Raw genomic sequence first — 114,383 nt, forward strand, 5'->3', positions numbered from 1 at the left:
TACCGCCAGCGGGTCTTGCACAACCTCGCCCAGCGTGCCAAGACCATGGGGATGCAACTCGTGGCTACTGAAAATCCCGTTTGAAAACACCATGCAAATCAATCAGTTGTGTGGTGTTTCTTGAGAGGCATCCCTCAGAGCGCCCGCGACGTTTTTGAACTCTTGGCGCAAGGTCAATGGATTGATGCCGAATTGGCCGCAGCGCTCAAACGTATGGTGGCTTTCAGGAATATTGCGGTGCACGACTACCAAAGCTTGCTGGTACCCATACTGGAGAACGTCATTACCCAGCACCTTGACGAGTTTTTGGCATTCACAAAAATCATTCTCAAGCGGACTGGCTGAGCAGTGTCATAACCCCCGCGTTTGCCGTGGGTGCACATAGATCCGGGTGGGCCGCAGGTCCACGCCGTTGACCGTGCCGGGGTCCACGGGTTGCAGGGGAGGGTGGGCCGGGTCACGCAGGCGGTAGTCGTGGCGCGAGGGCTGCACAAACACATCCTGCGCCACCGTCACGTTGTTGCGGATGTCCGCCGGCACATCCACCTGCAGGCGGCCCCCTCCGGCCAGCAGATTGTTCACCGCCATCACCGACACGGCGGCTGGCACCGTATCCTTGGCGCCCTGGCCTGCAGGCTTCACGGCCAGCCATTGGCCCCAGCCCACCCAGTCATCCACCAGCGTGTTGCCCACCAGATACAGCGCGTTGTCGGGCAGGGTGTAACCCTCGGCGCCAAACGAGACCAGCGCCCGGTTTTCGGTTTGCGGGCCCTGTTGAATCTGGTTGCCCACCACATACGCCAGCCCGCCGTTGGGGAACTCGAGCTCGTAACTGGCGCGCCCGCCCGCCTCATCCGTCAGGCGGTTATAAAAAATGTGGTTCACTGCCGCCCGGCTTTTCAGCAAATGGCCGATGTGCGCATGGTGAAAATAGCTGCCGGTGACCGTCAGCCGTGCGATGCGCCCCGCATACAGGTTGTGGTTGTGACCGTCCGGGCGCATGTTGTGGGCAAACTCGCTGCCTTCCACCTCCAGCACCGTGTCGGGCTCGTTGTTGGTCAGCAGGCCCATTTCGTTTCGGAAAAAGCCGCAGTTTTTTACATGCAGCGTGCCGGTATCGAGCCGGATGCCTGCGCCATTGCGGCTGGGCACGGCCGCGCCTTCAAAGTCAAAGCCCTCCACCCGCATGCCTTTGGCGCGCACCACCCAGATGCCCTTGCCTTCCATCGCGGCGCCATGGGCCAGCAAGCGCACCCGGCCACCCACGGCGCGCACGGTCACGTTGTCATGCTGCCACAGCGCCACGTCGGCGGTGTAGGTGCCAGCGTCCACCTCAATCAACGCGCCAGCTGTGGCCAGTTTTGAGGCTTCGGCGATGGTTTTGATGTTGTGACTCGGGCCTACCTGAATGCGTTGTGGGATACCCGTGAGTTCTTGCGCCAGCGACACCGTCGCGCCCATGGACAAGAACACAGCACAACCAAGGATTGACACCAGCTTCATGGGGTGTGCCCGGATGATTTTTTGGCGATATTGAAAAATTGAGAGGCATCTGTTCCAAATTTGACGCCAAGGGCCAGCACCAAGGTGATGCCCAATTGAACCGCGCACCATCTCAGGAAAAGAATCTCCGTGCTCATTAAATGGGATCTGTCAGGCCCCAACAAAAACTGCACACCCGAAAAAGATACCCCGTATTTTTGAACCTCTGGGTCAAGGCCTAGGTTCAAAAGCCACCAACCCAGCGGCAGGCTGAGCAAGCTGACCAAGATGCCTGTTCCCAAAGAAATCTGTCCTCGGTTGCCGGGTTGGATGAAAGACAGGCTGCATACACAGACCAACAGCAAGAGGAGGTACAAAAACCCACCACCTCCCCAACCCCAGTCGCCGTCCTTGGCAATCAACTCGTTCAGGTTGTCTGTGCTGCTCCAGTCAAAAGCGATCGCTTTGAAAAACCATAACAGCATGCAGGCGGTGATGAATATTCTGATGAGTTTGAAGATATGGATATTGGTTCCGCTCATGGAAATTCTATTCCGGACCAACATCAGCAGGCTTAAAAAAATCGGCACAGGTCCATACAGGGCGCTATAACGAACGCCATGTTCCACAAAACCAATCAATTCAGGTGTATTTAAAAATAGGAATACTTTTCGCCAAAAGATACCCCAGTTGTCTCTTTGAGTTACCCACCAATAAACATTTGCGGATCCTGAAATATCCTCAATACTCTCGGTGGTTACGCCCAACCAAAGAAAAGTCAAGCTGATTAAGCTCACCAGCAATGTCAGCAGGGGCAATTGAAGTTCAGGCCAACGTGATGTGTTAATTTGTCTGCTCAGCCAAACGGAACCGACGCCAATCCATAGTAAGGCAAGAGAAAAAAAGAAGATGGAGAAAATGCCAGTTTCTGCCCTGAATAGTTCCTTGATGTTATAGGGAATATTTGGCAAATTCAGGATGATCATCAACACGGATGTCAATCCAAACAACGCTACGGCAACCTTCAAGCCAATAGTTCTTATCACTGGTGACGGTTGGGCTTGAGCCGTATTTTGTGTTGCGTTGACAGGCTTGGCATATAAATACTTCAATATTTGACCGGCAATGACAACGAGCAAGGGTTGTGTGATGTCAGGCGTTCTGCCGTCAATAAATATTTGAGCTAATTCCAATAACATGACCCAGATGGCCAATCCCAGGCTGGCAACGAGATAGTACCGGGGTCTGCTGACTGCTGTGAAAAGTATTCCGGCATAAATCAGTAGTTCAAGACTGGCAGCGCGGGCATTGCTCAGCATATTGCCATCCAATAAGGCCGCAAAAGGCACCCATGACATGGCCAACGGTTCATTGCGAAATATAAAAGGTGACAAAGAGCTGATGGTATAGGCGATGAAAAGTGTGACCCAGACAGCAGTGCGTTTGACTGGGTTGTCTTTGTTGGCTAAAAACCACCACAGTGGCATCGCGAAAATGAAACCAATGACCTGCGAAAAATCCAGGGCCCCGTTAACTACAAACAGGTTGGCGACAACAATAATTGACAATAACAGTGGGTGGGTGAATTTTGATAGGGTGCGACCATAAATATCCTCTAATAAATACCCGCATAACAGACCCAGTGCAAGATTTGTGGAAAAAACGCCCATCAAAAATTGGCGATTTTCAAATATCAGCTTCAGATGGTTTTTAACCAGTTGCAAATCAAAGCTAGGGACGAGCGGCAGGCAAGTTGCCAGAACGAACACAGCCAACATCATGGCTGGCGCAATACGTTGTTGAAGCCGGGGCGTTCTGGCGCTGAGGCGTGGCGCGATGACATACCCAACCGCTGCACCGCCAAAAATGCCGACGGTGTTCCAAATCACGTCGGCCATCGACGGGTCGCGCGTCGGCTCCCAAATTTGCAGCACCTGCGCGCCAAGTGCCAGACAAACGCCTGACACGACAACGACCGCGACGCTCCGCCAAAGACCTAATGTCGGTTTGAGGGTAAACAGCCCAACCAGACCCCAGGGGATAAAGAGCGCCACATTGCCGAGAACATCGCCGACCGATGTCAAGAGCTTGGTGTCTGAAAACAAGCGAACAAAGGCATCGGGTTGGGCTGGTGAAAATGCAAAAGGGTAGAGCGAGCCGTATAAAACAAGAAAACCGATCATCATCAGTGGCAGCAAGCGACTCATGGTGTGTCCTATTTGAAGGGTTTGTGCGCAATACGCAGCGCAGTGCCCTGATATGGCTACTCGATAAAGGCGGCTAACGTAAACTAGTCTTCACCAGTTTGGCATTCGCAAGCTGTCCTTGTTGACCGATCTTTGCTGTACGAGACCGTCCTGAGGGCGGGTCGGAATGCTAAACATAAAGTCATCTTATGGTATGCCCTAACACGCCGTCCTCTGACATCGCATCTGAGCCAACAGCGCTGCCGCCGCTCGTGGTTGACTTGGACGGCACCCTGACACCCACCGACACGCTGGTGGAGTCGGTCATCCAGTTCATCAAGCAATCCCCCTTCAACATTTTCAGGGTCTTTTTCTGGCTGGTGCTGGGGCGCGCGGGGTTCAAGGGGCAAATTGCGTCGCGCGTCAGCATCGCGGCGGATGTGTTGCCGTACCGCCAGCCCCTGCTTGACTACCTGCACAGCGAAAAGCGCAGAGGCCGCACCATCGTCCTGGCCACGGCGGCCCACCGCACCATTGCCGACAAGGTGGCCGCCCATCTGGGCATTTTCGACAGCGTGCTGGCCACGGATGCCAACCACAACCTCAAAGGCCGCCACAAGTTGGCCGCTATCCAGGCCAGGTTCGGTGACCATTTTGTTTATGCGGGCGACTGCCAGGCCGATGTGCCCATCTGGCAGGCGGCGCGGGCAGCGGTGCTGGTTGGCGTGTCGCCCGGTCTGGACCAATGGGTCAGAGAGTCGGTCCCCGTCGAACAAGTGTTTGCGGCGCCGCGGGTCAGCCTGGCCATCTGGCTCAAAGCGCTGCGGGTGCATCAGTGGCTCAAAAACCTGTTGCTGTTTGTGCCGCTTCTCACCGCGTTTTCGTTTGCCGACATCGGGCGCCTGGCCACCATGACGGTGGCTTTTCTGGCCTTTTCGCTGGCAGCTTCCGCCACCTACATCGTCAACGATCTGTGGGATCTGGACAACGACCGGGCCCACCCGCGCAAGCGCCAGCGTCCGTTTGCCAGCTGCCAGATTGCCATTGGTCACGGTTTGTTGGTTGCTGGCGTGGCCATGGCGCTGGCATTTGCGCTGGCCTGGGCGGTGAATCCGGGGTTTGTCCTGATGCTGGCGGCGTATGTGGTGCTGACCAGCGCTTACAGCTGGGTGCTCAAAACCTATGTGTTGATGGATGTGCTCATGCTCGCCTTGCTGTACACCTTGCGCATTCTGGCCGGGTCGGTGGCGGTGGGCATTGCCGCCAGTTCCTGGCTATTGGCTTTCTCGGTGTTCGTGTTCTTCAGCCTGGCGCTGGTCAAACGCTGCTCTGAACTCGTCTCCCTGCAGCAAACCGGTGCCACGGCCACCCGGGGGCGGGACTACCGTGTGAGTGACCTGGTGGTGCTCTGGCCGCTGGGCGTGGGGGCCGCGTTATCGGCCGTGGTGGTGTTTGGCCTGTTCATCAGTGCCCCCGAAACCCAGTTGCGCTACGCCACACCCCAGCTGCTGTGGCTGGTGGCCGTGGGCCTGATCTATTGGTTGGCGCGGCTGTGGGTGAAAACTTCCCGTGGTGAAATGCATGACGACCCCGTCATCTACGCCATCAAAGACCGTGGCAGCCGCCTCACGGTCCTGGCCATGGTTGGCATCATGCTTGCGGCGCACTTTTTCAAACTAAGCACCACCTGATGAACACCCTTTTGATCGCCATCCTCAGTATCGCCATTTCAGTGGCAGCGCAGTTCTCGCTCAAGGCGGGCATGTCGGGGGCGGGCGTCAAGGCCGTGCTGGCGCAGCCCTTTGGCCTTCAAACGGTGCTGACGGTTTTCTTTGACAAATTTGTTTTGGGCGGCTTTGTGCTCTATGGCGTGGGTGCCGTGGTCTGGCTGGCCGTGCTGTCCAAGTGGGACGTCAGCAAAGCCTACCCCCTGGTCGGCCTGGGCTTTGCGCTCACGGTGGTGGTGGGCTACCTGCTGGGCGAGCAGGTCACCCCCGCCCGTGTTGTGGGTGTGGCGCTGATCTGCACCGGCGTTTTTGTCATGGGCCGCACCTAGCATGCTGCAACGCAAACACCTGCCAGACCTGGCCGTGGCCCTGGTGCTGGCCAGCGGGTTCTTTTTGTTGTACGCCCATTTCGGCCTCAGGCTGGCGCAAGGCATTTACTTTGACTACCTGAACCTGGCGTTTGACTTTGACCCACCGTATTTCATCGACTTTCTGGTGGGCACCTTGCCGTCCGGTGTCAATTACAAGCACCCCTTGTCCATGCTCTTTCGGCCATTTGCCAGCCTGTTTTTGCTGCTCGGGTTTGAGCCCAAAGCCGCTGCCGCGCTGGTGATGGCGCTGTTTGGTGGCCTGACCGTTGCGCTGGTCTACGCCTTTGCCTGCCTGGCCCAATTTGGTCGGCTGCTGGCGGTGGCCGCCACCCTGTTTTTTGGCGCCAGCTCCACACCACTGTTCACCGCCATCGTTGTGGAGTCTTATGGCTGGGCCAGCTTCTCGATTGTGCTGGTCTGGTGTGTGTACCTGGTGGGTGAGCGCGCCAAAGTGGTGCCAACCCAAGCCGCGCTGTTCGCCGCGGTGCTGGCGGCTGGCGTCACCATCACCAACGTCATGCAAGCTGTGGTGGCCTATTTCTTTGCCAAGCTCAAAGAGCAGGGGCTTCAAAAAGCTGTTTTGCAGACCATCAAGTTTGGTCTTTATGCCGGGCTGGCTTTGGTGCTGGTGCTGGCCATTTTGCAGCCGCAAGAGCTGTGGAGCGTGTTCAGCCGCCCCGTGCAAACCGCCAAAGAAGTCTATTGGCTCCGGACCAAAGGCACGGCCACCGGCGTCATCGAACTCTTGCTCACCTACTTTGGCTATTCATTTGTTTCGCCAGCGTTTGCCCAGGTGGCCTTGTCGCCAGACGTCACCATGCTCGACTTCAGAACCTTTGCCTACACCCGGGCCGAGCAAGCTGTGGTGTTTGGCTGGTGGGTCTTTGCCGTATTTGGCTGCGTGATGGGGTTCAAACACCGCCAGTTTCGCTACGTGGCTGCACCGCTGCTGCTGGTGGTGGTGTTGAACCTGCTGTTTCACCTGGACTACCAGTTCCGGGGCAGCTTGTATTTGTACGCCGCGCACCTTCACTTTCCCATCTTTGCCCTGGCCATGGGTGCCGCCCCTTGGGTGGCGGGCCAACGGCGCTCAGTCGGTGGGGTCTATGCGGTTATGCTGCTGGCCTTGGCAGCGTCTGTCCTGGTGATCAACATGCAGCGCGCAACATCGTTTGTGACCCTGTTTGACACCTTGGCTTTTCCGCCAGACGCCCCGGCCATCAAACGCTAAATCAGCCAACCGGCCTACCTTTTCGACGCTAACGGCGCTTTGCACACATGTTCAGTCTGATCATTCCAAGCTCCATTTCGGTTTATGGCTGCTGAGTTTTGAATATTTTCTTTTCATTCCTGCTGAATTGTGTATGAACGTTTTAATCGTAACTAACAATCCTCATTTACCTCAGCAATATGGTGGTTCAGAAGTTTCCATTAATGATCTTGCGCTTGAATTCAAGGATTTTGGGGTTGATGTTCGGGTTTTATGTGGCCTAAATAATAAGGGATTGGTTTACTATCGAAACAGATTTCTAGCGCGAATTACGGGCAACGCATTCCCTGCTGATTCAAGACTAGGTTATATTTCTTATCGCGGCTGGAGTGCTGCTGGTGCTATTTCGAAGGGTGTTGCTAACTTGATCAAAAAATACAAAGCTGATTTAATCATTGTTCAAGGGGCTGGAGTGATCAAGTTAGCTAGGGAGTTGGTTGTTTTTAATGTGCCAATCATTGTTAGTATTGTTGATGTTGAAGATCCAAATATAAATGGTGATGCGCCGGTAGCGGACAATATAGTTTACCGAGCCAATTCCAGTTTTACAGCAGGCAGAGTCTTTAAAAAATATGGAATAACTTGTAAGGTTATTCCGCCATTAATAAGATTAAACAAATATTTAACCAAAACAGTCGAGAAATACGTCACCTTCGTCAATCCTCATCCATACAAAGGCTGTGATTTGGTGTTGGATTTGGCAAGGCGAAATGCTCATATTCCATTCATTATTCAGGAAGCTTGGCCATTAACTGCTGATTATAAAAATCGCTTGATGAGTGTAATTTCTGGTATTCCGAATATTCAGTATCGTGAGCCAGTTGTTGATATGAAATCTCTGTACGCAGTCACCAAAATATTATTGGTTCCCAGTCAATACGAAGAGGCCTGGGGGCGTGTTGTGAATGAGGCTCAGATAAGTGGAATTCCGGTTATTGCCAGCAATAGAGGCGGCTTGCCTGAGGCTGTGGGTGATGGTGGATTGGTTATTGAATATGATGCACCAGTCGAAATTTGGAGTGAAGCTCTTAATTCATTTTGGAGTGATCAAGAGCTTTATAGGGATTACTCAACTAAGGCGTCAAATAGATTGAAATCCGGCGAGCTTTCTGGCGAGTTCTTGGTTAAATCTTATTTGTCAGCGTATGAATCCATTAGATCCTGTTGCTCCGGAAAATGAAATCATCAATTATTCTCAGGAATATTATTTTTATTGTCCTTTGATTGTATTGAGATGACTTCAAGTAAAGGTGGTGACCGAAGCAAAAAGGCTGATTTGATCATTGGCGCGATTTGGGCAGTTGCCAGCCGCTGGGCTGTCAAGTCCATCGGGTTGATCAGCACGGTGATCCTTGCGCGGTTCTTGACACCGCAAGACTATGGCGTGGTATCCATGGCCTTTCTGGTGGTGGCACTGGTTGAAGCGTTTTTGAATACCGGGGCGGCGCATGCCCTGGTCAGGCTGGGTCCCAACCCCACGGTAAATCAAATCAACTCCGCCTGGACCTTGCGCGGCCTGCAAGGTTGCGTGTTGGCCCTGGTTTTGGCCGCAGTGGCGCCCTTGGCCGCCATTTACTTCAAAGAGCCGCGTGTGGCACCCATCATTTGGGTGGTGAGTGTTGGCCTGGCTTTCATGGGGTTTTCCAATATTGGCATGACGCTGGCCTACCGTGACCTGAAATTTGCAGTGGAATTCAAACTGGCGCTCTACACCAAGCTTGTCGCTGTCACCGTCACCCTGCTGGCTGCTTTGTATTTTGCAGATTACCGGGCGCTGGTCAGTGGTATCTTGGCCGGTTTTGTGACTGAGTGGCTGCTGTCCTACCGTCTGCATTCTTACCGCCCCCATTGGTGCACCAAAAATATCAAAGAAATTTGGGCCATTTCAAAATGGCTGCTGGTGGCAGGTATTGGCAGATTTTTTCTGTATAAAACGGATCAGCTCGTAGCCGGTCGTGTGGGTACTACACAAGAATATGGTCTGTACACTGTTGGTGCAGATATTGGGCAATTGCCGACGGGTGAACTTGGCCCCACACTTACCCGCCCACTGTTTCCCATCCTGTCTGCTATGAAGCATGACTGGGAACGCGCCAAGGCAGCCGCGCTCAAAACATTGGCCAGCGCCAATACCATCACCATCCCGATGGGTTTTGGTTTGGCTGCTGTCAGTGAGCAGGCCACGTTGCTGCTGTTGGGTAGCCAATGGACTGATGCGACACCTTTTGTCGCCGGTTTTGCCATCATTGGCACGGTGAAGTATCTGACGAGTCCGATCAGTACTCTCCTTAATGTCGCTGGCCATGTGCGTGTCCAAAGCCGTATCGTCTGGATGGAATTTGCGGCCTTTGTGGCCTTGGCGTTTCTCTTAACGCCCCTCTACCATCTAAATGGGCTGATGTTGGCGCGCATAGGCAGCGGCCTTTTCCATGCGGCGTTGATGCTGTTTGCCGCACGCCAGCATATGCAACTCTCGCTGCGCAAAAGCTTGAGCGCCTTTGTGCGGCCACTTGGTGGCTCACTGCTGATGTATGGACTGCTGGTGACCTTGGGCGACTGGTTTGCACACCCCATGGTCAATCTGATGTTCAACGTGTTGATGGGCGCAATTTTTTACACGACCTGGCTGTTGTTGACGTGGCGCCTTGCAAAATGCCCGGACGGGCTGGAGTCAACGCTCATCGAATTCGTTCAAGCCAAACTCAAGCGTGGTCAAGCCTGACACCCGGGCGTTTTCAAAGAGTCCCATGAGCCACAAAATCCTCGTCAGCATTCTCAATTGGAACTCAGCCGCAGATACCGTTCGTTGCGTTGAATCTGTCTTGCAGTTGGCACCGGTCGATAACTATCAGGTTGAAATTTCGGTGATTGACAATGCGTCGGCACCGGATGACTATCAGTATCTGAAAAATGGTCTAGACAAACTCGGCCTTCAGATTGACAGAAACAGTCAAAACCTGGGGTTTGCTGGCGGGCACAATGTGTCTCTGCGGCGTTGCCTGGATGAAAATTTCGATTACGTCTGGCTGCTCAACAACGACGCCATCACTGAATCCAACACCCTGGCTGAACTCATTGGCCTGATGGCGCAAGAGCCCCGTTGTGGCGCCTGCTCCCCGGTCATCAAGCGGCTGGGCCACCCTGAGGTTGTCGACTTTTGCGGCGCCATCCACAACTGGCAAAGCCTGGGCATGCGCAACCCAACCAACATCGCCGCCGCGCCGTCTTTTTGTGACAAACATGCCGACAGTGTGTGGCTGGTCGGCACGGCGCTGATGCTTCGGGTGGAGGCGCTGCGCCAGGTGGGGCTGTTAAACGAAAAGCTCTTTGCCTATTACGAAGACGACGATATCGGCGCCCGCCTGAACCAGGGCGGTTGGGTCAGCAAGATGTGTTTCAGCAGTGGTGTCGAGCACGCCTGTTTTGATGGCGTCATCACTGACCGCAAGCCCTATTACTTCTACCTGATGGCGCGCAATTCATTTTTGTTTTTTCAGGCCCACACCCCCCAACCCTATCGAAAGTTGTTGCGCGCGCGCCTCACCGACCATTCGTTGGTGATGGCTGAAAAACTCTACCGCCTTGGGTATGCAGACAAAGCCAACGCCTGTTTGCTGGGCATTGCCGATGGCTGGGCTGGCAAAGGTGGCCCGCCGGTCCTCAACCGGCGCGCACCGCTTTGGCTGCAACTGCTGCGCCCGCTGGACCGTTGGTGGAATCGCGGGCGCTAATCACCATGCTGATCTCCATCATTGTCCCAACGCGCAACCGTGTGGCGCTGTTGACGCAGGCGCTGCAGGCTATCCAGGCGCAAACCCATCAACAGTTTGAGGTGTTGATCGTGGACGATGGTTCTGAGGCACCCACCCGCGCCTTGTACCCCGCGCTGCTTGCCCAGTTGGGCAGTCGCTTCAGGTTGGTCACGGTGGGCACAGACGGCCAGCGCGGGCAGGGGCCGTCGGCCAGCCGCAACCTGGGCATCCGCCTGGCCCGGGGCGACATCGTGGCCTTTTGTGATGACGATGACCTGTGGGTGGATGCCTCGAACCTGGCCGCCGTGGCGCAGTTGTTTGCGCAGCATCACGGGGTTGACGTGTGCATCAGCAACCAGCGCGCCGTGTTTGTGGACGGCAGCGTTAAGGAGAATTGGTTGCCCGGCCTGAATCACCGCATTAATACCTTGCCGTTGCTGGAAGACCGGTTTAGCGCCGTCACGGTGGCTGACTTGTGCCGCAGCGGCGGCTTTGCTCACCTCAACATGCTGTGTGTGCGCCGCCCCGTGGTTGAGGCTGTGGGCGGTTTTTGGGAGGCGGTCAACTACGAAGAAGACCGCGATTTTTTCTGGCGCTGTGTCGACGCCAGCCGTGGCCTGGCCTTCACCTCCACCACAGTGGCGCAGCACCACGTGCCCGACCCTGCCCGGCGCGTCAACGTGTCCTCGGCCATCCAGCAACAAGAGCGTTGGTTGGTGGCGGCCATGGTCAGTCGGCACATTGCCATCACCGTGAAGTCGCAGGCCATTGCGGGCCTGTTTTTGCAGCATGAGGGCGACCTGTTGCGGCGGCTGGCGCTGCATTGTGCTGAACACCACCAGCCCCGTGCCAGCTTGGCCTTGGCGCGTCAGGCGCTGGGCGCCCGGTTCTCCCTGAAGTGGGCGGCCTATTGCGCCTGGGCCTGGGTCAAATCGCTTAACCCGTTTTAGTTGTCCGGTAGACTCAGACAATGGCTCCCCCCCCCAAAGTCCTTGTCATGGGTGACGACACACGCAGTTTTTTGGCGTGTGTGCGCTCACTGGGCCGCCGTGGGGTACAGGTGCACGCAGCACCTTATTCGCTGGACGCGCCGGCCTTGCAGTCGCGCTACATCCACCAGGTGCATCTGCTGCCGTATTACCTGGACGGCGGTGCCAAGTGGCTGGAGGCCATGCAAACCCTGCTGGCAACCGAGCGCTTTGACATGGTGCTGCCTTGCGAAGAGCGCAGCCTGTTGCCCCTGTTTGCCCACCAGGCCGACCTGCCGGCGGGCACAGTTTTGGCCATACCCGACGCCCAGGCGCTGGACGTTTTTTTTGACAAGGTCAACACCCGGCAGCTGGCGCAACGCTGCCAGGTGGCCATTCCTGATGGCATGCTCTGGCAAGCGGGCAGCAGCGTGGCGCAGTTGCAGGCTGCCATCGGGTTTCCCATGGTGGCCAAACATCGCCAGTCTTACAACTTGTCGCAGCTGTATGTGCGCACCCAGGTGCGCATCCTCGACACCCCTGAGGCGCTGGCCCAGTGGCTGCGCCAGCAACAGCCCGAGCCCGACACGGTTTATTTTGAAAAAGTGGTGGAGGGCATTGGCATCGGCGTGTCTGTGTTGTGCCACCAGGGGCAGGTGTTGCAGGCGTTTGAGCACCACCGCGCCAACGAGCTGGCAGGCAGCAGCTACTACCGCAAAAGCATGCCGCTGGACGCCGCGCGGGTTGACGCTGTCACCCGCATGGTGGCTGCCATCGGCTACACCGGCTTGGCCATGTTCGAGTTCAAGCTCAACACCCACACAGGCCAGTGGGTGCTGCTGGAGGTCAATGCCCGCCCCTGGGGCTCGTTGCCGCTGCCCATGGCCTGGGGCGTTGATTTTCCGTATCGCCTGTACCAGTTGTTGTGCCAGCAACAGGCGACCCCGCCCGTGCCGTATCCGCCGGGCCGGTTCAACCGCAACCTGATTGGCGACATCTGGCAGATGCGGGTGCAGGTGGCGCAGCTCAAAAAGCAGCCCGCCACCCTGGCCAAAGTCACCCTGCGCTGGCTGGCAGGCTTTGTACGCCTGCTCACGTTGCGTGAAAAGCACGACATGCTGGTGGCCGACGACCCGCGCCCGGCTTGGGCCGAAGCCAAGCAGTTTGTCAGCCAACGGTTTTCAGCCGGTGCCGAGGCCATGGCGCTCCTGCGCAACAGGGCCACACCCACAAGCCTGTGCGCCCGGCGGCCCCAAACCATCCTGTTTGTGTGCCAAGGCAACATCTGCCGCAGCCCCTACGCCGAGAACAAAGCGCGCCAAATCTTTGACAAGGCTGGTTTGAACATTCAGGTGGACTCCGCGGGCATGCTCCCCAGAAACCACCGCCCCTCGCCAGCACTTGCGCTGGACGCCGCCCGCCTGGCAGGCGTTGACCTGCGCCCGCACCTGTCCAAGTGTGTTGATGCCGAGCTGGTGGCCAACGCTGACCTGGTCGTCATCTTTGACGACATCAACTACGCCCACTTCAAGCAGCGCCACCCAGACCAGCTGGGCAAACTTGTTTTTCTGTCGTCTTTTACCGGCCAAGCGGCAGGGCTTGCCTACCTGGAAGACCCTGACGGCCACAACCTCGGTGTTTTTCAGAAGGTGTATGCCAGCGTGGATGACTGCCTTGTCCATCTGGCCAAACAGCTTGCACCATGCTGAACCTGCCGAGCCACACGCCGGTGGCCACGCCAGTTGCTGCACCGCCGGTTCTGACGGTGGTGGTGGACACTGAAGAAGAATTCGACTGGAGCCAGCCGTTTTCCAGAGGCAACACCCGCACCCAGTCCATTGCCGCCCAGCCGCTGGCGCACCAGCGGGTGTTTGACAAGCATGGCGTGGTGCCCACCTATGTCATCGATTGGCCGGTAGCCACCCACCCGCAAGCCGTCCAGGTGCTCAAAGCGCTAATGGAAGCCGGGCAGTGTGACATTGGCACCCACCTGCACCCCTGGGTATCGCCCCCGCATGACGAAGAGGTCAACACCTTCAACTCGTATGCAGGTAACCTGCCGCCAGAGCTGGAGTATCAAAAGCTGGACCAACTCACCACCGCCATTGCAACCAGCTTCGGCAAGCGGCCCATCGTTTTCAAAGCGGGACGTTATGGCGTTGGCCCCCACACGGCGGACACCATCGCCCGCTTGGGCTATCTGATCGATGCCAGCGTGGTGCCCTACACCGACATGCGGGGTGACGGCGGCCCCGATTTTTCTGGGCATGGTGTTCAGCCCTATTGGTTCACGGCCCATGGCCAAACCCTGCTGGAGCTACCCGCTACGGCGGGTTACGCGGGCCGCCTGCACCAGCAAGGGCGCTGGCTGTACCCGGCCTTGCAAACCCCTTGGGCGAAACGCCTGCGCTTGCCGGGCATGGCCTCCAGAGCGGGCCTGCTGGAGCGGGTCAAACTCACCCCGGAAGGTTACAGCGCCCAAGAACTCATTCACCTCACCCGGTGCCTGTATGACCAGGGCTGCCGGTTCTTTGGCCTCACGTACCACAGCCCATCGCTGGTGCCGGGCAACACGCCTTACGTGCGGTCGCAAGAGGATCTGACCAAGTTTTTGTCAGTGCTTGACGACTACATCACCTTCTTTTTGAACGAATTTGGCGGGCAAACCCTGTCTGCCGCAAGCTACCGCCAGCACGCGCTAAGCCAGTTTGTCTGACTGGGGCTTGGCAATCTGGGCATCCACCACGGTGTTTAACACGCCCATCAGGCAAATCAAAATGTAGACCACTTCATAGTAGGCGAGGCTAACGCCGGCACCGCCCACCATGTAGCCGAGCAGGGCCAAAAACATGGCATCTGCCATATCCCGGGCCCAAACCAGGTCTGACCGTTTGTTTTTCTTTATTTTGTAAATAATGGCTTTTCTGTTGAAGTAGGCCGATGACAGCAAGGCCAGAAACAAGAATAAACCCACAAAACCCAGGTCGCCCAAAACCTGAAAATAAATGCTGTGTGCTACCAATCGACTGTATGGGGTCATGTCCAGTGAGATAAAACTGGGCATGTTTTTATAAGTTTCCCATATCCATCCTATCTGGGCTCCTGAGAATCCACCACCAAATACAGGATTTGCCCACCCCAAGGCGGCATTCACCTTCCAGGCAGCCACGCGGTTCATAAAAGACATATCTTCAGTAGCTGTTTCTATCGAAGATATACGGGTAAACCAGCTGTCTGGAGCCAGCATAAATACCATGGTCACAGCCGCCAGTAGCGCTACCAAAGCAACACCTTTCCTGCGGCTACCAATAAAGTACCACCCCCCCAATACCGCCAACGCCAAAAAACCACCCCGTGAGTTGGTGGCTATGATGGTTAATATGGTCAAAAACGCCCCCATCAGTGCCGCTAATTTGGCTTTTTGGTTGCTTAATGTATTGAAGAAATAAAGCATGATGGGTAGGACTAAGATCATGCCAACCGCAAATAAATTGTTATCTGTCAGAGATGAGCGGCCGATGCCATTAACCCTGTGCGCACCACCTGAGACAATAAATTTCAGTCCTTCCACCACACCATGTAACCCCAAACCAAGCGCCAGCATGGCAAGAAGTGCATGGATCCCAACACGGTCTTTCACAAAAAACGGGATGGCCAGAATAAAAGCGAACCCCTTTACCAAATCTTCATATCGGATGGCCAACATCGGGTTGGGTCGCAACGCAAAAGCGGTACTTAAACTGGCATGCAAGAAAAAGGCGACGATTAACCAGTAGGTGAATGTTAATTTTGGTTTTTCTTCTTTTTGGCCTGTTTTTCCCAAAAAAAGCAAACCAAGCCCGATGGCGGCAAATATAAAGTTAAATCTGACACCCACCATAAAGCCATATAAATAATGAACGGGTGTCAATACCGTGGTGTAGCCCCAAAACAAAAAAGCGACAAAGCCATTCATAAATGCCATTGGCACCATGCCCAGCATGGCCACAAGCATGACCATATCTCTCATTGTGGTTTGTCCGTTTCCTTGAATGAAAACAAACCCAGGTCAGGCGATTCGCCTTTTCTATATTTGATGAGCCGCCAGCACAGGTAAATCATCAAGGACAGATCCAACCAAAACAACAGGCCTTCAATCATGTGTTAACTCCTTGAATTGATGTACCAAGGTGTTGACCCGTTGGTCCCAAGAATTATTTTTGGCATAGGCCATGATCTGGGGTCTGTCCCATGGTTTTTGGATGGCGGTCAACAAGGCTGTGTGTAATGCCTCCCTGTTGCCAAAGGGCACCAGCAGGCCATGGTCTTCGCTGGTCACCACCTCTTTGTTGCCACCCACCTCGGTGGTCACCACCGGCAGCCCGCAGGCCATGGCTTCCAGAAACACATTGGCCCAGCCCTCGTTGGCGGTGGCCAAGACAAACACATCGCCCGCGCTCAAAATGGCTGCCAGCTCGGTGTGCGGCTTGGGGCCCAAAAACTGCACATGGGCTTGCAGGCCCAGGTTGTTAACCTGTTGCTCCAGCTGCGCGCGGTTGTTGCCCTCGGCCGTGGCGCCGCCCACAATCAAAAGTTTCAGGCTGGCAAACCGTGCCACCAGGTCGGGCAGCACCTCAATCACCCGGTGAAACCCTTTGCGCTCTACCAGCCCGCCTACCGACACCAGCACCACATCGGTGGGGGCCAGCCCCAGCGCCACCCTAGCCTGCGTGCGGTCTAGGGCGCTGAACTTGCTCAAATCCACCCCGTTGCCCACCACCTGCAATTTGGCGCTGGGCAGGCCCAGTTGGCGGGCCACGCCGCACAAGTCGTCAGACACGCCAAACACATGCACCGCGCGCTGCAGCGCCAGCTGCAGCCGCTGGCGCAAGGCATCGTCTTTGGCGTGGCGGTGCTCGGTGCCCCGCAGCGTGATGGTGACTGGCAAATCAAGCCACTTGCCCAGCAGCGTGGCCGCGTAGCCGTCCGGGTAGGCAAAGTGCGCGTCGATCAGGTCAACCCGCTGCTGTTTTTTTAGCTTGCGCACGGTGCGCCAGGCGCCCACCGCCATCAAAAAGCCGTCAAAGCGCTTCAACACGCCGGGGAAAGACAAGTAAAGGGGCTGAAAAACGTCGATGCCAGCCTGCACCTCTTGCCTGGCGGTGGCTGGCCTGAAATGGGGCTTGATCAGCCGCAGCAGCCCCTGCAGCGGAAACCATGCCTTGGGCGACACCACACACAGGTCCAGGTGTTTGGCCACGTTGAACATGCGCTCGCGCACAAAAACGCCCGCTGTGGGCTGCGCCGCATTGGGGAACAAACTCGAAAAAACCAGGATCCTGGGGCGCTTGTTTGTCACGTTAAAAGAGGGTCATGAAGACTTGGCGGCAAAGAGTGCATCGTAACGGCTGATCATGTCTTTCAAGGCAAAGTGCGCCAGTGCTTTTTGGCGCGCCTGGTGGCCGTGCCGTGCCGCCAGCGCCGGGTCTGCCTGGTAGGCCCACAGTGCCTGTGCCATGCCATCCACATCGCCCGGCTTGACCAACTGGCCGGTGCTGCCCGCATCCACCAGGTCTGGCGTGCCGCCCACCGCGGTGGCCACCGTTGGCAAGCCGGTGGCCATGGCTTCTTGCAGCGTGCATGAGGTGCCCTCGGTGAGGGACGGCAGCACAAAACAGCGCAGGCTTTGCAAAATGGCGGCTACATCGTGGCGCGCGCCCGGCAACCACGCCAGGTGTTGTACGCCTGCATCCGTCAAGATGCGCTCAACCTCTTGGCGCAGGGGGCCTTCACCCACCATCACCAGGCGGGCGCGGGCGGCGGCCTGCGGATGCAGCGCCAGCAAGCGCACAAACGCCTGCGCCAGAAAGGGCTGATTTTTGACGGTTTGCAGCCGCCCCACCGTGCCCAGCAGCCAGTGCTGCGCGGGGTCAAACGGGCAGCCGGGTGGCGCGCTGGCAGCTACCGCCGGGCTGAACACATCGGTATCCACCCCGTTGGCAACCAGGCTGCGCCGCTGCGCTGGCACCCCCACGGCACCTGCCAGATAGTCGTCAAGATCTTGAGAGACCGTCACATAGTGGCTCACAAAAGGCCGGTACAGCCGCCGCAGGCGCTGGTATTTGTGGTTTTTGCCCTGGGGGTCGTGGGCGTCCCAGCCGTGTTCGGCGTGCACGCGCCGGGGCACACCGGCCGCCCAGGCCACCGGCAGCACTTCCAGCGCAGCCAGGTTGCAGGTGTGCACCACGTGGGGTTTGAGCTGGCGAAACAGCCGCCACAGTTTGGGGTACAGGGGCACCGCATGGCCCGGGCCTTTGTGCAAGGCCACCAGCTGCACGCCAGGCTGGGTGATGCGTTGGGCAAAGTCACCCATGTTGGTGAGCGACAACAGCACGTGTTCATACTTATCGGCAGGCAGCTGGTTAATCAGCTGTACTATGATGTTTTCAAGGCCACCCACGCCAAAGCTGTAAACCACATGAATCACACGAATGCGCTGATTTGTTTGCATGAGTTTGAGGGGGGTGGCCACAATAAGTGTGAATTTGGGATGAAGCGCCCTCTAGTCTAAGCTGTCTGCCGCTGACAAAAAGGCTCTTGAGCGCACACATTTCCGGCATCGAACAGTCTCCATAATGAGGCTTTGGTAACTATAAATTGCTCACCATGATTAAATATTACGTCTCTGAACTGGTCAGAAGATACCGAATCAAGCTCTTTAACCAAGAAGTTATTAAAGTTCTCCAAACAGCCCCGGTAGTTTTCAAACCCAATGCACCATTGATTGTTTCGATGGTACACCACAGGGATGTTTTGCCTTATTTGGCAGCAGTCAAGTCATTTATCAGGTATGTACCTGTTTCAGGTATTGTTGTGGTTGCAGATAAGTCCATTGATAACCAAGACCGTGAAACTTTTCGGACCCAAATGCCTGGCGTCATCATACGGGACGCATCTGAATTTGTCAGGGACGGTATTCCCAGTGGTGGCTGTTGGGAAAGGTTGGTTGCTATCTCCAACTATGCGGTAACCCATTACGTTATTCAGTTGGATGCCGACACGCTCACTGTTTCTGAGCCATCGAGTGTGATCCAGGCCATCAAGAATAATATTTCTTTCACCTTGGGAACCTATGATTTGCAAGCCAAGGTCAACGTGCTTGAGGTTGCCCGGTGGGCGCAATCACATTGCACCAACAATGCCAACCCTCACATTCAATTGATTTGTGAATCCAAAATAATGACAGCAAGCAATGGTGATGAATCCAAGGTATATATCCGGGGTTGTGCAGGATTTACCGGGTTTGGCGTTGGTTCTTTTTCAGAAGATGATGTTAGAACCCTGTCGGCGCGGATGAATTCTGCTTTAAAAGAAACCTGGAGTAGATGGGGTACTGAGCAATTTGCGTCCAATTACATTGTGTCTAATGTCGATAAATCTGTTGTCTTGCCACACCCGGTGTACACCACACCAGACCGCATCAACCACACCACCGTCTTTGTTCATTTTATTGGCCCCCTGAGATACAGCGGCGGAAAATACTTGCGAATGCTTCAAAAGTTTTTACAGTCTGAAAATAAATTGACGGCCTGATATATGAGTTTATACACTTCATTGGTTTCAACGGTCTTATTCCCCCTGCATGAACGCCTCAAACACCATGACTCGGTAGCGTTACGCCAGCAGATGGAAGACGTGCAATGGTGGCCTGCCGAGCGTATTGCAGCGTTCCAGCTGCAGCGCCTGCGGGAGTTGCTGCAAGATGTGGGCACCCATGTGCCTTACTACACCGCGCTCTTTGCACAACACGGGTTTGACCCAGCCAGTGTGCAAAGCACGGCCGATTTGCAGCGCTTGCCGTTTTTAACCAAACCCATCATCCGCGCCAACACCGAGGCGCTGAAACACGCCAAGGCACAAGGGTTGGCCCGCTTCAATACCGGTGGTTCATCGGGCGAGCCGCTCATTTTTTACATTGGCAAAAAGCGCATCAGCCATGATGTGGCGGCCAAATGGCGCGCCACCCGCTGGTGGGATGTGGACATTGGTGACCCCGAAATTGTGGTGTGGGGCTCGCCCATCGAGCTGGGCAAACAAGACCACGTCAAGGCCTGGCGCGACAAACTGCTGCGCACCCAGCTGTTGCCCGCGTTTGAAATGTCTGAGGCCAAGCTGGACCAGTTTGTTGCCAGCATCCGCTCGGTCAGGCCCCGCATGTTATTTGGCTACCCCTCCGCCTTGACGCACATTGCCAAACATGCGCAAAAGCGCGGCATCACCATGACAGAACTGGGCATCAAGGTGGCGTTTGTCACGTCTGAGCGCCTTTACGACGACCAGCGCAGCACCATCAGCGAGGTGTTTGGCTGCAAGGTGGCCAATGGCTATGGCGGGCGTGATGCGGGTTTTATCGCCCACGAATGCCCGGCGGGCAGCATGCACCTGACGGCGGATGACATCGTGGTGGAGATCATCAACGACGCGGGTCAGGTGCAGCCTGCGGGTGTGGCGGGTGAGATTGTGGTGACGCACTTGTCTACCAATGACTTTCCGTTCATTCGTTACCGCACGGGCGACATTGGCGTGCTGGGCACTAGCCCGTGCAGTTGCGGGCGCGGTCTGCCCGTGCTGCAAGATATTCAGGGGCGCAGCACCGACTTTGTGGTGGCCATGGATGGCACCGTGCTGCATGGCTTGTCGCTGGTTTACATCTTGCGTGACCTGCCGGGCGTGCAGTCGTTCAAGGTGATCCAGGAAACCCGCACACTCACGCGGGTGTTACTGGTGACGGATGAGCACTTTACGAAAGAATCTTTGCCGTTGATTGAATCCGGCTTTAAACGGCGGTTGGGCAATGAGGTTGCGGTGGTAGTTGACAAGGTTGATTGCATACCACCGGAGAAATCGGGTAAATACAGATACATCGTCAGTCATGTCGCCGCATAGAATCGGCCACTTTGGCTTTGGTTGATCTCTGCAGACTGAACCTCAAGTTAATCTAGTCATTGGCGAAGCGTTACCAATGGATTATTTGCCAATGAATAATTGTAGACCGCCCTACATTTAAAATAGTTGTTGGGGTAAAAATTGATTTTTTTGCCAAGCAATGCGCCTCCGATACAAACATGCAGACGGTTTGTATTGATGACAGAATAATCATTTAAAAACGTTAAAAAATAATAAGCTGCCAAGTATGCGAGTTTGCGTGTTTCAACGCCAAGCGTTAATACCTCTGACACATCTATATTATCTTCTGGCAGCAGAACCCCCGTCTTTTCGGAGTCTGTTCGAAACGCGTTGAGTGTGTTGCCGGAGGCTGTTTTTCGCATATTCTCAAGCAGTTTCTCTGCCATGAATAGATGACGAGCTGCTGAGAGAGACGGAGCCTGCCCCTTCATTAAACCCACTTTGTTGAAAAAATACTCAACACCTACGGTTGTTTTATCCAGAAAATTATGACTGGTGCCGAGCAATTGCTTGACATTCAAACTCAGTGCCACGTCATTGGCCAAATAAACGTTGGCAGAAACGGTTGAATTTTTGACATATTCGTATGAGATTTTCTCTCTACAGATAATGTCAACATTCGATCCAAAATCAGCTAGAAGTGGCGTCACTTCTTTAATGGTGTGCGGAAGGATGACAAGACGTTTAACGCCTCGGTGCACACGCGTGAGCAACCGTGCCGAGAAGTTTTTCATCAAACCCAAGTTGCCGCCGCCGCCGTAGACCAAGGTCTGACCATCGTAAGAACTCAAGTTACGGTTGACACAGTTGTACTGAAGGCCAAGATCATCAAACAACTGAAAAGTGGCTGCGGCAATGAGTGCATCACCACCGTTGCCAGGGTTGGGGACATAACTTATGTTCACACCTTTGAATTGTTCTAAAAATTCTTTTAAATTAATTTCCATGTAATTATCTATAAATTAAACCCCGAGGGCTTTATTGGAAAAAATATGTTCTGTATCAAATACTTGTTGAAATATAGGCGATTATTATTTCTGTTTGTCTGGCGTCAAATAATATTAATGTACTGAACAATTTGATTGGTAATTGATAGTTTTTCCATGCCATCTTATGCAAATAAGTTTGCATCTCCGATATTCGGTGCAGCCCATCAACCAGACTAATTCAAGCACCAACAAGCATCCTACTATTTTTGCCAGTCAACTTTTGAGCAGCCCAAATTGTCAGCAAAGAAAGCGCAAGGACTGCTGCGGCGTAGGCGATAAAAAATAGTAAGTTGCCAGGAAGCACATCGCCATCCCTGCCGGCATAAACATGCCCAGTGATGAGATAAACGGTGAACACCTTGATTGCCGAGATGAAATAAGCATGGATAAAAAAGATACCAAAACTCACATGGGCGATGTAATCAAGCCGATGGCGAAAAACGCCGTGCCAGCGCAACAAGGCAACAGTCAAAAGCAAGGCCATCGGCGCCTTCATGATCATCAGGTAAGACGGCGGCATTGGCCACTCCAGCGCGTGCCCCACCATGCCCATCAACGTCACTATCAGCAGAGGCAGCCAAAACTTGGCGACCCACATCTCTGCTTGCTGCCTGTAGTGCGAAAACGCCATGCCCAGCAAATACACCGGAAACAGGTAAATCGCTTTTTCGATCGGTCCATAGGGGCCACCGCGCCCAAGGTACATCGACAGAAACCAACAGGGAATGATCAGCCAATACAACTGCGGTCTTTTCCTGTCAATAGCCAAAAGCAAGGGGGCTATCAGGTAAAACAGCGTGATGGTTGGCACAAACCAAAGAGGGGCCAAGTGCTTGCCTGTCAACAAGAAAAGCACCACCTGCTTCCAAAGCGGTTGGTCGTAAAACCAAGGCCACATACCCACACGGTCAACGAACTGTGTGAAGATGATCAGCGCCGGTATGGACAGCAGCAAATAGGGCGTAATGACTGTCTTGAGCTTCTGTTCCAGGTAAGTCTTGTAGCGGAAACGTCCGCTGAGGTGCTGAAACAGGTAACCCGCGATAAAAAAGAAAAATATCGATGACTCATTGCAAAGCGCATCGATGATGCGCATGGTTAATTGGTTGTCAGACCAATTCAAGGCAGAGATAGTGTGAGCCCCCACAATCAGCATGATGGCAACGCCACGAAACACGTGAATGTGTTGTTGAAATTTGTCTTCTTTAAGCATGACACCCACTTCTTTCACGATCTTGTGTTTTAACTCCGCGCATTCTCCCTTGAAACGGTGCCTCTCAGTGTGACAGCCTTTGGTTGCGCGGGGCACGGACCCGGCAAACACACCATTTGGCAGGTTGGTGTCAGCGTTTTGACACTCAACATGCTAGAAAATGTCCGAGCTATCTTGGCAATCCCGCACGTCAAAGTGCGACGCCGAAAGCCGTGGTAACTGTCGTTTATTTGCGACTCTGGTTTGCATGATGTTGCTGCCGACATTGCGAAAGCATAAGGGCGATGTCCAATCAAGCAGCAAGTCGCCATCGACGAACGTTGGCTAGCCAGTAAACGCTGACACTTTTAACAGGATGTTTTGGATTAAATTCAATGTACCAAAATATTACTCGTCTCATCAGTACCAATTACGGTACCCATCGCGGGTTCATTCGGAATCTATTGGCGCAAATTGAATTTTTATTAGGTAGGTTAGACAACTATATCCAACCGGATGCCACGCGGGTTAATCGGCTTGTGTTCGTGTGTCTTGGCAATATCAACCGAAGCGCCTTCGCAGAAAACGTTGCCAAATCTCTGGGCGCTAACACGTGCTCTATTGGTTTGTCAACACAAACTGGCCTGCCAGCGTTTCACATGGCTGTAGCAACAGCAACTTACTATGGCTTTGATTTAAGTCATCATCAGGCCACCGACATCACAGATTACCAATTCCAGGAGGGTGATTTGTTACTTGCCATGGAAATCCGACATGTCAACAAATTAATAGCACTGGGTATACCTAAGGAATCCATTTCATTGTTGGGCTACTGGGCAACACCCATCCGCATCCATCTGCATGACCCACATACTCTTTCAGAGGCTTATTTTAAAACCTGCTTTTCATTAATCAATTCAGCAGTTTTGGGGCTTGTAACTGAGATGCGGACTGCTAACAGCAGCTGTGTAAATCGTGACTAAAAGCAAATAGCGCATGAATAAATCATTTTCTATATATTTGGATTTGGTCCGTTTCGTGGCGGCTTGTCTTGTTTATATGTACCATTCGAATCAGAGGTGGTTGGTCACTGATATCCTTCCGGTAAGTAATTATGGGCACAGTTCGGTGATAGTTTTCTTTGTGCTATCCGGTTTTGTTATTGCTTATGTTGCCGATACAAAAGAAAACAAATTTTCAGTTTACGCTGCAAGTCGGCTATCGCGAATTTATTCGGTGGCCCTGCCAGCTGTATTTCTGACTATTGTTTTGGATGCTGTCGGCAGACAATTAAACCCAGGGCCATACTTTTATCCGTTTGACAATTTTTTTCTTAGGGCCGCTGGTAGCTTGCTTTTGTTAAATGAAATCTGGTTTGTATCTATCACCAGCTTTTCAAATGTGCCATATTGGTCCATCTGCTACGAAACCTGGTACTACATTGGCTTTGCGGTTGTCATGTTTTTACCAAAGCGTATAAGCACTGTTGCGTTGGTTGCTTTGATTTTAATTCTTGGCCCAAAAATCGTGTTGTTGGCACCTTTATGGATTCTTGGTGTGGTTCTATACCGCTGGAAGCGTCTTCAACACTTGCCTGAAAAATGGGCCTGGGTGCTGGTTGTATTTTCAATTGCGGGTTTGTGGGTGTTTGGTCAAACAGGAGTCACATCGTTGGGCACAGCTTACTTCAAGCAGCTCATTGGTGAGGAATGGCACGCACAGTTCACTTTTTCCAAATTTTTTCCAACTGACTATATTCTCGGGGCCTTGGTATTTATCAACTTTGCTGGCATGCGTGGCATCAGTGGGAGAATAGCGCCCATATTGTTAACGATAGAGCGGCCTATTCGATTTTTGGCCGGATTCACCTTGACGCTGTATTTGCTGCACCAGCCTCTGTTCTTGTTCTGGGGTTCTGTCATTCGGGGCGACCCTGCGGGCTATTTGTTTTGGGCCTCAACCACGGCGATGGTAGCGGTGTCAGTATTGGCGGTGGGCTACATGACTGAAAGCAGGCGCCACCTACTCAAGAGGTCACTGGAGGCGCCCTTGCAACGTTTTGAAACCTGGGTTCGCAAACAATATGCAAACCACCATTAAAACCATGCCACCCTGCATTGTGTTGGGGCTTGAAACACAGATTGGTTTAGGCATTGTGCGTGAGTTAGGTCGCGCAGGTGTGCCAGTTATTGGCGTTACGCACGACCCACACGCCATCGGGTTGTCATCCCGTTATATCGCTCGCAAAGTAGTTGTTGACAAGCCGCGCAGTGCAGAACTTGTCAAGGTTATCAAGGCGCTGGGTGATGAATTAGGCCCCTGCTGTCTTATCACCATTTCTGAGGCGAACCTGCTTTGGTTGACCTCGCAAAACCATGATTTTGGTCTGGTGCGCCCGGTGGTGCCTAGCGCTGAAAAATTGGCGCTGGTACTGGACAAACACAGCACGCTGCAAGCTGCGCAGGTCGTTGGGATGGATGTGCCGGTAACGCATGAAATCACGTCTCTGGAACAGGCCCAAGATCTGGTCAAGAGAATTGAATTTCCCGTGGTATTTAAGTGGAAAGACCCCAACGCGGCTGAAAAGAAACTGGCTGCCAAATCACTGCCGCTGTTGAAAGCAGAGTACGCCTATACCAGAGAACAGTTTTTGAGCATTGCGATGCGTTACGCGTCCGTGGGTGAGTGGCCCATTGTGCAGACGTACTGTCTCGGTCAGGGTGTGGGCCAATTTTTTTACATGCACCAAGGGCAAGCTATACGGCGGTTTCAGCATCTGCGCGTGGCTGAATGGCCCCCAGAAGGCGGGTTTTCAAGCGTTTGTGATTCAGTGCCGCTTGACCAACATCAGGCCTTGCAGGAAAAGTCGATCGCGCTACTGCAGCATATTGGCTGGGAAGGCGTGGCCATGGTTGAATACCGGTGGGACCCGGCCACAGGTAAAGCCGTTTTGATGGAAATCAATGGCCGCTACTGGGGAAGTTACCCACTTGCAGTACATAGTCTGGCGAACTTTGCGGTTATTTCGTACTATATTGAAAACGGAATTGATTTACCAAGCTTGCCAGATATAAAACCTGGTATACGCTGCCGAATGATGAGTACCGAAATAAAGCGACTGGTACGCATTGTTTTGAAGCCGTATCTTATTGTTGACCGGTCCTTCAAAATCAATAAATGGTTTGAAGTCAAACGATTTATAGCTGACTTTTTCAGGCCAAACGTCAGATACTATGTGTGGGACAGCCAAGACCCACGGCCTTACTTTGCAGATATCTTCAATTTAATTCGAACCGTATTGGCCAAGTAGATAGTCAGTAGTTTTCAGGCGAATCTTTTTCTGTACACCTGTTCAATCATTCTTGCACCTGTTTTCCAAAGCGGCGATGTCAATGGGGCGGGCTGTTGTTGCGCCAGCTTCGGCTGCAAGCCGTCAAATCCACGTACCCGAAAAGCATCACGGTTGCGGTCCAGAAAAGCGCAGAGCTTTTTAAACCGTTTCACCACCACATCGTCTGGCCTGTTTTTGGCCGGGTTGAGTAGCTCAAAGTTGTGCGACAACAACACAAACGCCCCTCGCTCTTGTTCTAAAGCCTGCCACAACAGCCCCTCAATTTCTTCATACGAACAAGCCGTCAATTGCGCGTGGCGCAGTTTGCCGGTGCCGTCGTTAAAGACCGTCATGGGGTACTCGTACATCCCGTTGCAGGCAAAAGGCTCCACTGCCGCCACGTTTGGCATCACACCGCTCTCGGGGCCAAAGTAGCTGGCGTTGTAGCTGCTGTCAAAAACAAGTCCGTTGGCATGCAGCGCATGCAGCGTGTCCTGGTTAAAACCAAAGTTGCCAGCGCGAAATGCGTTGATGTTTTTGCCACCCGCCTGTGTTAGCAGCTTCAAACCGGTTGCCAGCAGGGCTGTTTGCTCGGCTTGGGTGAACTGCCGCAGGTGTTGCCGATTGGCGTGTGGGGTGTCAATCACCGCGACAGGCGCCGCAGCAAGCCATTCAGCGTGCAAGTGGAGTTGCACCTCTTGCTGGTTTAGCGCGAGCAATTCGACGATTTCCGCCAAGGGCTCGGGGCCGAAGCGCAGCGAAAAAAGTGGCTCGACAAAACACACACTTGTCAGGCCATGGTCTTTGAAAACTTCGGCTTGATAAGCCAGCCCAAAACTTCCTTGACTGGTGGGGCCATAGATGTATTCACGGAATGCGTGTGGAAAACGATCTTCCAGGCTGGCGCCACCGTTGCACCAGATTTCAACATCAATCGTAAAAAAGACATCCAGCATGACGGTTCTCGGTTTTGTGAGGAATTTTGAAGTCGAGTAGATGCCAAAAGGCAGCGCCGTACTGTGCGCCGCTTTGTGGTTTCAGTTTACAAGCATATTCGACGGCTACCCACCTGATGCTGATAAGGTCGCAGAAGTTGATGCCGCGTACTCGACATCAACCACCCAACCTAATTGGGCGGCCTTTAGGAGACGGTTGACATAGCTGGCTATCCAATGCAACACTCAATTTGATCGTGTTTAGGGTAGACACAAATTGAATGGAGTCGAAATGAACTTTGAAAAGCAAGTTAACAAAGGGCACTACAACTTTAGGTCGTACATGGACAAAGGCCGTTGGATAAGTGTTTGGCACCAACTCAATGAAGTCATCAAACTTGACCCGGCGACGGTGCTTGAAGTCGGCCCTGGGCCAGGCCTGTTCAAAAACGTGGCATCCAACTTTGGTGTCCACGTGGAAACCATTGATCTGGACCCGGAACTGAAGCCGGATCATGTTGGCTCCGCGACCGCGCTGCCGTTTGACGACGCGGCTTTTGATGTGACTTGTGCCTTTCAAATGCTTGAGCATTTGCCCTATTCGGTCTCATTGGATGCGTTCAGAGAAATGGTCAGGGTCAGCAAAAAAGCGGTCATCATCAGTCTGCCAGATGCACAGTCGGTCTTCAGGTGGCAAGTCTGGATTCCGAATGTGGCGGCCTTTGACCGATTGATACCACCAATGGGAAGTAAACCGAAAGAACATGTATTTGACGGTGAGCATTACTGGGAAATCAACAAAGTAGGCTACATGCTTGACAAGGTAACTCAAGACTTCGCGAAAATCGGCAAATTAGAAAAAACTTATCGGGTTAAGGAAAATCCATACCATAGATTTTTTATTTTTAAAAAATAAAGTGATTTCGTTAATTTTTAACGTGATTTATTTAGCAAATTTCTAGTCTGCTGGCAGTATTTTTAATTTCTTGATGCATAGTGTGCAGAACCTTCTCACAGAGCAGGTCCGTTCTGCTGGGTGCATTGAGCCATCCCATTTGGTTGCCCCAAAGATAGCGACAGACCAATACGCTTGAGCGCTACGCACCTACCATCCACCGTATGACCGACCACACCAAGCCCAGTTTCAGGCTCGACATCAACGGCCTGCGCGCGTGGGCGGTTGCTGTTGTGGTTTTTTACCACTTCGGTGTGCCCGGCTTTGCCGGCGGGTTTGTGGGTGTGGACGTGTTTTTTGTCATCTCAGGTTTTTTGATGACGGGTCTGGTGGTCAAGGGCCTGGAGCGCGGCACCTTCTCTGTGCTGGGGTTTTACATGGCGCGCGGCAGGCGGATCGTGCCGGCACTGGTGGTGCTGTGTGCGGTGCTGCTGGCGCTGGGCTGGTTTGTGCTGCTGCCGCCAGACTACAAGATGCTCAGCACGCACGCGGTGTACGCGCTGTCGTTTTTGTCCAACGTGGAGTTTTGGCAAGAGGCGGGCTACTTTGACGTGGCCTCGCATGAGAAGTGGTTGCTGCACACCTGGTCGCTATCCGTAGAGTGGCAGTTTTACCTGATTTTGCCGCTGGTGCTGTGGGCGGTGTGGCGCCTCAAGCCCGGGCGGGCGGCACAAACCTGGGCCATTGGCCTGGGCCTGGCGGCATCGTTGGCTGCGTCGGTTTGGGTCACCGGCAGTAACGCAAGTGCGGCTTTCTATTTGTTGCACACCCGGGCTTGGGAGATGTTGGGCGGCGGGCTGGTGTTTTTGCTGGCGGGCAAGCTGACGCTGTCGGTTGCACAGAGACGCATTGTTGAGGCGGCGGGGCTGCTGCTGATTGTGCTAGCCGTGGTGGTTTTTGACAAAGGAACGGTCTGGCCTGGCTGGCGGGCGGTGTTGCCGGTGATGGCCGCCATGCTGGTTTTGGTGGCCAATCGCACGTCGGTGTGGACGGCAAGCGCCTTGCCGCAGTGGCTGGGTGACAGGTCGTATTCGCTGTATTTGTGGCATTGGCCGGTGGTTGTGGCTTTGGTTTATGTCGACCTCAGAGATAACCCCTTGGCCATGGTCGCGGGCATTGCGCTCACGGTGGTTTTGGGCCATGTGTCTTATGTGTGGGTAGAAAACACGTCGCGCAGGTTTTTGGAACTGCACCGGATACCGTTGGCGGCGGGTGTCTTGACAACGGCTGCCGTTGCCGTTGTGTTGCCCGCTGTGGGTATCTGGAAGCAGCAGGGGGTGAGAAGCCGGTTTGCGCCTGTCATTGAATTGGCAGCGGCAGAGGCCAACAATGTGAACCTGCGGCGCGGTGTGTGCCACCCGGGTGATGGCGTGGCGTATCCGTCGTGTGTTTACGGTGGTACTGCTTGGAAAGTGATTGCCTTGGGTGATAGTCATGCAGATGCACTGGTTAGCGCCATTGCCCAGGCGCAACCCAAAGGGGATGCCGGTGTGGTTCAGTGGACTTACAGTGGTTGTCAGTTTGTGGCGGGTTTAAAGCACACGCCCCGCCACATGTCGGGGCAACATCCTGATTACAAATGCAGTGCGTTCCTAGAGTGGGCGGTTTCCCGGTTGGGAGTATTGCCAAAGACGATCCCAGTCATCATCATCAATCGATACGCGCAAGCGGCCTTTGGCCACAATGAAGATCGTCGTGCGTTGGATGTACCTCAGGTGTACTTTTCAAAAATTGTTGACAGCGCAACGCCTGAGTTTTTGGCCGAATTTGGGCAGCGCATGACGCAGTCAGCCTGCGAATTGGCCAAGCACCGCACGGTCTACATGGTGCGGCCCATTCCGGAAATGGGTTTCAACGTGCCTAAAACGCTGTCAAGGCGAATGATTGTGGGTTTGAACAACGACTTGTCCATTCCCATCGAGGCCTACCGCCAGCGCAACGACTGGGTATGGGCGGCGCAGGATGCAGCGCGTGACCAATGCGGCATCAAAATCTTGGACCCCATCCCGTACCTCTGCCGTGACGGCCGCTGTTACGGTAGCCAAAATGGCCGCCCCATCTATTCTGATGATGACCATTTGAGTGAATTTGGCAACAAACTGCTGGTGCCGATGTTTGCGCGGGTGTTTAAAGAGCTACCCTGAAAACGCCAAAATCAGGTTGACTTCATGGACTGCGGGTCGCAGCCCGCAATGACAGCCGGTTTGTCAACGCGTACCAGTACGTACAACCAGACGTGGTCGAATTGCAACATGGTTGCTCATGTTTTGTAAGGAAGCTTATGTTGATCAAAGCCGATAGCCCGGGCGTTAGCGACCTTTCTGCCGACTTGGTGATCATTGGTGCCGGGGCGGCAGGCATCACGCTGGCGCGCCAGTTTGCCAAAACCCGCACGTCGGTTTTGCTGGTGGAAAGTGGTGGCCTAGAGCGGGACGAGGCGCAGCAAGACCTGTACATGGGCGAACAGCTGGGCCTGCCAGATTTGCCTTTGCATGTGTCGCGCCTGCGCTACTTTGGTGGCAGCACCAACCATTGGGCGGGCTGGTGCAGACCCCTGGAGCCTGAAGACTTTGCCAGCCGCAAAGATTGGCCTGAAAGCGGCTGGCCCATCAGGCGCAGCGATCTGGACGCGTATTACCGCCAGGCGGCAGATCTGGTAGAGCTGGGCCACAGCGCTTTTGATGACTTGGGGTTTTGGCAGCGCCAGCCGGGTGGTGCGCAGTTGCAGGCGCTGGCGCTGCCCACCGACAGGCTGCGCACGGCGCTGTTTCAGGTGAGCCCGCCCACCCGGTTTGGCGAGCGTTACCGGCAAGACATGGAGGCGGCAGGCAACATCAAGGTGCTGCTGGGTGCCAATGTGCTGGAGCTGTTACCCGACAAAGCAGCGGTGGGCGGGGCTAAAAAGGTGGCTGGCCTGGTGGCGACTACCGACGCCGGTAAGCGCATCAAGGTGTCTGGCAAGCAGTTTGTGCTGGCGGTGGGGGGCATGGAGACGCCGCGCATCTTGCTGTCTTCCACTCAAATGCACGCCCATGGCGCGGGCAATGAGCATGATTTGGTGGGCCGGTATTTTCAGGACCACCCTTGGGTGACCAGTGCCGCAGCGCTGCGGTTTGCATCCACACCCAAGGTGCCGACCCAGTTGCCGCTTTACTTTGACATCACCGAGTTGGCCGGTGCGCAGGTGTTTGGTGCCCTTGCACCCAACCCGGCCCGGGCGGTAGAGGCGGGCGTGGGTGGCTTCAGGCTGTGGCTGCGGCCCAGCACGGTGTCCAGCCAGGGCATGGATTCTTTGCGGCAAACCTATGCCGAGGTATCTGCGGGCAAGCTGCCCGATCGTTTGGGTGAACACGTGGGCAACATGCTGGCGGACTGGGATGTGATTGCCAACAACATTTACAAGACCGCGTTCAACACCCCCCACGATTGGCTGAATGTGGGCACCGGCAAAATTTTGGGGGCGTCGATTGACCTGAATTTTGAGCAAAAACCCCGGTTTGACAGCCGGGTTACTCTGGGCAAGGCGGTAGACCGGTTTGGCATTCGCCGCGTGAACGTGGATTGGCGCCTGGGCGACGAAGACCGCCGCACCGCCACCACGGCCCTGCAGTGGGCCGCCGAAGCATTTGGCCAGATGGAGCTGGGCCGCACGCGCGTCACGCTGGACCTGAGCCATAACAAGCCCTGGCCCGAAGACATGAAGGGCAGCAGCCACCACATGGGCACCGCCCGTATGGCGGCTACGCCAGACAAAGGGGTGGTCAATGCGGACAGTCGGGTGCACTCTGTTGACAACCTCTACATCGCGGGCAGCGCCGTGTTTCCCACCAGTGGTTATGCCAACCCCACGCTGACCATTGTGGCGCTGGCCTTGCGGCTGGCCGACCACCTGAAAGGGCGGCTGGCATGAGCGCGCAACGCATGGCGCTGGCCGGGGCCACGGCACTTTTGGGCGTGCTGGCGGTGTTGCCCATTTACTGGGTCACTTACATCCCCGCCAACGACTACCCTTTTCATTTGGCGCGCATCTCGATCTTGTCGATGGGTGAGCCATCCGGGCTGCTGGGTACGGTGTACCAGTTTGGCAGCTGGCTGCTGCCCAACATGGCGATGGATGCGTTTGCCCTGCCGCTGACCCCATGGATGTCACCCGAGGCAGCAGTCAAGCTGTTTCTGGCGGTGATGCAACTGGCTTTTTTGGGGGGGTGTGTGGCGCTGCACCGCGCGGCTTTTGGGCGCTACTCGGCTTGGCCGCTGCTGTGCGGGCTGCTGCTGTACAACGGCATTTTTCTGTACGGCTTTTTCAATTACCTGTTTGCCGCCGCGTTGGCGCTGCTGGGGGCGGCGCTTTGGCTGCGCTCCAGCCCGGGTTGGCCGCGTTACCTGGTGGCGTTTGGGGTGGCTGTGGCGCTGATGTGGGGCCATATGGGGGGCTTTGCGGTGTATGCCATCTTGGTGGGGTCGTGCCAGCTGCATACACGGCTGGCCACATCTGCCAGGGCCAATCTGCCATCGGCTTTGGTAGCTCTGGCGGTGGATGCTATGCCCTTCATCGCCGCGCTGGCGCTGTTTGTGCTGGTGTCCCCGGGCACAGAGCGCGCGGGTGATGGCCTGGTTTACAGCGCCTGGTGGGGCGCAAAGCCATTTGGCGCCTTGTTCACCCTGCAAAGCGGTGTGTTGTGGGCTGACGTGGTGGTGGGGTTGGCGCTGCTTGCCCTGGTGGTGGGGCTGCTGGCAACGCGCCAACTGGCGGTGAGTGGTGCGCTGCTGACGGCTGCGGGCATGCTGTGGCTGGCTTTTGTGGTGCTGCCGCCCGGTTTGCTGGGCTCGGATTTTGCCGATGTGCGCTTGGTGCCGCTGGCTGCGTTGGTGTCGCTGGTGGCGTTGGCGCCCAAGCTGGGTAGCCGCAAAAGCACCGAGGCGCTGGTTTTGGTGGTGGCGTTGGGCGTGGGTGGGGTCAAGACTGTGGCGCTGCTCAGTGATTGGCGGGCGCAGCAGCCCAAAGTCGACACCATCGTTTTGGCCATGCAAAAACTGCCGGGGGCGTCGACCCTTTTTGCGGCCACCACCGAGCCTTATCCGGGCATGGTGCTCACCACGCCGGGCGCGCGCGAAGCCTGGCACCCGCCACGCAAACACGTGGCCTCGTATGCATCGGTGCACGGACCGGTGTTTGTGCCCATGACCTTTGCCGACCCGCACAAGCAGCCTATGGTGATGGCGCCGCAGTACCAGGGCATCAAGGCGCTGCAGGGCGACAACCCGTTCAAGGTGCCAGCGGTGGCAGACCTGCAGGCGGTGGCTGCGCGCATTGCCTCGCAGGTTGGCGCACCGGACGGGCCGCCGCTGGTCGGTGTGTATCTGCTGGTGGTGGGTACCGAGCGCTATGGCGCGCTGCCTGTGCTGGCTGGCTTCAAGGTGTTTGAGGCGGGCCAGGGTTTTGCGATCTATCAATGGGCGCCTGTGGTCGGAGGCCAAGGTGGCTGACAAACGCGCGGTAGTCATCGGCGGCGGCTTTTTTGGCTGCGCCACTGCCATCCATCTGGCGCAAAAAGGCTGGCGCGTGGATGTGCTGGAGCAGGGTGACCAACTGATGCAACGCGCCTCGTACGTCAACCAGGCGCGGCTGCACAACGGCTACCACTACCCGCGCAGTTTTCAGACAGCCATTCGCAGCCGCGCCAACATGCCGCAGTTTTGCGAGCTGTACCCGCAGGCGGTGTTTACCGAGTTTCGGCCGCTGTATGCCATCGCGCGGTTTGACTCCAAGGTGTCGGCGCGGGGTTTTGCGCACTTTTGTAAGGCATCGGGCATACCGCTGCAGCGGGCCACGCCCGAAGACCGAAGCCTGTTTGACCATCGGTTGGTAGAAGAGGTGTTTGAGGCGGTGGAGCCTGCATTTGATTCAACGGCTTTGTTGGCGCAGGCACTCAAAGTCATGCCCGCACTGGGTGTGCGCGTTCACCTGCAGACGCGGGTGACGGGTGTGGCCCATGCCGCCGCAACAGCGCAAGGGCTGGAGGTGAGTACGCAGGATGGCGGCAGATTTTCCGCGCCCTGGGTGTTTAACTGCACCTATGCCGCGCTGAACCATGTCAGTGGCCGGGGCGGGCCGCCGCAGATGTCGCTGCAGCACAAGATTTCAGAGGTGTTGCTGGTGCAGCCACCGCCAGAGCTGAAGGGCCGGGGCATCACGCTGATGGATGGCGATTTTTTCTCCATCATGCCTTTTCCGGCGCGCGGGCTGCATTCGCTCACCCATGTGCGTCACACGCACCATGTGAGCTGGGTTGAAAACAGCCAGAGCGGCCAGCCGGTCAACCCGCTGCGCCAACTGGAAGACTATTTGGCTGGTCACCCGCAGGGTGCGATGGGCCGGTCACGTGGGCCGTGGATGATTCGGGATGCGCAGCGCTTTGTGCCCAGCATCCAGAACGTGAAGGTGGTCGAGCCGCTGTTTGATGTGAAAACCCTGATGACCAAAACCGCCGTGGACGATGCGCGGCCCATTTTGTTTCACCGTGACGCCGCCATGCCCAACTTGATCTCTATCATGGGCGGCAAGATCGACAATATTTTTGATGTGCTGACCTATCTTGACAAGCTGCTTTCACCCAGGAGTCCATCATGAGTACAAGCAAAGCCCCCGGCGCACGGCTTCCCCGGGAGGTGTTCCCTTCGGTGGTGCTGCCCTTGCTGGACGCCGAGGGCTTCATCGAGGGGTATGTGGAGCGCTTGGTGGCCCTGCTGCAGGCCGACTTTGAGTTTTACGAGGTGATTCTGGTCAACAACGGTTGTCAGGACCGCACGCAGGAGCGCATTGTCAGCTTGCAGGCGCGGCTGCCCAATCTGGCGCTGTTCAACCTGGCCAGCCGGTACAGCATGGCCATTGCCACCATTGCCGGGCTGGACCACGCCATTGGCGACTATGTGATTGTGCTGGACCCCCGGCAAGACCCGCCCAGCCTGGTCAGGCCGCTGATTGCGGCCGCGCTGGAAGAAAAAGACATCGTGTATGCGGTGACACGCGAGCGCGCTGCAGCGAAAACTTTTTATTACCAGATGGAAAACCGGTTTTTGAAGGCGCTGGGGCGGCTCAACCGCATCAAGCTGCCGCCAGCGCTCTCCAGCGCGCGGCTGTTCAGCCGCCGGGCCTTGAACTTTATTTTGAAAGCGGTGGACCGGCACCGGATTTTGTCGGTGGCGCCCGCGCTGTCGGGTTACAGCATCCAACAGATCACCTACACGCCCGAGCCGGTGCCCGACGCGGGTGGCGGTGGGTTGAACTGGTTTTACTCGGCCTACCGGGCGGTGGAGCTGACCCTGTCGCTCTCGCCCAAGCCCTTGCGGCTGGTGTCGATTGTGTCGGTGGGCATCAGCTTCATGACGGTGATCTACAGCATTTACGTGGTGATTTACTGGCTGACGCACGCGTCGGTGGCGTCGGGGTGGGCGTCGCTGTCGTTGCAGATTTCGGTGCTGTTTTTCTTCTTGAGCCTGGTGCTGGCGGTGATGTCGGAATACATGCAGCAGATTTTGGAAAACATCGGGAGGCGACCTTTGTACTTTTACACCACCCAAAGCAACAGCAGCGTGATGGCCTACGCGCCGGATTTGAACGTGGCCGAAGAGGGTGACCGTGCTTTGACGCCGAGCGCGGAGCCCGCTTTGGCTGCGGTGAAATGATGGGCAACGCCATCGTTGGCCACACCGGGTTTGTCGGCTCGAACCTGTGCCGGCAAACCACCTTTGAGTCGTTTTTCAACTCCAGCAACCTGCAGGACATCGCCGGGAAAAGCTTCGACACCCTGGTTTTTTCAGGCGCGCCTGCCAACAAGTGGCTGGCGAACAAGGAGCCGGACAAAGACCGGGCCAACCTGGCGAACATCATGGCCGTGCTGAAAACGGTGCAGGCCAAGCAGCTGGTGCTGATCTCGACCGTGGATGTGATTCCGCCCTCAGACACGCCGCAGGACGAGTCGGTGGACTGCACGGTGGGCCACAACCACGCTTACGGCGCGCACCGGCTGGCGCTGGAGCAGTTCATGCGGGCGCAGTTTGCGCAGCTGCTGATCGTCAGGTTGCCGGGGCTGTTTGGCCCGGGGCTCAAAAAAAACGTGATCTACGACCTGATGCACGACAACATGCTGGCGTCCATCAACCCCGCCAGCACGTTTCAGTATTACGACATCACCCGGCTGTGGGCTGACATGGGCGTGGCGCTACAGCACCAGCTTGAACTGGTGCACCTGTTCACGCAGCCCATCGCTACGCGGGACATTTTGCAGCGCTACTTTCCCCATAAGCAGGTCGGCCAAAACCCCGCACCCGAGGCGCACTACGACCACCGCACCCGCTACGCCGAGTTGTATGGTGGCAGCGGCGGCTGGATCGAATCAGCAGACGCCGTCCTGACCCGCCTGGGCGCCTATCTCACAACCCAAGGAGCAGGCCAATGAGCGCGATTGTCAGAGACGCGATGTGGCCCATGACTTTTCTCCCTCTCCCTCCGGGAGAGGGCAGAGGTGAGGGCTGCCTATGAAATTGGCTTTCAGCAACATTGCCTGGAGCGCGGACGAAGACCCGCTGGTGCTGGACGTGCTGCGCGCCCACCAAATCCAAGGCGTCGAAGTGGCGCCCACGCGGCTCTGGCCCGACTGGGCAGGCGCCACGCCAGCCGCAGCCGCAACCTATGCGCAGACCCTGCGTGAAGCCGGTTTTGCCACGCCGTCGCTTCAGTCGTTGCTGTTTGGTCGGACGGACCTGCAGGTGTTTGGCTCAGCCACGCAGCAGGCCGACCTGATCAGCCATTTGGCGCAGGTGGCCAAGCTGGCTGCGGCCATGCAGGCCAAAGTGCTGGTGTTTGGTTCACCCAAAAACCGGGACCGCGGTGAGTTGACGCCCGCTCAGGCGATGCAACACGCGGTGCGTTTCTTCCGGCAAGCCGCGCAGGTGTGTGCCGACGCCGGTGTGACGCTGGCCATGGAAGCCAACCCCAACTACTACCACTGCAACTTCATCACCCGCTGGCAGGAGGCCGAAGAATTGGTGCGCAGCTGCAAGCACCCCGGCTTGGGGCTGCATCTGGACACGGCGTGCACCGTGCTGGCGGGGGACGACCCGGTGGCCGCCGTGGCGCAGGTGGCCGACATCCTGGTGCATGTGCACCTGTCGGAGCCGGATTTGGGGCCGTTCACCCGCCCACGTACAGACCATCTGGCCGTGGGGGAGGCCCTGCGGGCGGTGGGGTACACCGGCTGGTGTTCGGTGGAAATGCGGCGCACCAGCACGCCATTGGCATCCATTGAAGAGGCGGCACAGTTGGCTGCGCGGTGTTATGGCTGAGTCCAATTTCAAAGTATCCATCGTCATCCCGGCCTACAACGAAGAGGCGGTGATCGAGCCAACCGTGCGGGCACTCTCTAGCGCGCTGGGCGCGGCAGGCATCACGCATGAAATTCGGGTGGTGGACGACCAGTCCAGCGACAGCACCTGGGCAATTTTGAGCCGCTTGACGCAAGAGATTCCCGCTTTGAAACCCATCAAAAACACGGGCTCAGGCGGTTATGGCCTGGCGGTGCGCGCAGGCCTGGCCAGTTTTGAGGGCGATGCGGTGATTGTGTCGATGGCCGATGGCTCAGACAGCCCGGGTGACGTCATCGCGTACGCGCAAGCCATGGCGGACGGTTACGACTGCGCGTTTGGCAACCGCTTTTCCGGGCAAACGCAGGTGCAGGACTATCCGCTGGTCAAAAAGGTATTGAACCGTGTCGCCAACCAGCTGATCGCCTATCTCACGGGTTACCGGCATTACCGCGATTTCACCAACGGGTTCAAGGGTTACCGCCGCCACGTGATCGAGGTCATGTCGCCGCTGATCAGCGCCGACTTCAATCTGACGGTGGAAATGTCGGTCAAGGCGGTGTTGTCGGGGGCCCGTGCCAAGATCATTCCCAACAGTTGGCGGGATCGGGACGGCGGTGTCTCGAAGTTCAACGTGGGTCGCCTGGGGCCGCGCTACCTGGCCACCATTGGGTATTGCCTGCTGGGCAACTACATCAAAAAAGCGGGCGCGCGGGCGCGCCAACCAGCCAGTGGATGAACCGCGGCTTCAGGCGCTGGGGGCCGACAGGGCAGCCAGCGCGCAGAGTTCAACCTCGGAGCGGGCCAGCACCCAGCCGCTGACCGACACACACCGGCCCTGCGCAAAATCGTCCTGGATGGCCGCCTGAAACGCCAGATGCAGCTGGCTGGTGTCGCAGGGCTGGTGCAGGTTGCCCTCCAGAAACCCCGCTAACCGCGTGCCCAGCGACGCAACGAGTGCCTGCGGTGTGGTGTGCGCCAACTGCGGCAACACCGCAGCACCCACCACCGCGGCAGGCGTTTGCGCGGCCAGGCGCAGCAAGTTGGCGTGGGCGGCGTCTGCCGAGGCGGCCTCTGAGGCCTCGGCTTGCCACGCCCACCCTCCCAAACCCAAGACCGCCAACCCGGACAGGGCCGTTGCCAGGTAACGTCTTCTGTCTGCTTTGGTGGGCATCATGTCGGTTTCTCCTTGGATCACAAATAGACGGCTGCGATGGATTTTGTCATCGATCGATCAAGATGTCTTACCCTGAACGCGACGTGCGCCAAATCAGCCAAGTGCAGAACTTGTCATGGTGGTGTCCCCAGTTGTCATTGCGGGCTACGACCCGCAATCCATGACTTCTGAATACATGGATACCCCCGGGTTGTGGCCCGGTGCAGGCTCCTCAAGCCCGGCATGACAGCCATCAAGCACCTCACACCAACCCTTTACGATCGAGATAGGCGCTGATGTCATCAAAGCATGTCATCACAAAATTGGCCTCATTCATCACCAGATTGAGCCTTTCCATGCGGTCAATCGTTTCTTCGGGGTAGTGTTGTGAAAATTTGTTGCGCAGCATGGCTGCGGTGCCAAAGTCTTCAGCCGATTTGATAGCCCCCAGTTTTTCCATCAGCAAGGTTCTGTCGCGGTTGGACTTGTCGCTGATGTCCTCTTGTTCCAAATAGGCGATGCCTCTGAAAAGCTGGTCTTGAATCATGGAGACGCACTGCGAATAACGCAAGATCAGCGCGTCAACAGATTCTTCTTGCGACTCTGTAAGCGATGCCAGACGCGTTGGTGTCAACGGGAAAAGTGCTGCATTCTTTTGCATGGAATACCGAAGCTTTTCAATATGCTGTCGGCAGGCTGTCAAGCTACTTGCCAGCATGGCTTGTTCTTTGGTCATAACAAAATGCCTCGCTCGACAGCAATTTGGTGAATGGGCAGATCAGGTTGTGCCGGATTTTTTACGAGCAGGTCTACACGGGTATCACAGGCCTGCTGCAAGCGGTATTGCGCACGAAGCCGCGCTTTGAGCGCAATGGGTTGGCTAGCCTGTAAGTAGATGTCAATGTCGCCACCACGACGCGTGTCGTCAGTGCGAGACCCGTACAGATAAATGCGGCCCGCTGGGTCAAGCTCGCCCATGATGGCGCGTAGCGCCTGAAGTTCTTTGTCACTGAGTCGCATGGTTTGAATGCTACCAGTCATTGTGCGCGCCCAGTTGTCATTGCGGTCTACGACCCGCAATCCATGACTTCTGAATACATGGCTGCCGGGTCAAGCCCGGCATGACAGCCTAACAATCAAACGAACTTACCTCAAAAGCGACTGGTACGGCCCCACATAGTTGGCCACGCTGTTTTTCCAGTTGCGCACGTTCTCCACAAACTCGCGACCATTGGTTTTGAGCACGGGCCACAGGGCGGGGTGGTTGAGCAGGCCCAGCAGCGACTCGGCCAGCGCGTCGGCGCTGCCAGCCTTGAACAACACACCGGTCTGGTTGTGCTGCACCAGTTCCTTGTGGCCGCCCACGTCGGAGGCCACAAACAACTGGCCTTGTGCCATGGCTTCCAGCGGTTTCAGGGGCGTGACCAGCTCGGTCAGGCGCATGGGGTGGCGCGGGTAGGCCAGCACTTTGATCAGGTCGTAGTATTTGTTCACGTCCTGGTGCGGCACGCGCCCAGCAAACACCAATTTGTCGGCCACGCCGAGCGCTTGGGCCTGTTGGCGCAAGTTCGCTTCTTGTGAGCCACCGCCCACCAGCAGCAGCTTGATATCAGGCCGCGCAGCCAACAACTGAGGCAGCGCCGCCACCAGCAGGTCCAGCCCTTCATAGGCGTAAAACGAGCCAATGAACCCGATCACCGTGCTGCCGGTCAGGCCCAGCTTGGCCAGCAAGGCGGGGTCTGGCCGGCTGGCGAGCTGGAACGATTCGACATTGACCGCGTTGGGGATGACCGTGACCTTGCCGCTGGGCACGCCACGGGCGACGATGTCGGCGCGCAGCCCTTCACAAATCGTGAACACATGGTCGGCGCGCTGGATGGCGCGGGTTTCCAGCCCGCGCGTGGCGCGGTAGCGCAGGCTGCCTGGGTTGGTGGTGCCGTGGTCCACCGCGGCGTCTTCCCAGAAGGCCCTGATTTCATACACCACCGGAATACCCAGCTTGCGCCCCACCTTGAGGGCCGGCAGGGCGTTGAGCACGGGCGAGTGGGCGTGGATGATGTCGGGCTCCACAATGCGGGCGACTTGCTCCAGCCGCTTTTCCAGCGCCTTCATCAGCGCCACTTCGCGACCCACCGGCAGGTCGGCCATCAAGCCGGTGCCGCCTGCGGTGCGGTAGAAATGCAGGCCGTCAACGGATTCCTCCGCCGCTTTGGTGTCGCCCTGCTTGGGTGAGGTGATGTGAAACGTGTCCCAGCCCAGCGCCCGCTGCTCGCGCAGGAGGGAGGCGGTGCGAAACGTGTAGCCGCTGTGCAGCGGAATGGAGTGGTCCAGGACGTGGAGGATGCGCATGGGTTAACTTTTAGCCGTATGTCGCCAACTGCGGTCAGCGCAGCACGCCCCGTGTATCAATCACCACCTTGTCGCGGATGCTGTCGGGGTCAATCTCTTTGAACTCGGTGTGGTCCACCAGCAGCAGCAGGATGTCGGCCTCTTTGAGCACCTGTTTCAGGTCGTAGAGCGGGAAGCTGAGTTTTTCGGCGTGTACGTTCGGGTCACAGGCCATGACGCGGCCCACGTTTTGGGCGATCAGGTCTTTGACGATCTCCAGCGACGGTGATTCACGCGTGTCGTCAATGTTGGCCTTGAAGGCCAGGCCCAGGCAGGCGATCACCGGGTCTTTGAAGCGTGCCGCCTTGGCTTTGACCTTGTCGATGACCCAATGCGGCTTGGCATCGTTGACCTGGCGGGCGGTCTTGATGAGTTTGGCTTGTTCGGGTGCGCTGGAGACAATGAACCACGGGTCCACCGCAATGCAGTGCCCGCCCACGCCCGGGCCGGGCTGCAGGATGTTGACACGCGGGTGCCGGTTGGCAAGCGAGATGGTTTCCCAGACGTTGATGCCCAGGTGGTCACAAATCAAAGAGAGCTCATTGGCAAAGGCGATGTTGACATCGCGGAACGAGTTCTCCACCAGTTTGGACAGTTCGGCGGTTTTGCTGTCGGTGAGCAAAATGGCGCCGTTGCAAAAGCTCTTGTACAGGTCGCGCGCCTGTTCGTTGGCGGTTTTTGTCAGGCCGCCGACGATGCGGTCGTTGTCCACCAGCTCACGCAGGATGTGGCCGGGCAGCACCCGCTCCGGGCAATGCGCGCAGTGGATCTTGCCGACCAGCTCGGGGCGCATCTCGACAATGGTTTTGTAGATGAATTCGGTGGTGCCGACCGGCGAGGTGGACTCCAGGATGACCAGGTTGCCTTCGCGCAGGTAAGGCACGATGGCGCGGGTGGCGGTCTCCACATAGGTCAGATCAGGCGCCTTGGGGTTGCCATCCACTTCCATGAACGGTGTCGGCACGGCGATGATGAAGGTGTCGCCTTCTTCCGGGGTGAGCGATGCCTTGAGGTTGCCGCTGTTGACGGCTGAGCGCACCAGAATGTCCAGGTCGGGTTCGATGATGTGGATGCGACCGCTGTTGATGGTGTTGACCGCGTGTTCGCTCACATCCACGCCCAGCACCTGGTGGCCTTTGGTAGCGAGCATGGAAGCGGTGGGCAGGCCGATGTAACCCAGGCCCATGACGATGATTTTTTGACTCAGGCGTGCCATGACGAAGTTCCCCTTTGCTGTTTGAACGTTTAACGCTTTTGGATGGATAAGACGGTGTTCACAATGCGCTGTGTCGCGTGGCCATCCCCATATGGGTTGTGGGCTTGCGACATGCGCTGGTAGTCGGCTGGGTTGTTCAGCAGGTTGAGGAATTCCCTGACGATGGCCTCACGCGAGGTGCCTACCAGCTTGACCGTGCCTGCCGCCACGGCCTCGGGGCGCTCGGTGGTGTCGCGCATCACCAGCACCGGTTTGCCCAGCGAAGGCGCTTCTTCCTGCACGCCACCGCTGTCGGTGATGATGAGGTGGGCGCGGTTCATCAGGTACACAAAGGGCAGATAGTCCACCGGGTCGATCAGATGCACGTTGGACAACTTTCGCGCGGCCAGGATCTCGGCCACCGGCTGGCGCACGTTGGGGTTCAGGTGCACCGGGTAAAGCACCTCCACATCCGGGGTGCTGGCGGCTATGTCGGCCAGCGCCTGGCAGATGTTCTGGAAACCTTCGCCAAAGTTTTCGCGGCGGTGGCCGGTGACCAGGATGAGTTTTTTGGACGCATCCAGAAACTGGAACTGTGCATCAAACCCGGTCTTGAGTTCGGGATGATCTTTGAGGCGCTGGGTGGTGGCCAGCAGCGCGTCGATGACGGTGTTGCCGGTGACAAAAATGGTGGCGGGGTCCACACCTTCGCGCAGCAGGTTGGCGCGGGCGGCCTCGGTGGGGGCAAAGTGCAAATCGGCAATGGCGCCGGTGAGCTTGCGGTTGATTTCCTCGGGGAAAGGTGCGCGCTTGTTGCCGGTGCGCAGCCCGGCTTCGACATGGCCCACCGGCACACCCGCGTAATACGCCGCCAGGCTGGCGGCGAAGGTGGTGGTGGTGTCGCCGTGGACCAGCACCAGGTCAGGCTTCTCAGCCACCAGCACCGCTTTGAGCCCGGTCAGGATGTTGGCGGTGATGCCAAACAGGTCTTGCCCGGGCTGCATGATGTTGAGGTCATGCTCGGGCACGATGTCAAAAAGTTTGAGCACCTGGTCGAGCATCTGGCGGTGCTGGGCGGTGACGCACACCACGGTCTGAATCGCTGGTGCCGCCGCCTGAAAACCTTTGACCACGGGGGCCATCTTGATGGCCTCGGGGCGGGTGCCGAAGATGATGAGGACTTTTTGCGGCTGGGACATGGGATGGATGGCTCACCTGAGTGATCGCGTGCAGTGGAAGAGTCCGACGTTGCAGTGTAAACCGGCAAAATTGAATGGCTTGGCTACGTTTGCGAACGTTGCATTCAGCCCTGACGTGATCCGGGGTTGGCGAAGTAATCAAACACGGTGGACTCCAGCCCCTCGGGTCTGCCAGCCAGCCACCAGGTGATGAGGGTCCAGGTGCCGTACACCACCCCACCGGACAAGATGCCCGCCGCCAGTTGCGCGACAGCCGAATCAAAAAAACCGACGCTGAAGGCCACCGCCCCATACATGAGGTTGACGCCCAACAGAGGCCGCCACAGGGCGTGGGCGATCGACCTCAGCGGCAGACCACAATACTTCTGCGTGCTGACGGCGGTGACCAAGGCGTTGACCAGGCTGGCCCCGATGCGCGCCCAGACCAGCCCCAGCAGATGCAGCTGTGGCACCAAGGCCAAGGCCAGAAGCACAAAGGCGGCAAACTCGACCCACACAATGTGGTTCTGGATGCGGGTGTGCCCACGCAACACCAGCAAGGTGTTCAGCGGCGACAGTGCAAATTGCACCGCCCCGGCCAGTGCAAAACAGGCGACAAACGGGGTGGCGTCTGTCCACCGGTCGCCCAACAGCAAGGCGGTGGCCGGTGCCGCCACGGCCGCAAAGCCCCAGCCGACCGGTAGCGTGATGGTGTTGACGGCCGAGAGTGTTTTCAGCACCGCCCGGTTGGTGCGCTCGACATCGGCCTGAATGGTCGACAGCACCGGCAGAAAAGCCCGCAGCATGGCCGGCCCCAGCTCGCCGGTGGGCAATTGGCCCACGTCAGAACCCACGTTGTACAGCCCGAACTCCGCCGTCGTGCCGATTCGACCAGCGGCCAGCTCATCGCTTTTGCGCAAAAAAAAGCCACCCACCCCCGCCAGCATGAGCCATTTGGTCACTGCCCAGATGTCGGCGATCTTGGCGGTGTTCCAGCGCGGGCGATAGGGGTGCATGAGGTAGCTGAGGATCAGCAGCGACGAATACCCCGTGACCACCCCCACCACCAGCGCGCGGTAGTCCCGCAAAAAATAGGCGCTGATGATGGTGGCCAGAACGCTCAAGGTCTTGTGGCTGGCCAAGTAATAAAACTCGACTTGAAACTGCAGTTCCTTGCGCGCCAAGGTCATGCCGACATTGGAAAACCCGACCAGCACCTGGCACGCGGCCAACACCCAGAGCACCCGGATCAGCTTGGGGTCTTCAAAATACCAGCCCGCCACCGGGGACAGTGCCCACAGCAAGACACCCGCCAGCGCGCCCTGGATGACGGTCAGGGTCCAGGCCGAATCAATCTCGTCACGCGACACGGTTGGCTGGCGCAACAGCGCCGTGCTGGCGCCAAAATCCAGCAAGGCTTGCGTCAATGCCACCATCAAAAAGGCCATGGCCACCAGCCCGTAGTCTTGCGGCGCGATGAACCGGGCGACCACGATGGTGTTGACAAACCCCACGGCTTTCACAGCCCAGCGGGTGCCCACGGTCCACAGCGCCCCGGAAATCAGCGCGCGCTTGGGGTCAGTGGGCGGTTGGGGCGGCATGTGGCCAGACAAGCGTGGGCGCCAGGGGCACGGTGGGCGGCAGGCAGGCCGAGCGCAAGGCGGCCAGCGCGGGTTTCATCAGCCAATAGCCCTGCGCCAGGCGATTGAAATCCTCCGGGCAACGCGACACCCACTCCAGCACCATCGCCTGGGCCGTGTCGGGCAGCGCTGCAGGTGCGCACTGCCGGTTGGCCAGGTGGTCGGCAAACGCCGCGTTCTCCAGCTTGCCGCGGGATTGGCGAAAGGTCCGCTTGACGTGGGCCAGCACGTCTTGGGGGCGCCACCAGCGGGCCGGGTCAATCTGCCACGACGCCGTGGGGTGGACGTGGATGCGGAAGTCTTCCCACACGTGGCGCGCCGGGTCAAGCCCGTAGCAGAGAAACGCCCCCATCAAACTGTCGGTGCGGTACAGGCCCACCGGCAGGCGGATTTTTTCGTCGCGCATCCGGCCAAGGGTGTCGCCCTTGATGCAGCAAAAATTGCCGTGAAACCCGGTGTTGATGATCATGTTTTCCCGCAGCGCCTTGGCTGAGCGCCCCATGGTGGGCACCCCGGTGCCGCCCAGGGCTTGTGCATTGGCCTCCACAGCGTTGCCCAGCAGCCCGATGGCATCGGCGTTGAGCCGCACATAACCATCGATGAAAAAGGCCAGGGTTTCACCGGCCCAGATCTGGTGGATGTACTGGTTCCAGGCGTTGGCTTTGTCGGCCAGCGGGATGGACCAGATGTGAACAGTCGGGCGCTGCGCCATGTGGCTAGGGCGATCGGGATCGCCGTTGCTGTGATCGCTGTGGGCTGGCCGCCGCGTCTGCTCGTCTGCCAGCGCATGGGCCAGCGCCGGGTTGCCGTTGACCAGCACATGGATCACCGAGCAGGCGCTGGCCGACACACGCGCCGAATCCAGTGTCTGGCGCAACTGCGGCAAAGACTCCCGGCAGGCAAAAACAACCAGAGCCCAAGGGTGCCGGGTGGTGTTCATCGGGTTTTGTTATTGCGGGCTTGAGCCGCCATCCATGCCTTCTGTGCGCCCGGTGCCGTTGGCCTGTTTCAAGAACGCATCAAACATCAGCAGCGTCCACAGCGGCGCCGAGTGGTCGCGCTGGCCGCTCAGGTGCTGGCGCACCATGGTGTGCAGGGTGTCGGTGTTGAAGTAGCCGGTGGCTGCCAGTTGCGGCCCCAGCACCGCTTGTTGCAACCGCTCGCGCAGCGGCCCGCGCAGCCATTTGGCCAGCGGCACCGAGAAGCCCATCTTGGGCCGGTACAACACGTCATTGGGCAGGCTGGGCTCGAAGGCTTTTTTGAGCAACCATTTGCCCTCCTGGCCTTGGATCTTGAGGTGGCTGGGCAGCGTGGCCAGCCATTCGATGAGTTCGTGGTCCATCAGCGGCTCGCGCACTTCGAGCGAGTGCGCCATGGCGGCGCGGTCCACCTTGGTGTTGATGTCGCCCACCAGCCAGGTTTTGTAGTCCAGGTACTGCACCAGGGCCAGCGGGTCGGTGGTGTTGGCTTTTGCCGCATGGTGTTTGAACACTTCCTGCGCGCGGTAACCGGCCAACGTGCGTTTGAAGCCCGGTGAATACAGCGCTTCACGCTCATCGGAGCGCAGCACCGAGACGCTGTGTAAATACGCCTGGGTCGAGTCCAGCGCCAGCGCCTGGAAGGTGGTTTTGGCGCGGAACATACGCGGTGCCCAGTCCAGCTTGGGGTACAGACCGCCGAGCATTCCAAACAGTGGCTGGCGCAGGCCCAGCGGCACCGCATTGCGGGCCCGTTCTTCGGCGGCGTGCAGGCGGTAACGGCGGTAGCCGCCAAAACTCTCGTCGCCGCCGTCGCCTGAGAGCGCCACGGTGACGTGTTTGCGCGCCAACTGGCAGACGCGGTAGGTGGGAATGGCCGAGCTGTCGGCGTAGGGCTCGTCGTATAACCAGGCCAGGGTGTCGATCAGGTCGAAGTCGTCACTTTTGACAATTTCCAGGTGATGATCGGTCTTGTAACGCGTGGCCACTTGCTGGGCAAAGGCCGATTCGTTGAATTTCGGGTCGTCAAACCCGATGGCACAGGTGCGCACCGGGGTGCTGGAGACACTGGCCATGGTCGCCACCACCGCGCTGGAATCGACGCCGCCGGACAAAAATGCGCCCAGCGGCACCTCGGCCATCAGACGCAGCCGCACCGATTCGTCCAGCCGCGCACGCAACTCGTGCACCGCGTCCTCACTGCGGATGGGGTTGTCCAGAGTGAAGGCTACATCCCAATACGCTTTGGGCTCGGGCAGGCCCTGACCGTGGCGCAGCGTGAGCGTGTGCGCTGGCGCCAGCTTGTGCGCGCCGGTGTAGATGCAACGCGGGTCGGCCACATAACCTAGCGCAAAGTACTCTTCCACCGCCAACGGGTCGATGCTGCGCACAAAGTCCGGGTGGGCGGTGATGACCTTCAGTTCCGAGCCAAAAATGAAGCTGCCATCCGCCAGCAGCGCGTAGAACATCGGCTTGACGCCCAGGCGGTCACGCGCCAGAAACAGCGTTTGCTGGTTACGATCCCACACCGCAAAGGCAAACATGCCGCGCAGGCGCAACACACAGGCCTCGCCCCAGGCTTCCCAGGCGTGGATGATCACCTCGGTGTCGCTGCGGGTGCGAAACACGTGACCTAGCGCTTTGAGCTCGGTGGTGAGCGCCAGGTAGTTGTAGATCTCGCCGTTGAAGACGATGGCCACCGTGTGGTCCTCGTTGAACAGCGGCTGCTGCCCGGAGGCCAGGTCAATCACCGACAGGCGGCGGTGGCCAAAGGCCAGGCCGGGCTCCAGATGCAAGCCGAGTTCGTCCGGGCCGCGGTGCGCCTGCACGTTGTTGATGCGTTCCATCAGCGCGGGCGCAAAGTCGCGCTTGCCACGCGTGTCAAAAAGTCCGGCAATGCCACACATGGTTGTTGCTTAAGGTTGGGCGTGTTGGGTGGTCCGCAGCACTTGCAAGAGTTGTGCCCCGTTGGCTTGCACAAAGGCTTGCAGGCGTTGTGCGCCCTCGTCGCCGGTGCCTTTGGCGGTGTAAAGAACCACGACAGCGGCGTCGTCGCCCCGGCCCAGCAGGCGCTGCAGGGTGCCCTGTAGCTTGGCGCGAGCGTTGCTGGCGGTGAGGCTGCCGTTCACCCAATAGACCTGCCAGACGGTCAGCCGTTCACCCGTGGTGGAGGCATATTGACGCAGTTCGGCTTCGCGCAGCGTGACCGGCGTGTTGTCAAAGGTGATGGCCCGGCTGGTTGCCGTCACTTCGGCCCACACCGGGTCTTTGGACGTGACCAACACATTTTGCGAACTGACCAGCTTGCGGTCATAGTTTTGCTGGCGGTAGTAGCCCACGTACACCCCCACGCGCTGGTCGCCCAGCACATAACGGGCGTTGATCTGGGCCGAGGGGTTGTCAAAAGCGGGTTGGAGCTCAGGTGGCTGGCTGGTTTGCAGCGCCCAGCCTGGGGCCAGCTGGGCGGGCGCCACCAGTTGCACCGGTGTGGTGACATTGGTCTGGTCCAGCGCCCAGCGGCCAGCCAGGGGCAGCGCGATGACCACGGCGGCCAACAGGGCGGCCACTTCAAAGCGGGGCCGATGGGCCACGACGCCACCAGGCAGGGGCTGGGTGCGGGTGACCGAGTCCAGGTCCGCTGCGCTGACGCTGGGCTCTGGCTCGGACCAGCGCGCACCCACCCAAAACATGAGCATGATCACCACGCCAAAAAACACCCAGCCGTAGATGATGTGGTCCACACCGGCGGCCAGTTTGTTGCCTGACAGGTGCCCCAGCATCACGATCAGGTAGGCGCGTAACCAGTTGGCCAGCACCGGTACCAGGATAGAGACGATGATGAACAGCACCCGGCGCTGGGTGGATTGGTAGTTGAGGTAGGCAAACAGCGTACCCACGGTGAGCGAGGCAATCAGGTAGCGCACGCCGCTGCAGGCTTCCACCACCGACCAGTTGCCCGACGGGATGACAAACTGCAGCCCTTCGCGGTACACCGGAATGCCGCTCAGCCGCAGCGCAGCCACGGTGAAATCTGCCGTCCATTCCATGAGTTGCGGCATGGCAAATTCGCCAATCGGCACGGCAAAAAACAAAAAGGCCAGCGGGAACAGCAGGGCGCGCGTGACGGCCACACCCAGCAAGGTCGGCACCAGCAGGGCCAGCATGGCCACCAGGGCCAGCTGCGTCAGCGCGTTGACCGCCACCAGGTCGCCCAGCAGCCAGCCCAGCCCCGTCAGCAGCAGCGCCAGCAGCCCCCAGGCGCTGGGCTGGGGGTGCAGATGGGACAGGTGGGCGCGTTGGCGCCACACCATCCACAACACGATCGGCACCACCAGAAAGCCGTGGGTGAAGGTCTCAGAGCGCCACCAGATGCCCACCATGGCGCTGGCGGTGTCAAAGTAAAGCGCCAGCGTGAACACCAGCAACACGGCCAGCACCCCGGCAGCGCGCGGCCAGTGGCGCTGGGGGTTGAGTTGCAGGGCGGTGCTCATGGAGGGGTGGGTGCCAAGTGGGGGTCAATGCGCGAGAGGTGCGCGGACCAACTGTAATCGCTCAGCACCCGCTGGCGCCCGGCGGCACCCACGCGGGCGCTGCGTTCGGGGGCATGCAGCAGCGTATTGACCTGGGCGATGAAGTCGTCGGCGCTGGTGGCGGCGAGCAACTCGGTCTCGGGCTCGGCGCTGATGGCTTGGGTGCAGGACTGCGCCGCCACCACCGGCCGGGCCATGGCCATGGCTTCCAGGATCTTGTTTTGAATGCCACGCGCCACCCGCAAGGGCGCCACCACCACCGCGGCGTGTTGCAAATAGGGGCGCACATCGGGCACGGTGCCGGTCACCACCACGCCCGGCCCGGCCAGGGCCTGTACGGCGGGTGTCGGGCTGCGGCCCACGATGTAAAAGCACAGTTGCGGCCATTGCTGGTGCAGCGCGGGCAATATGTCGGCCACAAACCAGGTCACAGCATCGATGTTGGGCCAGTAGTCCATGGCGCCGGTGAAGACCAGCGCAATCTGCTGGGGCTGATCTGCCGTGGCCTTGAAAGGCGACGGTATCGCCGGGTCCGGCGCAAAAAACTCGGCATCCACGCCGTTGCTGATGGCGTCCACGCTGTGCGCGCTCTCGGGGGCCAGCCCTCTGAACAGCGCCGCCTCGTTGTCGGTGACAAAAAACGAGCGCTGGGCGCGTTGGGCCACACGGCGCTCATAGGCCAGCAGGCGCGCGCCTTCGCGCTGGTACAACCACGACAGCGGCCAGCGGTGGTCTGGCGCGTACTGCGTCCACTTGGCCGAGTCCACATCGACAAAGTCCACCAGCATCTTCGGGCCGGGCTGGGCGTCCAGGTACTGCGCCATCACGGACGAAAAGATCACCACCGCGTCGATGTCGTGCTCGGCCAGCGTTTGCTGCACCCAGCTTTGCAAGCCTGCGTTTTGGTAGTAGTGCTGGCTGAGCGACTGCCCGGTCAGCAAACCGGCCAGGCTGCGCAACTTGGCGCTGCGCGGCTGGATGCGCGCCACATGCACATCGGGGCACAGGCCACGCACGGTGTCCAGGTGCACCTCATCGGCCGGGTCGTCGATGAAGGTGCCCAAAAACACCCGGTGCCGCTGCGTCAGGTGTTTGAGCAAATGGTAAGAGCGCACCTTGTCGCCCTTGTTGGGCGGGTAGGGCAGGCGGTGGACCAGATAAAGCAGCTTGCCCATGGTGGGTGTCAGGCCAGGTTGCGCACGATGAACGGGCCCAGCCAGTTGGCCAGGCCAATCGGCATGCGCCGCCAGGTGGCAATCATCAGCTTGAACTTGGCGTTGGACGGGTTGTTTTGCGGAATGCTGTCGCGCTTGTACAGCTTGAAAGCATAGTGCAGCTGCGTCGGCTCAAAACCCCAGTTTTTCTTGAAGGCGTAGGGGCCGGTGCCCTTTTTGCTGCGGCCATAGTCAAACACTTTTATGCCACGGGCGCAGGCGCGGCGCATCAGCTCCCAGTATTTGAAGTCGTTGGCGGCCAGGTCGCGGGCGGCTTCGTCGTCACCCGCGTAGTAGGGCAGCACTTCGTCGCGGAAGTAAAAGCTCAGCACGCTGCTCAGCGGTTTGCCCTGCGGCGAGACCACGGTGAGCACTTCGCAGTCCGGGCCGAAGACGGTCATCAAGGCCGCGAAGTACTTTTTGGGCAGCGCCGGTGTGCCGTGGCGGTGCACGTTGTCGGCAAACAGGGCAAAAAAGCGGTCGGCGTCGGTGTCAATCTCGCTGCGCAGCTCGTTTTTGATGCCTTTGCGCACCATAGCCCGTTGTTTGCGCGGAATGGCCAGCATGTTGGCTTCTTCTGTCGGCAAAATGTCCTTGCGAAACGTCACGTACAGGTCTTGTGTCGGCCAGTCCGGGTGCCGGTTGTCCACGTGGCGCAGTTCCAGGTGGTCCACGCCCAGGCTTTGCGCGATAGTTTGCGCTTCCTGCTCCAGCGCGTCTGCCGCCTGCGGGTTGCTGGCCGCCGCGCCGCCATACACGGTGAACGGCACACTGGTCAGCGAGTTGCCAAACAGCCTGCTGTGGACGTGGCCCAGTGGCAGCACGCCCTCAATCTGGCCATTGGCATCTTCGGCATACAAAAAGTAGCTGTCGTGTTTGAAGACGTCCGTGATGATGCTGTACCAGCCCGCACGGTGGAAAAACGTGGCCTGCGGGCAGGTCAACACAAACGCATCCCAGCGCTGGGCGGTGGCGGAGTCGGTGGGCGAAAGACGTTTAACCTGTGTCATGCCGATGTCAGGCTGCCAGCGGCAAGGGCGCGATCTGGTTCATAAACACCTGGTCCACCCGACCCCAGTTGAAGTCGCTCAGCAGCCGCTCCAGGCGCGCCTGGGTGTGGGCCAAATTGACGTAGTGGCGGAACTTGGCCTTTGGATTGATACCGGCAATGCGGGGCTGATCGGGGTCAATCTCCCAGGGATGGAAATAGAACATGCCGGGCTGCTGGTCGCGCGAGTTGACGCGCTGCAGCAGCCAGCGTGACACCGGGTACGGCAACAGCCGGAAGTAGCCGCCGCCGCTGGACGGAAAGTTGCGCTCAAACAGGCGCACGGTGGTGATCGGGATCTCGATCAGGCCCGGCCGCACCTCATAGGCAAACCGTGGAGAGTCCGGCATGCCATAGTGGTCGTGGGCAATCGGGTAGATGCTGGAGCTATAGCGGTAGCCCGCTTCGAGCAGCGTGTCGTAAGCCCACAAATTGCCCTTGCCGATGGAAAAACTCGGCGCCCGGTAGCCTTGCACCGGCTGGCCGGACAGGTCTTCGAGCAGCTTCTTGGCGCGGTCAACGTCGTTGAAAAAATCGTCGGGTGTCTGGTCGCTGGCGCGCTGGTGGCCGTAGCCGTGGCTGGCCAGCTCGTGCCCGTTGGCCACGATCTGGCGCACCAGTTTCGGGTAACGCTCGGCAATCCAGCCCAGTGTGAAAAAGGTGGCGTGGGTGCGGTGTGTGGCCAGCATGGCCAGAATGGCGTCGATGTTGCGCTCCACCCGGCACTCGCGGGTGTCCCACTCGGTGCGGGCAATGTAGGGCGCAAACGCCGAGACCTGGAAATAGTCCTCCACGTCAATCGTCATCGCGTTGGTCAAAGGCGGTTGCGGCATGGGCAGATCAGCTCGCGTCTTTGTCGCTTGACTCGCCGGTGGCGGCTTTCACGAGGCGTTGCAGCATCACCAGAATTTCGAGGTTGATGCGCTCCAGCCGCAGCGCGCTGCTTTCCAGGCGGCGCAGACGGATGTCGTATTGCTCGGCGTTGAGGGTGGCGATCTGGCCGCTGATGGCCTGGCCCAAACCCGCCGGAAACTGCAGCTTGGACAGGTCGGCGCCCTCGGCCTGGGCGGCGGTCAGCTCATTCATGAACGAGTCGGACCAGCCTGGCCCGGTGGTGGCGGGCGTTGACGGTGTGGCCACCGGTTTGCTGCCAGACGTGGACTCATCGTTGAGCTCGCTGACCACTTCAGCCACATCGTCACCACCAAAACCGTCTTTGCCGGCCAGGTAGCCCGCCAGCAGCAAGCGGTCACACACCAGGTTGATGCGCCGCGGGATGCCTCCGGTGCCTTTGAAGATGGCCTCAAACGCGGCCGCGTCAAAGCTGGGCCGCTCGGGTTTGGCACCGGCGCATTTCAACCGGTGCTCGATGTAGCCCTGGGTTTCGGCCAGGTCAAGCGGCCCGATGTGGCAGGTGGCAGTGACGCGCTGGCGCAGTTGCTGCATGCCGGGGCTTTGCAAAATGGCGCGGAACTCGGGCTGGCCGATCAAAAAAGTTTGCAGTAAAGCCTGCTGGCCGTACTGGAAGTTGGACAACATGCGCAGCTCTTCCACCGCGCGGTGGCTCAGGTTTTGCGCCTCGTCCACGATCAGCAGGCAGCGTTTGCCCTGGCTGGTGTGGTTGACCAGAAAGGCCTCGAGTGCCATCAACAAGTCGGATTTGGACACGTCCTTGACCCGCACGCCAAACGCCGCACCGACCATGCGCAAGGTGTCTTCGGCATCAAGTTGGGTGGTGACCAGATTGGCCGCCACCACCTTGTCGGCGTCCAGGCTGTCGAGCAGGCCGCGCACCACGGTGGTTTTGCCAGCGCCCACCTCGCCGGTGATGACGATGAACCCCTCGTTGCGCATGACGCCGTACTCCAGGTAGGCCTTGGCGCGACGGTGTTGTTTGCTGGCGTAGTAAAAGCGCGGGTCCGGGTTGATCTGGAACGGTTCGCTCTCTAATCCGTAAAAAGCTGCATACATGGGTCAGAACTGCACATTGAGGTTGCCCGTCACCGCGTTTTCGGTGTAGGGGTTGGCGCCGTTGTCAGACACCACATGGCGCAGACCCAGCGACGCCGCGGTGTTTTTGCCCACCTGGCCAGACAGGCTGACGTTGAGGGACTTGAGGGTGGTGTCCTGTGCGGCGGTGGAGCCCGCAGTGGCTTGACGCGACAGCACCACGCCCAGCGAGTAATCAGGGGTCAGGCGGTGGCTGTAGTTGATGCTGAAACCGTTTTGCGTCACGGTATTCGCGTCGGACAGGTTGTCGATGGCGCTCACCAGGGTGTCGAGGCGGTAACTTTCGGTGCGGGTCAGCAAAAAGGTGATGGTGTCGCGCACGCCCAGCAGGGCGAACGACAGATTCTGGCTGCGCTGCACCGAGGCAGCGGAGGTCAGGAAACTGCTGACCACCGGAATGTTGGGGTTGATGCCGTACTGCTGCAGCAACTGGTTGACCCGCAAGGCGCGCTGTGCAGGCGTGAGGCCACTGCCTTCCAGCTGGTTGTAGAACAGGTCATACACATTGCCCACGGTACCAAAGCCGTTCTGCTCGCCGGGTGTGGACACATCCTTGCTGTCCGTGAATCGCCACACCGTGCGCGCACTGCGGTGCTCAAAACTCACATTGTGGGTGTTGCCAAACGAGCGCTTGCCGGTCAGGGCCGACACCGTGGTCCGCTGTGAAGGCTGCCACGTCAGCCCGACGCTGTGGGTGCTGTAGGTTTGTTTGTCCAGGCTGGTGAAGTTGTTGGCCTCTTGACCGGCATTGGCCGAGAGTCTGACCTGCGGGGTGAGCTCATAGGTGAGGCCCAGGCTGTAGGTGTCGGACTCGGTGGTGCGCCCGGCATCAAAGCTGGACTGCTGGCGCCCCACGTCGGCCGACCAGCCCAGACGCCGAAAGGTCGAGGCATTGGTGACGCGCACCGAGCTGTTGGTGTTGGTGGTGTCAAATGCGGCCGCGTTGTCGGCGGACGTCACGGCCTGGCTGATACGCGCCTCGTAATTGGCGATGTTCCCCAGTTGCCCCTTGATGTACGGGGAGACGCGGTAGTTGGCCACCTCGGTTTGGTTGGCGTTGATGGCGGTGTTGGAGGTGGACTGGGTGCCAAACGCCGAGATGGTTTGCTGCGAGATGTTGCCACTGAAATCCACAAACGCCCAGTTGTCCACCGCCTCGAAGGTGCCAAAGGTGTTGAGCGCGTTTTGCAGACGGCTGCCCGAACTACCGCGCGCGTAGTTCACATGGGTCAGCGAATAATCCAAATAGGTCTTGAGCCGCGCACCCTGGATGTCCAGACGAATTCCGGGGCTGATTTCGGTGGTCAGCTCTGAGCGCGCTGCCGTGCCGCTCAAGTTCACGTTGTCGGTCAGTGTCTCGGTGACCGACACACGCGGCACGATGGAGATGGCCTGGGTCTGCCCGGCGTCTTGCGCCCACACCGCAGGGAGTGGCAGCAGCGCCAGCGCGGCGGTGGGGAGGGTGAAGTGCAGTGCTTTCATGCCGCTTGCTCTTCTTTTCGTCCATAACCATAGCCACCACCGTAGCCATAGTTGTAGCCATAACCCCCCTTGAACAGCGAGCTGGAGCGGTTCAATAGCAACAGTTTGACAGGGCAGGCGTCGATGGTCGCCAAGGCTTGTTTGACTTCAGACTGCAGGGTTTTGCCAGCGTGCACCACCAGCACCACCTGGCCCATGTGGGTGGCCAGCACCCGCGATTCGGTGGTGATCAGCAGCGGGGGCGAGTCAAACACGATGATGCGGTCCGGGTAACGTGCCGCCATGTCTTCCAGCAGCCGCACCATGGCATCGCTGGCCAGCAGCTCGGTGGCGCGCGGGTGCGGCGTGCCACTGGGCAGAATCGTGAGTTTGTCGACGTTGGTTTTCAGCAACACCGAGGACATGTCCATCTGGTCGTCCAGCACCAGATCCAGCAGGCCCGGGCCATCGGGCAGACCCAGCATGCGCATCACCGAGGGCCGTGCCACGTCAGCGTCCACCAGCATCACGGTGTTGTCCAGTTCGGTGGCGATGCTCATGGCCAGGTTGATCGAGGTGAAGCTCTTGCCTTCGCCGGGCAGGGCGCTGGTCACCATGATCAGGTTGCCGTTGGCAATGACGGAGGCGCCTTTGCCCATGGCGTTTTTGATCAACGGGCGTTTGATGACGCGGTATTGGTCGGCAATTTCGGAACGTGGCGAATTCGGGTCGATGATGCCTGCCTGGGCCATGGCCTGCACATCCAGCTCAACCCGGCGTGACGTGACCACCGGTTTTTTGGGTGGCTCGGCCGCCGCCACCGGCTTGGGTGCCGCTGCAGCAACAGGTGCTGCGGGCATCTCCACACCGGCTTGGCGCAGTTGTTCCAGCCGTCTGGCTGCCTGTTCAATCAAGCTACTCATAGATTCATCCTGCCTGTTTGGACATCAGGAACAGCGCTGCCATTCCCAGGCCAAAGACCACGACCAAAGCCCCTGTTGCTGCCAAAAATTTCATCAACTCGGATTTGCGCCGCTGTGCGCCGCCGTCATCCACCACCAGCGACACCACCCCCAACAAGGGCAACCCCAGCGATTCGCTCATCGAATACGCGTCGTAGTAAACAGCCCGCAGCTGGCTCAACAGGAACGTGACGCCCAGGCCGGCACCCAGCGCGGCCAGCAGGGCCAGCGGCATCAACAACAAACGGTTGGGTGCCACCGGCTTGGGTGAGGCGCGCGGCGGGTCAATCAGCCGGAAATCGGCCACCCCGGTGGCGGTGTCCAGTTCACCCGACATGGCGGCAGATTCACGCCGTGACACCAGGTCGGTGTAGTTTTTCTTGTTGATTTCGTAATCGCGGTTGAGCTGGGCGTATTCGGCCTCGATCTGGGGCGCCACTTTCATGGCTTCACGCGCCTTGTTGTAACGGGCGTCGTACTCGGCCACACGGGCGCGCAGCGATGCCACCTGCACCTCGGAGGTGGCCATCACGCGGCTGAGCTCCTGGTAGGCCAGGCTGTTGCCGGCGGGCGTGGCCGCGGGGTTGGCCAAGGCGGCTTTGCGCAGTTCAGCAATCTCCCTGCGCTTCTGGTCTTCCAGGTCCTTGATCAGGCGCCTGGCTCCGGCCACGTCGGGGTGCTGCTCGGTAAAGCGCTGCAGCAGGGCGTCCAGATTGCGTTTCTGGGCATCAATGCGCGAATCGATTTCAGGGGTGGAAATGGCAGCCGAGTTGTCCGACATCAGGTTCTTGGAGTTGGCGGCGCGCTCCACCTCCAGCTGCTTTCTGGCGGCATCACGGGCGTTTTCGGCCTCACGGAGTTCGAGTCGGGCTTGCCGCAGCTGCTCACTAATGCCCCCAAGCATGCCTGCCATGTCCTGGCCGTCGGACGATTGCAGTTCAATGTTGCGAAGCTTGAACTCTTTCAGCCGTGCCTCCGCTTCTTCGAGCTTGGTCACGTAGGTCTTGATCTGGTCGTCGATGAACTTCTTGGCGGCATCGGAATCCTGGCGTGAACTGCCCATGCTGGATTCGACAAAGATCGACACCAGCGACTGAACCACCCGTTTAGCCGTCTCCGGGCTGCTATCACGGTAGGCCAGCGTGTAGATGTTGTCACGCCCGGCGTTCTGGATGGCCAGCGACTTGGTCACCCGCTCAATCAGGGCATCCTGCTGGGCCTTGGACGCATTGCCCAGGTCCAGGTCGGCCATGCGGATCAGTTTTTCGACGTTGGGGCGGGTGATCAGCGTGCGGCTGAGCATCATCACCTGCTGCTCCACGTTGGGCTGCACCGCCAGGCCCGACATCAAAGGCTTCAGGATCGACTGGGTGTCTACGTAAATGCGGGCACTGGCTTCGTATTTGTCGGGGACCGACATCACCATCACCACGCCAACAAGGGCCACCACCCATGCCGCGATCAGGCCGCGCCAGCGGTGCTTCCACATGCCTCTGGCGATGGTTGTTACCTGGCTAATCAGCTCATCCATGGGGTAGGTTCTTTTTGATCAAAGCAATCGCGTCACAAAGCCAAGCCAGGCTTACACCGGGCCTGGCCACTACGGGGAAAAATTAAAACCAACCTTGGGGGATGATGAGCACGTCGCCCGGCTTCATCTCCACATTGGCCGAAATGTCGCCGCGTTTGATCAGGTCTTTGATGCGCACCGAGTAGCGTTTGTCTCCCTCGGCCGCGCGGGTGATGGAGGCGCCGTTGCCGTCAGCAAAGTCGGTCAGGCCGCCCACCGCAATCATCACATCCAGCAGCGTCATCTTCTGCTTGTAGGGCAGGGCTTGTGGCTTGGCAGCCTCGCCCACCACGCGAATCTGTTCGCTGTAGGGGCCGACAAAGCCGGTCACGATCACTGTGACCACCGGGTCGCGCACCAGCACGCTGAGCGCCTTTTCCACATCGCGGGCAATTTCGATGGAGGTCTTGCCCTGCACCACCAGCTCATCCACCAGTGGGGTGGACAGCTTGCCGTCCGGGCGAACCGGCACCGACATCGACAGCTCCGGGTTGCGCCAGACGATGATGTTCAGGTTGTCACCCGGGCCCACGATGTAGTTGTAGTCTGGCGTTGCCGCCAATGGCGGCGCGGCTGGGTAGTTGCCGCTGCTGGCACAACCTGCCAGCCAGACGGCGGCCAGGCCAGTGGCAACAATGCGGCCAATTCGCTTGAAGAAGGATGCCGTGGATGTAGAACGGTTCAAGATAAATCCCCTGAGTGAAGCAAAAGCACGACGTTGGATGCCGAAAGCACGGATATTAAAGCAATATAGCGCATGGATATGGCAAGCCCGCGAAAGAGCCAAATCAGCGCCGAGTGCTATGGCACACTGTATTTGCAGTCACATGTGTTGATGTTTGTCTACCGGGTGACCAATTTTTGAAATGAAAGAAGGTGTGTCATGGCTAACCGTGAAGGTTTTTCATACGATGTGGCGTTTTCCCGCAACATTGGCTGGTTTACGGAGGCAGAGCAGGCGCGATTGCAGAACTGTCGTGTAGCTGTTGGCGGCTTGGGTGGCGTAGGAGGCAGCCATGCATTGACACTGGCGCGTCTGGGTATCGGGCAGTTCACCATCACCGACCTGGACACCTTTGACTGGCCCAACCTGAACCGCCAGGCCGGTGCGTTTGCCTCCACCATCGGACAGCCCAAACTGGATGCCATGGCCAAGAACCTGGCGGACATCAACCCCGATATCAAACTGCACCTGATGCCCCATGGCATCAACCCGGACAACATAGACGAATTTTTGGCAGGCGCTGATCTGTACATGGACAGCCTGGATATTTTTTCTCTGGAGATTCGTCGCAAGGTGTTTGCACGTTGCCGTGAACTGGGCATACCGGCGGTCACGGCCGCCCCGATGGGGATGGGCACCGCATACCTGGCGTTTCACCCGCAGGGCATGAGCTTTGAGGACTACTTCAGCCTGGACGGCTTTGCTTTCGAAGACCAGATCCTGAAGTTCATCGTGGGCGTGTCGCCCTCCATGCAACAGCGGCATTACCTGGTCGACACCCGCTCGGTGGACCTGTTCAAGAAAAAGGTGCCTTCAACGGCCATCGGCATTGAGTTGGCCGCCGGCGTGGCCTGCACCAACGCCATCAAACTGCTGCTCGACCGTGGCGACGTGCTGGTGGCGCCGCGTGGGCTGCATTTTGATGCCTACCGCAACAAGCTGATCAAAACCTGGCGGCCCTGGGGCAATCGCAACCCGATCCAGTTGTTCATGTTCTGGTACATCCGGCGCTTGCTGGCCAAAGTCAGGGCGCAGGCCAGGTAAGGCGGGATCGGCTCAAGACCCCTTCATTGGGTCTGCGAATCAGCGGTCTGACTGTCGGTGGCTTTTACAGTGCAGCACTGGACAATGCCTGAAGTGCCAAAAAACTGTTTTAAATCAACGGTTTAATTTTCTGGCACGGTTGGTGCTTTAAGGTTGATACGCAAGCAATTCTGCCGGCGGCACAAACAACCCACCAGGAGAAATCCAAATGACTATGAAATTTGCACTGAAAGCCGGTTGCGCCGCCTTGGCGTTTGCTGGTATGGCGTCTGCCAACGCTGCCCCGTTTTATGTAGATATCGGGCAGGATTTCGATCTCAACGTGACAAGGTCTCTCTCACAAGTGACGACTACCTCGACTGCTATGAAGGACGAGCTCGCGTATCTCTTTCAGTCTGTCACGGCAGTGGCTGACAGCGATGCGAGCGGCACTATCAGTGCTGGGGACTTAACTAACACTAATGGTGGCTTTGCGGTTGGTCCTTTGGGAAATAATTCGATCACTAATTTCAACCCCGTTCAGACTGTGCTATCGAGTAATAACGGCTATGGCGACACGTGGGCGTTGACGTTTAGTATTGTGAATTTGGCTGGACAAGTTGTTGATGTCGACGCTCTAAGCGGTCTTCCGGTCCTCGCTTATGGGCCTGGTTTGCTTGAAATGTATCTGACGTTTGATGACGGTAATACTTTGATTAACTTCATGGATATCAATTTGGCTGGAGGCGTGATGGCTCCGGGAAGTAATTATTTGAGTGGCACAGTGGACTTCACAAATGTAGATGCCACATACAATAATTTGTTCCACTCTGGAAGCGTTACTTGCGGTGGCAGCAGTGGCTTTTACGACATCTGGAAGAATTGCGGGATAGGTTCTGAAATCAGCTTTGTTGCCGACTTCAACACCAACTCTACTGCGCCCTCTACGGTAATTACTAAACTAGATGACGGTTCCTCCGTTGTTTCCTCCAACCACGATGGCAGTGCCACTTTTGCAATCCCAGAACCTGGCTCTTTGGCTTTGCTTGGTCTCGCACTGGCTGGTTTGGGCATGACCCAACGTCGTCGCAAACAGATCTAAACGCTACTGTCAGATTTCCTGACACCTGAACGCAAAGCCCACTTCGGTGGGCTTTGTTGTTTTTGGGCTTCGCTTCGCAAAGCCGCTTTCAGCGGTCGATATGCATGGTTCGTCCTGTCAGATGGGGTGCACAGATAGATATTCCTGGCGTTATCCGCACCCCGGGCTTTGGGGGCATGGATTGCGGATCATGTCCGCAATGACAACCAGTGGTTCAAACACAGTAGCCTGTAGATTCGTAGCCCATGACACCAAATGCCATGGAGTTTCTGCCTCGTCTGCATGCGCAGTGGACTGCTATCAAAGCAGGAATTTGCAGGTTAATCTGCTGCGATGGCGATGCCGTTTGTCAGGCGTGGCGCAAAGCTTCGACAACGTCCAGTTGCGCGGCCCGATAGGCTGGCCACCAGGCTGACAAAACGGCAATAAAGATCAGGCCGATCGTTGTGCCAACAATCATCAGCGGTTCGTCCCACACGCGCACTGTGAACGGCACCGGCTTGACATCACCGGGTGGTATCCACGGCAAGTCCATGTGGTTGAGCGCAATGGAGATGACCAGCGCCAGAACAGCACCCAACACGGCCCCGCCTACACCCAACAACGCCCCTTCGGTGACAAACAGGGCTCGGATGCCGGAGCGGCGCAGCCCGATGGCGCGCAAGGTGCCCACCTCCACCGTGCGCTCCACCACTGCCGTGTTCATGGTGTTGCTGACGGTAAACAGCACGATGCCGCCAATCAGCAGAAAAACGAACCCAAAAATCAAATCAAACATCTGCTCGGTCTGGACAAAAAATGGGCTGAGTTCCCTGAAATCCAGCAACGCCAGCGGTTGGCTTGCTGAGTATTTGGCCAGAATCGGCGCCAAACGTGCCTTCGCTGCGTCGAGCTGGTCTGAGTGCTGCAACTGAATCACGATCGCGGTGACCTTGGGGGCTGACCGGCCATAAATCAGACTTTGAATCTGCTGCAGGTGCATCATCACCAGGATTTCATCCAGTTCCTTGATGCCCTGGTCTTCCGCCTGAACCACTTTGAGCGAGGTCACATTGGCCGAACCCCGTGAGTTGACCACCAGAATGTCAATGGTGGGCGGCCCGGCGTTCGATGACTTGGCCGCCACGGGCGCTTCCTGAACGCTTAACTGGGCAATGTCGTCCGGAAGTGCGTCACCTTCCAATTTGGCTTCTTCTTCTGGCTTGGGGCAGTTCTCAATCTTGAGCGCATCACAGAGTTGCAGCACGCGGGCCACGCCGGTGCCCACAATCGCCGAGTCGGTGGCGGCACCTTCCAGCCCGGACACTGGGGCTTTGGAGCGCAGGTTGAAGTCGTTCCAACTGCGCATCTTGTTGATGTCTTCGGGTATGAAGCCGCTACCGATCACGGTGCGTGACACGCTGGCGGCATAGTTGCCGGCGATACCGCCAAACTGCAAGGTGGGGGTGGCTACGGCGATCAGGTCTTTCAGAACCGCATCGTTCTTGATGTCAGCCAGGATTTTTGTGTAGTCATTGATGCCATAGGCCGTGGGGTTGCCGTTGCCATACAGGTAAAAATCCTTGTGCTGTATTTGCAGATGGCCACCCCGCTGAACGTTGCGGGTGTGCATCTCCAGGTTGATGTTGCCGCTAAACCCACCAAACAGCAGGATCGAGGTGGAGCCAATCGCCATGGCCAGCAGGGTGGCCAGGGAGCGGCGCCGGTTGCGCAGCAGGTTGCGCACCGCCAGAGACAAGGTCATCATGCTGTGGCCTCCACACCTTTGCGGCGTACACCGTGTACCAGGCCGTCTTTCAGGAAGATGGTGTCATCTGCTGCCTTGATGACCCCCGAGTCATGCGACGAGAAGATGAACGAAATTTTGAACCGGTCCACCATGTGGCGCATCAGGCCCAGAATGGCGGCGCCGGTTTCGCTGTCGAGGTTGGCGGTGGGCTCGTCCGCAATCACCAGTTTGGGTTTGCGCACCAGGGCGCGGGCAATGGCCACGCGCTGACGTTGCCCGCCTGACAGTTGCCCGGGCAGGTTGTGCGCCTTGTCGGCCAGGCCCACGGCTTCGAGCAGCTTGGGCACGCGGTCGGCGCGGGTTTTGGCGCTGGCGCCGGTCAGCAGCAGCGGGTATTCGATGTTCTCGTAGGCGCTCAGCACCGGCAGCAGGTTGAAGTTCTGGAAGATGAAGCCGATGTTTTTGGCGCGAAAGTCTGACAAATCGTCGTCCGAGAGTTCGCCCACCTTGCAGCCCGCCACCATCACCTCGCCCGCGTCGGGTTTGTCGATGCAGCCAAACATGTTGAGCAGGGTGGTTTTGCCGCTGCCCGACGGCCCCAGCAGCACGGTAAAGCAGGCTGGGCGCACCAGGATGTCCACGCCCCTGATCACTGGCACGCTGACCGAGTCCATGTGGTACGTTTTTTCCACCCGCGTCAGCAGGGCGACCGGCCCCGCAGGCGCTGTGTGGTTGGGCTCGTTGTCGGTCATGTTTTGCCTTGCATCGTGTTGCTGCTGGAGCCAAGTGGCCATTTTTTAATTATGAACGCAACTGCCACGGCGGCAAAGCAAAGCCTGTGGTCGTCGTGGATAGATGTTCGTTAGTGAGAACGGTTATCATTTGTGTGAAATAATCCCGCCTGTTTTCAACTCACTTCTTTGGTGCCCCATGAAACTGACCCGCCTTCTCGCCACACTCGCCCTGACTGCCGCCGTTTTGCCTGCCCTGGCCGAAGAGGTGGTGGTGTATTCCGCCCGCAACGAGCAGCTGATCAAGCCGCTGTTTGACATTTACACCCGCGACACCGGTGTGCAGATCAAGTTCATCACCGGCGGCGAAGGCCCGTTGATGGAGCGCCTGAAGGCCGAGGGCAGCAACACCTCGGCCGATATGCTGCTGACGGTGGATGCCGGCAACCTGTGGCAGGCGTCCAACCTGGGTCTGCTGCGCCCGGTTCAGTCGACCACGCTGCAAGCCAATGTGCCCGCGCACCTGCGCGACCCGGGCAACGAGTGGTTTGGCCTGTCGGTGCGGGCGCGCACGCTGGTCTACAACACCACCAAGGTCAAACCCGGTGAGCTATCCACTTATGAGGCGCTGGCCGACCCCGCCTGGAAGGGCCGCCTGTGCCTGCGCACCTCCAAAAAGGTCTACAACCAGAGTCTGGTGGCGATGATGATCACCGAACACGGCGAGCCGAAGACAGAGAGCATCGTCAAAGGCTGGGTGGACAACCTGGCTACGGCGCCCTTTGCCGACGACACCAAGGCGATGGAAGCGGTGGCCAACCGCCAGTGCGACGTGACCGTGGTCAACACCTATTACTTCGCCCGCCTGATGGCCAAAAACCCGAAACTGCCGCTGGCCATCTTCTGGCCCAACCAGAATCTGAGCACCAAAGAAGCCGGTGTGCACGTGAACGTGTCGGGCGCCGGTGTCACGCGCCATGCCAAAAACCCGGCGGGTGCGCAAAAGCTGATCGAGTGGCTGTCGTCTGACAAGGCGCAAAACCTGTTTGCCGATAACAACCAGGAATACCCGGTCAACACAAAAGTGGCACCCTCTGCCGAGGTGGCGGCCTGGGGCACTTTCAAACCCAACCTGATCAACGTGAAAGAAGCCGGCAGCCTGCAGGCGCAAGCGGTGAAACTGATGGACCGCGCTGGGTATAAGTGATTTATTTGGATCACAGTTGCGCCTGAGCATGAAAAATGGCTGTCATTGCGGGCTTGACCCGCAATCCATGCAGTCCGAAGTCATGGATGCCGGGTCGTGGCCCTACATGACAATCCAGCAATGCCATCCCGACATGACAGTCCAAAACGACAGCATGACGCTTTCACCTTAACTTGGCGCGTTTTTGAGCTGTGTCAGACCAAGCCCTTGCCACTTTGAACTTGCCCCAGTTGCGCCAAGCCCGTCCGCCGCAAGGCTGGCGCGTGAACTACTGGGCGCTGTTTGCCTGGGCGATTGCCGCACTGGTGCTGGTGCCGGTGCTGGTCAGCTTCTCGTCGTTTGCCACGGCTCAGGGCGACATCCTGGGCCATCTGGCCGAGTTTGTGTTGCCGGAGCTGCTGGTCAACACCTTCTGGCTGATGGGTGGCGTGGCCATCGGGGTGACGCTGCTGGGCGTGTCGCTGGCCGCGCTCGTGTCCTTGTGCGAGTTTCCCGGGCGGCGGGTGTTTGACTGGGCGCTGATGTTGCCGCTGGCACTGCCCGCCTATGTGACAGCTTTTGTGGCGATTGACCTGCTGGACTACAGTGGCCCGCTGCAAAGCTGGCTGCGCGACGGCTGGGGCGTGACCGGTCTGCCCGAGATTCGGTCGCGTGCTGGGGTGATCGCGGTGATGTCACTGGCGCTGTACCCCTATGTTTACCTGATTGCCAAAAATGCCTTTGCTACGCAAGGTGCGGTGGCGCTGGAGGCGGCGCAGTCGCTGGGCCTGTCGCGCCTGCAAGGTTTTTTCAAGGTGGCGTTGCCCATGGCCCGGCCTTGGATTGCCGCCGGGCTGCTGCTGGCGCTGATGGAAACCCTGGCCGACTTTGGCACCATGGCCATCTTCAATTACGACACCTTCACCACCGCGATTTATAAGGCGTGGTACAGCCTGTTTTCGCTGCCCGCCGCGGCGCAGTTGGCATCCGTGCTGATTGTGTTTGTGCTGGTGATGGTGGTGCTGGAGCAACGTTCCCGTGCGCAGATGCGTTTCAACGCTGTGGGGCGCAGCGTGGTCTCCCGCCGCGCGCAGCTGTCACCCGGGCGCGCCTGGGCCGCATTTGCTTTTGCAGGCAGCGTGCTGCTGGTGGCTTTTGTGGTGCCGTTTGTCCAACTGGCGCTGTGGACCCGCGAGGTGATGGCGCAGGATCTGGACGCGCGATATTGGGCCTTTGCCTGGCACTCGGTGTTGCTGGCGGGCCTGGGCGCACTGATGGTGGTGGTCGTGGCGCTGCTGCTGGCCTACGCCGGGCGGCGGCGACCAGGCCGCGTCATGACCTGGACGCAACGTGTGGCCACGCTGGGCTACGCTTTTCCAGGCGCTGTGCTGGCGGTGGGCCTGTTCATCCCGGTGGCGCTGCTGGACAACGGCTTGATTGCCCTGGGCCGCGCCTGGTTTGGGTTCGATGGCACGCAGGTGCTCAAGGGCACGCTGCTGGTGATGTTGCTGGCTTACCTGGTGCGTTTTCTGGCGGTGGGTTTCGGGCCGATTGACAGCGGCCTGCAGCGCATCAGCCGCCATGTCGACGAGGCGGCGCGCACCTTGGGCATGGGCACCCGCGCGATGCTGGCACGGGTGCATCTGCCGATGTTGCGCGCCAGCCTGCAAACGGCCGCCGCGCTGACTTTTGTGGACATAATGAAAGAGATGCCCATCACCCTGATGACGCGCCCGTTTGGCTGGGACACGCTGGCGGTGCGGGTGTTTGAGATGACCTCTGAAGGAGAATGGGAGCGCGCCGCCTTGCCATCGCTGGCGATTGTGCTGGTGGGGTTGGCGCCCATCATTTTTCTGACCCGTCGAACAGGTGCCGCGCATGGCTGACATGGCTGAATTGGTATTGCAAGGGGTGTCGCAGTCTTACGGCCAACAGCCGGTGATCCGGGACTTGTCGTTCACGCTGCTCAAAGGCGAAATTGGCTGCCTGCTGGGCGCCTCCGGCTGCGGCAAAACCACCGCGCTGCGCTGTATTGCCGGGTTTGAGCCGGTGCAGACCGGCCAGATCCACATCGGCGGCGAGCTGGTCAGCCAGCCCGGCTGGGCGCTGGCCGCCGAAAAGCGCCGCATTGGCATGGTGTTTCAGGACTACGCGCTGTTCACGCATCTGACGGTGGCGCAAAACGTGGCTTTCGGCCTGCGTGATGCGCCCAAAGCGCAAGCGCAGGCCCGCGTGGCCGAACTGCTGGAACTGGTCGGCCTGGCTGAGCAGGCGCGCCAGTACCCGCACCAACTCTCCGGCGGGCAGCAGCAGCGGGTGGCGCTGGCTCGTGCCTTGGCCCCGCGGCCGCGGCTGATCCTGATGGACGAGCCGTTTTCCAACCTGGATGTGGAACTGCGCGAGCGCCTGTCGCTGGAGGTGCGCGACATCTTCAAGCGCGAAGCCACCACCGCGCTGATCGTCACCCACGACCAGCACGAGGCGTTTTCGCTGGCTGACTGGGTGGGGGTGATGCACCAGGGCGCCATCGCCCAGTGGGACACGCCCTACAACCTGTACCACCAGCCCAAAAGCCGTTTTGTGGCGGACTTTGTCGGCCAGGGCACGCTGCTGCCTGGTCACGTGCTCACCGGTTGCCAGATCAGCACCGAACTGGGTACGCTGGACGGCCTGCTGGCCAGCGGCCCGGGTGATGATGACAGCGGCCCGCACTGCGCCTTCAGCGGCGAGGTCGAGGTGCTGCTGCGCCCCGACGACGTGGTGCACGACGACGCCAGCCCGCTGCTGGCGGTGGTGGCCAACAAGGCGTTTCGCGGGGCCGAATTTCTTTACACCCTGAAGTTGCCCAGCGGCCAACTGGTGCTGGCGCTGGTGCCGTCACACCACAACCACGCCATCGGCGAGAAGATCGGCATCCAACTTGCCGCTGAGCACGTGGTGGCGTTTCGGCGCGGGTAGCGCCGAAAGCCATCCAGGCGGATGACCCGCAAAGCTGCTTTTAGCGGCTGCTCGGAAAGCTGAACACCGCCCCCTCGCGCACACCAGCCGACGGCCAGCGCTGGGTAATCGTCTTGCGTTTGGTGTAGAAACGCACCGCATCCGGGCCGTAGGCGTGCAGGTCGCCAAACAGGCTGCGTTTCCAGCCGCCAAAGCTGTGGTAAGCCACCGGCACCGGCAGCGGCACGTTGATGCCGACCATGCCCACCTGGATGTGGTCTGAGAAGTAACGCGCTGCCTCGCCGTCGCGAGTGAAGATGCAGGTGCCGTTGCCGTATTCGTGCGCGTCGATCAGGTCCATCGCTTCCTGCAGCGTTTTGACCCGCACCACGCCGAGCACCGGGCCGAAGATTTCTTCCTGGTAAATCACCATGCCGGGTTTGACGTGGTCGAACAGGCAGGCGCCCAGGTAATACCCATCGGCGTGGCCGGGCACGCTGATGCCGCGGCCGTCCACCACCAGCGTCGCGCCCTCGGCCACGCCCTGATCGACGTAGCCTTTGACCTTCTCGAAATGCGCTTGGGTGACCAGCGGACCCATGTCGCAGCTGGCGTCGGTGCCGGGGCCGACTTTCATCTTGGCGATCTCGGCCTGCAGGCCCGCCACCACCGCATCAGCGGTCGCGTCACCCACCGCCACCACCAGCGGGATCGCCATGCAGCGCTCGCCACACGACCCGTAGGCGGCGCCCATCAGTGCGCTGACGGCGTTCGGAATGTCCGCGTCAGGCATGACCACGGCGTGGTTTTTGGCGCCGCCCAAGGCTTGCACACGTTTGCCGTGCGCGCAGCCGGTGGCGTAGATGGTTTCGGCAATCGGCGTCGAGCCGACAAAGCTGATGGCTTTGACGCGTGGGTCGGTCAGCAGGGTGTCGACCGCTTCCTTGTCGCCATGCACCACGTTGAGCACACCCGGGGGCAGCCCGGCCTGCAGCGCCAGTTCGGCCACCAGCAGCGCGCTGGACGGGTCGCGCTCGGACGGTTTGAGCACAAAGGTGTTGCCGCAGGCCACGGCCATCGGCCACATCCACAGCGGCACCATCACCGGAAAGTTGAACGGCGTGATGCCCGCGGTGACGCCCAGCGCCTGGAATTCGCTCCACGAGTCAATCGCCGGGCCAACGTTTTTGCTGTGTTCCCCTTTGAGCAACTCGGGCGCGTAAGACGCGTATTCGACGTTCTCGATGCCGCGCTGCAACTCGCCCAGCGAGTCGGCCAGCACCTTGCCGTGTTCGGCGGTGACCAGCGCACAGATGGCGTCGGCGTTTTGCTCCAGCAGCACCTTGAGGTTGCTCATGACGCGGGCGCGTTTGAGTGGCGGCGTGGCGCGCCAGGCCGGGTAGGCGGCTTGGGCGCTGGCGATGGCCTGCTCCACGGTGAGTTTGTCGGCCAGCAGCACCTGCGCCGAAATCTCGCCAGTGGCCGGGTTGTAAACGGGCGCCGTGCGGCTGCCGCCGGCTGCGGCTTGGCCGCCAATGAGGTGTTGAATGGTGGTGGTCATATTAAAAAGTATCGTAAGTAGCGCTTGTTTTATAAGGTCTGGAGGGCGAAATCAGTCATAAGACTGGATCAGTTCGGCCATGGCTTCGTGCCCAGGGTGCGCACCTTGGTGACGCAGCCCTTGGCAGACCCCGGCGCGGTTGGTCGCGGGTTGATTCTGGCTGACTTTCCATTTGCCCACCCATTGCCGAACTTCCACACGCAGGCCCACCACCGCAGCCAGCATGCTGTCGATGTACTGCGGCGGTGCGTCGTTCATCGTCCAGGGGTGGGGCTGTGTGGCCTCGTGTTCTGTGGTGAGCTGGTGCAGCAAGTCGCGTAACTCGGGGCTGCCGGGTGGCAGCAGTGAGAGCCTGCCGCTGGCCTGCACCACGGTGTAGTTCCAGGTGGGCACGGCTTTGCCATGCTCGGCCTTGCTGGGGTACCAATTGGGCGAGATGTAAGCATCCGGCCCCTTGAAGACGATGCGCACCGGGCGCTCGTTCGGATGCTCTTGCCACACCGCGTTGGCGCGGGCCACATGCGCCAGCAGCAGCTCAGGCTCGCCGGGCGCGGCGACGCGCAGAAAAGGCACCTCGTTGGCCACCGGGTCGCCTTGTGCGTCCAGCGTGATCAGGGTGCCCAGCGGATGCAGGCGCACCAAGTCGGTGATGGCTTGTGCGCTGGGAGCTTCAAAGTGGCGCGGCAGGTACATCGGCTCACGCAGTAGCGTTCAGGCATTCACCCAGCGCGTTGACCAGGCTGTCGACCTGCGCCGGGGTGCTGATGAACGGCGGGGCGAGCTGGATGGTGTCGCCGCCGTAACGCACGTAAAAGCCCTTCTTGAGCATCGCCATGGCGACCTCATACGGGCGTTTGGCCGGTTCGCCAGGGAAGGCGTCAATGCTGAAACCAGCGGCCAGGCCCAGGTTGCGGATGTCGGTGACGTGTTTGCAGCCTTTGAGCGAATGCACGGCGTTCTCGAAATGCGGTGCCAGTGCCTTGACGCGGTCGATCATGTTCTCGCGCACCAGAATATCGAGCGTGGCCAAGCCCACCGCACAGGGCACGGGGTGGGCGGAATAGGTGTAGCCGTGGGCAAATTCGACCAGGTACTCGGGGCCGCCAGCGGCCATGAAGGCATCGTAAATTTCCTTTTTGGCCATCACCACGCCCAGCGGCTGCGCGCCGTTGGTGATCTGTTTGGCGGCGTTCAAAATGTCGGGCGTCACGCCAAAGTACTCGGCGCCGGTGTAGGCCCCCAGGCGGCCAAAGCCGGTGATCACTTCGTCAAAAATCAGCAGGATGTTGTGGGCCGTGCAGATGTCTCGCAGGCGCTGCAAATACCCCTTGGGCGGCACCACGACGCCGGCCGAGCCGGACATGGGCTCGACGATGACGGCGGCGATGTTGGACGCATCATGCAGGTTGATCAGGCGCAGCAAGTCGTCCGCCAGTTCAGCGCCTTGGTCGGGGCAGCCGCGGAAAAACGACCCGGCAGGCGGCTGGGTGTGCGGCAGGTGGTCCGCCTGGACGCCCTGGCCAAAGGTTTTGCGGTTGCCCACAATGCCACCGACCGAGATGCCGCCAAAGTTGACGCCGTGGTAACCTTTTTCGCGGCCAATCAGCAGCGTTTTGGTGCCTTGCCCCTTGGCGCGCCAGTAAGCGCGTGCCATTTTGAGTGAGGTGTCGGCGGATTCGGAGCCGGAACCGGTGAAGAAGGTGTAGTCCAGCCCCTCGGGGGTGAGCTCTTTCAGCTTGTTGGCCAGGGCAAAAGACAAGGGGTGGCCGAACTGGAAGGCGGGGGAATAGTCCAGCGTCGCCAGCTGGTGGCGCGCCGCCTCCACAATTTCGGCGCGACCATGGCCCAGGCCGCAGGTCCACAGGCCCGACAAGCCGTCAAAAATCTTGCGCCCGTCGCTGTCGGTGTAATAACAACCGGAGGCAGCGGCCATCATGCGCGGCGCCGCCTTGAAGTTGCGGTTGCCCGAAAACGGCATCCAGTGCGGCTCCAGCCAGGCGGCATCCGTGCGGGGCTGGGTCAGTACTTTGCTATCGGTCAGGTTCATGGTGGGCGTCCTCCAAAAAAGGGTCAAAGCGGCTGTGCGGGTGTGGCGCAGCGGGCAAAGCGCGATTGTGGAGGCCGTCATTACTCTTATGATTGTTTAACTATCACTGCTTGGTTGCTGATCTATGCAAGTAAACACCCGCGCCGCCTTGGGCCAATTGAGCGACATGGACATCCGCCTGCTGCGGGTGTTCAAGACCGTGGTGGATTGCGGTGGCATGGCCGCAGCCGAGCTGGAGCTCAACATCGGCACCAGCACGGTCAGCCGCCACATCAAGGACCTGGAAACCCGCCTGGGCCTGACCCTGTGCCGCCGGGGCCGCGCCGGTTTTGCGCTGACATCCGAGGGTGAACAGATTTATGCCGAAACCCTGCGCCTGCTGGCCGGGGTGGATGCGTTTCGCAGCCGTGTCGACGAAATCCACCAGCGCATGGGCGGTGAGTTGCACCTGGCAGTGTTCGACAAAACCGCCAGCAACCCACAGGCCCACATTGGCGAGGCCATTGCGCTGTTTCAGGCGCAGGCGCCCGACGTGAGCCTGCACCTGCATGTGGCGCCGCTGAATGTGATTGAGCGCGGCGTGTTGGATGGCCAGTTTCAGGTCGGCATCGTGCCCGGGCATCGCGCTTCCAGTGCGTTGACCTATGACGAGTTGTTCAGCGAAACCATGTACCTGTATTCCGGCCAAGCCCACCCGCTGTTTGGCGCCAGTGCCGCGCAGCAGCCCGCCGACTGGGCCGCCTTGCACACCTACGCCTTCGCCGGACTGGGCTACCACTCGCCCAACATGGAGTTGGCCCAACAAGTGCAACTCACGCGCCAAGCCACCGGCTACGACCAGGAGTCGATCGCCACTTTGATCCTCTCGGGTCGTTACCTGGGTTTTTTGCCTGACCACTACGCGGAGAGTTTTGTCCGCCAGGGCCGCTTGCGTGTGGTGCAGGCGCAGGTGTTCAGCTACCGCTGCAGCTTTTTTGGCATCGTGCGGGCCTCGCCCCAGGCGGCGCGGGTCACGCTGGCGTTTCAGGCCTGCCTGAGTGCGGTCCACCGCCCACCGTCATCGGTCTGATGGGTTTCTCAGCCTTTTATTCATTGAGTAGAGTGCTATATATTTGATTCATTTGTAGAGGCTCTGATGCGCGTCGTGCGTTCTAAATGGGCGTGACATCACGCCAAGCTGCTGCGTACAATGGATGAAACGCTTCCGTTGGAGACACCCGTTTGACCGGGAAGCGATGACATAACCACAAACAGGAACTCGCACCGTGCGAATGGCTGCGAACGAGCACTCGCTTCCACGCCTGCACCTGATCGGCACGCTGACCATCGTCATGATGCTCACCGTGGCCTTGGGCGGTTATTTCTCGTGGCGCAGTGCGCAAGAGCATCAGGCCTCGATCGAACGTGTGGCCCAGGTGCTGCGTGCCCAGCAGCAAGAGCGCCTGCAGCGCGAGCTGGATTCAGCCATCAGCTTTCTGGAGTTCACCCGCCAGCGCACCGACACGGTGTTGCGTGCCAGCCTGCGTGAGCAGGTGGATGTGGCCATGCAAATGGTGCAGGCCATTCATGCCCGCGAGTCGCTGCGCCGTCCGCCTGAGGTGGTCAAACGGCTGATCATCGAGGCGCTGCGCCCGGTGCGCTTCTACCAGGGGCGTGGCTACTATTTCATCGACGACATGCAGGGGCGCTTCATCCTGCTGCCGACCGCCCCGCAGCTCGAAGGCCGGCTTCTCCCCGACAACCAGGACGACCGCGGCCACCTGATCATGCGCGGGTTGGTGGAGGCGGCCCGCCTGCCTGACGGCCAGGGCTTCTCAAGCTACCGCTGGTACCCGCCTGACAAGCCCAACGAGATGGCCGACAAGCTGGCTTACGTGCGCTACTTTGCACCGTTTGACTGGCTCATCGGCGCCGGCGACTACACCGCCCCGTGGGAGCAGCAGCAACAGCAGGCCGTGCTGGAGCGCCTGCGCGCTGTGCGTTTTGGCCAGAGCGGGGTCATCACCGTGGCCGACCATGATGGCCGTTTGCTGATGTCCAGCGGTCGCCCGGATCTGCAGGGCATACCCATGCAGACCCTGCCAGCCCCTGAAGCGCAAGCACTGCAACAGTTGCTGAACAAGGCACGCGAGGGTGGTGGTTTTGTGCGATACCAGCGCACCGGAGACGATGGGCAGCCGCTGGCCAAGACGGCACTGGTGCGCCGGGTGGCGCCGTGGGGCTGGACCGTGATGGCTACCATTACCGACAACGAACTGGAGGACACCTTGCAGCGCGAGCTGGCGTTGCGTCAGCTGTCCGGCCGACTGCCGTGGTTGTCGGTGCTGGTGCCCCTGGCGTTGGCGTTGGCGCTGGGCTTGGTGGCCTCCTGGGCGTTTTCGCGCTGGTCGGGGCAACTGTTTGCCAGTTACCACCGCCGCCTGCGCAGCCAGACCGAGTTGCTCGCACAGCGTGAAGCGCTGTTTCGTGCTTTTTTTGACAACGCGGCCGTCGGCATGGCCCAGGTGGCGCCTGACGGGCGCTTTCTGCAAATCAACCAACGCTTTTGTGATCTGTTGGGCTACGCGCGCGATGCCATCCTGCCCGGCCCCTTCACCTTTCAGCAAGTGACCCTGCCAGAAGATGCCAACGTGGACATGGCACAAATGCAGCGCCTGCTGCGTGGCGAGGCCACCAGTTACCAACTGGAAAAACGCTATCTGCGCCAAGACGGACACATCGTCTGGGTGGCGCTGGCGGTGACCCTGGTGCGCCAGCCGGATGGTTCCCCGGACTATTTTGTCTCGGCGGCCATCGACATCACCGAGCGCCGGGAAGCCCAGGCGCGGCTGCAACTGGCCGCCAACGTGTTTACCCATGCGCGCGAAGCGATCATGATCACCGAGCTGGATGGCCGCATCATCGATGTCAACGCCTCCTTTGAGCGCATCACGGGTTACACCCGGGCAGACGCGCTCGGACAAAATCCGCGGCTGCTCAAATCCGGCCAGCAGTCAGACGTTTTTTATGCCGAGATGTGGCGCAGCATCGAGGAAAAAGACCACTGGGTCGGTGAAACCTGGGACCGCCGGAAAAACGGCGAGGTCTATGCGGCGCTGCAAACCATCAGCCTGGTGCGCGACGCCGCCGGCCAGCCGCGCCACTATGTGTCGCTGTTTTCCGACATCACCGCCATCAAGGCGCATGAGCACGAACTGGAGCACATTGCTTATTTTGATGCCCTGACCGGTCTGCCCAACCGCGTGCTGCTGGCCGACCGGCTGGCGCAGGCGATGCTGCAGGCTCAACGCCGCGACCAGTTGCTGGCGCTGGTTTACCTGGACCTGGATGGCTTCAAATCCATCAACGACCAGTTTGGCCACGAAGCGGGTGACCGCGTGCTGATCTGGGTGGCCAGCCGCATGAAAGAAACCCTGCGTGAAGGCGACACGCTGGCCCGCCTGGGCGGCGATGAGTTTGTGGCGGTCCTGGTTGACCTGCCCGACACGGCCACCTGCCAACCGCTGCTGGCCCGCCTGCTGGCGGCTGCCGCCGAGCCGCTGGCGTTTGCCGGCCACAGTCTGCGCGTGTCGGCCAGCCTGGGCGTGACGTTTTTCCCGCAGGCCGAAGCCATCGATGCCGACCAACTGCAGCGCCAGGCCGACCAGGCCATGTACCAGGCCAAGCTGGCCGGCAAAAACCGTTTGCAAGCGTTTGACCCAGGCCCGGACCGCAGCGCAAGCGGTGATGTCAAGCGTCTGGCGCCGAGCCGCAGCCTGGCCGACTGAGGTCGGCGTTTTGCCGCAGCTCGTGCTACGCTCTTGCCATGAAATTCAAGAAGATTAGTACCGCTGTCCCTGATGGCCAAACGACAGATAGCTATCAAATAAGTATCAAGCTCAACACGGTTGCAGGCGCATGAATCAGGTCTGGCAAGACATGGCTGGCCTGAATGGCGGTGTGCTGGTGATTTTTGTGCTGGTGTATGCGGGCATGATCCTGGGCGGCTTGCCGCACGTCAAACTCAACCGCGCCGGTGTGGCCTTGCTGGGGGCGATTGGCGTCATCGGCATCGGCGCCATCAGCACCGACGACGCCGCGCGCAGCGTGGACTTGCCCACCATGCTGCTGCTGTTTTCGTTCATGGTGGTCTCGGCGCAGATGCGTCTGGGCGGTTTTTACACCGCGACCACGCGCGGGGTGGCCGCCTTGCCGCTGGGGCGCACCGGCCTGTTGGGTGCCCTGATTGCCGTGGCCGGTGGGCTGTCGGCCATCTTTTCCAATGACATCATCTGCCTGGCCATGACCCCGGTGGTGGTGCAGCTGTGCCAACAACGCCGCTTTCACCCGGTGCCGTTTCTGGTCGGGCTGGCGTGTGCGGCCAACATCGGCTCGGCCGCCACGCTGATCGGCAACCCGCAAAACATGTTGATCGGCTCGGTCATGCAGTTGCATTTTGGCGACTACCTGCGCCAGGCGGTGTTGCCAGTGGCCGTGAGTCTGGGGATGTTGTGGGGCTGGCTGGTGTGGGGGCCGCCAGCGCAACAGGCGACGATATCGCCCACCGGCGTCCCGGTCACCCCCGCCGTGGTGCCCTCGGGTGGTCAGCCCGGCGCGCAAGTTGGGCTTGATCCGGCCTTCGGGCGCCTGCAGGTGCCACCGTTTGATGCCTGGCAAACCGCCAAGGGTCTGGCGGTGGCCACCGCGCTGCTGCTGGCCTTCTTGTTCACCGACTGGCCGCGCGAGGTGGCGGCGCTGCTGGGCGCCGGGGTGCTGCTGCTGAGTCGGCGCTTCCATTCGTCACACGTCATGGGGTTTGTGGATTGGGAGCTGCTGGTGCTGTTTGCCGGGTTGTTTGTGGTCAACCACGCCTTTGCCAGCACCGGCCTGGCGGCCGACGCCGTGGCGCTGCTGGCCGCACAGGGGGTGTATCTGAATGAGCCCGGGCCGCTGTTCGTGGCCGGGGTGGCGCTGTCCAACCTGGTGTCCAACGTGCCGGCGGTGATGTTGCTGCTGCCGCATGTGCAAGGCCCGCAGGCCGGGCTGACGCTGGCGCTGGTCAGCACCTTTGCCGGCAACTTGCTGCTGGTGGGCTCGATTGCCAACCTGATCGTGGTGGACCTGGCCGAAAAAAGCGGCGTGCTGATCGACTGGCGCGACCATGCGCGCATTGGCGTGCCGGTGACGCTGCTGTCTCTGGTGGTGGTCTGGCTGGCGTTGCGCTGGTAATCGCAAGCGCGCTGCTGTCCTGCCGGGTTTGACTTGGCAGGCAGGCGCTTGGGCGGTGTCAGTGGGTGATGTGGTGGCCGTGTGTTGCGCCCGCGCCCAAGCGTTTGCCGTGGGGCAGCTCGTGCAGGCGGCCGAACATGTCGCGGCAGTAGCCGTCAATCTTCAGACATTTGTTGATTTCGTCGACCGGCAGCGGGCCGGAGATCACCACGATGTCGTTGGCCTTGTCGAGCGCACCCGAGGCGCGCAGGCGCCTGCGGGTGTTGTTGGCCCAGCAGTGGATGCGGGTCGGGCTGCCGTGTTCGCGCAGGGCGCCGGTGCTGGCTTCAAACGCGATGGCCACGGTGTCTGATTTGAGCCTCAGGCGGTGTTCACCGGTGATCCGGCTGGCGGGCGTGCTCAGGTCATACAGGTGGTAATGGCCTTCTTTGAGTTGGTATTGCAGTGTCATGTCGTCTCCGGTCTGGCGCATGATTTTGCAGGACGGCCCCGCGCGCTAAAGGCCAAATAGGGGGTGAAAAACGACTTTTCTGAAGTCCGCGACACACGCCGTGGCTCGGTTGGCATCGTCTTGGTTCAACTTATGATGAAGTCATTAGCAACTCTTATGTAACCTGCCCGATGAGTACGTTTGATCCGGCGGCGCTGGCCTGTCTGGCCGCCATTGTGGAAGAGGGGGGCTTTGAGCGCGCGGCGGTGCGCCTGTCCATCACCCAGTCGGCGGTGTCGCAGCGGCTGCGCTCGCTGGAGGTGCAGGTGGGCACGGTGCTGATTGTGCGCAGCCGCCCGCTCAAACCCACGCAAGCCGGGCGGCTGCTGCTCAAACACGCGCTGCAGATGCGCTTGCTGCGCGCCAATCTGCAGCGCGATTTGCAAGATCTCTCTACCGGCGCAGCGGGTGCCGCCGGTGAGGACGAACGGATCTCGATGGCCATCAATGCCGACAGCATCGCCACCTGGGCGCTGCCGGCCCTGAGCCCGCTGGCGCATCAGGGTCTGGGGCTGGAGATCATCACCGACGACCAGGATTTCACTTTTGAGTGGCTGCGCGAGGGCCGGGTGCTGGGTTGTATCACCACCTTGCGCGCGGCCTTGCGCAGCTGCAAGGTGGAGCCGCTGGGTGCCATGCGTTATGTGGCGGTGGCCGAGCCGGGGTTTGCCCAGGCGCGCTGCCCGCAGGGCCTGAGTCCGCACAATTTCAACACTCTGCCGTTCATTGCGTTCAACCGCAAGGATGATTTGCAGGCCGAGTTTGTTGCCAGTGCCTGCGGGCTCCCGCAGGTGGCGCTGCGCCAGATGTATGTGCCCAGTTCCGAAGGGCAATTGCACGCGGTGCTGGCGGGCTGGGGTGTCAGCGTGTTGCCCGAGCTCAAGGTGCGAGCCCACCTGAAGGCGGGCACGCTGGTGGACCTGCTGCCCGGGCATCACCTGCCGGTGGCGCTGTACTGGCATTGCTGGAACCTCCACTCCGCCGTGCTCGACGCCTTGACCCACGCACTCCAATCCGCTGCCGCAGTGACCCTGTCGCCACCTGGGGTGGCAACAAAACCCATCAGTAACAAAATAGTCTGACAGATCAGGCTGTGAATTACCCGGCTAAAATTTGGCCATGAACGCCATCGACACCCCCAAATCCTCTTTCAAGCAGCGCATGCTGAAGGTGCGTGAAGACGCCATCGTGCACGCTGTGAACCGGCTGCTGGCCGAAAAAGGCTTTGACGCCATGACGGTGGACGAGGTGGCGGCGCAAGTGGGCATTGCCAAAGCCAGTCTGTACAAACATTTCCCCAGCAAGGAAGACCTGGCCGCTGCCGCCATGGTGCGGGTGATGCGACGTGCGCAAGACTTCATCAGCAGCCTGCCCCCCGATGCTGCGCCGCTGGACAACCTGCGGGCCGTGGTGCGCTGGGTGCTGCAGGTCAAGCTGGCGGGCGACATGCCCACGCTGCCCAGCCAGAACTCCAGCCTGCGCGCCACCTTGATGGGCAACCGCGATTACATGGACGGCTTGATGGACATCAGCGACCAGCTTGGCGCGTGGATCGAGGCGGCGCAGGCCAGCGGCGCGCTGAGCCCCAAGCTGCCCGCCATCGCCATCCTCTACACCTTCTTTGCCCGCGCCTGTGACTCGGTGGTTGAGTTCCTGCAAATGGGCGGCCTGTTCACCGATGAGCAGATCACCGAACTGGTGCTGAGCACCTGTTTTGAAGGGCTCAATGCCCGTTAGCTGTGACAGCGCACAGCGGATGGTCAGCGAACGATCAACACCGGCACCTTGCAACCGGCCAGCACCTCGGTCGCCACCGAGCCCATCACCAGGTTCAGAAACGCACCATGGCCGTGTGAGCCCATCACCACCAGATCGAACTTGCCTTCGGTGGCGGTTTTGGAGATCAGCTCGCCGGGTTTGGCCGTTTTCCAGAGGCATTGGGCGGTGATGTGATGTCGCAACAGGTATTTGGTGACCGGTGCCATGACCCGCAAGGCCTCGTCTTCGTAATACTTTTGCACCAATGCCTTGCCCAGCGCGGCACGCGCCTGCGACGGCAGGGCCGCTAGGGCGGTGACGGCGGTGTAGGCGTTGGCCGGTGAAAACAGCTCATGCGCGGCCAGGTAGGCCAGCATCTTTTTGGTGTACGAGCTGCCGTCAACGGCGAGGAGAATCTTCATCAGTCAACTCCATGAAAAGGGGCGACCAGTTTAACCAACCGCCCATCCGCACCCAAGCTGCCGTATCCCCCATTTGGGGGATAGTCAAAACGTCGGATACAGCGTAGATTGCGCCCACCCTTCACCACGTCATCACACACACAGTGTCTCCATTGTTGCTGCTGACATATTGCGTCTTCCCCACGTGTCAAATGCCTGCTCCCGCGTCTGCGCGACCGCTATGGCAGGTGGCGAGGTGCGTGTGTTGATCGATCTGTTCACCCAGTTGCTGGCGCAGCTGGGCAGCGACGCGCGCGCGTTGACGGGCAACACGCACGCCCTGCTGCAGTCCCGTCAGAAATTCCAGAGCCTGTTCCAGAGCGTGACGCAGATGGTCTGGCTCAAGGACACGCAGAGCCGGTATCTGGCGTGCAACCCGCGTTTTGAGGCCTTCATGGGGCAGCCCGAGTCGTCTTTGCTCGGCAAGACGGACCACGACCTGTACCCGCCAAACCACGCGCAGCGCTACCTGGCGTTGGACCAGGCCTGCCAGCGCGCGACCCAGCCGCTGGTGAGCGAGGTGTGGGCCAGCGCCGCGGGTGGTGGCGGGCGTGCCCGGCTGGAAATCACCAAAGTCGCCCTGCGCAGCGCTGGTGGCCACGTCGATGGCGTGCTGGGCATCGCCAGGGACGTCACCGCAGTTTGGTATGCGTCGCAGTTTGAGCAACTGCGCAGCCGCATCCTGGAGTTGCTGGCGCAAGGCGCCGAGGTGGCGCACCTGCTGCAGATGTTGGTGGACGGCTTGCGGTTGTTGCAGCCGGATCAGGCGTGTCTGGTCACGCTGTTGGCGACACGCGCCGACCAGCGCCCCATCCTGCGGGTGGCGGCCTCGGCCGGATTGGGCGCCGACATCATCCAGGCCATCGATGGCCAAGCGGTGGACGCCGCGTTGTGCCCCTGTGCCCGTGCCGCCCTCACCGGCAAACCTGTGGTGGTGACCCATCTGGGCGCATTTCGACCTGGTCTGTATCCACCGGCCGCGCCGCTCAGCCAGGGTGCTTGCTGGGCGCAACCCTTTTTTGATGCTGCGGGCAAGACCCTGGGTGTGCTGTCGGTGTACACCGCAACGCCAACCGCTCCCAGCGCGGCCGAGCTAGATTTGCTGGCGCAGCTGGCGCGCCTGGCCGGGCTGGCGGTCGAGCGGCATCAGGTGGCGCAGCAGCTACGGGCTAACGAAGCCGCTTTCAGAGCACTGGCCGAGCACACGCCCGAGGCGGTGCTGGTCCACCGCGCTGGCACCATCCTGTATGTGAATCCGGCCGCGCTACGCCTGTTTGGCGCCTCATCCACCAGCCAGCTGCTGGGCACCGCCACCCGCGACCGCATTGCACCGGCCTATTTGCCACAGCAACTGGCCCGGATGCAGGCCATCACCAGCGGCATCCCCATCGAGCCGCTGGTGGAGTCGCGGTTTGTTCGGCTGGATGGCAGCGAGTTTGACGTGGAGGTGCAGGGCACAGCCCTGCAGTACGGCGGTGCGCCCGCCATCCATGTGTCGATTCGCGATATTTCCGAGCGCAAACACGCGCAGGAACAGCTGCGCGTGGCCGCCAGCGTGTTCAGCCACGCGCTGGAAGGCATCATGATCACCGCGCCGGATGGCCGCATCATGGATGTCAATGCCGCGTTCACCCGCATCACCGGTTACAGCCGTGACGAAGTGCTCGGCCACAAACCCAGCATGCTCAATTCGGGACGCAACACGCCGCTGTTTTACCAGCAGCTGTGGCAGAGCCTGGTGCAGCATGGCGGCTGGTCGGGCGAGCTGTGGAACCGCCGCAAGGATGGCGAGGTTTATGCGCAGATGTTGCATATCAGCGCCGTGCACGACCCGCACGGCGCCGTGATGCAGTACGTGGCGCTGTTCTCGGACATCACCGAGCGCAAGGCCCATGAAAAGCGGCTGGACCAGCTGGCCCACTTTGATGCCCTGACCGGCCTGCCCAACCGGGCCTTGCATGCCGACCGGCTGCAGCACGCCATGGCCCAGGCGCTACGGCGCCGGCAAAAGCTGGGCGTGGCCTTTGTGGACCTGGATGGTTTCAAGGCGATCAACGACACCCACGGCCATGAGGCGGGTGACCATTTGCTGATCACGCTGGCGCGGCGCATGCGCCTGGCATTGCGCGAGGCAGACACCTTGTCGCGCCTGGGCGGTGACGAATTTGCCGCTGTGATCGTTGACCTGGCGCAGGAGAGCGACTGCGACCCGCTGCTGCAGCGCCTGCTGAGCGCGGCCAGCCAGCCGGTGCTGTTTGGCAGCGCTGTCCTGCAGGTGTCGGCCAGTGTGGGCGTGGCCTTTTTCCCGCAGGCGCAAGACCTGACCCCCGACCAGCTGCTGCGCCAGGCCGACAACGCCATGTACCGCGCCAAACAGGCTGGCAAAAACCGGTTTCAGTTGTCGGGGTTTGCCGATTGGGTGCTTGAACCCGCCCCTGAATGACGGCAACGCTTACCGGGCGCGCGTTCCCAGCCAGGCGGCTGCCACGATCATGGCCGCCGCGACCCCCACGTTCCAGGTCAGCGGCTTCTGGCTGACCAGCGTCAGTACCCCGGTGGACAGCAGCGGTGTGAGGTAGCTCAGGATGCCGATGTGGCGCGCATCACCCAGCTTGAGCGCCTTGTCCCACAGAAAAAACGCCGCACCCATCGGGCCCAGGCCGATCACGCCAATCAGCAACCAGTCGGGCAGGCTCAAAGGGGTGGCAGGCTCCAGCAGCGCGTGGCATAACAGCGACAACATCCCCGACACCAGGGCAAAACTGCCAATGGCTGCCGTCGGAAAGGCAGCCACGCGTTTGGTCAGCAGCGAATAACTTGCCCAGATGAAGGCCGAGCCCAGCGCCGGCACGTAGCCCCAAGCCCACAGGCCAGTCGTGCCATCGGCTGCACCCGATGTGCCCGTGCTGCCCAGGATGACCACCGCGGCTCCGGCAAAACCCAGTAACGCGGCAAAAATGTGCATCGGTCGCAGTGTCATGCCGGGCAGCAGCACCGGTGCCAACACCACGATCAACAACGGCCACAAATAGTTCACCAGGTTGGCCTGCACCGGCGGTGCGTGGCGCAGCGCCAGAAACAGCAGAAAGTGAAAGCCAAACAGCCCGTAAACGCCCAGCGCCAAGGTCGAGGGGGGTACTTTCCAGCGCGCCAGCTTGAAACCCGACAGTGGCAGCGCCACCAGACTCCCAATCAGCAAGGAGAGGCCGGTCAACAAAAACGGCGGCACATGGCCCAGCGCCACACCCAGTGTGGCCAGACTGCTCCACAGGCCAATGGCGCCAAGCGCCAGCAGGCTGGCACGGGTGGTTGAAGGCATGGCGTGACGGGTGCGTGCGTGTGACAGTGTGCGGCTGCCGCCTGGCGGCAGTCAGGTTGGGGCTGGCGGGCTGTGATCCGAGACGTGGTTAACTGGCCGAGGAGCGTTGCCACAGGTTGATGCCACCATCCACCGCCTGCTGGTCAATCTGCGCCAGTTCTTCGGGTGAGAACGCGGTGTTTTTCAGCGCACCGATCAGGTCCAGAATCTGCGCGGGCCGGCTGGCACCGATCAGTGCCGAGGTCACGCGGGCATCCCGCAGCACCCAGGCCGTGGCCATTTGCGCCAGACTCTGGCCGCGCGCCTGCGCCATCTCGTTGAGGGCGCGCACGTGTTGGAGGTTTTGCTCGCTCAGAAAATCCGGCTTGAACGAGCCACCGCCGGGCCGGTTGATGCGCGCATCGGTGGGCACACCGCCCAAGTATTTGTCGGTCAGCAAGCCCTGCGCCAGCGCGCTGAAGGCGATGCAGCCCATGCCCAGTTCTCCCAGCGTGTCGAGCAAGTCTTCTTCAATCCAGCGGTTGAGCAGGCTGTAGGACGGCTGGTGAATGAGGGCGCGCACGCCCATGCTTTTCAGAATGGCGTGGGCTTCACGGGTTTTGGCGGCCGAGTAACTGCTGACGCCCACATACAGCGCCTTGCCCTGCTGCACCGCCGTGGCTAGGGCGCCCATCGTCTCTTCCAGCGGGGTGTGGGGGTCAAAGCGGTGGCTGTAAAAAATATCGACATAGTCCAGCCCCATGCGTTTCAAGCTCTGGTCCAGGCTGGCCAACACGTATTTGCGCGAGCCGCCGCCCTGGCCATACGGGCCGGGCCACATGTCGTAACCGGCCTTGCTGGAGATGAGCAACTCGTCGCGGTAGGGTTTGAAGTCGCGGCGCAGGTGTTCACCAAAGTTGGTTTCTGCGCTGCCGTAGGGCGGGCCGTAGTTGTTGGCCAGGTCGAAATGGGTGATGCCCGCATCAAACGCGGTGCGCAGCATGTCGCGCTGGGTCTGGAAGGGCGTGGCATCGCCAAAGTTGTGCCACAGCCCCAGGGTGATGGCGGGCAGCTTCAGGCCACTGGCGCCGCAGCTGCGGTAGGCCATGCTGTCGTAACGATCCGGTGCAGCCAGGTAGGTCATGGTGTCTGTCTCATGTTGATGTATAAAAAACCATTCTAGCCCTTGTTCAATAAGGGCTGATAGCTACATAAAACAGAGTATTGAAGTCAAGCCGGACTGCGGTCTGGCTGGGTGCCATGCTGCTGTGACGTGAGTGCAGCGCTGCACGGGCAGATGGGCGGGCGCGGTTGGCCTGCCCGTGAGGGGCTTAGTTCAGCAGGTAATCATCCTGTGCGTCGAGCTCTTGGGCGTCGATCATCGCGTCATAGGCGGCACGGCTGGCCAGCGCGGCTGAGGTGTAGGGAATCAGCGGTTTGTCCAGCGGGCGCAGTTTGTGGCGACGCAAGGACCGCAACTGTGTCGACTGCGTCATGGTCTGTAGCACGCGTTCGGGTTCCATCATCAGGCTGAACGGGTTCAGTGCGTCGGTGGTGGTGATCATGGGGTGCTCCTGCTTGGGTCAATCACATTTTGCGAGATGCAATCTGCTGAATTGAACTGTATCTCTGCCGCATCAAAACCTAAAGTCGGGGGTTTCCCCGATCATGTGTCAGAAGTTGCCTGACACGGTGTCAGGCATTGGCGGGCAGGTCACCCCCAGACAGCGGCCAGCAGACGCGCTTAGGCAGCAGCATCCAGCGCGGCGAAGGCAAGCTTGCCATCAGCACTCAGGGTAAAGCAACCCGCATCGTATTCGCGGTTCAGGTGCGTCATGGTGTGGCCAAATTGAAGGTCAACCGCACCTTGCACGCCTTGGGTCACCGTCACTTTGGCGGCCAGGCCCCGTGCTATTTCATCTTCGAGCGCGCGCTTTTCGGCCAAGTCCTGGCCCCAGACCTGCACCGCATGTTGGCGAGAGGCTTTGACCCGATCCAGCAGGTGCTTGGGGTCGCCCGTGGCTTTGAGCTGTTTCATCAGCTTGTCCAGGTTCGCTTCGTTGGCCTTGTCTTCCTCAATGCGCTGGAGCAGTGCGGCATATTTGGCCTCAAGCTCGGGGTTGGCGCCAACCACCACCTTGGTGACGGCGGCTTTGCTGGACCCCAGCAAGGGCATTTGCAGCAGCATGGCGGCGGTGCAACAGCCACCCACCAGGCGACCGCGTTGCGGCGCGTTGGCACCAACGATGACTTGGTTGCGCGAGTGCAGCTGGCAGTCCAGCACCATGTCACCGATGGCGATCAGCGTGCCCGCATAGATCGTGGCGCCTTCGGCAAAACGTGCGGTGACCGACCCCGCGGCATGCAACTGGGCGTGCGCGATCACGCCGCCAGCCACCTGGATGTTGCCGCCAGCGTCGAGCTGACCCCCATCCACCATGCCATCAACCACGATGTCGCCGCTGGCCCGTACTTTCATGTTCTGCACCACATCGCCGGCGATGTGCACGGTGCCGTCAAAGTGCACGTTGCCCGTGGCCATGTTGACTTCCTTGAGGCGCAGCAGTGGCTCGACCATCACGCCCGCACTGACCAGCACCGGCTGGCCACTGACCGAAGCGACCAGCAGGTTCGGGTCGTCAGGTGACACCTGTGCGCCGTCGAGCTGGGCAGCAAAATCCAGGTGACGGCCGGGGACGGCGGCCAGGATGCGACCTTTGACCGTTTGCCCTGGCGTGCCTGGTGTTGCCGGCAGGCGCCGCATCAACTCGGCACCTGCCTGCACCACCGGAATCTCGCCGCGCTCGCGGTAATCAATCAGGCCTTGGTCATTGAGTTTGGGTGCGCGGTCGATCGTCTCGGGAATCAGTGCCTCAAACGTCGCATCGCGCCCGTCTTCGGCGAGCTGACCACGTGCCACCACGTGCTGGGTACAGGCACCTTGTGCGCAGGCACGCGTCAAGGCCTGTTCATCGATGCCAAACACCACGCCGGCATGGATCAGCACGCCCAGCGCATCGGAGACGCTGGCTGGCTTGCCACCGCGGGGCGCCACGATGTCCAGCGTTGCGCACATGTCGTCCAGCGCAACCTGCACCGTGATGTGCGCGTCCAGCCGTTGTGCTACTTCCAGCCCGAAGGGGGTCTTCTGGACATTGCACAAGTTGGCCGCGCTGGCAATGGCCGCTTCGTCCAGCAGGCAGGTTCCAAAACCGGCTTCTTCCAACAGGCCATGCACGATGGCACTGGTGATCTCAACGCGCTCAGCGGGTTGGCAGACCAGCAGGACCTTGCCGTCCGCCTCGTTGAAGGAAATGCCGGGGATGTTCATGGGATGGATGGGTGACGTCGAGCCGGTCGCGGGCGTATTAAAGCACCCGCACCCGCACACTTTTGCCCTTGACCTTGCCCGCATTGAGCTTCTGCATGGCTTCAAGCGCGATGTTGCGCTGCACCGCCACAAAGGTGGTGAACTCGGTGACAACGATCTTGCCGATCTGCTCGCGGCCGTAACCGGCGTCGGCGGTCAGCGCGCCCAGCACGTCGCCGGGGCGGATTTTTTCCTTGCGGCCACCCAAAATTTGCAGCGTGACCATGGGCGCCAGCAACGGGCCTTGGCCGGTGGGCGTGAGTTCGTCGAGCTTGTGCCAGACGGACGGCTGGTTCTGGTACTGCTCGATCTTGCCCACCGCGCCCATCTCGTACATGGCGGCCAGGCTCAGTGCCAGCCCGGTTTCACCCGCGCGGCCGGTGCGGCCGATGCGGTGCACATGCACCTCGGGGTCGGGCGTGATGTCGACGTTGATCACCGCCTCCAACTCCTTGATGTCGATGCCGCGTGAGGCCACGTCGGTGGCCACCAGCACCGAGATGCTGCGGTTGGCAAACTGGGCCAGCACCTGGTCGCGCTCGCGCTGCTCCAGGTCGCCGTGCAAGGCCAACGCGCTGAAACCCTGCTGCTGCAAAAACACCACCAGGTCATTGCACTGCTGCTTGGTGTTGCAAAACGCCAGCGTGCTGACCGGGCGGAAATGGTTCAGCAGCTTGGCCACCACCTCAAAACGCGTCGGGCGGGTCACTTCATAAAAACGCTGCTCGATCAGGCTCTCTGAAGTCGTTGGCGGCGCCACGGTGATGCGCTCCGGCGTGCGCATGAACTGCTTGGCCAGCTTGTCGATGCCTTCGGGGTAGGTGGCGGAAAACAGCAGGGTCTGGCGATCCGGCGGGCACTGTTGGGTGACGGTGGCGATGTCCTCGAAAAAGCCCATGTCGAGCATGCGGTCGGCCTCATCGAGCACCAGGGTGTTGAGCGCTTCCAGGCTCAGGTAACCGCGTGCCAGGTGGTCCATCACGCGTCCCGGTGTGCCGACGATGATGTGGGCGCCGTTTTCAAGAGAAGCGCGCTGGCCGCGCAGGGCCACACCACCACACAGCGTCACCACCTTGATGTTGTCCATGGCGCGCGCCAGGCGGCGGATTTCGACCGTCACCTGATCGGCCAGTTCCCGCGTCGGGCACAACACCAGGGATTGCACGGCAAATCGGCGCGGGTTCAGCCGCTCCAGCAGGGCCAGGCCAAAAGCGGCGGTTTTGCCGCTGCCGGTTTGCGCCTGGGCAATCAGGTCCTTGCCCGCCAGGGCGGCGGGCAGGCTGGCGGCCTGGATCGGGGTCATGCTCAGGTAACCCAGCTGCGCCAGGTTGTCTAGGGTGGCCGGGTTCAGGGGCAGGGTGTTGAACAGGTTCGTGTCAGTGTGGGTCATGGGGGGATTATCGGTAACCGGCTCCGGGCAAGTTCTTGCGACGACATCCCGCCAGAGGCTAAGATCAAAGTTCGTGCCATTTTCAAGCGAGTCACACCATGCAAATCATTGTTGACGTGCCCAACGGCTACCTGGATGCCTTGCATCGTTCTCCTGGCGACTTTGCACAAGAGGCCAAATTGGCCATGGCTGCCAAGTTGTTTGAGATGAAGCGGCTTTCATCGGGCATGGCGGCTCGCCTGATCGGTATGGAGCGCGTGGCTTTTCTGGCTGAACTTCAACGCCAGGGTGTGCCGCTGATGCATTTGGATGCCGATGACCTCGCCCAGGACGTGGCCAATGCGTGATCGTGCCATGCGAGGTGGAGGCAGAAGTCCGGGCAGGTGGGCAGGCGGCCTTTGGCGTGGATGTTTTTCTGGATGCGCATTGGCTGGATATCCAACCAGCGGATGTCAACCTGCAGCCTTTTTTGCACAATTCCCTGGATTGGGGCGAGGCTTCTGTGATTCAGACGGCGATGAATCTTGATGTTCCGCTGGTGTGCATTGACGAGGTGGTCGGGCGGCGTGTGGCACGGCTGTCCGGTTTGAAGGTGACCGGAACAGTTGGTGTGCTGCTCAAGGCGCAGCAACTCGGTTTTGCGGTGTCGATCCCTGACGCCTTGCGCCGCATGCGTGAGCACGGCATCTGGTTGAGTGATAAGGTGGTTCAATTCGCCTTGGCCCAAGGCCAATAGCCCCGGCTAGCGCACCTCGCTGCGCCTGGGCATGTCCGATCGATTTTCTGAATGAGGTTCCCCATGCGCATCAAACTGCTCCCCCTGATGCTGACCGTCGCCCTGATCACCGGCTGCGGCAGTGCCGTGCTCAACCCGGTCACCGGCCAGACCGAGCGCTCGGTGATGAGTGAGCAAGACGAAGTGGCCGAGGGCGCCAAAGCCCACCAGCAGGTGCTGCAGGAATACGGCGTGGTGAAAGACGCCAAGGTGCAGGCCTATGTCAACAACCTCGGCCAACGCCTTGCCAAACTGTCACACCGCGACCATCTGCAATGGCACTTCACCGTGCTCGACAGCCCCGAGATCAACGCCTTTGCCCTGCCTGGCGGCTATGTTTACGTGACCCGCGGCATCATGGCTTATTTGCAGACCGAGGCCGAGCTGGCCGGGGTGATCGGCCATGAGATTGGCCACGTCACCGCCCGCCACGGTGCCCAGCGCGCCACCCGCGCGCAGGATGCAGGCATGGGTGTGCTGGCCGCCACGGTATTGGGTGCCGTGCTGGAAAGCCAGGGCATGAGCGGCGCCGGGCAGCTGGCCAGCCAGGTGTCGCAAACCGCGGCAGCGGGCTACATTGCGTCCTACGGGCGGGAGCAAGAGTTGCAGGCCGACGGCCTGGGCGCCGAATACCTGGCGCGCAACGCCTACAACCCGCGCAACATGGTCCGGGTGATTGGCGCGTTAAAAGACCAGGAGCGTTTTGCTGCCGACCAGGCCCGTGCCGCAGGCAAACCCGCCCCAGCGGGCAGCAGCTGGCTGGCCTCGCACCCCAGCAACGACGAGCGCCTGAATCAGATCACCCAGCTGGCCACCCAATACCAGGGCAACTACGCCGACGAAGGCCGCGAGCGCTACCAGCAGGTGCTGCGTGGTTTGACCTTTGGCGACAGTGCCGAGCAAGGGTTGGTGCGTGGGCAAAACTTTTACCACCCCGTGCTGGACATGGCGCTGACCGCCCCGCCAGGCTGGCGAATCCAGAACGAGGCCGACCAGCTGGCGCTGGTGAGCCCGGCGGGGGATGCCGCGCTGCTGGTGCAGGTGGCCCCGCCCAAGGCGGGCAGAACCCATGACGAGGTGATCCGCAACCTGCTCCAACCCAGCCAGGGCAACGCCCAGCGGCTCACGCTCAATGGCCTGCAGGCCACGCGCTTTGTCGGCAGCCGCACCAACGCGCAGGGTCAGGCGCAGCCGCTGGAGGTCACGCTGGTCAGCGGTCCCCAAAACAAGCTGTATGTGCTCAGACCGGTGGCCAAAAGTGCGGCGGTGTTGCGCTCTGCCGGTGCCGCGCTCGCGCAGGCGCAAAACAGTTTTCGGCCCTTGAGCGCGACCGAGCGCGCCGCCGCCCAGCCGTGGACGATCCGAACCACCGCCTACCCGCGCGGTGGTTTTGCTGAACTGGCGCGCCAGTCGCCGCTGCCCAGCGCCGACCAGCAACTGCGCCTGATCAATGGCTTTTACAGCGGCGGCGAGCCCCGGGTGGGGCAAGGGGTGAAGGTGGTGGAGTGAGTGGCGGGCGGCTCCTAGAATCAGCCGATTTCAAGGCCCACCATGAACCCCATCCACATCTCCAGCCGCTTTGACGCGGGCGCCATCGAGGTGCTCAGCCTGGCTGACCCGCAAGACATCCAGCTCCACATCCGCCGCGACAACGCCAGCGACTTTGCGCAATGGTTTTACTTCTGCCTGCACGGCGCAGCGGGCACGCCGGTGCGGCTGAACTTTCTGAACGCCGGGCAATGCGCCTACCCCAAGGGCTGGGAGGGTTACCGCGTGGTGTGCAGTTACGACCACCAGAACTGGTTTCGCCTGGACAGCGACTTTGACGGCCAGGTGTTGCGCACCGCCTTCACCCCGGCGGGCAACAGTGTCTACCTGGCTTACTTTGAGCCGTATTCCCACGAGCGGCATCTGGACCTGATCGGCTCGGCCGCCGCTTCCGAGCATGTCACGCTCGAGCGCTTGGGCAGCACGCTGGACGGGCGTGACATGACCCTGCTGCAGATCACCAGCGCCCACAGCGCTTTGCCGCTGGGGCAGAAAAAGAAGGTCTGGCTGATCGCCCGTCAGCACCCAGGCGAAACCATGGCCGAGTGGTTTGTGGAAGGTTTTCTGGAGCGCCTGCTCGACGAGGCTGACCCGACCGCCCGGGTGCTGCTGGACCAGTGTGTGTTTTACGTGGTGCCCAACATGAACCCGGACGGTGCGGTGCGCGGCAACCTGCGTACCAACGCCGTCGGCGCCAACCTGAACCGTGAGTGGGCCGAACCCAGCCTGGAGCGCTCGCCCGAGGTCTATTGGGTGCGCCAAAAGATGCTGGAAGTGGGTGTCGACCTGAGCCTGGACGCCCACGGTGACGAAGGCCTGCCGTACAACTTTGTGGTCGGCACCGAGGGCATCCCCGGCTGGGGTGCGGACATCGAGGCGCTGGAAGAGGCCTTCAAGGCCGCCTGGAAAGCCGCCAGCCCGGACTTCCAGACCGCCAGGGGTTACGACCGTGGTGGCCGTGAAGAGGCCAACATGACCCTGGCTACCAACTGGATCGGCCACCAGTTTGGCTGCCCGGCCTTCACCATCGAGATGCCGTTCAAGGACAACGCCGACCTGCCCGACCCGCAGGTCGGCTGGAACGGCGAACGCTCCAAACGCCTGGGTGCCAGTGTGCTGCAGCCGGTGCTGGCGCTGGTGGGCAAGCTGCGCGCCTGAGAAAAGAGGCGGTCCGCCTGGCGGCTCTCGGCCTTTGCCCCTATGGGGCCAGAGGAACTTTTACCCGGTCACATTCAGAATACAGGCGACCTGGGAGCCACTGGCCGACGGGTGCAAGGCCGGCACGCTGGCGGCACACCGGTCCACAGCCTTCGGGCAGCGCGTGCGAAACACACAGCCCGAGGGCGGGTTCATCGGTGAGGGTAAATCACCTTGCAACAGCTGAATCACCTTGCCGCGCTCGAGCTCCGGGTCGGGGATCGGGATGGCTGAGAGCAGCGCTTGCGTGTAGGGGTGGCGCGGGTCGTTGTAGAGCGCGTTTTTCTCGGCCAACTCCATGGCACGGCCCAGGTACATCACCATGATGCGGTGGCTGATGTGGCGCACCACCGCCAAATCGTGCGCGATGAAGATCAGCGCCAGGCCCAGCTCTTGTTGCAATTCCTTGAGCAGGTTGATGATCTGCGCCTGGATCGACACGTCCAGCGCCGACACCGGCTCGTCACAGACGATCAGCTTGGGCGACAAAATCAGCGCGCGGGCAATGCCGATGCGCTGGCACTGGCCACCCGAGAACTCGTGCGGGTAACGGTTGATCTGCTGGGCGGTGAGCCCGACGCGGCCCATCATGGTCCGCACTTTGGCCATTACCTCGTCATGGCTCATCTGCGGGTAATGGGTGCGCAGCGGCTCGGCAATGGTCTGCGCCACCGTCATGCGCGGGTCCAGGCTGGCCAGCGGGTCCTGGAAGATCATCTGGATGTCTTTGCGCACCGCCATCCAGTCGCCGGGCGACGCACCTTGCATCTCCTGGTCCATCCAGCGGATGCTGCCCGAGTTGGCGGGGTTGAGGTTCAGCAGGGCCCGCGCCAGTGTGGACTTGCCACAGCCGGATTCCCCCACCACGCCCAGCGTTTCGCCAGCGTGCAAGTCAAACGAGATGCCGTTGACGGCTTTCAGGCTGCGCGCAGGGGACCACGGCCAGCCTTTGCTGTCTTTGATCTGAAACTCGACCTTGACGTCGCGCACCGACAGGATCGGGGTCTGTTGCTTATCCATGGGCGAGCTCCCGGCTGACGATGGCGCTGTCGCGGTGGCAGGCGCGCAAGTGGTGTGTGGCCTCTGGCATGGGCTGCAGCGTAGCCAGCTGGGTCTGGCACTGGGTGTCTGCCAGGCTGCAGCGTGGGCTGAACGGGCAGCCCTTGGGCAGGTGCGCCATGTTGGGTGGCGCGCCGGGAATGGCCAGCAGCGATTCGTCGTCACGGTCCATGCGTGGCACGGCTTTGAGCAGGCCCAGGGTGTAGGGGTGGCTGGCCGTCTTGAACAGTTGCTGGGCGCTGCCTTGTTCCATGACACGCCCGCCATACATCACCACCACCTGGTCACACAGGCCGGCCACCACACCCAGGTCGTGGGTGATCAGCACAATCGCGGTGCCAAAGTCGCGCTGCAAGTCGCGCAGCAGGGTCAGCATCTGGGCCTGTACCGTCACGTCCAGCGCGGTGGTGGGCTCATCCGCAATCAGCACCTCGGGTTCACACAACAAAGCCATGGCGATCATCACGCGCTGGCGCATGCCGCCTGAGAACTCATGCGGGTACATGTTGATGCGTTTGGCTGCTTCGGGGATACGCACCGCGTCGAGCATCCGCACCGAGGCGGCCTTGGCCGTGGTCCGGTCCTGCCCTTTGTGGAACTGCAGCACCTCGGTCATTTGCCGCTCCACCGTAAGGTAGGGGTTGAGCGAGGTCATCGGGTCCTGAAAAATCATCGCCATGCGGTTGCCGCGGATCTGGTTCAACTCAGACGCGGGCAGGGTCAGCAGGTTTTTGCCCTGGTAGAGTGCTTGGCCGCTGGCCTGGCCGTTACGTGCCAGCAAGCCCATGAGGGCCAGCACGGTCTGGCTTTTGCCCGAGCCGCTTTCACCCACGATGCCGAGGGTCTGACCCTTGTCGAGCGCAAAGTTGAGGCCGTTGACGGCGTAGACGGTGCCGTCCTGGGTGGCAAACTGGACCGCCAGATCGGTCACTTCAAGGAGTTTCATGCAGTGGCCTCTTATCGGTCTTTGGGGTCGAGTGCGTCACGCAGGCCGTCCCCGATGTAGTTGAAACAGTACAGCGCGGCCGACAACATCAGCGACGGGAAAATCAGAATCCAGGGCGAGATTTCCATGACCTGGGTGCCGTCGTGGATCAGCACACCCCAGCTGGTCATCGGCTCCTGGATACCCAGGCCCAGGAACGACAACACCGACTCGGTCAGGATCACGCCCGGCACAGTGACGGTGGTGTAGATCACCACAATGCCGAGCAGATTGGGCACGATGTGCTGGAAGATGATGCGCCGTGTGGGCACACCAATGGCGCGTGCCGCTTCAACAAACTCCTTCGAACGCAAGGAAAGTGTCTGGCCGCGCACCACCCGCGCCATGTCCATCCAGGAAAACACGGTGATGGTGATCACCACCAGGTAGAAGGCGCGCCCGAGCAGGGTCACCATCAGGATGGCGATCAGCAGGTAAGGCACGGCGTACATCATGTCGACGATGCGCATCATCACCGCATCGACCTTGCCACCCAGAAAGCCCGCGGTGGCGCCCCAGGCAATGCCCAGGCTGACCGAGGTCAGTGTCGCCATCAGCCCGACCATCAGCGAGATGCGCCCACCCACCAGGCAGCGCACCAGCAGGTCACGGCCCGATTCGTCGGTGCCAAACCAGTGCATGTTCTTGAGCGTGGGGCCCTGGCTCATGGCATCCCAATCGGTGGAATCGAACGCATTGGGCAGCAACATCGGGCCAAAGATGCAGGCCAGCGTGATCAGGCTCAGCAGCACCAGGCTGAAGACCGCCGCGCGGTTGCGCATGAAGCGCACCCGGGCCGCGGACCAAAGGCTGTGGCCGGGGATGTCGGCTTCCAGCGCCTGACTCAGCGTCGCCACCAGGGCGTCGTTTTTGTTTTTGAAGATCATGGTGTTTCCCAAACGGTTGAGGACAGGGCTCGGCCGCGCCGAGGTCTGTCCCGCAAAGTCTCAATAGCGAATCTTGGGGTCCAGCAGCGCGTAGGCCAAGTCCACCAGCAGGTTGAACACCACGGTGACCACCGTCACCAGCACCACCAGCCCCAGCACCAGCGTGTAGTCGCGGTTGCTGGCGCCGTTGACAATGAGTTTGCCCAAACCGGGCAGCGAAAACACCGACTCGGTCACCACCGCCGAGGTGATGCTGGAGATCGCCAGCGGCCCGATCAGCGAGACCACCGGCAGCAGCGCCGGTTTCATGGCGTGGCGCAGCACCAGCGTACGCATCGGCAGGCCTTTGGCGCGGGCGGTGCGGATGAAGTTGCTGCTGAGCACCTCGATCATGCTGCCGCGCATCACCCGGGCGATGGTGGCCACGTTGATGAACACCAGCAGCGCCATCGGCAAGACCATGTAACGTGGTGCAAAGGCATCCCAGCCACCCGAGGGGGCGAGCTTGAGCCAGATCGCAAACACCAGGATCAGCATCGGCCCGATGACAAAGGACGGGAACACACTGCCAATGCTGCTGAGCAGCATGGTGAAGTAGTCCCACACGCTGTTTTGCTTCAAAGCGGCCAGGGTGCCCAGCGCCACGCCCACCACCAAGGCGATCAGCAAGGAGCCGCCGCCAATGGCCGCCGAGATCGGCAGGGCCTTGGCCACCAGGTCGTTGACGCTCCAGTCTTCATAACGAAACGAGGCGCCCAGGTCGCCGTGCAACAGGCTGTTGAGGTAGAGCAGGTACTGCTTCCACAAGGGTTCGTTCAGATGGTATTTGGCCTGCAAATTGGCCAACACCGCCTCGGACAACTTGCGCTCCGAGTCAAACGGCCCGCCCGGGGTCAGGTGCAGCAGCAGGTAACAGACGGTAATGACCGCGAGCAAGGTCGGAATCGCCGCGAGCAGGCGCCGCAGGGCATAAGTCCACATCAGACAATCTCCAGAATCAGAGGGCCGGTCTTGTGCTTGTGACACAGACCGGTCAGAAAACTGCCGCCAGTTGGGGTGTCAAGCTGGCGGCAGGCGGTGGGGCGACGTTAATTTCAGTGTTTGATGATGTAGAAGTCTTTGGCGCGGTAGCGGTCCAAGCTGTTGGTGGCGGTGTAGCCACCCACATACGACTTGACCAAGCGCGGCACCGTGTACTGCAGCAGCGGCAGCATCGGGTAGTCGTCCATGATCAATTTGGCGGCCTCGGTCAGCAGGGCCTTGCGTTTGGCCGGGTCGGCGCTCTGGTTGCCTTGCTCGATCAGGGTTTCGGCCTTGCGGTTGCAGTTCTTCTGGGCGTTCTGGTCCGAGTCACATTGCACCAGCGTCAGGAAGGTGGTGGCGTCGTTGTAGTCGGCGATCCAGCCGTTGCGGGCGATCTGGTACTCACCGTCGTTGCGCTTCTTGATCAGCACCTTGAACTCCATGGCTTCGAGTTCCACATCCAGCCCGAGCTTGGATTTCCACTCCGAGGCGGCAAAAATGGCCATCTTCTTGTGGTAATCGCTGGTGTTGTAGGAGAACTTGAGCTTGGTACCGGGTGCCACACCGGCGTCAGCCAGCAGCTTCTTGGCTTCTGCCACCCGTTTGTCTGCGGGCCAGGTGGCCCAGTCGTAGCTGGTGACATCGGCACCGTTGATGCCTTTGACCATCACGCCGTAGGACGGAACCTGGCCGTCAGCAGTCACACGCTGGGCCAGGATGTTGCGGTCAAGTGCCATCGAGAGAGCCTTGCGCACACGGATGTCTTTCAGCAGCGGGTCGGTGTTGAGGAAGGAGTAATAACGCAGCCCCAGCATCGGTGAATTGCGGATCTCGTTGGGGAACTGGGCCTTGTACTTCTCGTAGGTGCCAGGCGGCAGCTGGTAGACCATGTCGTTTTCGCCGGACTCAAACAGCTTGACGTCGGCGTTGCCATCTTCCACCGACAGATAGGTGAATTTGGTCAGCTGCACGTTTTTGGCGTCCCAGTAGCTGGGGCTCTTGGTCAGCACGATCTTGCTGTTGACGTCCCAGCTGGCCAGGGTGTAGGCGCCGTTGCCGACGATGTTGCCCGGTTTGGTCCAGTCCTTGCCAAACTTTTCAACCGTGGCTTTGTGCACCGGGCCGAGCTGGGTGTTGGTCAGCAGGTCGGGCATAAAAGCCACCGGGTACGGGGTCTTGATTTCCAGCGTGTATTTGTCCAGCGCCTTCACACCCAGCTCGCTGGGGGGCAATTTGCCTGCCACGATGTCCTTGCCGTTCAGCATGAAAATGCCAAACGAGGAGGCGTATTCCGAGGCGGTCTTGGGGTCGACAAAACGGCGCAGGGCATAAACGAAGTCGTCGCTGGTGACGGGGTCGCCGTTGGACCATTTGGCGTTCTGGCGCAGCTTGAAGACCCAGGTGGTGGGCTCGGTCTGTTTCCAGCTCTCAGCCACGCCCGGCACAATTTTTCCCGCGCCATCGGCGGCGGTCAGGCCTTCGAACAGTTCACGGATCACGTTGTTGGCCGGCACACCTTCGGCGCGTGCCGGGTCCAGGGTGTCGGGCTCGGAACCGTTGTTGCGCACCATTTCCTGCTTGGCATGTAACTGCACACCGGGCGGAACGGTGGCGGCCAGGGCCAGGTTGGCACAGGCCAGCAGCATGGCAGCGGCCAGACTGCTTCGGGCAAAGTTCATCATGGATCAGCTCTCCGAGTAAGAAAAAAGTCAGATTTTAAGCCTGCAGCGTGGCGCAGCAGCGCAAAGTGTGGCGCCGATTTGCTAGAGTAAAAGGAGCTTTTAGCCCTTATCCACACAGGGCTGGTGGCCGTTTTTTGGCACTTTGACGAATCGTCTCAGGCGAAATACGCCGCCGCATAGTCCTCAAACGGTGACTGCGGCTCGGCATCCAGTTGCGCCTGGGTGGTCAGTGACGTTTCTGCCACGTCCCGGAAACGGGCGGTGAGCTCGGGCGACAAGGCCGCTGCCTGAAGGCTTTGGGTGTGGGTCTTGGACATCTCGAAGGCAAAGTTGAAATACCCGCCGTGCTGGCGCGCGGCCGCCACCACCTGGGCTGAGGGGGTCAGTTCGGGCTGGTCAATGCGCTGGCGCAGCGCTTGTAGCGTGGCGTGGTAGTGCTGGCCGCCGTACGCGGCGTCCAGCATGGCGGCAAACGGGGCCATGTCGTCAAACAGCTCGTGCGCCAGCGCGCGCAGCGGCTGCTCGCGGTTGTGCACCAGCAGTTGCAGGCCGGGTTGGCGCCCGCGGGTGACGACGCGGTGTTTGTTCTCGTCGTTTTCGCCCTGCTCGCGGCTGGTGATGGGCGGGCTGTCGCGAAACAGGCACATCAGCAGCAGCGCGTCGGCAAACAGGCTTTGCTCGGGGGCGATGCCGATGTCGATGAAGGGGTTCAGGTCAAACAGCCGCATCTCGACATATTGCACGCCATAGGTGGCCAGCGCCAGCGCCGGGCGCTCGCCGTGCAAGCCCACCCGTTTGGGGCGCATCGGGGCGTAAAACTCGGCTTCAAGTTGCAGCAGGCTGTCGCTGAGCTGTTTCCAGGTGTCGCCATCACGCACACCCATCTGGGCGTAATAGGGGTCGTGGGTGCGGATGGCCGCTTCCAGCGCCTGGGTGTATTCGGCCAGGGAGTTGAAACTGATGGCGAGTTTGTCTTGCGCGTGGTTCTGGTAGCCCAGGTCGCTCATGCGCAGGCTGGTGGCATAGGCCCCGTGTAGTGTGCCGGGGGCCAGTTCGGTCAGGTCGCTCGGGTGGCCCTGCAGGAACGACTGGCACACCGCGGGTGAGGCGCCAAACAGGTAGGGCACCAGCCAGCCGTAGCGTAAAAAGTTGCGGATCAGGCCGAAATAACGCCGGTTGATGAAGTCCTGCAAGGGCTCGTCGGCGTTGCAGCAGTCGCGCAGCAGTGGCCAGAAGGCGTCCGGCAGCGACCAGTTGTAGTGCGCGCCCGCAATGGTTTGCATGGCGCGGCCATAGCGCAGGCCCAGTCCCTGGCGGTAGACCTCTTTGAAGCGTGCCGCGTTGGAGCTGCCGTAGTTGGCGATGGCAATGTCGGCGTCTTCCCCAATCTTGCAGGGCATGGAACCCGCCCACAAAAACTCGCCACCGAGCTGCTGCGCCGAAAAGCGGTGGATGTCGGTCAAAAAGGCCAGCGGGTAAGCCGGGTCGGTGGAGGGGGGCGTGATGAATTCGAGCAGCGCCTCGGCGTAATCGGTGGTGATCCAGGGGTGGGTGAGCTTGGCGCCCAGCGCCTGCGGGTGCGGCGTGTGGGCGAGTTGGCCGGTGCGGTCCACCCGCAGGCATTCGCGCTCAAACCCTCGCTGGATGCCGCGCAGCACCTGCGCTTGTGCGGGTTCCAAAAACTGGCGGACTTGGTTGCAGCAGGTAAATTTCAGCATGTGGGCTCTTGGGTCTTCAGCAAAACGGCCCGCAGTATGGCAGTTTTTGCACCGCGTCGGTGCCAGCGCCCAGCGGCCCGTGCGCCGCCGGGGCGCCCGCGCCGCGACGTGGTTCAGTGCGACGGGTATTTGGCCGGGTCGGCCAGCTGCTCGGTCAGTTTGACCAGCTCGGGCAGTGCCAGCTTGTCGTCATACACCCCTGCCGCGATGTGGATGCCGGTTGAAAACGCCATGTCGGCGGTGACCGCGTAGCTGAGCTTGCGCGAGGCCTTGCCGTCACCCGGCTTGGTCCAGACGTAATCCACCCAGCCACCGCCGCTCTGGCTGCCGGCCTTGCACAGCTCTTTGAAGATGAATTTGCCGTTGTTGTCGGTGATCTGCAGGATGGCGCGGCCCACCAGGTCCGGGCGCATCGGGTGCGCCACCATCTTGTCTTTGCGGCAGTCAAAGGCGAACACATAACTGTCTTTCCAGACCCACAGGCCGTCCTTGCTGTTGAGCGCGGCAAAGCCGGACACCCCTTTGTCCTGCAGGAACTTGGTGGCGGACTAGACCTTGGTCACCACCTCTTGCGGCGTGGCAGCCTCGTCGGTAGCGCTGGCCACGCCAGCAGCCAGGGACACCAGCAGCGCCAGCGCGCAACGTTGAAATGATGGCATGTTCATGTCTCCCCCTTTTTGAAAAAAGTGTTCGCGCAGGCTCAAAACCAGGGCTTGCCCACCGGCAGCACGTCGCGGCCAAACACATCGGCAAACACGATGTGCGCCATGATGTACCAGGCGCAAAGCGCGGTCAGCATCAGCTCGTAACCCGCCACCACGGTCAGGCCGGGGTAGCCAAAGTGCGCCAGGTCCAGCAAGATGAAGCCGATCAGCAGCAGCGTGAAGGTGATGGCCAGCGCGTTGCTGATGCGCATGGCGCCCACCCACAGGATGGCGGTGAACAGCGTCCAGCCCACCAAAAACCAGCCCACATCGGTGGTGCTGGCGGGGTAAATGTTGAAGTGATTGCCCAGCAGCATCAGCACCAGCGAGATCCAGAAAGCGCCATAACCGGTGAACGCGCAGTAACCAAAGTTGTTGCCGCTCTTCATTTCCTGCAGCCCGGCCATCATCTGCGCCAAGCCACCAAAGATCAGCCCGATCCAGATCACCGGCCCCAGGCCCATCCAGCCCACATTGTGAAACTGCAAGACCATGGTGGCCAAGCCAAAGCCGCCCAGACCGACCACCGCCGGGTTGCCCAATTTTTGTTCCGCCATGTTGTTGACCCTGTTGATTGATAAGATGGTTTGCCGACCTGTAGCGCCCTGCGCCGTTGCATCACGACGGTGCATGCTAGCCATCTAGCGCGACACTAGGCTTACAAATGACAAATTGGTTTAACGTTTGTAAAAACTGAAGCGCCCTGGATCCTTTGCCTTATGCCCTACCTGCCAGAATTTATTGCCCCTCTGCGTTTCACTGACCCGGCCGCCGCGCTGGCCCAGGCGCAGCTGATTTACGACAACAGCATCGCGCATTTGCGCCAGGCCATGCAGCGTTACGTGGCGGGTGAGGAGCTACCCGGCCATGTGCGTGCCTGTTACCCCTTTGTGCGGGTGCAGACCGAGACCATGGCGCGCCAGGGCTCCGGTGCGGCCAAGCGGCTGAGCTACGGTTTTGTGGCCGGTGCCGGTCGTTTTGAGACCACCCTGAGCCGCCCCGATCTGTATGCCAAGTACTACCTGGAACAGTTCAGCCTGTTGCTCGACAACCACCAGGTGGCGCTTGAAGTGGGCACCAGCACCCAGCCGATTCCGGTGCACTTCTCGTTTGCCGAGAACGAACATGTGGAGGGCACCCTGAGTGCCGAGCGCCGCGCCCGCATGCGTGACGTGTTTGACCTGCCCGATCTGGCCGCCATGGACGACGGCATTGCCAACGGCACCTTTGAACCACACCGTGGCGAGGCACAACCGCTGAGTCTTTTCACCGCGCCGCGGGTGGACTACTCGCTGCAGCGCCTGCGCCACTACACCGGCACCGCGCCCGAGCATTTCCAGAACTTTGTGTTGTTCACCAATTACCAGTTCTACATTGATGAATTCATTGCCCTGGGCCACGCCGCCATGGAGGATGCGGCCAGCGAATATGTCGCATTTGTGGAGCCGGGCAATGTGGTGACGCGCAGGGCTGACCCCAATTTCCCCCGCAGAACCGGCGAAGTTCCTCCGCCGGGCCGCCCCAAGGAGGAACGCGGCCCCCTTGGGGGGCAGGGAACACACGAAGTGAGTGACCGTGGGGGCTTGAAGCCACCGCCAAGGTTGCCCCAAATGCCTGCCTACCACCTCAAGCGCCCCGACGGCAGCGGCATCACCATGGTCAACATCGGGGTTGGCCCGGCCAACGCCAAAACCATCACCGACCACATTGCCGTGCTGCGCCCGCACGCCTGGATCATGCTCGGCCACTGCGCCGGGTTGCGCACCACCCAGCAGCTGGGTGACTACGTGCTGGCGCACGGCTATGTGCGCGAGGACCATGTGCTGGACGAAGAGCTGCCGCTGTGGGTGCCGATCCCCGCGCTGGCCGAAATCCAGGTGGCGCTCGAATCTGCCGTGTCCGATGTCACCCGGCTCAAAGGCGCCGACCTCAAAAGCATCATGCGCACCGGCACCGTGGCCAGCACGGACAACCGCAACTGGGAACTGCTGCCCGACAACGGCCCGCAGCGCCGCTTCAGCCAGAGCCGCGCGATTGCCCTGGACATGGAAAGCGCCACCATCGCGGCCAACGGTTTTCGCTTTCGGGTGCCCTATGGCACGCTCTTGTGTGTCAGTGACAAGCCGCTACACGGCGAGATCAAGTTGCCCGGCATGGCCAACCACTTTTACCGTGAGCGGGTGGACCAGCATCTGCGCATCGGCATGCGTGCGCTGGAATTGCTGCGTGAACAGGGTGTGGACCAGCTCCACAGCCGCAAGCTGCGCAGCTTTGCCGAGGTGGCGTTTCAGTAGAAAGTGTTTCCAGCCCTTGTTGCAAAAGGGCTGGTTGTTATCAAAAAGAGAGTTCGGCGTTCAGGCCACCCGCGGCTTGACCTTGGACGCCGCCAGCTTGGCGTTGGTACGCGCCACGTCCACATCCGCATCAAAAGCCAGCGCCACCCCCATGCGGCGTTTGACAAAGCTCTCTGGTTTGCCAAAAAGGCGAATATCCGAGTTGGGCACACGCAGCGCCTCGTCCACGCCGTCAAACACGATGCCTTTGGCGTCCACGCCGCCGTAAATCACCGCGCTGGCGCCGGGGCAACGCAGGGTGGCGTTCACCGGCAGGCCCAGGATGGCGCGGGCGTGCAGCTCGAATTCGCTCTGGTGCTGGGTGGTGAGTGTGACCAAGCCGGTGTCGTGCGGGCGCGGGCTCACCTCGCTGAACCAGACTTGATCACCCTTCACAAACAGCTCCACACCAAACAGCCCCAGACCAGATGATTGGCCGTCTACCCCAATGCCCAGATCGTCGGTGACGGTTTTGGCGATATGGCGGGCTTTGTCCAGCGCAGCCGGGCTCATCGGGTGCGGCTGCCAGCTTTCCACATAGTCGCCGTTGACCTGGATGTGGCCGATCGGCTCACAAAAATGGGTGTCGATGCCGCCCTGGGCGTTTTTGGCACGCACCGTCAGCAAGGTGATTTCGTAGTCAAAGTCAATGAAGCCTTCCACGATGACGCGGCCATGGCTGACGCGTCCACCCGCCATCGCATGGTCCCAGGCGGCTTGCACATCGGCCGGGCCGCTGATCTTGCTTTGGCCCTTGCCGGAGCTGCTCATCACCGGTTTGACGATGCAGGGATAACCGATGCCCGGCTGAGCCTCCACGCCGTCAATGGCGACTTGTAATTCGGCCAGCGAGTCACAGAATTGGTAGGGGCTGGTCGGCAGGCCCAGCGTTTCGGCGGCCAGACGGCGGATGCCTTCGCGGTCCATGGTCAGGCGCGCCGCGCGTGCGGTGGGGATGACGCGCACCACGCCGGTGGCTTCCAGCACTTCAAGCATCGGGGTGGCAATGGCTTCAATCTCGGGCACCACCAGATCGGGCTTGTCGTGTTCGATGAGTTCGCGCAGCATGGCCGGGTCGCTCATGGTGATGGTGCGGCTGTGGTGCGCCACCTGCTGCCCCGGCGCGTGGTTGTAGCGGTCCACGGCGGTGGTTTCCACACCCAGGCGTTGCAGGGCGATCAAGACCTCTTTGCCCAGTTCGCCACTGCCGAGCAGCATGACTTTGGTGGCGTGACGGGTGAGTGGGGTACCGAGTGTGGTCATGGTGCTGGGTGTAGGGTTGTGTGGACGGATGCGACCTGATTTTAGGAGCCGACTGCGCCATGTCCGGCTGCTTTTTGGCGTCGTGTTGACCAGGGGTCACCGGGTGTCAGCGGCCATTCCCGTCATTTGAAAAACACGCAGGCAAATGGCCGGAAAAAGCGTTGCCAGCAGCCCGTCAAAGAGCCAGGCCATGCCAGTCGCCCTGATCCCGGTCACAATTTACCCCATGAGTGAACCTATTTTTTCAGTGCACGGTCTGGTCAAACGTTACGGCGAGGCCACCGTGGTCAATGACATGTCTTTTGACATTGCGCCGGGTGAATGCCTGGGCGTGATCGGCCCCAACGGTGCCGGCAAAACCACCACCATCCGCATGTGCCTGGGCCTGACCGTGCCCGACGCGGGCAGCGTCACCGCGTTTGGGCAGCAGATGCCGCGCGATGCGCTGGCCATCAAGGCGCAGTTGGGTGTGGTCAGCCAGATGGACACACTCGACCCGGACTTCAGCTGTGCCGAGAACCTGCTGGTCTATGGCCGCTACTTTGGCCTGAAAGACGCGCAGATCCGCGAACGCATCCCCAACCTGCTCGACTTTGCCAGCCTGACGGCCAAGGCCAACGCCAAACCCGGCGAGCTGTCAGGCGGCATGAAGCGCCGCCTGAGTCTGGCGCGCGCGCTGGTCAACAACCCGCGCCTGCTGCTGCTGGACGAACCCACCACCGGGCTGGACCCGCAGGCGCGCCACCTGATGTGGGAGCGCCTGCAACTGCTGTTGCAGCAGGGCAAATCCATCTTGCTGACCACCCATTTCATGGACGAGGCCGAGCGCCTGTGCAACCGCCTGCTGGTGGTGGACCACGGCAAAAAAATTGCAGAAGGCACGCCGCGTGACCTGATCCGCCAGCATCTGGAACCCGATGTGGTCGAGGTCTATGGCAACGGCGCGCTGGCGCTGGTGGATGCCCCCCTGAAAGCGCTGGCCGCCCGGGTGGAGGTGAGTGGTGAGACGGTGTTTTTCTACACCGAACAGGCCAAGCCGCTGCTGGCTGCGCTGGAGGCGCACCCGCAGTTGCGCACCCTGCACCGTCCGGCCAATCTGGAGGATTTGTTCCTCAAACTCACTGGCCGACAAATTCGGGAAGATGCATGAACACGATGAATACACGAGCTGTTGACCCCATGAATACCAGGTTTGAAAGTCAAAAAAACCCGTCCATCTGGCGCGCGCCCGAGTTGTCCATGCGCTGGTGGCCGGTGTTCTTGCGCAACTTGCTGGTGTGGCGCAAGCTGGCCATTCCCAGCCTGGTGGGCAACATTGCCGAGCCGTTGATGTGGCTGGTGGCCTTTGGTTACGGCATGGGCGCGCTGGTGGGCCAGGTGACGGTGGACGGGGTGGAGGTGCCCTACATCCTGTTTCTGGCCAGCGGCAGCATCTGCATGAGCGCCATGAACGCGGCCAGTTTCGAGGCGCTGTATTCGGCCTTCAGCCGCATGCATGTGCAGAAAACCTGGGACGGCATCATGAACGCGCCGGTGAATCTGGACAACATCGTGCTGGCCGAGATGCTCTGGGCCGCGTTCAAATCGCTCTTCACCGTGACCGCGATTCTGGGGGTGATGCTGGCTTTGGGCATCAGCTATTCACCCAAGCTGCTGATCGCCTGGCCGGTGCTGCTGGGGGTGGGCATCACCTTCAGCTGCGTGGCGCTGATCTTCAATGCGCTGGCCAAGGGGTATGACTTTTTCACCTATTACTTCACGCTGTTTCTGACGCCGATGATGTTTTTGAGCGGCATCTTCTTCCCGCTGGAACAACTGCCGCCCGTGGTCCGCGCCATCTCGCAGTGGTTGCCGCTGACCAACGCGGTGGACTTGGTGCGTCCGCTGTTCATGGACCAGTGGCCCAGCAACTGGCTGCGCCCAGTGGCGGTGCTGACCGTGTTTGCTGTGGGGGGCTTCTGGATCGCGCTGGCCCTCACGCGCAAGCGGTTCCGGGGTTAACGTGACAGAGCGGTTGGCTTAGGCTGCATGGCGGGTCGTGGGCCACACCTGGGAGGCGACACGCAACATGTTGCCGCCCATCACCTGATCGGCTTCAGCGGTGCTCATCCCCACCACTTGTAACGCTTGCGGGAGCTGTTGCCACGTGTCGATGGGCGTGTAGCGGATGTCGCCAATGCCGCCGCCGTAACCCGCGCTGCGCGGCCACCAGTAGCTGGGGTCGAAGTCGCCGGGTGGTGTGTCGTCCAGCCCGGGTTGCGAAAACCCGTTGTCCAGCCCGATACCAACGTGTGCCACACCGACCAGGTTGGCCACATAAGCCACATGCCGCGCCACGTCGGCCACGGTGGGCTCGGCCACCCCCAGAAATTTGGACACCCCTGAGATGCACACCACCCCGCCGGTGGCGGCGCAGGCGCGAATCTGCTCATCGGTGATGTTGCGGCCGTGCTCGGCCAGGGCCAGCGGGTTGGCGTGGCTGAAGACCACCGGCTGGCTGGATGCCGCCATGATCTCCAGGCTGCATTGCCGCCCGGTATGCGAGCAGTCCATCAACATGCCCGCCGCATTCACCGCCACCACCATGCGTTGGCCCAAGGGGGGCAGGCCGCGCACCTCGTCATGGCAGCCATCGGCGACCGCGTTGTTGCGGTTGTAGGCAAAGTGGATTTGCCGCACGCCCAGCCGCGCGTACAACGCCACCATCTCGGGCTGCGCCAGCAGCGGCATCGCACCTTCCAGGTCGAAACCGATGCCAATCTGGCCTCCGGCCCGGGCGCGTTCGATGTCGGCCACGCTGTTGACTTGCACATATTTGTCCGGGTGCGCGGCGATGTTGGCGCGGTAACCGGCGATCACCTGCAGAATCTGCGACACCGGGTTCATGTCCATGCCGACGTTGATCGACACGTAGCTGAGCCCGCCAGTGCGCAGCTGGTCAATCGGCTCGAAACTGGCCTGCGGGTGGAGCGGCAGGCACATGTGGGCGTCCCAACGAATCATGGTTGTATCCGGCAAAGTGTGGCGGTGCGGTGATGTTAGCGACAGACCGCGCCAGCTGTTTCGCAAAAGGGGCTTCCTTTCTATACTTCTGCGTCATGCAAGCGCCGTCTATGCCTTTGCTGCTTTCGCCGGACCACGTCGCGATGGTGGAGAGCGGGGTGTCGACCATTGTCAGCTCTTGCGACGTCAACCGGCGACCCAGCATCATGCGCGCGCTGGCCAGCGGTATTGCACCCGGCGGTGAACTGATCACGGTGTACCTGTCACGCCGACAGTCGCGCCAGTTGCTGCTGGATGTGACGGCCACCGGGCGGATTGCTGTGGTGTTCAGCGAGCCGTTCAGCCACCGAACCTTGCAGGTCAAGGCGTCAAACGCCCAGATCCGGGCGGCGCAGGCCGCCGATGAGCCGCTGCTGCAGCGTTACCTGGTGGCCATGGAGCAGGAGGTGGCCCGGGTTGGCTTCGAGGCCCGGTTTACCCGTGCCATGCTGGCCTTGGATCTGGACGACGTGGTGGCGATCAGTCTGACACCGGAGGCGGCGTTTGACCAGACGCCGGGGCCCAAGGCAGGAACGGCCTTGACGGCGGCAGCCACGGAGCCGCTGCCATGAGCGCGTTGACGCTGGGCAGCATCCGGCCGTGTCTGGAAGGCGCCATTCCGGCGGTCATGGCCACCTGCGCTGAGGATGGCACTCCCAATGTGGCCTATATCTCGCAGGTGTATTACGTCGACGAGTCGCATGTGGCCCTGTCGTTCCAGTTTTTTAACAAGACCCGCAAAAACATCCTGAGCAACCCCTACGCGGCTGTGCTGGTGTTGCACCCGGTGACGGCAGAGTTCTTCCGCTTGCACCTTAAATATTTGCGCACAGAGACACACGGTGCGTTGTTTGAAGGCATGAAGGCCCAGTTGGCCGGGATCGCGTCGCATACCGGCATGGCCAACGTGTTCCGGCTGTTGGGGTCGGATGTGTACGAGGTGCAGCTGATCGAAGCGGTCGAGGGGATGCCCTTGCCGCAGCCGCCCAACCGCTGTGGCTTGTTGGGCGCCCTGCGGCGCTGCAGCGAGCGGCTGTCAGGCTGCAAGGCGCTGGATGAACTGATCAATGCCACGCTGGCTTCGCTGACAGACTTCATGGACATCCGTCATGCCATGATCCTGATGCTGGACCCGGTGACCCAGCGACTGTATACGGTGGGCAGCGCGGGTTACGCGACCTCCGGCATAGGCTCGGAAATCGACATGGGGGATGGCGTGATCGGTGTTGCAGCGCGGGAGCAAACGCCGGTGCGCATCGGGCACATGACCAGCGCGTATCTCTACAGCCGCGCCATCCGCAGCAGCCTCTGCGCCAATGCGCCCGGCCTGACGCTCGATGCAGAGATTCCCTATCCCGGCCTGCGTGAGCCGCACAGCCAGCTGGCGGTGCCGGTGCTGTCGGCTGGGCGGTTGCTGGGGGTGTTATTTGTTGAAAGTCCGCTCGATCTGAGGTTCAGTTTTGAAGACGAAGACGTGTTGGTGGCAGTGGCCGGCCATCTGGGCGCCGCCATCGAACGGATGCAGGACACCCCCGATCACGCCGACAGCGACGATGACGACGCCCCCACATCAGCCACGGCGGCGGTGACCGGTGCCGTTTTGCAGGTACGTCATTTCCACGCCAATGGCAGCATCTTTCTGAATGACGTTTACCTCATCAAGGGTGTGGCCGGGGCGATTTTCTGGAAGCTGGTGTGTGACCATGCACGACAAGGCCGCACCGAGTTCTCGAACCGGGAACTCCGGCTGGATGCCACCCTGGGCTTGCCTGATGTGACCGACAACCTGGACGCCCGCCTGTTGTTGTTGCAACGCCGCCTTGCCGAACACTGCCCCCAGATCCAGATGGAAAAAACGGGCCGGGGCCGCTTCAGGCTGAACGTCGACTGCCCGCTGGAGCTGGTGGACGTCGCCTGACAACCCAGCCGATGTCAAACCGCGACCGGATCAGGCACGGACGTCAGACCCAGGCTGTGTGTGAGTTTGGCCCATGCGCGGGTCGTGAGGTGGGCTTTCACCATGGCCAGGGTGGCCTCAAAGACCGGGGCGGGTGCGTGCGTCTGCATGTCCTTGAACAGCGCGGTGCGCTCAGCCGGGTTCATGGAAGGCACCAACCAGCGCAGCACCAACATCATCTCGTCGGGCGGGATCGACGCCAGCAGCCGGTCATGTAAGGCCAGCAGTTCGGCGTCGGTATACCGTGCCCACAACACGGCGTTGTGCGCTGTTTCTTCCACCTGCATATGCTGGAAGTTGTCGGCGACAAACAGCGCCAGGTCGCGGTACAGGTTCAACGCGGCCGCCGCAGCCTCCTGGCCCGCAGCAGTTTGGGTCAACCCTGCCAGCTTGACTTTGAGCTGGGCGATGCGGGCCATGTGTTCCTCATGGTCATGGGTGATGGCGGCACTGGCACCTGCCGCCCGCGCTTCGATGGCCACATGCACAAAGTCGTTTTCGTGCTGCACATGGCTGGCGCAGAAGTCCAGCATGGTGTCGATGCGGGCGCTGACGGCGCTGATCTCGTCGGGGTCGTCCATGTCCAGCCGACCCAGCGCCAGCAGGGTCTCGGTCAGCATGGCGCGCAGGGCCTTGTGGATGCCGGCATACAGATCAACGCGTGCGGGTTCGGCAGCGGCGACGGCTTGCAGTTCACGGGAATCAAATTTCATGGTGCTTCTTTCTGGGCAACAAGGCCCGGTAGGGTCAATGGTCAAAGATGCCCCATGCATCAACGACCATGAAAAGAAGTCTAAAAATCCGTTCCGTCACGCGCTGCTAAATATTGCTTACGGCGGTGCTAAGCAAGTCCTAGAAAAATGCTAAAAATTTCCTAAACCTCCGTTGTGCGTCGGATTCAGGGCGGCTGGTGTTGCGACGCCTTGATCATGTCAGCCGCTTTCTCGGCAATCATCATCACCGGCGCGTTGGTGTTGCCGCTGACGATGCACGGCATGATGGACGCGTCCACCACGCGCAGGCCCTGGATGCCGCGCACGCGCAATTGCGCGTCCACCACGTCTTGATCGGTGTTGCCCATGCGGCAGGTGCCCACCGGGTGGTAGATGGAGTCGGCGTGGTCGCGGATCACCTGCTCGATCTGCTCATCGGTCTGCGCAATCGCCGTGGTGGCCAGTTCGCGCCCGCCAAACTTGGCCAGGGCGGGTTGTTTCAGGATGCCGCGCATCAGTTTGAAGCCGCGAATCAGGCGGTCCATGTCGTCGCGGTGGCTCAAGAAGTCGGGGTCGATCAACGGCAGCGCCATCGGGTCCTTGCTGGCCAGTTGCAGGCTGCCTTGACTCTTGGGGCGCAGCAGGCACACGTGGCATGACAGGCCATGCCCCCAAGTGAGCGTGCGGCCATGGTTGATGAGCTTGCCAATGACAAAGTGCAGTTGCAGGTCGGGCGTGGCCTCACCGGGCTGGCTCTTGATGAAGCCGCCAGCCTCGGCAAAGTTGGTGGTGAGTTTGCCGGTGCGGTGCTGGCGCCACTGCATCACACCCTTCAGGGTATCGATGCCACCCGCCACCGACAGGCCAAACAGCTCGGTGTTGTTAGGTACATGCACCACTTGCACCACATCAGGGTGGTCATGCAGATGCTGGCCGACGCCGGGCAGATCGTGCTGGGTGGCGATGCCTTTGTCCACCAGATGGGCATGCGGACCAATACCCGAGAGCATCAGGATTTGCGGCGACTGGATGGCCCCGGCGCAGAGCAGCACTTCGCGCTGGCAGTTGAGCTGTTTGAGCTGCCCGTCCTGCACAAACTCCACCCCCACGGCGCGTTTTTTTTCCAGCAGGATGCGCGTGACCTGGGCGCCGGTGAACACCTGCAGGTTCGGGCGCTTCAACGCTGGCGTCAGGTAAGCCTTGGCGGCGCTGCAGCGCTCGCCTTTCTTGTGGGTCACCTGGTACTGGCCCACACCTTCCTGGCTGGCGCCGTTGAAGTCCGGGTTGATCTTGAAGCCAGCTTGCGCGCCCGCCTGCACAAACCGCAGGCCAAACGGGTTGGGGCTGTGCAAATCCATCACATTGAGCGGGCCGCCCGTGCCGTGAAAGGCGTCGGCACCGCGCTCGTTGTGTTCGGATTTCTTGAAGTAGGGCAACACATCGGCCCAGCCCCAGCCCGGGTTGCCCAGCGCGGCCCAATGGTCGTAGTCCTGCCGCTGGCCGCGGATGTAACACATGGCATTGATCGAACTGGAGCCGCCCAGCACCTTGCCACGCGGCTGGTAGCCGCGGCGCCCGTTCAGGCCGGGTTGCGGCACCGTGTTCATGCCCCAGCCCGCCAGACTGAACTTGGCCATCACCGCCAGCCCGGCCGGGCAGTGGATCAGCACGCTGCGGTCGGGCGGCCCGGCTTCCAGCAGCGCCACGGTGATGTCGGGGTTTTCTGACAGGCGCGCGGCCAGCACGCAGCCCGCCGAGCCGCCGCCGATGATGAGGTAGTCAAACATGAAGTTCTCTCCGGGCACGGCCTGGCGCCAGGTCTGGAGCCGGGTCGAGGTGCCTGACAGGCAGGTTAGCGCAAATCTCCCAGGGCTTTTAGAGGCTGCCCCCAAGCGCCAGGGGCGCGCGCGCTTTCGGGCATGATGGCGGGGTGAATACCTCCTCTACATCTCCTTTTTTGACGGCCAGCGCGACCGCGGGCCACCCCTACCAGGCGCTGACCCCCGACGTGGTGCAGGACGCGCTGGCCAGCATCGGCCTGTATGGCGATGGTCGCCAGATGGCGCTCAACTCCTATGAAAACCGCGTCTATCAGCTGCACCTGGAAGATGGCCGGCTGGTGGTGGCCAAGTTTTACCGCCCCGAGCGCTGGAGCGAGGCGCAGATTCTGGAAGAACACGCCTTTTCAGCCGAACTGATGGCCGCTGAGATCCCGGTGATCGGGCCGATGGTGGTGCAGGGCCAGACCTTGCACCACTTTGGCGGCTTTGCGTTCAGCGTCAGCCCCAGCCGGGGTGGCCGGGGGCCCGAGCTGGACGACCCGGATGTGCTGGAATGGATCGGCCGGTTTCTGGCGCGCATCCATACCGTGGGGGAAGCCAAGCCGTTTGCCGTGCGCCCTGCGCTGGATGTGCACACCTTTGGCATCGAGCCGCGCGAGTGGCTGCTGGCCCACGATAAGGTGCCGCTGGATGTGTTGTCCACCTGGGAAAAGGCCTCGGCCCGCGCACTGGCGTTGATGGCATCCAGCCCCTTGGGGGTTAACGCCGGTGGTCAAACAGGCCTGAAAGCCCTGGCCCGCGATGACGAAAGCGACGACGAGCCCGACAGTGCGCTACGCTGCCTGCGCCTGCACGGCGACTGCCACCCGGGCAACATCTTGTGGACGCCGCTGGACGCGCCAGCCAGCAGCTTGCCCGGCCCGCATTTTGTCGATCTGGACGACGCGCGCATGGGCCCGGCGGTGCAAGACCTGTGGATGCTGCTCAGCGGGGACCGCGCCCAGCGCACCCGGCAACTGGGCGCGCTGGTGGATGGTTATGAGCAGTTCCGCCCGTTTGACCGGCGCGAGTTGGCGCTGATCGAGCCGCTACGCACGCTGCGCCTGATCCACTACAGCGCCTGGCTGGCGCGGCGCTGGGATGACCCGATCTTTGCCATCAACTTCCCGTGGTTCGGCTCCAGCGACTACTGGCAAGGCCAGGTGCAGATGCTGCAAGAACAGATCGAAGCCCTACAGGAAGAGCCGCTGGTGGTGTAACACCGTGCCAGCGGGCGCTGCGTTCACTCGATGGTGAGTTTTTGCGCCAGATTGGCGGCCAGCTTCTTGGGCAGCGTCAGGGTCAGCACACCGTTCTCGAACTTGGCTTTGGCCTGTGCCTGTTCAATGTCCATCGGCAACTGGAAGCTGCGTGACACCTCGCCAAAATAGCGCTCGCTGCGCAGCACGGTGTCGTTGTCGCCGGTGCTGTCTTGCTGTTTCACCTCGGCCTGCAGGGTGACCAAGTTGCCATCGACCGACACGTGAATGTCCTCTTTGGGCACGCCCGGAATTTCAGCGTGGACGGTGTACGCGTCTTTGGATTCCTTGACATCCACCTTGATCTGCGCGGGCGTGGGCAGCGGGTCGCCGTGCAGGGGCCGGACATAAAAGGCAGGCGCAATGTCGCGGAAAAAATCGTTCAAAAGATAGCTGCGGTTGGCTAAAGCGCTCATTTGGATTCTCCTGGAAGGTTGGCAACATTCTGAAAACCCGCCGCGAAAGCGCCACGGGCTTCCACTGCTGCAAATGAGGTGAATCCGCCTGTTTTTCAAGACCTTGCAGCAAGCACGTACGTGCTTGTACGCAGGGCCTGTGCGCAGCCGCAGCGGTTTATTGGCCGTTGATGCCCAGCAGCTCCACCTCAAACAGCAGCGTGGCGTTGGGCGGGATCACGCCACCGGCGCCCCGGGCACCGTAGGCGATGGCTGCCGGGCAGGTGAGCTTGGCTTGGCCGCCCACCTTCATGCGCTGCACCCCTTCGGTCCAGCATTTGATGACGTTGCCCAGCGGGAATTCAATGGCCTGGTTGCGTTTGTAGGAGCTGTCAAATTCGCGCCCGTCCGGGAAGGTGCCGCGGTAGTTGACCTTGACCACATCGCTGGCCTTGGGGTTGGCGCCGGTGCCGTCTTTGAGCGAGCGGTACACCAGCCCGCTGGGGGTGACCACGGCACCCGCCTCTTTGGCGGCCGCATCCAGCACCGCATCCGCGGCCCAGGCGGTGGACAAGGTGCTCAAAACCGTGGCGAGGAGGGTGGTGCGGAAAACTGTGTTCATGGGTTGGATGAGGTGGGTGGTGACTAGGCGGCCATTGTCGCCGCCGGGCGCTGGCTCTGGCATCATGTCTGGCATGAAGCCCACCCAGCCGCCCATGATCACCGCCCTGCTGGCGCCGCAGCGCTACCCGGGCGAGGTGGCGCGGGTCGAGCTGGTCGAGACCCACATCTCCTGGGTGTTGCTGGCCGGGGACTTTGCCTACAAGCTTAAAAAGCCGGTCAAGCTGCCTTTTCTGGACTTCAGCACGCTTGCCCTGCGGCATCAGGCTTGTCTGGATGAGTTGCGGCTGAACCGCCGCCTGGCGCCTGAGATTTATCTGGACGTGTTGCCGCTGCTTGGCACGCCGCAGGGTCCGCAATGGGCGACGGCGGGTGCGGCAGGCGAGGTGATCGACTACGCGGTGCGCATGCGCCGCTTTGATGAGGCCGGGCGGCTGGACCGCGTCTGCCAGCGCGGCGAGCTGCGCCCGGCGCATCTGTCCGATCTGGCCGCCACGCTGGCCGCTTTCCACGCCGCAGCCGCCAGTGCGCCGCCCGATTCACGTTTTGGCGAACCCGCGCAGGTGCTCGCGCCCATGCTGGACAACGTCACCGACCTGCAACGCATGCTGCACCCCAACGCGGGTGACGAGGTGGCGCTGCGACTGGCCCGGCTGGAAGCCTGGACCCAATCGCAATTCACCCAGCTGGCGCCCCTGTTGCGCACGCGCAAGCGTGATGGCCGGGTGCGCGAATGCCACGGTGACCTGCACCTGGCCAACCTGGTGCTGATCCATGGCCGGGTGCGCCTGTTTGACTGCCTCGAATTCAACGAAGACCTGCGTTGGATCGACGTGACCAGCGACATCGCCTTCACCTACATCGACCTGCTGGAGCACGCCCAGCCGGGGCTGGCCAACTGGTTCGCCGACCAAGTGATCAGCCACAGCGGCGACGATCAGGCCGCGCTGCTGCTGCGTTTTTACGCGGTGTACCGCTGCCTGGTGCGCGCCAAGGTGGCGGCCATCCGCGCCAACCAGAGACACACCGACACGGCCGAGGTGCTGGCCGACATCGCGCTGGCCGAGCGCCTGGTCGCGCCCCAGCCGCTGCAACTCACCCTCACCCACGGGCTGGCGGGCTGCGGCAAAACCTGGCTCACCGACCGCTGGCTGCAAAGCGATACCCAGCCGCCCACGCTGCGCCTGCGTGCTGACGTGCAGCGCAAGCGCCTGTTCGGCCTAGCCCCCAACGCGCGCACCGGCGCGGGCGTGAATGCGGGCATCTACACCCCCGAGGCGCACGCACTCACCTACGCCCACCTGCGCGAGGTGGCGGCCAGCTGGCTGCGTGCGGGCTGGTCGGTGATCGTGGACGCCACCTTTCTGCGGCGCACCGACCGCGATGCGTTTCATGCGCTGGCGCAGGACGTTGGCGCTGGCTTTGCCATCCTGGCGCCGCAGGCCACCCCGGAGCAGCTGCGCCAACGCATCAGCAGCCGCCAAACACAAGGTCAGGACGCCTCTGAGGCCACGCTGGCGGTGCTGGCGCAACAGCAGCGCGAGTTGGAGCCGCTGGGGGTGGATGAGCTGTTGTGGGTCAGGCGTTGACCCCGTCGTCGTGAGGCACGGCAAAAAAAAGCCCCGCCAGTCAGTGACCGGCGGGGCTGGGCTGATGGAAGAGCGAACTCTTCAATCGCTATCAGCCACCTCGCTGAGAGGCTGATGTCTCTCGTCAATCACGCCAGCAGCGCATTCACCCGCTTCACATATGCCGCCGGGTCTTCCGGCAGGCCGCCTTCGGCCAGCAGCGCCTGGTCGAACAGGATGTGGGCCAGATCGTTGAAGTGCACCGAGCCCTCGAGCTTTTTCACCAGCGCGTGTTCGGCATTGACTTCCAGTACTGGCTTGGTTTCCGGTGCGGTCTGGCCAGCTTGCTTCAACATGCGGGCCAGCTGGGTGCTCATGCCGTGCTCTTGCACCACCAGGCAAGCGGGCGAATCGACCAGACGGGTGGTCACGCGCACGTCTTCGGCCTTGTCTTTCAGGGCTTCCTTGAGCTTGGCCAGCAGCGGTTTGAAGGCTTCAGCGGCTTCTTCGGCGGCTTTTTTCTCGGTTTCGTCTTGCAGTTTGCCCAGGTCCACCGCGCCCTTGGCCACGCTTTGCAGCGGCGTGCCGTCAAACTCGTACAGGTAGTTCAGCGCCCACTCGTCCACGCGGTCGGTCATCAGCAGCACTTCAATGCCCTTCTTCTTGAACACTTCCAGTTGCGGGCTGTTCTTGGCGGCGGCCAGGGTGTCGGCGGTGATGTAGTAAATGGCCTCCTGGCCCTCTTTCATGCGCGCCTTGTAGTCGGCAAAACTCACCGACACGGTGTCGGTGGTGCTGCTGGCAAAACGCAGCAGCTTGGCAATGCGCTCCTTGTTGCCAAAGTCTTCGCCCAGGCCTTCTTTGAGCACGGCGCCAAATTCCTTGTAGAACTTGGTGTACTTGCCCGCGTTGGCTTCAGCCTCGGCTTTTTCTTCGGCAGTTTGCACATCGGTCACGCCATCGGCAGACGCAGCAGCTTCGGGCAGCTTGTCGTGTTTGGCCAGGTCTTCCAGCATGCCCAGC

The 114,383-nt window shown here is 60.4% G+C and carries 100 protein-coding genes (1 of these 100 running past the window's edge); 46 read left to right on the forward strand and 54 right to left on the reverse strand.

The window, feature by feature from the left end; translation table 11 throughout:
* The first annotated feature begins 108 nt into the window (after positions 1-108).
* Positions 109-345, forward strand: a complete 237-nt coding sequence (locus LHU53_RS09590; RefSeq protein WP_227332427.1) for a DUF86 domain-containing protein — start codon at positions 109-111, stop codon at positions 343-345.
* 6 nt (positions 346-351) lie between these two features.
* Here LHU53_RS09590 and LHU53_RS09595 read toward each other — a convergent pair whose 3' ends face one another.
* Both LHU53_RS09595 and LHU53_RS09600 read right to left on the reverse strand, forming a co-directional pair.
* Complete coding sequence (locus tag LHU53_RS09595) at positions 352-1,503, reverse strand: hypothetical protein (protein ID WP_227332428.1); 1,152 nt, start codon at positions 1,501-1,503, stop codon at positions 352-354.
* Complete coding sequence (locus LHU53_RS09600) at positions 1,500-3,689, reverse strand: VanZ family protein (RefSeq protein WP_227332429.1); 2,190 nt, start codon at positions 3,687-3,689, stop codon at positions 1,500-1,502. The genes LHU53_RS09595 and LHU53_RS09600 overlap by 4 nt, the downstream gene beginning before the upstream one ends.
* A gap of 188 nt (positions 3,690-3,877) precedes the next feature.
* On the opposite strand from LHU53_RS09600, the gene LHU53_RS09605 reads away from it, so the two are divergent.
* The 9 genes from LHU53_RS09605 (at position 3,878) to LHU53_RS09645 (ending at position 14,472) form a co-directional block, all read left to right on the forward strand.
* Entirely contained in the window at positions 3,878-5,359 is a 1,482-nt protein-coding gene (locus LHU53_RS09605; protein WP_227332430.1) for a UbiA family prenyltransferase, read from the forward strand.
* On the forward strand, positions 5,359-5,724 hold the full coding sequence (locus tag LHU53_RS09610; protein ID WP_227332431.1) for an EamA family transporter: 366 nt from the start codon (positions 5,359-5,361) through the stop codon (positions 5,722-5,724). The genes LHU53_RS09605 and LHU53_RS09610 overlap by 1 nt, the downstream gene beginning before the upstream one ends.
* A gap of 1 nt (position 5,725) precedes the next feature.
* Positions 5,726-6,997 carry a hypothetical protein gene (locus tag LHU53_RS09615; protein WP_227332432.1) on the forward strand — a complete coding sequence of 424 codons (1,272 nt, stop codon included), beginning with the start codon at positions 5,726-5,728 and terminating at the stop codon, positions 6,995-6,997.
* A 133-nt stretch (positions 6,998-7,130) separates the two neighbouring features.
* A complete protein-coding gene (locus tag LHU53_RS09620; protein WP_227332433.1) occupies positions 7,131-8,216 on the forward strand; it encodes a glycosyltransferase in 1,086 nt (361 codons plus the stop codon).
* Positions 8,217-8,270: 54 nt separating this feature from the next.
* Positions 8,271-9,758 (forward strand): oligosaccharide flippase family protein, encoded by a 1,488-nt coding sequence (locus tag LHU53_RS09625; protein ID WP_227332434.1) that lies wholly within the window; start codon positions 8,271-8,273, stop codon positions 9,756-9,758.
* A 25-nt stretch (positions 9,759-9,783) separates the two neighbouring features.
* On the forward strand, positions 9,784-10,767 hold the full coding sequence (locus LHU53_RS09630; RefSeq protein ID WP_227332435.1) for a glycosyltransferase: 984 nt from the start codon (positions 9,784-9,786) through the stop codon (positions 10,765-10,767).
* Between the two features lie 5 nt (positions 10,768-10,772).
* Complete coding sequence (locus LHU53_RS09635) at positions 10,773-11,738, forward strand: glycosyltransferase family A protein (RefSeq protein ID WP_227332436.1); 966 nt, start codon at positions 10,773-10,775, stop codon at positions 11,736-11,738.
* Between the two features lie 47 nt (positions 11,739-11,785).
* On the forward strand, positions 11,786-13,465 hold the full coding sequence (locus tag LHU53_RS09640; protein ID WP_227332437.1) for an ATP-grasp domain-containing protein: 1,680 nt from the start codon (positions 11,786-11,788) through the stop codon (positions 13,463-13,465).
* Positions 13,459-14,472, forward strand: coding sequence for a polysaccharide deacetylase family protein (locus LHU53_RS09645; protein WP_227332438.1), 1,014 nt, complete (start codon positions 13,459-13,461; stop codon positions 14,470-14,472). Before LHU53_RS09640 ends, LHU53_RS09645 begins: the two co-directional genes overlap by 7 nt.
* On the opposite strand, the gene LHU53_RS09650 is transcribed toward LHU53_RS09645, so the two are convergent.
* From LHU53_RS09650 to LHU53_RS09660, 4 genes are read right to left on the reverse strand one after another with little or no spacing between them, the layout of a single operon-like run.
* Positions 14,455-15,756 (reverse strand): putative O-glycosylation ligase, exosortase A system-associated, encoded by a 1,302-nt coding sequence (locus LHU53_RS09650; RefSeq protein WP_255631983.1) that lies wholly within the window; start codon positions 15,754-15,756, stop codon positions 14,455-14,457. The genes LHU53_RS09645 and LHU53_RS09650 overlap by 18 nt on opposite strands.
* A gap of 5 nt (positions 15,757-15,761) precedes the next feature.
* Positions 15,762-15,896 carry a hypothetical protein gene (locus LHU53_RS19700; protein ID WP_255631984.1) on the reverse strand — a complete coding sequence of 45 codons (135 nt, stop codon included), beginning with the start codon at positions 15,894-15,896 and terminating at the stop codon, positions 15,762-15,764.
* Complete coding sequence (locus LHU53_RS09655; RefSeq protein ID WP_227332440.1) at positions 15,889-17,094, reverse strand: glycosyltransferase; 1,206 nt, start codon at positions 17,092-17,094, stop codon at positions 15,889-15,891. Before LHU53_RS09655 ends, LHU53_RS19700 begins: the two co-directional genes overlap by 8 nt.
* A gap of 12 nt (positions 17,095-17,106) precedes the next feature.
* Positions 17,107-18,246 (reverse strand): TIGR03088 family PEP-CTERM/XrtA system glycosyltransferase, encoded by a 1,140-nt coding sequence (locus LHU53_RS09660; protein WP_227332441.1) that lies wholly within the window; start codon positions 18,244-18,246, stop codon positions 17,107-17,109.
* A 155-nt stretch (positions 18,247-18,401) separates the two neighbouring features.
* Between LHU53_RS09660 and LHU53_RS09665 the strand changes: the two genes are divergently transcribed.
* On the forward strand, positions 18,402-19,328 hold the full coding sequence (locus LHU53_RS09665; protein ID WP_227332442.1) for a hypothetical protein: 927 nt from the start codon (positions 18,402-18,404) through the stop codon (positions 19,326-19,328).
* A 3-nt stretch (positions 19,329-19,331) separates the two neighbouring features.
* Positions 19,332-20,681 (forward strand): phenylacetate--CoA ligase family protein, encoded by a 1,350-nt coding sequence (locus LHU53_RS09670; protein ID WP_227332443.1) that lies wholly within the window; start codon positions 19,332-19,334, stop codon positions 20,679-20,681.
* A gap of 56 nt (positions 20,682-20,737) precedes the next feature.
* Here the strand turns inward: LHU53_RS09670 and LHU53_RS09675 are convergent, their stop codons facing one another.
* Entirely contained in the window at positions 20,738-21,649 is a 912-nt protein-coding gene (locus LHU53_RS09675; RefSeq protein ID WP_227332444.1) for a polysaccharide pyruvyl transferase family protein, read from the reverse strand.
* A 220-nt stretch (positions 21,650-21,869) separates the two neighbouring features.
* Positions 21,870-22,904, reverse strand: a complete 1,035-nt coding sequence (locus LHU53_RS09680) for an acyltransferase (protein ID WP_227332445.1) — start codon at positions 22,902-22,904, stop codon at positions 21,870-21,872.
* A 374-nt stretch (positions 22,905-23,278) separates the two neighbouring features.
* Between LHU53_RS09680 and LHU53_RS09685 the strand changes: the two genes are divergently transcribed.
* From LHU53_RS09685 to LHU53_RS09695, 3 genes are read left to right on the forward strand one after another with little or no spacing between them, the layout of a single operon-like run.
* A complete protein-coding gene (locus tag LHU53_RS09685; RefSeq protein WP_227332446.1) occupies positions 23,279-23,866 on the forward strand; it encodes a hypothetical protein in 588 nt (195 codons plus the stop codon).
* 13 nt (positions 23,867-23,879) lie between these two features.
* Positions 23,880-24,983, forward strand: a complete 1,104-nt coding sequence (locus LHU53_RS09690) for an acyltransferase (RefSeq protein WP_227332447.1) — start codon at positions 23,880-23,882, stop codon at positions 24,981-24,983.
* Positions 24,967-26,193 carry a hypothetical protein gene (locus tag LHU53_RS09695; RefSeq protein WP_227332448.1) on the forward strand — a complete coding sequence of 409 codons (1,227 nt, stop codon included), beginning with the start codon at positions 24,967-24,969 and terminating at the stop codon, positions 26,191-26,193. Before LHU53_RS09690 ends, LHU53_RS09695 begins: the two co-directional genes overlap by 17 nt.
* 14 nt (positions 26,194-26,207) lie before the next feature.
* Here the strand turns inward: LHU53_RS09695 and LHU53_RS09700 are convergent, their stop codons facing one another.
* Positions 26,208-27,170 carry a hypothetical protein gene (locus LHU53_RS09700; protein ID WP_227332449.1) on the reverse strand — a complete coding sequence of 321 codons (963 nt, stop codon included), beginning with the start codon at positions 27,168-27,170 and terminating at the stop codon, positions 26,208-26,210.
* 271 nt (positions 27,171-27,441) lie between these two features.
* Here LHU53_RS09700 and LHU53_RS09705 point away from each other — a divergent pair, with 271 nt between their 5' ends.
* From LHU53_RS09705 to LHU53_RS09745, 9 genes are all read left to right on the forward strand, one after another.
* Entirely contained in the window at positions 27,442-28,065 is a 624-nt protein-coding gene (locus LHU53_RS09705; protein WP_227332450.1) for a class I SAM-dependent methyltransferase, read from the forward strand.
* A gap of 203 nt (positions 28,066-28,268) precedes the next feature.
* Positions 28,269-30,248 (forward strand): acyltransferase family protein, encoded by a 1,980-nt coding sequence (locus tag LHU53_RS09710; protein ID WP_227332451.1) that lies wholly within the window; start codon positions 28,269-28,271, stop codon positions 30,246-30,248.
* A 137-nt stretch (positions 30,249-30,385) separates the two neighbouring features.
* Positions 30,386-32,014, forward strand: coding sequence for a GMC oxidoreductase (locus tag LHU53_RS09715; RefSeq protein WP_227332452.1), 1,629 nt, complete (start codon positions 30,386-30,388; stop codon positions 32,012-32,014).
* Positions 32,011-33,591, forward strand: coding sequence for a hypothetical protein (locus LHU53_RS09720; RefSeq protein WP_227332453.1), 1,581 nt, complete (start codon positions 32,011-32,013; stop codon positions 33,589-33,591). Before LHU53_RS09715 ends, LHU53_RS09720 begins: the two co-directional genes overlap by 4 nt.
* Positions 33,584-34,735: an FAD-dependent oxidoreductase gene (locus LHU53_RS09725; protein ID WP_227332454.1), complete on the forward strand. Its 1,152-nt coding sequence runs from the start codon at positions 33,584-33,586 to the stop codon at positions 34,733-34,735. The genes LHU53_RS09720 and LHU53_RS09725 overlap by 8 nt, the downstream gene beginning before the upstream one ends.
* On the forward strand, positions 34,732-35,790 hold the full coding sequence (locus tag LHU53_RS09730; protein WP_227332455.1) for a glycosyltransferase: 1,059 nt from the start codon (positions 34,732-34,734) through the stop codon (positions 35,788-35,790). The genes LHU53_RS09725 and LHU53_RS09730 overlap by 4 nt, the downstream gene beginning before the upstream one ends.
* Complete coding sequence (locus LHU53_RS09735) at positions 35,790-36,563, forward strand: NAD(P)-dependent oxidoreductase (protein WP_227332456.1); 774 nt, start codon at positions 35,790-35,792, stop codon at positions 36,561-36,563. Before LHU53_RS09730 ends, LHU53_RS09735 begins: the two co-directional genes overlap by 1 nt.
* Positions 36,564-36,642: 79 nt before the next feature.
* Entirely contained in the window at positions 36,643-37,449 is an 807-nt protein-coding gene (locus LHU53_RS09740; protein WP_227332457.1) for a sugar phosphate isomerase/epimerase, read from the forward strand.
* On the forward strand, positions 37,442-38,206 hold the full coding sequence (locus tag LHU53_RS09745) for a glycosyltransferase family 2 protein (RefSeq protein WP_227332458.1): 765 nt from the start codon (positions 37,442-37,444) through the stop codon (positions 38,204-38,206). The genes LHU53_RS09740 and LHU53_RS09745 overlap by 8 nt, the downstream gene beginning before the upstream one ends.
* 9 nt (positions 38,207-38,215) lie before the next feature.
* Here the strand turns inward: LHU53_RS09745 and LHU53_RS09750 are convergent, their stop codons facing one another.
* The 18 genes from LHU53_RS09750 to LHU53_RS09835 all read right to left on the reverse strand — a co-directional run bounded on the left by LHU53_RS09750 (position 38,216) and on the right by LHU53_RS09835 (position 58,442).
* Positions 38,216-38,644 (reverse strand): hypothetical protein, encoded by a 429-nt coding sequence (locus tag LHU53_RS09750; RefSeq protein ID WP_227332459.1) that lies wholly within the window; start codon positions 38,642-38,644, stop codon positions 38,216-38,218.
* A 241-nt stretch (positions 38,645-38,885) separates the two neighbouring features.
* On the reverse strand, positions 38,886-39,359 hold the full coding sequence (locus LHU53_RS09755) for a hypothetical protein (protein WP_227332460.1): 474 nt from the start codon (positions 39,357-39,359) through the stop codon (positions 38,886-38,888).
* Positions 39,356-39,643 (reverse strand): nucleotidyltransferase domain-containing protein, encoded by a 288-nt coding sequence (locus LHU53_RS09760; RefSeq protein WP_227332461.1) that lies wholly within the window; start codon positions 39,641-39,643, stop codon positions 39,356-39,358. The genes LHU53_RS09755 and LHU53_RS09760 overlap by 4 nt, the downstream gene beginning before the upstream one ends.
* Positions 39,644-39,769: 126 nt before the next feature.
* Positions 39,770-40,972: a TIGR04063 family PEP-CTERM/XrtA system glycosyltransferase gene (locus LHU53_RS09765; RefSeq protein ID WP_227332462.1), complete on the reverse strand. Its 1,203-nt coding sequence runs from the start codon at positions 40,970-40,972 to the stop codon at positions 39,770-39,772.
* 34 nt (positions 40,973-41,006) lie between these two features.
* Positions 41,007-42,227, reverse strand: coding sequence for a UDP-N-acetyl-D-mannosamine dehydrogenase (gene wecC / locus LHU53_RS09770; RefSeq protein ID WP_304621931.1), 1,221 nt, complete (start codon positions 42,225-42,227; stop codon positions 41,007-41,009).
* Between the two features lie 29 nt (positions 42,228-42,256).
* On the reverse strand, positions 42,257-43,405 hold the full coding sequence (wecB, locus tag LHU53_RS09775) for a non-hydrolyzing UDP-N-acetylglucosamine 2-epimerase (RefSeq protein ID WP_227332463.1): 1,149 nt from the start codon (positions 43,403-43,405) through the stop codon (positions 42,257-42,259).
* A 104-nt stretch (positions 43,406-43,509) separates the two neighbouring features.
* On the reverse strand, positions 43,510-44,985 hold the full coding sequence (locus tag LHU53_RS09780; protein ID WP_227332464.1) for an oligosaccharide flippase family protein: 1,476 nt from the start codon (positions 44,983-44,985) through the stop codon (positions 43,510-43,512).
* On the reverse strand, positions 44,963-45,964 hold the full coding sequence (locus tag LHU53_RS09785) for a hypothetical protein (RefSeq protein ID WP_227332465.1): 1,002 nt from the start codon (positions 45,962-45,964) through the stop codon (positions 44,963-44,965). Before LHU53_RS09785 ends, LHU53_RS09780 begins: the two co-directional genes overlap by 23 nt.
* A gap of 9 nt (positions 45,965-45,973) precedes the next feature.
* Complete coding sequence (locus tag LHU53_RS09790; protein WP_227332466.1) at positions 45,974-47,908, reverse strand: XrtA/PEP-CTERM system amidotransferase; 1,935 nt, start codon at positions 47,906-47,908, stop codon at positions 45,974-45,976.
* A 9-nt stretch (positions 47,909-47,917) separates the two neighbouring features.
* The gene (gene xrtA, locus LHU53_RS09795; RefSeq protein ID WP_227332467.1) at positions 47,918-49,492 is read right to left on the reverse strand and encodes an exosortase A; all 1,575 of its coding nucleotides are present in this window, start codon (positions 49,490-49,492) and stop codon (positions 47,918-47,920) included.
* Positions 49,489-50,706 (reverse strand): TIGR03087 family PEP-CTERM/XrtA system glycosyltransferase, encoded by a 1,218-nt coding sequence (locus tag LHU53_RS09800; protein ID WP_227332468.1) that lies wholly within the window; start codon positions 50,704-50,706, stop codon positions 49,489-49,491. The genes xrtA and LHU53_RS09800 overlap by 4 nt, the downstream gene beginning before the upstream one ends.
* Positions 50,707-50,714: 8 nt before the next feature.
* A complete protein-coding gene (locus tag LHU53_RS09805) occupies positions 50,715-51,755 on the reverse strand; it encodes a FemAB family XrtA/PEP-CTERM system-associated protein (protein ID WP_227332469.1) in 1,041 nt (346 codons plus the stop codon).
* 7 nt (positions 51,756-51,762) lie between these two features.
* Positions 51,763-52,626, reverse strand: coding sequence for an XrtA system polysaccharide deacetylase (locus tag LHU53_RS09810; protein WP_227332470.1), 864 nt, complete (start codon positions 52,624-52,626; stop codon positions 51,763-51,765).
* 7 nt (positions 52,627-52,633) lie between these two features.
* A complete protein-coding gene (locus tag LHU53_RS09815; protein ID WP_227332471.1) occupies positions 52,634-53,764 on the reverse strand; it encodes an XrtA/PEP-CTERM system-associated ATPase in 1,131 nt (376 codons plus the stop codon).
* Positions 53,765-53,767: 3 nt separating this feature from the next.
* A complete protein-coding gene (locus tag LHU53_RS09820) occupies positions 53,768-55,285 on the reverse strand; it encodes a TIGR03016 family PEP-CTERM system-associated outer membrane protein (protein WP_227332472.1) in 1,518 nt (505 codons plus the stop codon).
* Positions 55,282-56,187, reverse strand: coding sequence for an XrtA-associated tyrosine autokinase (locus LHU53_RS09825; RefSeq protein WP_227332473.1), 906 nt, complete (start codon positions 56,185-56,187; stop codon positions 55,282-55,284). The genes LHU53_RS09820 and LHU53_RS09825 overlap by 4 nt, the downstream gene beginning before the upstream one ends.
* 4 nt (positions 56,188-56,191) lie before the next feature.
* Positions 56,192-57,757 (reverse strand): XrtA system polysaccharide chain length determinant, encoded by a 1,566-nt coding sequence (locus LHU53_RS09830; RefSeq protein WP_227332474.1) that lies wholly within the window; start codon positions 57,755-57,757, stop codon positions 56,192-56,194.
* A gap of 82 nt (positions 57,758-57,839) precedes the next feature.
* Positions 57,840-58,442 (reverse strand): XrtA/PEP-CTERM system exopolysaccharide export protein, encoded by a 603-nt coding sequence (locus tag LHU53_RS09835; RefSeq protein ID WP_227332563.1) that lies wholly within the window; start codon positions 58,440-58,442, stop codon positions 57,840-57,842.
* A 237-nt stretch (positions 58,443-58,679) separates the two neighbouring features.
* Here LHU53_RS09835 and LHU53_RS09840 point away from each other — a divergent pair, with 237 nt between their 5' ends.
* Both LHU53_RS09840 and LHU53_RS09845 read left to right on the forward strand, forming a co-directional pair.
* Positions 58,680-59,564, forward strand: a complete 885-nt coding sequence (locus tag LHU53_RS09840; protein ID WP_227332475.1) for a ThiF family adenylyltransferase — start codon at positions 58,680-58,682, stop codon at positions 59,562-59,564.
* Positions 59,565-59,772: 208 nt separating this feature from the next.
* Positions 59,773-60,645 (forward strand): PEP-CTERM sorting domain-containing protein, encoded by an 873-nt coding sequence (locus tag LHU53_RS09845; protein WP_227332476.1) that lies wholly within the window; start codon positions 59,773-59,775, stop codon positions 60,643-60,645.
* 349 nt (positions 60,646-60,994) lie between these two features.
* Here the strand turns inward: LHU53_RS09845 and LHU53_RS09850 are convergent, their stop codons facing one another.
* A complete protein-coding gene (locus LHU53_RS09850) occupies positions 60,995-62,392 on the reverse strand; it encodes an ABC transporter permease (RefSeq protein ID WP_227332477.1) in 1,398 nt (465 codons plus the stop codon).
* Positions 62,389-63,126 carry an ABC transporter ATP-binding protein gene (locus LHU53_RS09855; RefSeq protein WP_227332564.1) on the reverse strand — a complete coding sequence of 246 codons (738 nt, stop codon included), beginning with the start codon at positions 63,124-63,126 and terminating at the stop codon, positions 62,389-62,391. The genes LHU53_RS09850 and LHU53_RS09855 overlap by 4 nt, the downstream gene beginning before the upstream one ends.
* A 178-nt stretch (positions 63,127-63,304) precedes the next feature.
* On the opposite strand from LHU53_RS09855, the gene LHU53_RS09860 reads away from it, so the two are divergent.
* The 3 genes from LHU53_RS09860 (at position 63,305) to LHU53_RS09870 (ending at position 67,249) form a co-directional block, all read left to right on the forward strand.
* Positions 63,305-64,312, forward strand: coding sequence for an extracellular solute-binding protein (locus tag LHU53_RS09860; RefSeq protein WP_227332478.1), 1,008 nt, complete (start codon positions 63,305-63,307; stop codon positions 64,310-64,312).
* Between the two features lie 215 nt (positions 64,313-64,527).
* Positions 64,528-66,177 carry an iron ABC transporter permease gene (locus LHU53_RS09865; protein ID WP_227332479.1) on the forward strand — a complete coding sequence of 550 codons (1,650 nt, stop codon included), beginning with the start codon at positions 64,528-64,530 and terminating at the stop codon, positions 66,175-66,177.
* Between the two features lies 1 nt (position 66,178).
* A complete protein-coding gene (locus LHU53_RS09870) occupies positions 66,179-67,249 on the forward strand; it encodes an ABC transporter ATP-binding protein (RefSeq protein ID WP_227332565.1) in 1,071 nt (356 codons plus the stop codon).
* 40 nt (positions 67,250-67,289) lie between these two features.
* On the opposite strand, the gene LHU53_RS09875 is transcribed toward LHU53_RS09870, so the two are convergent.
* From LHU53_RS09875 to LHU53_RS09885, 3 genes are read right to left on the reverse strand one after another with little or no spacing between them, the layout of a single operon-like run.
* The gene (locus LHU53_RS09875) at positions 67,290-68,789 is read right to left on the reverse strand and encodes a CoA-acylating methylmalonate-semialdehyde dehydrogenase (RefSeq protein WP_227332480.1); all 1,500 of its coding nucleotides are present in this window, start codon (positions 68,787-68,789) and stop codon (positions 67,290-67,292) included.
* Positions 68,790-68,840: 51 nt separating this feature from the next.
* A complete protein-coding gene (locus LHU53_RS09880) occupies positions 68,841-69,482 on the reverse strand; it encodes an FMN-binding negative transcriptional regulator (RefSeq protein ID WP_227332481.1) in 642 nt (213 codons plus the stop codon).
* Positions 69,483-69,486: 4 nt separating this feature from the next.
* The gene (locus tag LHU53_RS09885; RefSeq protein ID WP_304621932.1) at positions 69,487-70,836 is read right to left on the reverse strand and encodes an aspartate aminotransferase family protein; all 1,350 of its coding nucleotides are present in this window, start codon (positions 70,834-70,836) and stop codon (positions 69,487-69,489) included.
* Between the two features lie 124 nt (positions 70,837-70,960).
* Here LHU53_RS09885 and LHU53_RS09890 point away from each other — a divergent pair, with 124 nt between their 5' ends.
* The 3 genes from LHU53_RS09890 to LHU53_RS09900 all read left to right on the forward strand — a co-directional run bounded on the left by LHU53_RS09890 (position 70,961) and on the right by LHU53_RS09900 (position 76,044).
* The gene (locus tag LHU53_RS09890; RefSeq protein WP_227332482.1) at positions 70,961-71,905 is read left to right on the forward strand and encodes a LysR family transcriptional regulator; all 945 of its coding nucleotides are present in this window, start codon (positions 70,961-70,963) and stop codon (positions 71,903-71,905) included.
* A 202-nt stretch (positions 71,906-72,107) separates the two neighbouring features.
* On the forward strand, positions 72,108-74,603 hold the full coding sequence (locus LHU53_RS09895; RefSeq protein ID WP_227332567.1) for a cache domain-containing protein: 2,496 nt from the start codon (positions 72,108-72,110) through the stop codon (positions 74,601-74,603).
* A 130-nt stretch (positions 74,604-74,733) separates the two neighbouring features.
* Entirely contained in the window at positions 74,734-76,044 is a 1,311-nt protein-coding gene (locus LHU53_RS09900) for an SLC13 family permease (RefSeq protein WP_227332483.1), read from the forward strand.
* 58 nt (positions 76,045-76,102) lie between these two features.
* On the opposite strand, the gene LHU53_RS09905 is transcribed toward LHU53_RS09900, so the two are convergent.
* On the reverse strand, positions 76,103-76,495 hold the full coding sequence (locus LHU53_RS09905) for a hypothetical protein (protein WP_227332484.1): 393 nt from the start codon (positions 76,493-76,495) through the stop codon (positions 76,103-76,105).
* A gap of 170 nt (positions 76,496-76,665) precedes the next feature.
* On the opposite strand from LHU53_RS09905, the gene LHU53_RS09910 reads away from it, so the two are divergent.
* Positions 76,666-77,616: a LysR family transcriptional regulator ArgP gene (locus LHU53_RS09910; protein ID WP_227332485.1), complete on the forward strand. Its 951-nt coding sequence runs from the start codon at positions 76,666-76,668 to the stop codon at positions 77,614-77,616.
* A gap of 37 nt (positions 77,617-77,653) precedes the next feature.
* The gene (locus tag LHU53_RS09915; protein ID WP_227332486.1) at positions 77,654-78,271 is read left to right on the forward strand and encodes a TetR/AcrR family transcriptional regulator; all 618 of its coding nucleotides are present in this window, start codon (positions 77,654-77,656) and stop codon (positions 78,269-78,271) included.
* 23 nt (positions 78,272-78,294) lie between these two features.
* On the opposite strand, the gene LHU53_RS09920 is transcribed toward LHU53_RS09915, so the two are convergent.
* On the reverse strand, positions 78,295-78,714 hold the full coding sequence (locus tag LHU53_RS09920) for a universal stress protein (RefSeq protein ID WP_227332487.1): 420 nt from the start codon (positions 78,712-78,714) through the stop codon (positions 78,295-78,297).
* A gap of 220 nt (positions 78,715-78,934) precedes the next feature.
* Here LHU53_RS09920 and LHU53_RS09925 point away from each other — a divergent pair, with 220 nt between their 5' ends.
* Positions 78,935-81,196, forward strand: a complete 2,262-nt coding sequence (locus tag LHU53_RS09925; protein WP_227332488.1) for a PAS domain S-box protein — start codon at positions 78,935-78,937, stop codon at positions 81,194-81,196.
* 9 nt (positions 81,197-81,205) lie between these two features.
* On the opposite strand, the gene LHU53_RS09930 is transcribed toward LHU53_RS09925, so the two are convergent.
* The 5 genes from LHU53_RS09930 to dbpA form a co-directional block, all read right to left on the reverse strand.
* Entirely contained in the window at positions 81,206-82,072 is an 867-nt protein-coding gene (locus tag LHU53_RS09930; protein ID WP_227332489.1) for a DMT family transporter, read from the reverse strand.
* 88 nt (positions 82,073-82,160) lie between these two features.
* Positions 82,161-83,195 (reverse strand): L-glyceraldehyde 3-phosphate reductase, encoded by a 1,035-nt coding sequence (gene mgrA / locus LHU53_RS09935; protein ID WP_227332490.1) that lies wholly within the window; start codon positions 83,193-83,195, stop codon positions 82,161-82,163.
* Between the two features lie 187 nt (positions 83,196-83,382).
* The gene (locus LHU53_RS09940) at positions 83,383-83,616 is read right to left on the reverse strand and encodes a hypothetical protein (protein ID WP_227332491.1); all 234 of its coding nucleotides are present in this window, start codon (positions 83,614-83,616) and stop codon (positions 83,383-83,385) included.
* A gap of 179 nt (positions 83,617-83,795) precedes the next feature.
* Positions 83,796-85,382, reverse strand: coding sequence for a DUF342 domain-containing protein (locus LHU53_RS09945; protein WP_227332492.1), 1,587 nt, complete (start codon positions 85,380-85,382; stop codon positions 83,796-83,798).
* 37 nt (positions 85,383-85,419) lie between these two features.
* Positions 85,420-86,811 carry an ATP-dependent RNA helicase DbpA gene (dbpA, locus tag LHU53_RS09950; RefSeq protein ID WP_227332493.1) on the reverse strand — a complete coding sequence of 464 codons (1,392 nt, stop codon included), beginning with the start codon at positions 86,809-86,811 and terminating at the stop codon, positions 85,420-85,422.
* 98 nt (positions 86,812-86,909) lie between these two features.
* Between dbpA and LHU53_RS09955 the strand changes: the two genes are divergently transcribed.
* The 4 genes from LHU53_RS09955 (at position 86,910) to LHU53_RS09970 (ending at position 90,292) form a co-directional block, all read left to right on the forward strand.
* Positions 86,910-87,158, forward strand: a complete 249-nt coding sequence (locus tag LHU53_RS09955) for a UPF0175 family protein (protein ID WP_227332494.1) — start codon at positions 86,910-86,912, stop codon at positions 87,156-87,158.
* A gap of 170 nt (positions 87,159-87,328) precedes the next feature.
* Positions 87,329-87,547, forward strand: coding sequence for a DUF3368 domain-containing protein (locus tag LHU53_RS09960; RefSeq protein ID WP_227332495.1), 219 nt, complete (start codon positions 87,329-87,331; stop codon positions 87,545-87,547).
* 63 nt (positions 87,548-87,610) lie between these two features.
* Positions 87,611-89,095, forward strand: coding sequence for a M48 family metalloprotease (locus LHU53_RS09965; protein WP_227332496.1), 1,485 nt, complete (start codon positions 87,611-87,613; stop codon positions 89,093-89,095).
* A 42-nt stretch (positions 89,096-89,137) separates the two neighbouring features.
* Positions 89,138-90,292 (forward strand): M14-type cytosolic carboxypeptidase, encoded by a 1,155-nt coding sequence (locus LHU53_RS09970; RefSeq protein ID WP_227332497.1) that lies wholly within the window; start codon positions 89,138-89,140, stop codon positions 90,290-90,292.
* 60 nt (positions 90,293-90,352) lie between these two features.
* Here LHU53_RS09970 and oppF read toward each other — a convergent pair whose 3' ends face one another.
* The 8 genes from oppF to LHU53_RS10010 form a co-directional block, all read right to left on the reverse strand.
* On the reverse strand, positions 90,353-91,351 hold the full coding sequence (gene oppF / locus LHU53_RS09975; protein ID WP_227332498.1) for a murein tripeptide/oligopeptide ABC transporter ATP binding protein OppF: 999 nt from the start codon (positions 91,349-91,351) through the stop codon (positions 90,353-90,355).
* On the reverse strand, positions 91,344-92,336 hold the full coding sequence (locus tag LHU53_RS09980) for an oligopeptide/dipeptide ABC transporter ATP-binding protein (protein ID WP_227332499.1): 993 nt from the start codon (positions 92,334-92,336) through the stop codon (positions 91,344-91,346). Before LHU53_RS09980 ends, oppF begins: the two co-directional genes overlap by 8 nt.
* Positions 92,337-92,347: 11 nt before the next feature.
* Positions 92,348-93,262, reverse strand: a complete 915-nt coding sequence (locus LHU53_RS09985) for an ABC transporter permease subunit (RefSeq protein WP_227332500.1) — start codon at positions 93,260-93,262, stop codon at positions 92,348-92,350.
* Positions 93,263-93,322: 60 nt separating this feature from the next.
* Positions 93,323-94,243 (reverse strand): oligopeptide ABC transporter permease OppB, encoded by a 921-nt coding sequence (oppB, locus tag LHU53_RS09990; protein WP_227332501.1) that lies wholly within the window; start codon positions 94,241-94,243, stop codon positions 93,323-93,325.
* 113 nt (positions 94,244-94,356) lie between these two features.
* Positions 94,357-95,967: a peptide ABC transporter substrate-binding protein gene (locus tag LHU53_RS09995; protein ID WP_227332502.1), complete on the reverse strand. Its 1,611-nt coding sequence runs from the start codon at positions 95,965-95,967 to the stop codon at positions 94,357-94,359.
* A 155-nt stretch (positions 95,968-96,122) separates the two neighbouring features.
* Positions 96,123-97,685, reverse strand: a complete 1,563-nt coding sequence (gshA, locus tag LHU53_RS10000; RefSeq protein ID WP_227332503.1) for a glutamate--cysteine ligase — start codon at positions 97,683-97,685, stop codon at positions 96,123-96,125.
* Positions 97,686-97,798: 113 nt separating this feature from the next.
* Entirely contained in the window at positions 97,799-98,203 is a 405-nt protein-coding gene (locus LHU53_RS10005; RefSeq protein ID WP_227332504.1) for a cache domain-containing protein, read from the reverse strand.
* Between the two features lie 182 nt (positions 98,204-98,385).
* Positions 98,386-98,946 (reverse strand): acetate uptake transporter, encoded by a 561-nt coding sequence (locus LHU53_RS10010; RefSeq protein ID WP_255631986.1) that lies wholly within the window; start codon positions 98,944-98,946, stop codon positions 98,386-98,388.
* A 162-nt stretch (positions 98,947-99,108) separates the two neighbouring features.
* Here LHU53_RS10010 and LHU53_RS10015 point away from each other — a divergent pair, with 162 nt between their 5' ends.
* Complete coding sequence (locus tag LHU53_RS10015) at positions 99,109-100,683, forward strand: AMP nucleosidase (protein ID WP_227332506.1); 1,575 nt, start codon at positions 99,109-99,111, stop codon at positions 100,681-100,683.
* 60 nt (positions 100,684-100,743) lie between these two features.
* Here the strand turns inward: LHU53_RS10015 and purT are convergent, their stop codons facing one another.
* Positions 100,744-101,985: a formate-dependent phosphoribosylglycinamide formyltransferase gene (gene purT / locus LHU53_RS10020; protein WP_227332507.1), complete on the reverse strand. Its 1,242-nt coding sequence runs from the start codon at positions 101,983-101,985 to the stop codon at positions 100,744-100,746.
* A 226-nt stretch (positions 101,986-102,211) separates the two neighbouring features.
* Here purT and LHU53_RS10025 point away from each other — a divergent pair, with 226 nt between their 5' ends.
* Together LHU53_RS10025 and LHU53_RS10030 are read left to right on the forward strand one after the other, a co-directional pair.
* A complete protein-coding gene (locus LHU53_RS10025; protein ID WP_227332508.1) occupies positions 102,212-103,135 on the forward strand; it encodes an ATP-binding cassette domain-containing protein in 924 nt (307 codons plus the stop codon).
* A gap of 29 nt (positions 103,136-103,164) precedes the next feature.
* Complete coding sequence (locus tag LHU53_RS10030; RefSeq protein WP_227332509.1) at positions 103,165-103,986, forward strand: ABC transporter permease; 822 nt, start codon at positions 103,165-103,167, stop codon at positions 103,984-103,986.
* 18 nt (positions 103,987-104,004) lie between these two features.
* Here LHU53_RS10030 and LHU53_RS10035 read toward each other — a convergent pair whose 3' ends face one another.
* Entirely contained in the window at positions 104,005-104,988 is a 984-nt protein-coding gene (locus LHU53_RS10035; protein ID WP_227332510.1) for a dipeptidase, read from the reverse strand.
* Between the two features lie 110 nt (positions 104,989-105,098).
* Here LHU53_RS10035 and LHU53_RS10040 point away from each other — a divergent pair, with 110 nt between their 5' ends.
* Both LHU53_RS10040 and LHU53_RS10045 read left to right on the forward strand, forming a co-directional pair.
* The gene (locus LHU53_RS10040) at positions 105,099-105,599 is read left to right on the forward strand and encodes a hypothetical protein (RefSeq protein WP_227332511.1); all 501 of its coding nucleotides are present in this window, start codon (positions 105,099-105,101) and stop codon (positions 105,597-105,599) included.
* Positions 105,596-106,945: a GAF domain-containing protein gene (locus LHU53_RS10045; RefSeq protein ID WP_227332512.1), complete on the forward strand. Its 1,350-nt coding sequence runs from the start codon at positions 105,596-105,598 to the stop codon at positions 106,943-106,945. The genes LHU53_RS10040 and LHU53_RS10045 overlap by 4 nt, the downstream gene beginning before the upstream one ends.
* A gap of 14 nt (positions 106,946-106,959) precedes the next feature.
* On the opposite strand, the gene LHU53_RS10050 is transcribed toward LHU53_RS10045, so the two are convergent.
* Together LHU53_RS10050 and LHU53_RS10055 are read right to left on the reverse strand one after the other, a co-directional pair.
* The gene (locus LHU53_RS10050) at positions 106,960-107,697 is read right to left on the reverse strand and encodes a hemerythrin domain-containing protein (protein WP_227332513.1); all 738 of its coding nucleotides are present in this window, start codon (positions 107,695-107,697) and stop codon (positions 106,960-106,962) included.
* Between the two features lie 185 nt (positions 107,698-107,882).
* A complete protein-coding gene (locus LHU53_RS10055) occupies positions 107,883-109,484 on the reverse strand; it encodes a GMC family oxidoreductase (protein WP_227332514.1) in 1,602 nt (533 codons plus the stop codon).
* A 143-nt stretch (positions 109,485-109,627) separates the two neighbouring features.
* On the opposite strand from LHU53_RS10055, the gene LHU53_RS10060 reads away from it, so the two are divergent.
* Positions 109,628-110,737, forward strand: coding sequence for a serine/threonine protein kinase (locus tag LHU53_RS10060; protein ID WP_370632269.1), 1,110 nt, complete (start codon positions 109,628-109,630; stop codon positions 110,735-110,737).
* Between the two features lie 23 nt (positions 110,738-110,760).
* On the opposite strand, the gene LHU53_RS10065 is transcribed toward LHU53_RS10060, so the two are convergent.
* Both LHU53_RS10065 and LHU53_RS10070 read right to left on the reverse strand, forming a co-directional pair.
* On the reverse strand, positions 110,761-111,192 hold the full coding sequence (locus tag LHU53_RS10065) for an Hsp20/alpha crystallin family protein (protein ID WP_227332516.1): 432 nt from the start codon (positions 111,190-111,192) through the stop codon (positions 110,761-110,763).
* A 157-nt stretch (positions 111,193-111,349) separates the two neighbouring features.
* A complete protein-coding gene (locus LHU53_RS10070) occupies positions 111,350-111,793 on the reverse strand; it encodes an FKBP-type peptidyl-prolyl cis-trans isomerase (RefSeq protein WP_227332517.1) in 444 nt (147 codons plus the stop codon).
* A gap of 73 nt (positions 111,794-111,866) precedes the next feature.
* Between LHU53_RS10070 and LHU53_RS10075 the strand changes: the two genes are divergently transcribed.
* Complete coding sequence (locus LHU53_RS10075; protein ID WP_227332518.1) at positions 111,867-113,381, forward strand: bifunctional aminoglycoside phosphotransferase/ATP-binding protein; 1,515 nt, start codon at positions 111,867-111,869, stop codon at positions 113,379-113,381.
* Positions 113,382-113,509: 128 nt separating this feature from the next.
* Here LHU53_RS10075 and htpG read toward each other — a convergent pair whose 3' ends face one another.
* On the reverse strand, positions 113,510-114,383 hold the 3' end of the coding sequence (gene htpG / locus LHU53_RS10080) for a molecular chaperone HtpG (RefSeq protein WP_227332519.1). It continues 1,127 nt past the right edge of the window; the window shows 874 of its 2,001 coding nt (coding positions 1,128-2,001); its start codon lies beyond the right edge, outside the window; it ends in the stop codon at positions 113,510-113,512.

Source organism: Rhodoferax sp. U2-2l, from assembly GCF_020594515.1.
Classification (GTDB): domain Bacteria; phylum Pseudomonadota; class Gammaproteobacteria; order Burkholderiales; family Burkholderiaceae_C; genus Rhodoferax.

Excerpts from the sequence above, each read along its gene's own strand:
- LHU53_RS09595 (WP_227332428.1), bottom strand. The coding sequence starts at position 1,503 with ATGAAGCTGGTGTCAATCCTTGGTTGTGCTGTGTTCTTGTCCATGGGC.
- LHU53_RS09600 (WP_227332429.1), bottom strand. The coding sequence starts at position 3,689 with ATGAGTCGCTTGCTGCCACTGATGATGATCGGTTTTCTTGTTTTATAC.
- LHU53_RS09605 (WP_227332430.1), top strand. The coding sequence starts at position 3,878 with ATGGTATGCCCTAACACGCCGTCCTCTGACATCGCATCTGAGCCAACA.
- LHU53_RS09610 (WP_227332431.1), top strand. The coding sequence starts at position 5,359 with ATGAACACCCTTTTGATCGCCATCCTCAGTATCGCCATTTCAGTGGCA.
- LHU53_RS09615 (WP_227332432.1), top strand. The coding sequence starts at position 5,726 with ATGCTGCAACGCAAACACCTGCCAGACCTGGCCGTGGCCCTGGTGCTG.
- LHU53_RS09620 (WP_227332433.1), top strand. The coding sequence starts at position 7,131 with ATGAACGTTTTAATCGTAACTAACAATCCTCATTTACCTCAGCAATAT.
- LHU53_RS09625 (WP_227332434.1), top strand. The coding sequence starts at position 8,271 with ATGACTTCAAGTAAAGGTGGTGACCGAAGCAAAAAGGCTGATTTGATC.
- LHU53_RS09630 (WP_227332435.1), top strand. The coding sequence starts at position 9,784 with ATGAGCCACAAAATCCTCGTCAGCATTCTCAATTGGAACTCAGCCGCA.
- LHU53_RS09635 (WP_227332436.1), top strand. The coding sequence starts at position 10,773 with ATGCTGATCTCCATCATTGTCCCAACGCGCAACCGTGTGGCGCTGTTG.
- LHU53_RS09640 (WP_227332437.1), top strand. The coding sequence starts at position 11,786 with ATGGGTGACGACACACGCAGTTTTTTGGCGTGTGTGCGCTCACTGGGC.
- LHU53_RS09645 (WP_227332438.1), top strand. The coding sequence starts at position 13,459 with ATGCTGAACCTGCCGAGCCACACGCCGGTGGCCACGCCAGTTGCTGCA.
- LHU53_RS09650 (WP_255631983.1), bottom strand. The coding sequence starts at position 15,756 with ATGGTCATGCTTGTGGCCATGCTGGGCATGGTGCCAATGGCATTTATG.
- LHU53_RS19700 (WP_255631984.1), bottom strand. The coding sequence starts at position 15,896 with ATGATTGAAGGCCTGTTGTTTTGGTTGGATCTGTCCTTGATGATTTAC.
- LHU53_RS09660 (WP_227332441.1), bottom strand. The coding sequence starts at position 18,246 with ATGCAAACAAATCAGCGCATTCGTGTGATTCATGTGGTTTACAGCTTT.
- LHU53_RS09665 (WP_227332442.1), top strand. The coding sequence starts at position 18,402 with ATGATTAAATATTACGTCTCTGAACTGGTCAGAAGATACCGAATCAAG.
- LHU53_RS09670 (WP_227332443.1), top strand. The coding sequence starts at position 19,332 with ATGAGTTTATACACTTCATTGGTTTCAACGGTCTTATTCCCCCTGCAT.
- LHU53_RS09675 (WP_227332444.1), bottom strand. The coding sequence starts at position 21,649 with ATGGAAATTAATTTAAAAGAATTTTTAGAACAATTCAAAGGTGTGAAC.
- LHU53_RS09680 (WP_227332445.1), bottom strand. The coding sequence starts at position 22,904 with ATGCTTAAAGAAGACAAATTTCAACAACACATTCACGTGTTTCGTGGC.
- LHU53_RS09685 (WP_227332446.1), top strand. The coding sequence starts at position 23,279 with ATGTACCAAAATATTACTCGTCTCATCAGTACCAATTACGGTACCCAT.
- LHU53_RS09690 (WP_227332447.1), top strand. The coding sequence starts at position 23,880 with ATGAATAAATCATTTTCTATATATTTGGATTTGGTCCGTTTCGTGGCG.
- LHU53_RS09695 (WP_227332448.1), top strand. The coding sequence starts at position 24,967 with ATGCAAACCACCATTAAAACCATGCCACCCTGCATTGTGTTGGGGCTT.
- LHU53_RS09700 (WP_227332449.1), bottom strand. The coding sequence starts at position 27,170 with ATGCTGGATGTCTTTTTTACGATTGATGTTGAAATCTGGTGCAACGGT.
- LHU53_RS09705 (WP_227332450.1), top strand. The coding sequence starts at position 27,442 with ATGAACTTTGAAAAGCAAGTTAACAAAGGGCACTACAACTTTAGGTCG.
- LHU53_RS09710 (WP_227332451.1), top strand. The coding sequence starts at position 28,269 with ATGACCGACCACACCAAGCCCAGTTTCAGGCTCGACATCAACGGCCTG.
- LHU53_RS09715 (WP_227332452.1), top strand. The coding sequence starts at position 30,386 with ATGTTGATCAAAGCCGATAGCCCGGGCGTTAGCGACCTTTCTGCCGAC.
- LHU53_RS09720 (WP_227332453.1), top strand. The coding sequence starts at position 32,011 with ATGAGCGCGCAACGCATGGCGCTGGCCGGGGCCACGGCACTTTTGGGC.
- LHU53_RS09730 (WP_227332455.1), top strand. The coding sequence starts at position 34,732 with ATGAGTACAAGCAAAGCCCCCGGCGCACGGCTTCCCCGGGAGGTGTTC.
- LHU53_RS09735 (WP_227332456.1), top strand. The coding sequence starts at position 35,790 with ATGGGCAACGCCATCGTTGGCCACACCGGGTTTGTCGGCTCGAACCTG.
- LHU53_RS09740 (WP_227332457.1), top strand. The coding sequence starts at position 36,643 with ATGAAATTGGCTTTCAGCAACATTGCCTGGAGCGCGGACGAAGACCCG.
- LHU53_RS09745 (WP_227332458.1), top strand. The coding sequence starts at position 37,442 with ATGGCTGAGTCCAATTTCAAAGTATCCATCGTCATCCCGGCCTACAAC.
- LHU53_RS09750 (WP_227332459.1), bottom strand. The coding sequence starts at position 38,644 with ATGATGCCCACCAAAGCAGACAGAAGACGTTACCTGGCAACGGCCCTG.
- LHU53_RS09755 (WP_227332460.1), bottom strand. The coding sequence starts at position 39,359 with ATGACCAAAGAACAAGCCATGCTGGCAAGTAGCTTGACAGCCTGCCGA.
- LHU53_RS09760 (WP_227332461.1), bottom strand. The coding sequence starts at position 39,643 with ATGCGACTCAGTGACAAAGAACTTCAGGCGCTACGCGCCATCATGGGC.
- LHU53_RS09765 (WP_227332462.1), bottom strand. The coding sequence starts at position 40,972 with ATGCGCATCCTCCACGTCCTGGACCACTCCATTCCGCTGCACAGCGGC.
- wecC (WP_304621931.1), bottom strand. The coding sequence starts at position 42,227 with ATGGCACGCCTGAGTCAAAAAATCATCGTCATGGGCCTGGGTTACATC.
- wecB (WP_227332463.1), bottom strand. The coding sequence starts at position 43,405 with ATGTCCCAGCCGCAAAAAGTCCTCATCATCTTCGGCACCCGCCCCGAG.
- LHU53_RS09780 (WP_227332464.1), bottom strand. The coding sequence starts at position 44,985 with ATGCCGCCCCAACCGCCCACTGACCCCAAGCGCGCGCTGATTTCCGGG.
- LHU53_RS09785 (WP_227332465.1), bottom strand. The coding sequence starts at position 45,964 with ATGAACACCACCCGGCACCCTTGGGCTCTGGTTGTTTTTGCCTGCCGG.
- LHU53_RS09790 (WP_227332466.1), bottom strand. The coding sequence starts at position 47,908 with ATGTGTGGCATTGCCGGACTTTTTGACACGCGTGGCAAGCGCGACTTT.
- xrtA (WP_227332467.1), bottom strand. The coding sequence starts at position 49,492 with ATGAGCACCGCCCTGCAACTCAACCCCCAGCGCCACTGGCCGCGCGCT.
- LHU53_RS09800 (WP_227332468.1), bottom strand. The coding sequence starts at position 50,706 with ATGGGCAAGCTGCTTTATCTGGTCCACCGCCTGCCCTACCCGCCCAAC.
- LHU53_RS09805 (WP_227332469.1), bottom strand. The coding sequence starts at position 51,755 with ATGACACAGGTTAAACGTCTTTCGCCCACCGACTCCGCCACCGCCCAG.
- LHU53_RS09810 (WP_227332470.1), bottom strand. The coding sequence starts at position 52,626 with ATGCCGCAACCGCCTTTGACCAACGCGATGACGATTGACGTGGAGGAC.
- LHU53_RS09815 (WP_227332471.1), bottom strand. The coding sequence starts at position 53,764 with ATGTATGCAGCTTTTTACGGATTAGAGAGCGAACCGTTCCAGATCAAC.
- LHU53_RS09820 (WP_227332472.1), bottom strand. The coding sequence starts at position 55,285 with ATGAAAGCACTGCACTTCACCCTCCCCACCGCCGCGCTGGCGCTGCTG.
- LHU53_RS09825 (WP_227332473.1), bottom strand. The coding sequence starts at position 56,187 with ATGAGTAGCTTGATTGAACAGGCAGCCAGACGGCTGGAACAACTGCGC.
- LHU53_RS09830 (WP_227332474.1), bottom strand. The coding sequence starts at position 57,757 with ATGGATGAGCTGATTAGCCAGGTAACAACCATCGCCAGAGGCATGTGG.
- LHU53_RS09840 (WP_227332475.1), top strand. The coding sequence starts at position 58,680 with ATGGCTAACCGTGAAGGTTTTTCATACGATGTGGCGTTTTCCCGCAAC.
- LHU53_RS09845 (WP_227332476.1), top strand. The coding sequence starts at position 59,773 with ATGACTATGAAATTTGCACTGAAAGCCGGTTGCGCCGCCTTGGCGTTT.
- LHU53_RS09850 (WP_227332477.1), bottom strand. The coding sequence starts at position 62,392 with ATGATGACCTTGTCTCTGGCGGTGCGCAACCTGCTGCGCAACCGGCGC.
- LHU53_RS09855 (WP_227332564.1), bottom strand. The coding sequence starts at position 63,126 with ATGACCGACAACGAGCCCAACCACACAGCGCCTGCGGGGCCGGTCGCC.
- LHU53_RS09860 (WP_227332478.1), top strand. The coding sequence starts at position 63,305 with ATGAAACTGACCCGCCTTCTCGCCACACTCGCCCTGACTGCCGCCGTT.
- LHU53_RS09870 (WP_227332565.1), top strand. The coding sequence starts at position 66,179 with ATGGCTGAATTGGTATTGCAAGGGGTGTCGCAGTCTTACGGCCAACAG.
- LHU53_RS09875 (WP_227332480.1), bottom strand. The coding sequence starts at position 68,789 with ATGACCACCACCATTCAACACCTCATTGGCGGCCAAGCCGCAGCCGGC.
- LHU53_RS09880 (WP_227332481.1), bottom strand. The coding sequence starts at position 69,482 with ATGTACCTGCCGCGCCACTTTGAAGCTCCCAGCGCACAAGCCATCACC.
- LHU53_RS09885 (WP_304621932.1), bottom strand. The coding sequence starts at position 70,836 with ATGAACCTGACCGATAGCAAAGTACTGACCCAGCCCCGCACGGATGCC.
- LHU53_RS09890 (WP_227332482.1), top strand. The coding sequence starts at position 70,961 with ATGCAAGTAAACACCCGCGCCGCCTTGGGCCAATTGAGCGACATGGAC.
- LHU53_RS09895 (WP_227332567.1), top strand. The coding sequence starts at position 72,108 with ATGGCTGCGAACGAGCACTCGCTTCCACGCCTGCACCTGATCGGCACG.
- LHU53_RS09900 (WP_227332483.1), top strand. The coding sequence starts at position 74,734 with ATGAATCAGGTCTGGCAAGACATGGCTGGCCTGAATGGCGGTGTGCTG.
- LHU53_RS09905 (WP_227332484.1), bottom strand. The coding sequence starts at position 76,495 with ATGACACTGCAATACCAACTCAAAGAAGGCCATTACCACCTGTATGAC.
- LHU53_RS09910 (WP_227332485.1), top strand. The coding sequence starts at position 76,666 with ATGAGTACGTTTGATCCGGCGGCGCTGGCCTGTCTGGCCGCCATTGTG.
- LHU53_RS09915 (WP_227332486.1), top strand. The coding sequence starts at position 77,654 with ATGAACGCCATCGACACCCCCAAATCCTCTTTCAAGCAGCGCATGCTG.
- LHU53_RS09920 (WP_227332487.1), bottom strand. The coding sequence starts at position 78,714 with ATGAAGATTCTCCTCGCCGTTGACGGCAGCTCGTACACCAAAAAGATG.
- LHU53_RS09925 (WP_227332488.1), top strand. The coding sequence starts at position 78,935 with ATGGCAGGTGGCGAGGTGCGTGTGTTGATCGATCTGTTCACCCAGTTG.
- LHU53_RS09930 (WP_227332489.1), bottom strand. The coding sequence starts at position 82,072 with ATGCCTTCAACCACCCGTGCCAGCCTGCTGGCGCTTGGCGCCATTGGC.
- mgrA (WP_227332490.1), bottom strand. The coding sequence starts at position 83,195 with ATGACCTACCTGGCTGCACCGGATCGTTACGACAGCATGGCCTACCGC.
- LHU53_RS09940 (WP_227332491.1), bottom strand. The coding sequence starts at position 83,616 with ATGATCACCACCACCGACGCACTGAACCCGTTCAGCCTGATGATGGAA.
- LHU53_RS09945 (WP_227332492.1), bottom strand. The coding sequence starts at position 85,382 with ATGAACATCCCCGGCATTTCCTTCAACGAGGCGGACGGCAAGGTCCTG.
- dbpA (WP_227332493.1), bottom strand. The coding sequence starts at position 86,811 with ATGACCCACACTGACACGAACCTGTTCAACACCCTGCCCCTGAACCCG.
- LHU53_RS09955 (WP_227332494.1), top strand. The coding sequence starts at position 86,910 with ATGCAAATCATTGTTGACGTGCCCAACGGCTACCTGGATGCCTTGCAT.
- LHU53_RS09960 (WP_227332495.1), top strand. The coding sequence starts at position 87,329 with ATGAATCTTGATGTTCCGCTGGTGTGCATTGACGAGGTGGTCGGGCGG.
- LHU53_RS09965 (WP_227332496.1), top strand. The coding sequence starts at position 87,611 with ATGCGCATCAAACTGCTCCCCCTGATGCTGACCGTCGCCCTGATCACC.
- LHU53_RS09970 (WP_227332497.1), top strand. The coding sequence starts at position 89,138 with ATGAACCCCATCCACATCTCCAGCCGCTTTGACGCGGGCGCCATCGAG.
- oppF (WP_227332498.1), bottom strand. The coding sequence starts at position 91,351 with ATGGATAAGCAACAGACCCCGATCCTGTCGGTGCGCGACGTCAAGGTC.
- LHU53_RS09980 (WP_227332499.1), bottom strand. The coding sequence starts at position 92,336 with ATGAAACTCCTTGAAGTGACCGATCTGGCGGTCCAGTTTGCCACCCAG.
- LHU53_RS09985 (WP_227332500.1), bottom strand. The coding sequence starts at position 93,262 with ATGATCTTCAAAAACAAAAACGACGCCCTGGTGGCGACGCTGAGTCAG.
- oppB (WP_227332501.1), bottom strand. The coding sequence starts at position 94,243 with ATGTGGACTTATGCCCTGCGGCGCCTGCTCGCGGCGATTCCGACCTTG.
- LHU53_RS09995 (WP_227332502.1), bottom strand. The coding sequence starts at position 95,967 with ATGATGAACTTTGCCCGAAGCAGTCTGGCCGCTGCCATGCTGCTGGCC.
- gshA (WP_227332503.1), bottom strand. The coding sequence starts at position 97,685 with ATGCTGAAATTTACCTGCTGCAACCAAGTCCGCCAGTTTTTGGAACCC.
- LHU53_RS10010 (WP_255631986.1), bottom strand. The coding sequence starts at position 98,946 with ATGGCGGAACAAAAATTGGGCAACCCGGCGGTGGTCGGTCTGGGCGGC.
- LHU53_RS10015 (WP_227332506.1), top strand. The coding sequence starts at position 99,109 with ATGCCCTACCTGCCAGAATTTATTGCCCCTCTGCGTTTCACTGACCCG.
- purT (WP_227332507.1), bottom strand. The coding sequence starts at position 101,985 with ATGACCACACTCGGTACCCCACTCACCCGTCACGCCACCAAAGTCATG.
- LHU53_RS10025 (WP_227332508.1), top strand. The coding sequence starts at position 102,212 with ATGAGTGAACCTATTTTTTCAGTGCACGGTCTGGTCAAACGTTACGGC.
- LHU53_RS10030 (WP_227332509.1), top strand. The coding sequence starts at position 103,165 with ATGAATACCAGGTTTGAAAGTCAAAAAAACCCGTCCATCTGGCGCGCG.
- LHU53_RS10035 (WP_227332510.1), bottom strand. The coding sequence starts at position 104,988 with ATGATTCGTTGGGACGCCCACATGTGCCTGCCGCTCCACCCGCAGGCC.
- LHU53_RS10040 (WP_227332511.1), top strand. The coding sequence starts at position 105,099 with ATGCCTTTGCTGCTTTCGCCGGACCACGTCGCGATGGTGGAGAGCGGG.
- LHU53_RS10045 (WP_227332512.1), top strand. The coding sequence starts at position 105,596 with ATGAGCGCGTTGACGCTGGGCAGCATCCGGCCGTGTCTGGAAGGCGCC.
- LHU53_RS10050 (WP_227332513.1), bottom strand. The coding sequence starts at position 107,697 with ATGAAATTTGATTCCCGTGAACTGCAAGCCGTCGCCGCTGCCGAACCC.
- LHU53_RS10055 (WP_227332514.1), bottom strand. The coding sequence starts at position 109,484 with ATGTTTGACTACCTCATCATCGGCGGCGGCTCGGCGGGCTGCGTGCTG.
- LHU53_RS10065 (WP_227332516.1), bottom strand. The coding sequence starts at position 111,192 with ATGAGCGCTTTAGCCAACCGCAGCTATCTTTTGAACGATTTTTTCCGC.
- LHU53_RS10070 (WP_227332517.1), bottom strand. The coding sequence starts at position 111,793 with ATGAACACAGTTTTCCGCACCACCCTCCTCGCCACGGTTTTGAGCACC.
- LHU53_RS10075 (WP_227332518.1), top strand. The coding sequence starts at position 111,867 with ATGAAGCCCACCCAGCCGCCCATGATCACCGCCCTGCTGGCGCCGCAG.